The organism is Streptomyces sp. NPDC057854 (assembly GCF_042797055.1).
In the GTDB taxonomy this organism is placed as follows: Bacteria; Actinomycetota; Actinomycetes; order Streptomycetales; family Streptomycetaceae; genus Streptomyces.
The window spans coordinates 1-112654 of the sequence record NZ_JBHVMF010000020.1 but is presented as its reverse complement, the minus strand read 5'-3'; the positions used below and the strand labels follow the sequence as shown (position 1 = coordinate 112654).

Annotated in this window: 103 protein-coding genes, 8 tRNA genes and 1 other RNA gene (1 of these 112 cut by a window edge); 58 read left to right on the top strand and 54 right to left on the bottom strand. The window is 72.0% G+C overall.

Annotated elements, in window-relative coordinates; translation table 11 throughout:
- Together ACFVQZ_RS26575 and ACFVQZ_RS26570 are read left to right on the top strand one after the other, a co-directional pair.
- Positions 1-54, top strand: partial view of a Leu/Phe/Val dehydrogenase gene (locus ACFVQZ_RS26575; protein ID WP_383626687.1) — the final stretch only. It extends 1047 nt beyond the left edge of the window; the window shows 54 of its 1101 coding nt (coding positions 1048-1101); its start codon lies off the left edge, out of view; the stop codon is at positions 52-54.
- Positions 55-332: 278 nt separating this feature from the next.
- Positions 333-584 (top strand): DUF3073 domain-containing protein, encoded by a 252-nt coding sequence (locus ACFVQZ_RS26570; RefSeq protein WP_030496504.1) that lies wholly within the window; start codon positions 333-335, stop codon positions 582-584.
- A 204-nt stretch (positions 585-788) separates the two neighbouring features.
- On the opposite strand, the gene purM is transcribed toward ACFVQZ_RS26570, so the two are convergent.
- Together purM and purF are read right to left on the bottom strand one after the other, a co-directional pair.
- Entirely contained in the window at positions 789-1856 is a 1068-nt protein-coding gene (gene purM, locus ACFVQZ_RS26565; RefSeq protein WP_030496505.1) for a phosphoribosylformylglycinamidine cyclo-ligase, read from the bottom strand.
- Positions 1857-1901: 45 nt separating this feature from the next.
- Positions 1902-3428, bottom strand: coding sequence for an amidophosphoribosyltransferase (gene purF, locus ACFVQZ_RS26560; protein WP_030496506.1), 1527 nt, complete (start codon positions 3426-3428; stop codon positions 1902-1904).
- A gap of 306 nt (positions 3429-3734) precedes the next feature.
- Here purF and ACFVQZ_RS26555 point away from each other — a divergent pair, with 306 nt between their 5' ends.
- Together ACFVQZ_RS26555 and ACFVQZ_RS26550 are read left to right on the top strand one after the other, a co-directional pair.
- Entirely contained in the window at positions 3735-3827 is a 93-nt protein-coding gene (locus ACFVQZ_RS26555) for a putative leader peptide (RefSeq protein WP_321193170.1), read from the top strand.
- Between the two features lie 73 nt (positions 3828-3900).
- A complete protein-coding gene (locus ACFVQZ_RS26550; protein WP_383626683.1) occupies positions 3901-5289 on the top strand; it encodes a sulfatase in 1389 nt (462 codons plus the stop codon).
- 56 nt (positions 5290-5345) lie between these two features.
- Here the strand turns inward: ACFVQZ_RS26550 and ACFVQZ_RS26545 are convergent, their stop codons facing one another.
- Positions 5346-6170 (bottom strand): META domain-containing protein, encoded by an 825-nt coding sequence (locus ACFVQZ_RS26545; RefSeq protein ID WP_383626680.1) that lies wholly within the window; start codon positions 6168-6170, stop codon positions 5346-5348.
- Positions 6171-6209: 39 nt separating this feature from the next.
- The gene (locus ACFVQZ_RS26540; RefSeq protein ID WP_383626677.1) at positions 6210-6998 is read right to left on the bottom strand and encodes a sterol carrier family protein; all 789 of its coding nucleotides are present in this window, start codon (positions 6996-6998) and stop codon (positions 6210-6212) included.
- Between the two features lie 67 nt (positions 6999-7065).
- Here ACFVQZ_RS26540 and ACFVQZ_RS26535 point away from each other — a divergent pair, with 67 nt between their 5' ends.
- Positions 7066-7476, top strand: a complete 411-nt coding sequence (locus tag ACFVQZ_RS26535; RefSeq protein WP_383626674.1) for a nuclear transport factor 2 family protein — start codon at positions 7066-7068, stop codon at positions 7474-7476.
- Positions 7477-7542: 66 nt separating this feature from the next.
- Here ACFVQZ_RS26535 and purL read toward each other — a convergent pair whose 3' ends face one another.
- From purL to purS, 3 genes are read right to left on the bottom strand one after another with little or no spacing between them, the layout of a single operon-like run.
- Positions 7543-9816: a phosphoribosylformylglycinamidine synthase subunit PurL gene (gene purL / locus ACFVQZ_RS26530; RefSeq protein ID WP_030496511.1), complete on the bottom strand. Its 2274-nt coding sequence runs from the start codon at positions 9814-9816 to the stop codon at positions 7543-7545.
- On the bottom strand, positions 9816-10496 hold the full coding sequence (gene purQ, locus ACFVQZ_RS26525; protein ID WP_030496512.1) for a phosphoribosylformylglycinamidine synthase subunit PurQ: 681 nt from the start codon (positions 10494-10496) through the stop codon (positions 9816-9818). The genes purL and purQ overlap by 1 nt, the downstream gene beginning before the upstream one ends.
- Positions 10493-10738, bottom strand: a complete 246-nt coding sequence (purS, locus tag ACFVQZ_RS26520; protein WP_015035032.1) for a phosphoribosylformylglycinamidine synthase subunit PurS — start codon at positions 10736-10738, stop codon at positions 10493-10495. The genes purQ and purS overlap by 4 nt, the downstream gene beginning before the upstream one ends.
- 367 nt (positions 10739-11105) lie before the next feature.
- On the opposite strand from purS, the gene ACFVQZ_RS26515 reads away from it, so the two are divergent.
- The 8 genes from ACFVQZ_RS26515 to ACFVQZ_RS26480 all read left to right on the top strand — a co-directional run bounded on the left by ACFVQZ_RS26515 (position 11106) and on the right by ACFVQZ_RS26480 (position 15706).
- Complete coding sequence (locus tag ACFVQZ_RS26515) at positions 11106-11447, top strand: Lsr2 family protein (RefSeq protein WP_030496513.1); 342 nt, start codon at positions 11106-11108, stop codon at positions 11445-11447.
- A 147-nt stretch (positions 11448-11594) separates the two neighbouring features.
- Positions 11595-11666 (top strand) — tRNA-Gly (locus tag ACFVQZ_RS26510).
- Positions 11667-11747: 81 nt separating this feature from the next.
- Positions 11748-11820: transfer RNA gene (locus ACFVQZ_RS26505), tRNA-Gly, on the top strand.
- Between the two features lie 135 nt (positions 11821-11955).
- The gene (locus ACFVQZ_RS26500) at positions 11956-12906 is read left to right on the top strand and encodes an ABC transporter ATP-binding protein (protein ID WP_030496514.1); all 951 of its coding nucleotides are present in this window, start codon (positions 11956-11958) and stop codon (positions 12904-12906) included.
- Positions 12903-13700, top strand: a complete 798-nt coding sequence (locus ACFVQZ_RS26495; protein WP_030496515.1) for an ABC transporter permease — start codon at positions 12903-12905, stop codon at positions 13698-13700. Before ACFVQZ_RS26500 ends, ACFVQZ_RS26495 begins: the two co-directional genes overlap by 4 nt.
- Before the next feature lie 37 nt (positions 13701-13737).
- Positions 13738-15000 (top strand): histidine kinase, encoded by a 1263-nt coding sequence (locus tag ACFVQZ_RS26490; RefSeq protein ID WP_321193172.1) that lies wholly within the window; start codon positions 13738-13740, stop codon positions 14998-15000.
- A complete protein-coding gene (locus tag ACFVQZ_RS26485; RefSeq protein WP_150229805.1) occupies positions 14997-15611 on the top strand; it encodes a response regulator transcription factor in 615 nt (204 codons plus the stop codon). Before ACFVQZ_RS26490 ends, ACFVQZ_RS26485 begins: the two co-directional genes overlap by 4 nt.
- A gap of 22 nt (positions 15612-15633) precedes the next feature.
- Positions 15634-15706 (top strand) — tRNA-Gly (locus ACFVQZ_RS26480).
- Between the two features lie 116 nt (positions 15707-15822).
- Here ACFVQZ_RS26480 and ACFVQZ_RS26475 read toward each other — a convergent pair.
- The 6 genes from ACFVQZ_RS26475 to ffs form a co-directional block, all read right to left on the bottom strand.
- Positions 15823-16731, bottom strand: coding sequence for a phosphoribosylaminoimidazolesuccinocarboxamide synthase (locus ACFVQZ_RS26475; protein ID WP_030496518.1), 909 nt, complete (start codon positions 16729-16731; stop codon positions 15823-15825).
- 85 nt (positions 16732-16816) lie between these two features.
- The gene (locus tag ACFVQZ_RS26470; RefSeq protein ID WP_383626666.1) at positions 16817-18277 is read right to left on the bottom strand and encodes a N,N-dimethylformamidase beta subunit family domain-containing protein; all 1461 of its coding nucleotides are present in this window, start codon (positions 18275-18277) and stop codon (positions 16817-16819) included.
- Positions 18278-18465: 188 nt separating this feature from the next.
- Positions 18466-20262: a hypothetical protein gene (locus tag ACFVQZ_RS26465; protein ID WP_051788099.1), complete on the bottom strand. Its 1797-nt coding sequence runs from the start codon at positions 20260-20262 to the stop codon at positions 18466-18468.
- A gap of 250 nt (positions 20263-20512) precedes the next feature.
- Complete coding sequence (gene purD, locus ACFVQZ_RS26460; RefSeq protein ID WP_383626663.1) at positions 20513-21763, bottom strand: phosphoribosylamine--glycine ligase; 1251 nt, start codon at positions 21761-21763, stop codon at positions 20513-20515.
- Between the two features lie 61 nt (positions 21764-21824).
- Positions 21825-23981: a DNA polymerase III subunit gamma and tau gene (locus tag ACFVQZ_RS26455; protein WP_383626660.1), complete on the bottom strand. Its 2157-nt coding sequence runs from the start codon at positions 23979-23981 to the stop codon at positions 21825-21827.
- Positions 23982-24099: 118 nt separating this feature from the next.
- Positions 24100-24198: signal recognition particle sRNA small type (gene ffs / locus ACFVQZ_RS26450), an RNA gene on the bottom strand.
- A 142-nt stretch (positions 24199-24340) separates the two neighbouring features.
- Here ffs and ACFVQZ_RS26445 point away from each other — a divergent pair.
- A tRNA-Ser gene (locus ACFVQZ_RS26445) sits at positions 24341-24425 on the top strand.
- 126 nt (positions 24426-24551) lie between these two features.
- Here the strand turns inward: ACFVQZ_RS26445 and ACFVQZ_RS26440 are convergent.
- Together ACFVQZ_RS26440 and ACFVQZ_RS26435 are read right to left on the bottom strand one after the other, a co-directional pair.
- On the bottom strand, positions 24552-25238 hold the full coding sequence (locus ACFVQZ_RS26440) for an HNH endonuclease (protein WP_383626657.1): 687 nt from the start codon (positions 25236-25238) through the stop codon (positions 24552-24554).
- Between the two features lie 65 nt (positions 25239-25303).
- The gene (locus ACFVQZ_RS26435; protein WP_376468946.1) at positions 25304-26662 is read right to left on the bottom strand and encodes an AAA family ATPase; all 1359 of its coding nucleotides are present in this window, start codon (positions 26660-26662) and stop codon (positions 25304-25306) included.
- A gap of 265 nt (positions 26663-26927) precedes the next feature.
- On the opposite strand from ACFVQZ_RS26435, the gene ACFVQZ_RS26430 reads away from it, so the two are divergent.
- Genes ACFVQZ_RS26430 through ACFVQZ_RS26420 form a run of 3 tightly spaced genes read left to right on the top strand, consistent with a single transcriptional unit; the run spans position 26928 to position 33066 of the window.
- Positions 26928-29909, top strand: a complete 2982-nt coding sequence (locus ACFVQZ_RS26430) for a DEAD/DEAH box helicase family protein (protein WP_383626653.1) — start codon at positions 26928-26930, stop codon at positions 29907-29909.
- 2 nt (positions 29910-29911) lie between these two features.
- Positions 29912-31507, top strand: a complete 1596-nt coding sequence (locus ACFVQZ_RS26425) for a restriction endonuclease subunit S (protein ID WP_383626650.1) — start codon at positions 29912-29914, stop codon at positions 31505-31507.
- Positions 31504-33066 (top strand): N-6 DNA methylase, encoded by a 1563-nt coding sequence (locus ACFVQZ_RS26420; RefSeq protein ID WP_383626647.1) that lies wholly within the window; start codon positions 31504-31506, stop codon positions 33064-33066. The genes ACFVQZ_RS26425 and ACFVQZ_RS26420 overlap by 4 nt, the downstream gene beginning before the upstream one ends.
- Before the next feature lie 58 nt (positions 33067-33124).
- Here ACFVQZ_RS26420 and ACFVQZ_RS26415 read toward each other — a convergent pair whose 3' ends face one another.
- The 3 genes from ACFVQZ_RS26415 to ACFVQZ_RS26405 form a co-directional block, all read right to left on the bottom strand.
- Complete coding sequence (locus tag ACFVQZ_RS26415; protein WP_383626644.1) at positions 33125-34891, bottom strand: tyrosine-type recombinase/integrase; 1767 nt, start codon at positions 34889-34891, stop codon at positions 33125-33127.
- Positions 34888-35184, bottom strand: a complete 297-nt coding sequence (locus tag ACFVQZ_RS26410) for a helix-turn-helix domain-containing protein (RefSeq protein WP_071266727.1) — start codon at positions 35182-35184, stop codon at positions 34888-34890. Before ACFVQZ_RS26410 ends, ACFVQZ_RS26415 begins: the two co-directional genes overlap by 4 nt.
- 140 nt (positions 35185-35324) lie before the next feature.
- Complete coding sequence (locus ACFVQZ_RS26405) at positions 35325-35867, bottom strand: helix-turn-helix domain-containing protein (protein ID WP_383626641.1); 543 nt, start codon at positions 35865-35867, stop codon at positions 35325-35327.
- Between the two features lie 274 nt (positions 35868-36141).
- On the opposite strand from ACFVQZ_RS26405, the gene ACFVQZ_RS26400 reads away from it, so the two are divergent.
- From ACFVQZ_RS26400 to ACFVQZ_RS26370, 7 genes are all read left to right on the top strand, one after another.
- Positions 36142-37671: a DnaB-like helicase N-terminal domain-containing protein gene (locus ACFVQZ_RS26400; protein WP_383626638.1), complete on the top strand. Its 1530-nt coding sequence runs from the start codon at positions 36142-36144 to the stop codon at positions 37669-37671.
- 250 nt (positions 37672-37921) lie between these two features.
- The gene (locus ACFVQZ_RS26395) at positions 37922-39283 is read left to right on the top strand and encodes a hypothetical protein (RefSeq protein ID WP_383626635.1); all 1362 of its coding nucleotides are present in this window, start codon (positions 37922-37924) and stop codon (positions 39281-39283) included.
- A gap of 323 nt (positions 39284-39606) precedes the next feature.
- Positions 39607-39948 carry a plasmid mobilization relaxosome protein MobC gene (locus ACFVQZ_RS26390; protein WP_383626632.1) on the top strand — a complete coding sequence of 114 codons (342 nt, stop codon included), beginning with the start codon at positions 39607-39609 and terminating at the stop codon, positions 39946-39948.
- A complete protein-coding gene (locus ACFVQZ_RS26385) occupies positions 39945-41663 on the top strand; it encodes a mobilization protein (protein WP_383626629.1) in 1719 nt (572 codons plus the stop codon). Before ACFVQZ_RS26390 ends, ACFVQZ_RS26385 begins: the two co-directional genes overlap by 4 nt.
- A 112-nt stretch (positions 41664-41775) precedes the next feature.
- Positions 41776-42141, top strand: a complete 366-nt coding sequence (locus ACFVQZ_RS26380) for a hypothetical protein (protein WP_383626626.1) — start codon at positions 41776-41778, stop codon at positions 42139-42141.
- A gap of 299 nt (positions 42142-42440) precedes the next feature.
- A complete protein-coding gene (locus tag ACFVQZ_RS26375; protein ID WP_383626623.1) occupies positions 42441-43052 on the top strand; it encodes a hypothetical protein in 612 nt (203 codons plus the stop codon).
- A 97-nt stretch (positions 43053-43149) separates the two neighbouring features.
- Entirely contained in the window at positions 43150-45771 is a 2622-nt protein-coding gene (locus ACFVQZ_RS26370) for a valine--tRNA ligase (protein WP_383626621.1), read from the top strand.
- Between the two features lie 79 nt (positions 45772-45850).
- Here ACFVQZ_RS26370 and ACFVQZ_RS26365 read toward each other — a convergent pair whose 3' ends face one another.
- From ACFVQZ_RS26365 to ACFVQZ_RS26355, 3 genes are read right to left on the bottom strand one after another with little or no spacing between them, the layout of a single operon-like run.
- Positions 45851-46777: a glycosyltransferase family 2 protein gene (locus tag ACFVQZ_RS26365; protein WP_383626618.1), complete on the bottom strand. Its 927-nt coding sequence runs from the start codon at positions 46775-46777 to the stop codon at positions 45851-45853.
- Entirely contained in the window at positions 46774-47490 is a 717-nt protein-coding gene (locus ACFVQZ_RS26360) for a class I SAM-dependent methyltransferase (RefSeq protein WP_383626615.1), read from the bottom strand. The genes ACFVQZ_RS26365 and ACFVQZ_RS26360 overlap by 4 nt, the downstream gene beginning before the upstream one ends.
- A gap of 42 nt (positions 47491-47532) precedes the next feature.
- Positions 47533-48969, bottom strand: coding sequence for a hypothetical protein (locus ACFVQZ_RS26355; RefSeq protein ID WP_383626612.1), 1437 nt, complete (start codon positions 48967-48969; stop codon positions 47533-47535).
- A gap of 355 nt (positions 48970-49324) precedes the next feature.
- Between ACFVQZ_RS26355 and ACFVQZ_RS26350 the strand changes: the two genes are divergently transcribed.
- The 3 genes from ACFVQZ_RS26350 to ACFVQZ_RS26340 all read left to right on the top strand — a co-directional run bounded on the left by ACFVQZ_RS26350 (position 49325) and on the right by ACFVQZ_RS26340 (position 52878).
- Complete coding sequence (locus ACFVQZ_RS26350; RefSeq protein ID WP_383626609.1) at positions 49325-50098, top strand: aminotransferase class IV family protein; 774 nt, start codon at positions 49325-49327, stop codon at positions 50096-50098.
- A gap of 65 nt (positions 50099-50163) precedes the next feature.
- Complete coding sequence (locus ACFVQZ_RS26345; protein WP_383626606.1) at positions 50164-51105, top strand: SUMF1/EgtB/PvdO family nonheme iron enzyme; 942 nt, start codon at positions 50164-50166, stop codon at positions 51103-51105.
- Between the two features lie 72 nt (positions 51106-51177).
- Positions 51178-52878, top strand: coding sequence for a PE-PGRS family protein (locus ACFVQZ_RS26340; protein ID WP_383626603.1), 1701 nt, complete (start codon positions 51178-51180; stop codon positions 52876-52878).
- On the opposite strand, the gene ACFVQZ_RS26335 is transcribed toward ACFVQZ_RS26340, so the two are convergent.
- Positions 52808-53650 carry a PE-PGRS family protein gene (locus ACFVQZ_RS26335; protein WP_383626600.1) on the bottom strand — a complete coding sequence of 281 codons (843 nt, stop codon included), beginning with the start codon at positions 53648-53650 and terminating at the stop codon, positions 52808-52810. The two genes, ACFVQZ_RS26340 and ACFVQZ_RS26335, sit on opposite strands and share 71 nt — an antisense overlap.
- Positions 53651-53898: 248 nt before the next feature.
- On the opposite strand from ACFVQZ_RS26335, the gene ACFVQZ_RS26330 reads away from it, so the two are divergent.
- Both ACFVQZ_RS26330 and ACFVQZ_RS26325 read left to right on the top strand, forming a co-directional pair.
- Positions 53899-54555 carry a hypothetical protein gene (locus tag ACFVQZ_RS26330; RefSeq protein WP_383626597.1) on the top strand — a complete coding sequence of 219 codons (657 nt, stop codon included), beginning with the start codon at positions 53899-53901 and terminating at the stop codon, positions 54553-54555.
- Positions 54556-54692: 137 nt separating this feature from the next.
- Positions 54693-55130, top strand: coding sequence for a hypothetical protein (locus ACFVQZ_RS26325; protein ID WP_031128419.1), 438 nt, complete (start codon positions 54693-54695; stop codon positions 55128-55130).
- A 218-nt stretch (positions 55131-55348) separates the two neighbouring features.
- Here ACFVQZ_RS26325 and ACFVQZ_RS26320 read toward each other — a convergent pair whose 3' ends face one another.
- Complete coding sequence (locus ACFVQZ_RS26320; protein WP_383626594.1) at positions 55349-56596, bottom strand: hypothetical protein; 1248 nt, start codon at positions 56594-56596, stop codon at positions 55349-55351.
- Between the two features lie 996 nt (positions 56597-57592).
- Between ACFVQZ_RS26320 and ACFVQZ_RS26315 the strand changes: the two genes are divergently transcribed.
- From ACFVQZ_RS26315 to ACFVQZ_RS26305, 3 genes are all read left to right on the top strand, one after another.
- Positions 57593-58009 carry a hypothetical protein gene (locus ACFVQZ_RS26315; protein ID WP_030496523.1) on the top strand — a complete coding sequence of 139 codons (417 nt, stop codon included), beginning with the start codon at positions 57593-57595 and terminating at the stop codon, positions 58007-58009.
- Positions 58010-58074: 65 nt separating this feature from the next.
- Positions 58075-58749, top strand: coding sequence for an ABC transporter ATP-binding protein (locus ACFVQZ_RS26310; protein ID WP_383626591.1), 675 nt, complete (start codon positions 58075-58077; stop codon positions 58747-58749).
- A 68-nt stretch (positions 58750-58817) separates the two neighbouring features.
- The gene (locus ACFVQZ_RS26305) at positions 58818-61004 is read left to right on the top strand and encodes an FtsX-like permease family protein (protein ID WP_383626588.1); all 2187 of its coding nucleotides are present in this window, start codon (positions 58818-58820) and stop codon (positions 61002-61004) included.
- Between the two features lie 4 nt (positions 61005-61008).
- Here the strand turns inward: ACFVQZ_RS26305 and ACFVQZ_RS26300 are convergent, their stop codons facing one another.
- Entirely contained in the window at positions 61009-61482 is a 474-nt protein-coding gene (locus tag ACFVQZ_RS26300) for a carboxymuconolactone decarboxylase family protein (RefSeq protein WP_383626585.1), read from the bottom strand.
- 106 nt (positions 61483-61588) lie between these two features.
- Here ACFVQZ_RS26300 and ACFVQZ_RS26295 point away from each other — a divergent pair, with 106 nt between their 5' ends.
- The 4 genes from ACFVQZ_RS26295 (at position 61589) to ACFVQZ_RS26280 (ending at position 64579) form a co-directional block, all read left to right on the top strand.
- Complete coding sequence (locus tag ACFVQZ_RS26295) at positions 61589-62440, top strand: alpha/beta fold hydrolase (RefSeq protein ID WP_383626582.1); 852 nt, start codon at positions 61589-61591, stop codon at positions 62438-62440.
- Positions 62441-62450: 10 nt separating this feature from the next.
- Complete coding sequence (locus tag ACFVQZ_RS26290) at positions 62451-63515, top strand: aldo/keto reductase (protein ID WP_030496528.1); 1065 nt, start codon at positions 62451-62453, stop codon at positions 63513-63515.
- A gap of 244 nt (positions 63516-63759) precedes the next feature.
- Positions 63760-64173, top strand: coding sequence for a YciI family protein (locus ACFVQZ_RS26285; protein ID WP_383626578.1), 414 nt, complete (start codon positions 63760-63762; stop codon positions 64171-64173).
- 118 nt (positions 64174-64291) lie between these two features.
- Positions 64292-64579 carry a metal-sensitive transcriptional regulator gene (locus ACFVQZ_RS26280; RefSeq protein ID WP_030496530.1) on the top strand — a complete coding sequence of 96 codons (288 nt, stop codon included), beginning with the start codon at positions 64292-64294 and terminating at the stop codon, positions 64577-64579.
- Between the two features lie 133 nt (positions 64580-64712).
- Here the strand turns inward: ACFVQZ_RS26280 and wrbA are convergent, their stop codons facing one another.
- The gene (gene wrbA / locus ACFVQZ_RS26275) at positions 64713-65321 is read right to left on the bottom strand and encodes an NAD(P)H:quinone oxidoreductase (protein WP_030496531.1); all 609 of its coding nucleotides are present in this window, start codon (positions 65319-65321) and stop codon (positions 64713-64715) included.
- A 162-nt stretch (positions 65322-65483) separates the two neighbouring features.
- Here wrbA and ACFVQZ_RS26270 point away from each other — a divergent pair, with 162 nt between their 5' ends.
- The 5 genes from ACFVQZ_RS26270 (at position 65484) to ACFVQZ_RS26250 (ending at position 70210) form a co-directional block, all read left to right on the top strand.
- A complete protein-coding gene (locus ACFVQZ_RS26270) occupies positions 65484-66134 on the top strand; it encodes a TetR/AcrR family transcriptional regulator (RefSeq protein ID WP_030496532.1) in 651 nt (216 codons plus the stop codon).
- 121 nt (positions 66135-66255) lie between these two features.
- Positions 66256-66828 (top strand): RBBP9/YdeN family alpha/beta hydrolase, encoded by a 573-nt coding sequence (locus ACFVQZ_RS26265; RefSeq protein WP_383626573.1) that lies wholly within the window; start codon positions 66256-66258, stop codon positions 66826-66828.
- A gap of 10 nt (positions 66829-66838) precedes the next feature.
- A complete protein-coding gene (gene pip / locus ACFVQZ_RS26260; protein WP_383626570.1) occupies positions 66839-67807 on the top strand; it encodes a prolyl aminopeptidase in 969 nt (322 codons plus the stop codon).
- 83 nt (positions 67808-67890) lie between these two features.
- Entirely contained in the window at positions 67891-68541 is a 651-nt protein-coding gene (locus tag ACFVQZ_RS26255) for an HhH-GPD-type base excision DNA repair protein (RefSeq protein ID WP_383626567.1), read from the top strand.
- Positions 68542-68656: 115 nt separating this feature from the next.
- Positions 68657-70210 (top strand): M28 family metallopeptidase, encoded by a 1554-nt coding sequence (locus tag ACFVQZ_RS26250; protein ID WP_383626564.1) that lies wholly within the window; start codon positions 68657-68659, stop codon positions 70208-70210.
- A gap of 8 nt (positions 70211-70218) precedes the next feature.
- Here the strand turns inward: ACFVQZ_RS26250 and ACFVQZ_RS26245 are convergent, their stop codons facing one another.
- Positions 70219-71862 carry a helicase HerA-like domain-containing protein gene (locus ACFVQZ_RS26245; protein ID WP_383626561.1) on the bottom strand — a complete coding sequence of 548 codons (1644 nt, stop codon included), beginning with the start codon at positions 71860-71862 and terminating at the stop codon, positions 70219-70221.
- A gap of 97 nt (positions 71863-71959) precedes the next feature.
- On the opposite strand from ACFVQZ_RS26245, the gene ACFVQZ_RS26240 reads away from it, so the two are divergent.
- Entirely contained in the window at positions 71960-72256 is a 297-nt protein-coding gene (locus tag ACFVQZ_RS26240) for a type II toxin-antitoxin system VapB family antitoxin (protein WP_003999914.1), read from the top strand.
- A gap of 102 nt (positions 72257-72358) precedes the next feature.
- Positions 72359-72985 (top strand): LytR C-terminal domain-containing protein, encoded by a 627-nt coding sequence (locus tag ACFVQZ_RS26235; protein WP_383626559.1) that lies wholly within the window; start codon positions 72359-72361, stop codon positions 72983-72985.
- 19 nt (positions 72986-73004) lie between these two features.
- On the opposite strand, the gene upp is transcribed toward ACFVQZ_RS26235, so the two are convergent.
- Positions 73005-73640, bottom strand: a complete 636-nt coding sequence (upp, locus tag ACFVQZ_RS26230) for a uracil phosphoribosyltransferase (protein ID WP_030493891.1) — start codon at positions 73638-73640, stop codon at positions 73005-73007.
- A gap of 92 nt (positions 73641-73732) precedes the next feature.
- Here upp and ACFVQZ_RS26225 point away from each other — a divergent pair, with 92 nt between their 5' ends.
- The 4 genes from ACFVQZ_RS26225 to ACFVQZ_RS26210 all read left to right on the top strand — a co-directional run bounded on the left by ACFVQZ_RS26225 (position 73733) and on the right by ACFVQZ_RS26210 (position 75313).
- Entirely contained in the window at positions 73733-73960 is a 228-nt protein-coding gene (locus ACFVQZ_RS26225) for a hypothetical protein (protein ID WP_030493890.1), read from the top strand.
- Between the two features lie 200 nt (positions 73961-74160).
- Positions 74161-74697: a hypothetical protein gene (locus ACFVQZ_RS26220; RefSeq protein ID WP_030493889.1), complete on the top strand. Its 537-nt coding sequence runs from the start codon at positions 74161-74163 to the stop codon at positions 74695-74697.
- A gap of 47 nt (positions 74698-74744) precedes the next feature.
- Positions 74745-75173, top strand: coding sequence for a tRNA adenosine(34) deaminase TadA (gene tadA / locus ACFVQZ_RS26215; RefSeq protein ID WP_051787668.1), 429 nt, complete (start codon positions 74745-74747; stop codon positions 75171-75173).
- A 55-nt stretch (positions 75174-75228) separates the two neighbouring features.
- A tRNA-Ser gene (locus ACFVQZ_RS26210) sits at positions 75229-75313 on the top strand.
- A gap of 83 nt (positions 75314-75396) precedes the next feature.
- On the opposite strand, the gene ACFVQZ_RS26205 is transcribed toward ACFVQZ_RS26210, so the two are convergent.
- On the bottom strand, positions 75397-75912 hold the full coding sequence (locus tag ACFVQZ_RS26205; RefSeq protein WP_383626555.1) for an SAM-dependent methyltransferase: 516 nt from the start codon (positions 75910-75912) through the stop codon (positions 75397-75399).
- Between the two features lie 430 nt (positions 75913-76342).
- Here ACFVQZ_RS26205 and ACFVQZ_RS26200 point away from each other — a divergent pair, with 430 nt between their 5' ends.
- The 5 genes from ACFVQZ_RS26200 to ACFVQZ_RS26180 all read left to right on the top strand — a co-directional run bounded on the left by ACFVQZ_RS26200 (position 76343) and on the right by ACFVQZ_RS26180 (position 80010).
- Positions 76343-76507 (top strand): hypothetical protein, encoded by a 165-nt coding sequence (locus ACFVQZ_RS26200; RefSeq protein ID WP_199806607.1) that lies wholly within the window; start codon positions 76343-76345, stop codon positions 76505-76507.
- 8 nt (positions 76508-76515) lie between these two features.
- Positions 76516-76809, top strand: a complete 294-nt coding sequence (locus ACFVQZ_RS26195; protein ID WP_030493886.1) for a Dabb family protein — start codon at positions 76516-76518, stop codon at positions 76807-76809.
- A 296-nt stretch (positions 76810-77105) separates the two neighbouring features.
- On the top strand, positions 77106-77954 hold the full coding sequence (locus ACFVQZ_RS26190; RefSeq protein ID WP_030493885.1) for an RNA polymerase sigma factor SigF: 849 nt from the start codon (positions 77106-77108) through the stop codon (positions 77952-77954).
- A 236-nt stretch (positions 77955-78190) separates the two neighbouring features.
- Complete coding sequence (locus ACFVQZ_RS26185; protein ID WP_030493884.1) at positions 78191-79114, top strand: RNA polymerase sigma factor SigF; 924 nt, start codon at positions 78191-78193, stop codon at positions 79112-79114.
- Between the two features lie 50 nt (positions 79115-79164).
- Positions 79165-80010, top strand: a complete 846-nt coding sequence (locus ACFVQZ_RS26180) for a hypothetical protein (RefSeq protein WP_383626552.1) — start codon at positions 79165-79167, stop codon at positions 80008-80010.
- On the opposite strand, the gene ACFVQZ_RS26175 is transcribed toward ACFVQZ_RS26180, so the two are convergent.
- Positions 79997-80944 (bottom strand): oxidoreductase, encoded by a 948-nt coding sequence (locus tag ACFVQZ_RS26175; protein WP_030493882.1) that lies wholly within the window; start codon positions 80942-80944, stop codon positions 79997-79999. The two genes, ACFVQZ_RS26180 and ACFVQZ_RS26175, sit on opposite strands and share 14 nt — an antisense overlap.
- Before the next feature lie 95 nt (positions 80945-81039).
- On the opposite strand from ACFVQZ_RS26175, the gene ACFVQZ_RS26170 reads away from it, so the two are divergent.
- The gene (locus ACFVQZ_RS26170; protein WP_030493881.1) at positions 81040-81657 is read left to right on the top strand and encodes a TetR family transcriptional regulator; all 618 of its coding nucleotides are present in this window, start codon (positions 81040-81042) and stop codon (positions 81655-81657) included.
- A gap of 83 nt (positions 81658-81740) precedes the next feature.
- Here ACFVQZ_RS26170 and ACFVQZ_RS26165 read toward each other — a convergent pair whose 3' ends face one another.
- Complete coding sequence (locus ACFVQZ_RS26165) at positions 81741-81974, bottom strand: hypothetical protein (RefSeq protein ID WP_030493880.1); 234 nt, start codon at positions 81972-81974, stop codon at positions 81741-81743.
- 142 nt (positions 81975-82116) lie between these two features.
- Here ACFVQZ_RS26165 and ACFVQZ_RS26160 point away from each other — a divergent pair, with 142 nt between their 5' ends.
- Positions 82117-82596, top strand: a complete 480-nt coding sequence (locus ACFVQZ_RS26160; RefSeq protein WP_051787656.1) for a MarR family transcriptional regulator — start codon at positions 82117-82119, stop codon at positions 82594-82596.
- A gap of 78 nt (positions 82597-82674) precedes the next feature.
- Complete coding sequence (locus ACFVQZ_RS26155) at positions 82675-84264, top strand: MDR family MFS transporter (RefSeq protein WP_030493878.1); 1590 nt, start codon at positions 82675-82677, stop codon at positions 84262-84264.
- Between the two features lie 78 nt (positions 84265-84342).
- On the opposite strand, the gene ACFVQZ_RS26150 is transcribed toward ACFVQZ_RS26155, so the two are convergent.
- The 11 genes from ACFVQZ_RS26150 to ACFVQZ_RS26100 form a co-directional block, all read right to left on the bottom strand.
- Positions 84343-85152, bottom strand: coding sequence for a TetR/AcrR family transcriptional regulator (locus tag ACFVQZ_RS26150; protein WP_383626549.1), 810 nt, complete (start codon positions 85150-85152; stop codon positions 84343-84345).
- A 34-nt stretch (positions 85153-85186) separates the two neighbouring features.
- Positions 85187-86722: an MFS transporter gene (locus tag ACFVQZ_RS26145; RefSeq protein WP_383626546.1), complete on the bottom strand. Its 1536-nt coding sequence runs from the start codon at positions 86720-86722 to the stop codon at positions 85187-85189.
- Between the two features lie 89 nt (positions 86723-86811).
- On the bottom strand, positions 86812-88965 hold the full coding sequence (locus tag ACFVQZ_RS26140) for an ArnT family glycosyltransferase (RefSeq protein WP_383626543.1): 2154 nt from the start codon (positions 88963-88965) through the stop codon (positions 86812-86814).
- On the bottom strand, positions 88962-90245 hold the full coding sequence (locus ACFVQZ_RS26135) for a bifunctional glycosyltransferase family 2/GtrA family protein (RefSeq protein ID WP_321192609.1): 1284 nt from the start codon (positions 90243-90245) through the stop codon (positions 88962-88964). Before ACFVQZ_RS26135 ends, ACFVQZ_RS26140 begins: the two co-directional genes overlap by 4 nt.
- 26 nt (positions 90246-90271) lie before the next feature.
- Positions 90272-91795 (bottom strand): sensor histidine kinase, encoded by a 1524-nt coding sequence (locus ACFVQZ_RS26130; protein WP_383626540.1) that lies wholly within the window; start codon positions 91793-91795, stop codon positions 90272-90274.
- Between the two features lie 6 nt (positions 91796-91801).
- Positions 91802-92557, bottom strand: a complete 756-nt coding sequence (locus ACFVQZ_RS26125) for a response regulator transcription factor (protein WP_030493872.1) — start codon at positions 92555-92557, stop codon at positions 91802-91804.
- A 106-nt stretch (positions 92558-92663) separates the two neighbouring features.
- The gene (locus ACFVQZ_RS26120) at positions 92664-93551 is read right to left on the bottom strand and encodes an amidohydrolase family protein (protein ID WP_030493871.1); all 888 of its coding nucleotides are present in this window, start codon (positions 93549-93551) and stop codon (positions 92664-92666) included.
- A gap of 46 nt (positions 93552-93597) precedes the next feature.
- On the bottom strand, positions 93598-93933 hold the full coding sequence (locus tag ACFVQZ_RS26115; RefSeq protein ID WP_030493870.1) for an antibiotic biosynthesis monooxygenase: 336 nt from the start codon (positions 93931-93933) through the stop codon (positions 93598-93600).
- A gap of 87 nt (positions 93934-94020) precedes the next feature.
- The gene (locus ACFVQZ_RS26110; RefSeq protein ID WP_030493869.1) at positions 94021-94905 is read right to left on the bottom strand and encodes a DUF2797 domain-containing protein; all 885 of its coding nucleotides are present in this window, start codon (positions 94903-94905) and stop codon (positions 94021-94023) included.
- Positions 94906-94961: 56 nt separating this feature from the next.
- The gene (locus ACFVQZ_RS26105) at positions 94962-95792 is read right to left on the bottom strand and encodes a BRO family protein (protein ID WP_030493868.1); all 831 of its coding nucleotides are present in this window, start codon (positions 95790-95792) and stop codon (positions 94962-94964) included.
- A 196-nt stretch (positions 95793-95988) separates the two neighbouring features.
- Positions 95989-96354 carry a PH domain-containing protein gene (locus tag ACFVQZ_RS26100; RefSeq protein ID WP_030493867.1) on the bottom strand — a complete coding sequence of 122 codons (366 nt, stop codon included), beginning with the start codon at positions 96352-96354 and terminating at the stop codon, positions 95989-95991.
- Positions 96355-96539: 185 nt separating this feature from the next.
- On the opposite strand from ACFVQZ_RS26100, the gene ACFVQZ_RS26095 reads away from it, so the two are divergent.
- Positions 96540-96875, top strand: a complete 336-nt coding sequence (locus ACFVQZ_RS26095) for an SCO4225 family membrane protein (protein WP_383626535.1) — start codon at positions 96540-96542, stop codon at positions 96873-96875.
- Positions 96876-96928: 53 nt separating this feature from the next.
- Here ACFVQZ_RS26095 and ACFVQZ_RS26090 read toward each other — a convergent pair.
- Both ACFVQZ_RS26090 and ACFVQZ_RS26085 read right to left on the bottom strand, forming a co-directional pair.
- Positions 96929-97001, bottom strand: a tRNA-Arg gene (locus tag ACFVQZ_RS26090).
- A 288-nt stretch (positions 97002-97289) separates the two neighbouring features.
- A tRNA-Ser gene (locus ACFVQZ_RS26085) sits at positions 97290-97380 on the bottom strand.
- Between the two features lie 272 nt (positions 97381-97652).
- Between ACFVQZ_RS26085 and ACFVQZ_RS26080 the strand changes: the two genes are divergently transcribed.
- A complete protein-coding gene (locus ACFVQZ_RS26080; RefSeq protein WP_383626532.1) occupies positions 97653-98096 on the top strand; it encodes an SSI family serine proteinase inhibitor in 444 nt (147 codons plus the stop codon).
- 150 nt (positions 98097-98246) lie between these two features.
- Positions 98247-102062 carry a PAS domain-containing protein gene (locus tag ACFVQZ_RS26075; protein ID WP_383626529.1) on the top strand — a complete coding sequence of 1272 codons (3816 nt, stop codon included), beginning with the start codon at positions 98247-98249 and terminating at the stop codon, positions 102060-102062.
- 53 nt (positions 102063-102115) lie between these two features.
- Here ACFVQZ_RS26075 and ACFVQZ_RS26070 read toward each other — a convergent pair whose 3' ends face one another.
- From ACFVQZ_RS26070 to ACFVQZ_RS26020, 11 genes are all read right to left on the bottom strand, one after another.
- Positions 102116-103768, bottom strand: coding sequence for a long-chain fatty acid--CoA ligase (locus tag ACFVQZ_RS26070; protein WP_030493863.1), 1653 nt, complete (start codon positions 103766-103768; stop codon positions 102116-102118).
- Positions 103769-104002: 234 nt separating this feature from the next.
- Positions 104003-104614, bottom strand: a complete 612-nt coding sequence (locus ACFVQZ_RS26065; RefSeq protein ID WP_030493862.1) for a SigE family RNA polymerase sigma factor — start codon at positions 104612-104614, stop codon at positions 104003-104005.
- Between the two features lie 186 nt (positions 104615-104800).
- Entirely contained in the window at positions 104801-105967 is a 1167-nt protein-coding gene (locus tag ACFVQZ_RS26060; protein WP_383626525.1) for a lipid-transfer protein, read from the bottom strand.
- Positions 105964-106371: a MaoC/PaaZ C-terminal domain-containing protein gene (locus tag ACFVQZ_RS26055; RefSeq protein ID WP_030493860.1), complete on the bottom strand. Its 408-nt coding sequence runs from the start codon at positions 106369-106371 to the stop codon at positions 105964-105966. Before ACFVQZ_RS26055 ends, ACFVQZ_RS26060 begins: the two co-directional genes overlap by 4 nt.
- On the bottom strand, positions 106368-107402 hold the full coding sequence (locus ACFVQZ_RS26050) for an acyl-CoA dehydrogenase family protein (RefSeq protein WP_383626522.1): 1035 nt from the start codon (positions 107400-107402) through the stop codon (positions 106368-106370). Before ACFVQZ_RS26050 ends, ACFVQZ_RS26055 begins: the two co-directional genes overlap by 4 nt.
- A 1-nt stretch (position 107403) precedes the next feature.
- Positions 107404-108342, bottom strand: coding sequence for a bifunctional MaoC family dehydratase N-terminal/OB-fold nucleic acid binding domain-containing protein (locus ACFVQZ_RS26045; protein ID WP_383626519.1), 939 nt, complete (start codon positions 108340-108342; stop codon positions 107404-107406).
- The gene (locus ACFVQZ_RS26040; RefSeq protein WP_030493857.1) at positions 108339-109505 is read right to left on the bottom strand and encodes an acyl-CoA dehydrogenase family protein; all 1167 of its coding nucleotides are present in this window, start codon (positions 109503-109505) and stop codon (positions 108339-108341) included. Before ACFVQZ_RS26040 ends, ACFVQZ_RS26045 begins: the two co-directional genes overlap by 4 nt.
- 235 nt (positions 109506-109740) lie before the next feature.
- Positions 109741-110046: a hypothetical protein gene (locus ACFVQZ_RS26035; RefSeq protein WP_030493856.1), complete on the bottom strand. Its 306-nt coding sequence runs from the start codon at positions 110044-110046 to the stop codon at positions 109741-109743.
- A 450-nt stretch (positions 110047-110496) separates the two neighbouring features.
- Positions 110497-111024, bottom strand: coding sequence for an O-acetyl-ADP-ribose deacetylase (locus tag ACFVQZ_RS26030; protein ID WP_030493855.1), 528 nt, complete (start codon positions 111022-111024; stop codon positions 110497-110499).
- Between the two features lie 109 nt (positions 111025-111133).
- A tRNA-Ser gene (locus tag ACFVQZ_RS26025) sits at positions 111134-111218 on the bottom strand.
- Between the two features lie 122 nt (positions 111219-111340).
- On the bottom strand, positions 111341-112654 hold a 1314-nt coding region (locus ACFVQZ_RS26020; protein WP_383626515.1), incomplete at its 5' end, for a S1C family serine protease.

Below are 112654 nucleotides of genomic sequence, written 5' to 3'. Positions count from 1 at the left end.
GCCGACCGGATCGCCGAGCAGCGGATGGCCGACGCGCGGCGCGCCGGGGCCTGACGCCCACGGGGTCCGGCCCGCGGCCCGGGAGACTTCGCTCACGCCGATCGGCGGGTCGGACCCCCAGAAGAGGTTAAAATCGCGACTGACCAGCGAGGAAAGGGCACCTCGATGGTTCTGTACCGGGGTATGTGATGCGCGCGGCGTACCGTAGACCCGAGGAAACAGGTACCGTTGAAGCCCTACGGACCGGTCTCTCCGTCGAGAGGCCGTTTCGGACCATGAACGCGTGTCAAGACTCTGGGGCCGGCGAGCCCCGTCACCGAGGGGGTCGAGCCATGGGGCGCGGCCGGGCAAAGGCCAAGCAGACCAAGGTCGCCCGCCAGCTGAAGTACAGCAGCGGCGGGACCGACCTGGCGCGTCTGGCCCATGAACTGGGCGCTTCGACTTCGAACCAGCCGCCGAATGGCGAGCCGTTCGAGGACGACGACGAGGAAGACGACCCGTACGCGCAGTACGCGGATCTGTACAACACGGACGACGAGGACGAGGACGACGAGTCCGGTCCGCACTCGTCCCGTCGCGCTTGACCTTCTGAAGACCGAAACCCGGTCCGGCTGTCCGGACCGGGTTTTCGTGCTGCCCGGCGTCTCCGCGGCCCGGCGCCTCTCCCGGCGCGCCACGGGCCGCGCCGGGCCGCTGCGAGCTGCCCAGCGACGCGCGCCGGTCCCGGACGGACACGCGAGGAAGGGGCACCCCGCCCGGCGGGGTGCCCCTTCACGTACCGCTGTCGCCTACTTCGCGTAGTCGCCGACCAGCTCGGCGCCGGAGGTCCGGTCGCCGCGCTCGGTGATCTCGCCGGCCACCCAGGCGTCGAGCCCGCGGTCGGCCAGCGTGGTGAGGGCGGCGTCGACCGACTCGGCGGGGACGACGGCCATCATGCCGACGCCCATGTTGAGGGTCTTCTCGAGCTCCAGGCGCTCCACCCGGCCGGCGGTGCCGACGAGGTCGAAGATCGCGCCCGGGGTCCAGGTGGAGCGGTCCACGGTGGCGTGCAGGCCGTCCGGGATCACCCGCGCGAGGTTGGCCGCGAGGCCGCCGCCGGTGATGTGGCTGAAGGCGTGCACCTCGGTGGTCCGGGTGAGCGCCAGGCAGTCCAGCGAGTAGATCCGGGTGGGCTCCAGCAGCTCCTCGCCGAGCGTCCGGCCCAGCTCGTCGACCCGCTGGTCGAGGCTCATGCCGGCGCGGTCGAAGACCACGTGCCGGACGAGCGAGTACCCGTTGGAGTGAAGCCCGGAGGAGGCCATGGCGATGACCGCGTCCCCCGTACGGATGCGATCGGCGCCCAGCAGGCGGTCGTGCTCGACGACGCCGGTGCCGGCGCCGGCCACGTCGAAGTCGTCCGGGCCGAGCAGGCCCGGGTGCTCCGCCGTCTCGCCGCCGACCAGGGCGCAGCCGGCCAGGACGCAGCCCTCGGCGATGCCCTTGACGATGGCGGCGACCCGCTCCGGGTGGACCTTGCCCACGCAGATGTAGTCGGTCATGAAGAGCGGCTCGGCGCCGCAGACGACGATGTCGTCCATGACCATGGCGACCAGGTCGTGGCCGATGGTGTCGTACACGCCCATCTGGCGGGCGATGTCGACCTTCGTGCCGACGCCGTCGGTGGCCGAGGCGAGCAGCGGACGCTCGTAGCGCTTGAGGGCGGAGGCGTCGAAGAGGCCGGCGAAGCCGCCGAGGCCGCCGAGGACCTCGGGGCGCTGCGTCTTCTTCACCCACTCCTTCATCAGCTCGACGGCGCGGTCGCCCGCCTCGATGTCGACGCCCGCAGAGGCGTAGCTGGCACCAGTGGTCTCAGGCATGCTGAAGAACTTTCGTGTCGTGTACTGCGGGTGTGCAGCGGGGTGTCACGGACGGCGCAGGGCGTCGGCGGCCGCGGTGGCGGCGGGGCCGGCGGCCAGCTCCGTCTCCAGGAGCTGCTTGCCGAGCAGCTCGGGGTCGGGCAGCTCCATCGGGTACTCGCCGTCGAAGCAGGCCCGGCAGAGGTTCGGCTTGGCGATGGTGGTCGCCTCGACCATGCCCTCCAGGGAGATGTACGAGAGCGAGTCCGCGCCGAGCGACTTGCCGATCTCCTCGACGGACATGCCGTTGGCGATCAGCTCCGCGCGGGTCGCGAAGTCGATGCCGAAGAAGCAGGGCCACTTGACCGGCGGCGAGGAGATCCGGATGTGGACCTCGGCGGCGCCCGCCTCGCGGAGCATGCGGACCAGGGCGCGCTGGGTGTTGCCGCGGACGATCGAGTCGTCGACGACCACGAGCCGCTTCCCCTTGATGACTTCCTTGAGGGGGTTCAGCTTGAGGCGGATGCCCAGCTGGCGGATGGTCTGCGAGGGCTGGATGAAGGTGCGGCCGACGTAGGCGTTCTTCACCAGGCCGGCGCCGAACGGGATGCCGGACGCCTCCGCGTAGCCGATGGCGGCGGGGGTGCCGGACTCCGGCGTCGCTATGACCAGGTCGGCCTCGACCGGCGCCTCCTTCGCGAGGCGGCGGCCCATCTCCACGCGGGAGAGGTACACGTTCCGCCCGGCGATGTCGGTGTCGGGACGGGCCAGGTACACGTACTCGAAGACACAGCCCTTGGGCTTCGCTTCCGCGAATCGCGAGGTGCGGATGCCGTTCTCGTCGATCGCGATCAGCTCGCCCGGCTCGACCTCGCGGACGAAGCTGGCGCCGCAGATGTCGAGGGCGGCGGACTCGGAGGCGACCACCCAGCCGCGCTCCAGCCGGCCGAGGACCAGCGGACGGATGCCCTGCGGGTCGCGGGCGGCGTAGAGCGTGTGCTCGTCCATGAAGACGAGGGAGAAGGCGCCCCGGACCTCGGGGAGGACCTTCGCGGCGGCCTGCTCGATGGTGAGCGGCTTGTCGTCCTCGTCCACCTGGGCGGCGAGGAGCGCCGTCAGGAGGTCGGTGTCGTTGGTGGCGGCGACCTGGGTGGCGCGGCCGTCCTTCTTGGGAAGGTCGGCGACCATCTCGGCCAGCTGCGCCGTGTTCACCAGGTTGCCGTTGTGGCCGAGCGCCAGCGAACCGTGGGCGGTGGCCCGGAAGGTCGGCTGGGCGTTCTCCCACACGGAGGCTCCGGTGGTCGAGTAGCGGGCGTGACCGACCGCGATATGACCTTGGAGGGAGCCGAGAGAGGTCTCGTCGAAGACCTGGGACACGAGGCCCATGTCCTTGAAGACGAGGATCTGGGAGCCGTTGCTGACCGCGATTCCCGCGGATTCCTGACCCCGATGCTGGAGGGCGTAGAGCCCGAAGTACGTGAGCTTTGCGACCTCTTCACCCGGAGCCCAGACACCGAAGACGCCACACGCGTCCTGGGGGCCTTTCTCGCCGGGGAGCAGGTCGTGATTGAGTCGACCGTCACCACGTGGCACGTCTTCGAGTCTAGGGGACCCCGACCGCTGGTCCGAATGGGAGAACGGGCGGCGAGCGGCGCCCGTACGATCGCACCAAAAGATCGCCGCACGCTTGGAGGGGCCTACAAGGCAGGCGGCGGAAGGGTTCCCGGCACCCGGACCCCGGCGGGGACCACGCCCCTACCCGTCCGTAAGGCGGCCCGCGATGTGACGCAGAACGCACGCACCGGCGGTTTCGCGCGCGTTTCGATCACACGAACTACGCGCGTCAACCCACCCCGGCGGCGTTGACGCCCCCGCTCCGCTCGACCAGGCTCCTGCCCCATGCAGCCCTCGCGTGACCGCTCGGTCACCCTCGTCCAGCGCCGGCACGTGGACCTCGTCCGTGTCGCGAGCGCCGGCTGTCGCCGCGCCTGAAGCGCCGCCCTTTCTCTCTTCCCTCCCCCTTTTCTTTCTCCCTTTTCTTCTTCCCTCCGTCTGGAGATCCCGCATGTCCACGTCCCTGTCCCGCCGCGCCTTCGGCGGGGCCGCCGCCGGTGCCGCCGCCGCGGCCGCCCTGGGCGCCGCGCCCGCCCAGGCCGCCGCCCCCGCGGAGCGCCCGTTCCGGGCCGCGCACCCGCGCCGCCACTCCCGCCGGCCGAACATCCTCTTCATCCTGGGCGACGACCTCGGCTGGGCCGACCTCTCCTCGTACGGCTCCCCGCACATCCGCACCCCGCACCTGGACCGGCTCGCCCGCGGCGGCGTCCGCTTCACCGACGCGTACTCCGGCTCCGCGACCTGCTCCCCCACCCGCTTCAGCCTCTACACCGGCCGCTACCCGGGGCGTACGAAGGGCGGGCTCGCCGAGCCGATAGCCGACAAGTCCGCCGGCCTGGACCCCACCCACCCCACGCTCGCCTCGCTGCTCCGCGACTCCGGCTACGCCACCGCCCTCATCGGCAAGTGGCACTGCGGCTACCTCCCCGACTACTCCCCCACCAGGTCGGGCTGGGACGAGTTCTTCGGCAACTTCGGCGGCGCCCTGGAGTACTACTCCAAGCTGGGCCTGGGCGGCGAGTACGACCTCTACGAGGGCGACGCCACGTACAAGGACCTGCGCTACTACACCCGGATCCTGACCGAGCGGGCGAGCGAGTACGTCTCCCGCGACCACGAGAAGCCCTGGCTGCTCAACCTCAACTTCACCACCCCGCACTGGCCGTGGATCGCCGACGGCGACGAGGAGGCGAGCGCCGAGATCGTCCGCCGGATCAAGGCCGGCGACCGCTCCGCGCTCTGGCACCAGGACGGCGGCTCGGTGGAGAAGTACACGGAGATGGTCGAGGACCTCGACCGGTCGGTCGGACAGGTCCTCGCCGCGCTGAAGCGCTCCGGCCAGGAGCGGGACACCCTCGTCTTCTTCGCCAGCGACAACGGCGGCGAGCGCTTCTCCTACAACTGGCCGCTCGCCGGCAACAAGGGCTCCCTCCAGGAGGGCGGCATCCGCGTCCCCTCGATCCTGCGCTGGCCCGCGCGGATCGACGGCGGCCAGGTCAGCGACCTGCCCGTCTTCACCCCCGACTGGACGGCGACCCTGCTCGACCTGGCCGGCGCCCGCCCCCACCCGGCCTACCCGCTGGACGGCACCAGCCTCGCCGGGCACCTGCTGCGCGGCGAGGACGTGCCGGAGCGGGATCTGTTCTGGCGGGTACGCGGCGAGCGGGCGCTGCGCCGCGGCGACTGGAAGTACTACCGCGGCAAGTCCGGCCGCGACCAGCTCTTCCACCTCGCCGAGGACAGCCGGGAGCAGGCGGACCGGGCGCCCTTCGAACAGCAGCGGCTCGCCGAGCTGCGCGCCGCCTGGGAGCGGATCGACGCGGGGCTGCTGCGCTACTGAACCGGTTCCGGCGAGCCGATCACCGAGCCGGTTTCGGCCGGGGTTGGCCGCCGGTGCTACCGGGCCGGTTCCGCGCGGGCCGTGAGGCCTTCGCCGCCGCCGTCGGTGAGGGTCAGCGCGCGGTGCTCCAGACGGTAGGAGAGCGGGCCGTCGAGGAGGTCGTACAGCTTCGTCTCCAGCGCCATCTGCGGGCCGGTGCACATCATGCGGGTCGTGGCGGCCGGGCCCTCGACGGTGAGGGTGCGGGCCTTCTCGTCGACCGTCGCGGTCGCGGAGAAGTTGTTGCACCCCATGTTGCCGCTGACCCGCCCGTCCGCGCCGATCACCAGGCGGGCCTTGCCCTCGGCGCCGGCCGGGAGGGAGGCGGCCGAGTCCTGGGAGACGAGGCCGTCGACCTTCCAGGTGGTGCCGCGGAGCGGGGCGGACGGTTCGGCGGCCAGCTCGACCTTCCGGGAGCCGTCCGCGGCGGCGAGGGTCAGCGCGCCGCCCTTCAGGGTGCCCGTCAGCGGGCCCTTGAGGGCGGCGAGGAAGGTGGTCTCGAAGCGCTGCCGGTCGCCGGGGCAGCCCCGCTCGGTGACCTCCTCCGTCGTGACGGTGACGGTGGCGCCGTCCACGGCGACGGCCGCGCCGAAGAGGTTGCAGCCGGTGTCGCCCCGGGCGCGGCCGGCGTCCGTGAAGTCGACCCGGGCGCCTGCGGGGGCGGTCGAACGGGTCCCGTCGGCGGTGGCCGCCGTGACGGTCCAGTGGGTGCCGGCGAGCGGCAGGTCGGGGTCGGCCGCGCCGCCGCTCCCGCCGCCGCCGTCTCCGCCCGGTGCGCAGGCGGTGAGGGCGGTGAGCAGGGCGGCGGTGGCGGCGAGGGCGGTGCGGCGCGGCTTCGGCATGCCGGTGGGACGCGGCGGGGCCGCGCCGGGTTCCCGGGGTCAGCCCATCAGGGGGAGCAGCCCCGCGAGGTCCGCCCGTTCGCCGCTGGCGGAGACGCGGGCCGCGTCCCGTTCGGCCGCCCAGTCCGTACGCCCGGTGGCCAGCCGGATCCAGGTCAGCGGGTCCGTCTCGACGACGTTCGGCGGGGTGCCGCGGGTGTGCCGGGGGCCCGCCACGCACTGCACCACCGCGTACGGCGGGATCCGCACCTCGACCGAACCGCCGGGGGCCTTCGCGGCGAGGGCGTCGGCGAGCAGCCGGGTGCAGGCGGCGAGCGCCTGCCGGTCGTACGGGATCTCCGCGCCGGTCGCGGCGGCGAGGTCGTCGGTGTGGACGACCAGTTCGACGGTGCGGGTGACGAGGAAGTCGGCGAGGGTCATGGCGCCGAGCCGGGTCGTCACCAGCCGCTCGCCGTCCGCCCCGGCCAGGGCCGTCCCGAAGTCGTCCGCCACGCGCGCGTACAGCCCGGGAAGGTCGGCGGTGTCCAGGGCGCGGACGTCCTCGTCGATCCGCGCGGCGGCGGTGGCGGTGGCCGGGGGCCAGTCGAGGAGGGCGAGTTCGCGGCGGGCGGGGGCCGGGGCCTGGAGGCCGCGGACGACGGAGCCGAGCGCCATGGTGACGTGCCCGGCCAGTTCCCGTACCGTCCACTCCCCCAGCCGGGTGGGCCGGTCGAGGGCCTCCGGCGGCAGGGCGAGGACCCCGTCCCGTACGTGCCCGAACTGGGCGGTGACGGCGGCGCGGATCTTGGCGGAGTCGTAGCTGCGGGTGCGCTTCTTGGCCGGTGGCATGGGCCGAGGCTAACGCCGAGACTGGGAGGAGGGGGCCGAACCCTCACGAAAGGCAGGGGGCGGGACCATGACCCATCACGAGCACACCGACGCGGCTCTGGTGCGCCGAGGGTACGAGGCGTTCACCGCCGGCGACACGGAGACGCTCGCCTCCCTCATGACCGGCGACTGCACGCACCACTCGCCCGGCGAGAGCCAGATGTCCGGGCACTTCAAGGGACGGGACAACGTCCTGGCCCACTACGGCAAGCTCATGGAGCTGACCGACGGCACCTTCCGCGTGGAGCTCAAGGGCGTCTACCCGGACGGCAGGGGCCACGCCATGTCCGTCCACCGGTGGCACGCCGACCGGGGCGACCGGGGCATCGAGATGGACGGCGGCCTCTGGTTCACCATGGTCGGCGGCAAGATCACCGACATCGACGAGTGCGTCGCGGACCTCACCGAGTCCGACGCCTTCTGGGGCCCCGCGGAGTGAACGTCGAGCGGCCCCGGTCCGTCTCCGGACCGGGGCCGTTTCACTTTTCACGTTTCACGTGAAACGTCAGGCCAGCAGGCCCGGGATCGTCGCCTCGTGGGCGGCGCGCAGCTCCTCCAGCGAGAGGCTGAACTCGCCCTGCACGTCGACCGTGTCGCCGTCGACGACACCGATGCGGGTCGCGGGCAGGCCGCGGGCGCCGCACATGTCGGTGAAGCGGAGCTCCTCGCTGCGCGGGACGGCGACGACCGCGCGGCCCGCCGACTCCGAGAAGAGGAACGTGAAGGCGTCCAGGCCCTCCGGGACGACCAGGCGCGCGCCGTTCCCGCCGCGCAGGCAGGACTCGACGACCGCCTGCACGAGACCGCCGTCGGACAGGTCGTGCGCCGCGTCGATCATGCCGTCGCGGGAGGCCGAGATCAGGATCTCGCCGAGCAGCTTCTCCCGGTCGAGGTCCACGGCCGGCGGCAGGCCGCCGAGGTGCTGGTGGATCACCTCGGACCAGGCCGAACCGCCGAACTCCTCCTTGGTGTCGCCGAGCAGGTAGAGGAGCTGGCCCTCTTCCGCGAAGGCGATGGGGGTGCGGCGGTTGACGTCGTCGATCACCCCGAGGACGGCCACGACCGGCGTCGGGTGGATGGCGACGTCACCGGTCTGGTTGTACAGCGACACGTTGCCGCCGGTGACCGGGGTGCCGAGCGCGAGGCAGCCGTCCGCGAGACCGCGGGTGGCCTCGGCGAACTGCCACATGACGGCCGGGTCCTCGGGCGAGCCGAAGTTCAGGCAGTCGGAGATCGCGAGCGGCTTGGCGCCGGAGGCGGCCACGTTGCGGTACGCCTCCGCCAGCGCGAGCTGCGCGCCGGTGTACGGGTCGAGCTTGGCGTACCGGCCGTTGCCGTCGGTCGCCATGGCCACGCCGAGGTTGGTCTCCTCGTCGATGCGGACCATGCCGGCGTCCTCGGGCTGCGCCAGGACCGTGTTGCCCTGCACGAACCGGTCGTACTGGTCCGTGATCCAGGACTTCGACGCCTGGTTCGGGGAGGAGACGAGCTTCAGGACCTGGTCCTTCAGCTCGGCGCCGTCCTTCGGCCGGGGCAGCTTGCCGGCGTCGTCGGCCTGGAGGGCGTCCTGCCACTCGGGGCGGGCGTACGGCCGGTGGTAGACCGGGCCCTCGTGGGCGACCGTGCGCGGCGGGACGTCGACGATCTGCTCGCCGTGCCAGAAGATCTCCAGGCGCTCGCCCTCGGTGACCTCACCGATGACGACCGCGATGACGTCCCACTTCTCGCAGATCTCCAGGAAGCGGTCGACGTGCTGCGGCTCGACGATCGCGCACATGCGCTCCTGCGACTCACTCATGAGGATCTCCTCGGGCGAGAGCGTCGCGTCGCGCAGGTGCACCTTGTCGAGGTCCACGCGCATGCCGCCGGAACCGGCGGAGGCCAGCTCGGACGTGGCGCAGGAGAGCCCGGCGCCGCCGAGGTCCTGGATGCCCGCGACCAGCTTCTCCTTGAAGATCTCCAGGGTGCACTCGATGAGGAGCTTCTCCTGGAAGGGGTCGCCGACCTGGACGGCGGGGCGCTTGGTCGGCTTGGTGCCCGCGGCGTCAGCCGCTGATGGATCCGTGAAGGTCTCGGACGCGAGGACCGAGACGCCGCCGATGCCGTCGCCGCCGGTGCGGGCGCCGTACAGGATGACCTTGTTGCCGGGGCCGGAGGCCTTGGCGAGGTGGATGTCCTCGTGCTTCATCACGCCGATGCAGCCGGCGTTGACCAGGGGGTTGCCCTGGTAGCAGGAGTCGAAGACGACCTCGCCGCCGATGTTGGGCAGGCCCAGGCAGTTGCCGTAGCCGCCGATGCCGGCGACGACACCGGGCAGCACGCGCTTGGTGTCGGGGTGGTCGGCCGCGCCGAAGCGGAGCGGGTCGACGACCGCGACCGGGCGGGCGCCCATGGCGAGGATGTCGCGGACGATGCCGCCGACGCCGGTGGCCGCGCCCTGGTAGGGCTCGATGTACGAGGGGTGGTTGTGCGACTCGACCTTGAAGGTGACCGCGTACCCCTGGCCGACGTCGACGACGCCGGCGTTCTCGCCGATGCCGACGAGCATGGCGTCGTTCTCGGGGGTCTTCTCGCCGAACTGCTTCAGGTGGACCTTGCTGCTCTTGTAGGAGCAGTGCTCGGACCACATGACGGAGTACATGGCGAGCTCGGCGCCGGTGGGACGGCGGCCGAGGATCTCGCGGATGCGGGCGTACTCGTCCTCCTTGAGGCCGAGCTCCTTCCAGGGCTGCTCGCTGTCCGGCGTCTCGCTCGCGTGCTTGACGGTGTCGAGGCTCATCAGGCGTTGACCAGCTTCTTGAGGATCGAGGTGAAGAAACCGAGACCGTCCGTCTTGCCGGTGCCGATCAGCGGCTCGACGGCGTGCTCGGGGTGCGGCATGAGGCCGACCACGTTGCCCGCGGCGTTGGTGATGCCCGCGATGTCACGGAGCGAGCCGTTGGGGTTCACGTCCAGGTAGCGGAAGGCCACCCGCCCCTCGGCCTCCAGCTCGTCGAGCACGCGCTCGTCGGCGACGTACCGGCCGTCCATGTTCTTGAGCGGGACCTCGATCTCCTGGCCCTCGGTGTAGTCCGAGGTCCAGGCGGTCTCCGCGTTCTCCACCCGCAGCTTCTGGTCGCGGCAGATGAAGTGGAGGTGGTTGTTGCGGAGCATGGCGCCCGGCAGCAGGTGGGCCTCGGTGAGGATCTGGAAGCCGTTGCAGATGCCGAGGACCGGCATGCCGGCCTTCGCCTGCTCGATGATCGTCTCCATCACCGGCGAGAAGCGGGAGATGGCTCCGGCCCGCAGGTAGTCGCCGTAGGAGAAGCCGCCGGCGAGGACGACCGCGTCGACCTGCTTGAGGTCCTTGTCGCGGTGCCACAGCGACACCGGCTCGGCGCCCGCGAGGCGGGCGGCGCGCAGCGCGTCCTGGTCGTCGAGGGTTCCGGGGAACGTGACGACGCCGATGCGTGCGGTCACGACTCCACCTTCACGACGAAGTCTTCGATCACGGTGTTGGCGAGGAAGGTTTCGGCCATCTCATGGATGCGGGCGAGGGCGGCGTCGTCGACCGGTCCCTCCACCTCCAGCTCGAAGCGCTTCCCCTGACGGACGTCGGCGATCCCGGCGAACCCGAGGCGGGGCAGTGCACGCTGCACCGCCTGTCCCTGCGGGTCGAGGATCTCCGGCTTGAGCATGACGTCGACTACGACGCGTGCCACTGGCACTCCCGGTGGTGTGTTGCGTGGGCGGTTCCCTCAGCGTACCTGCCTCCAAATTCTACGCGGGTAGAGATCTGAAGGATCCTCCAAATGCCCAGCCGGAAGCCATACCCCCACGATGATCCACTCGAAACCCGCGCCCGCGCCCCGCGCACATGAAATGCGCGTGAAATATTGCACGGCTCATTGCCCCGGGACACGCTGAGACAATTGACGGGGCTTCACAATGCGACACCCACCGCTGTACAAAGGATTCCCAAGGGAAACAGCATTGTCCCCGGGCAGCCATCGGCCTGGTGTCACCGCACGTCAGAGGCGCACCCACAGCCTCCGGCGGGTGACGGGCCACAGGAAAGGACCGATATCCGTGGCGCAGCGAGTTGTGGTCACCCTCTCCGATGACATCGACGGCGGAGAAGCGGCGGAAACGGTCGCGTTCGGGCTCGACGGGAAGATGTACGAGATCGACCTGAATGCTGCCAATGCAAAGAAACTCCGCAAGGCCCTCGCCCCCTACCTGGCGGCCGGGCGGAAGCAGACGGGCAAGGCGGCGTCCGGTGTGACGGGAACCACCGCCGGGCAGAAGCACACCACCCTCGCCCCCGACCCGGCGGCGGTCCGCGCCTGGGCCCAGTCCCACAAGATGGACGTGCCGGCCCGGGGCCGCATCCCCAAGCGGGTCTACGAGGCGTTCCGCGCGGCGAGCTGACGGCCCGCGCCCCCGGGGCCCGGCAGCGCCCTCCGGGAGGGCCGGGGCACGGCCCCGCGGAACGGATTTGCGTTCCACCCCCCTTGATCGGCTAGAGTCTGGATCACGCCGAGGGGCGAGGCCGCAAAGCCGAGTCCCACGCAGCGTGCGGGTGTAGTTCAGTAGTAGAACGTCCCCCTTCCAGGGGGAAGGCGCAGTGTGCGATCCCTGTCACCCGCTCTGCATCACGGTTACCGACCACTCCGGTGGATCAGGTAGAGTGGTGCTCGCACCGCCCGGTGAAAGCCGGTCGGGAGCAATGCGGACGTGGCTCAGTTGGTAGAGCATCACCTTGCCAAGGTGAGGGTCGCGAGTTCGAATCTCGTCGTCCGCTCAGGGAGAAGGACCCGGTTCTCAGGAACCGGGTCCTTCTGCGTTTCCCGGCATTCTCCGCCCCCATGACATTTGTCAGTACGGGTGATGACACGGAGCACTCCCCTCCCCCGGCCGGGCACGGGAGGCTGGAGCCATGACAGCCGAAGCCCAGACTCCCGCCATCGAGGCGACCGACCTCAGCCGCAGCTACGCCGGCGGCTTCGAGGCGGTGCGCGGCCTCTCCCTCACCGTGCCCCGCGGCGAGATCTTCGCCCTCCTCGGCACCAACGGCGCCGGCAAGACCTCCACCGTCGAGCTCCTGGAGGGCCTCGCCGCCCCGACCGGCGGCACCGCCCGCGTCCTCGGCCACGACCCGTACCGCGAACGCGCCGCCGTCCGCCCCCGCATCGGCGTCATGCTCCAGGAGGGCGGCTTCCCCTCCGACCTCACCGTGGCCGAGACCGTACGCATGTGGGCCGGCTGCACCAGCGGCGCCCGCCCCGCCGCCGAGGCCCTGGGCGCCGTCGGCCTCACCGGCCGCGAGAAGGTGCGGATCAAGCAGCTGTCCGGCGGCGAGCGCCGCCGCCTCGACCTCGCCTGCGCCCTCCTCGGCCGCCCCGAGGTCCTCTTCCTCGACGAACCCACCACCGGACTCGACGCCGAGGGCCGCCGCGACACCTGGGACCTCGTCCGCGCCCTCCGCGACCAGGGCACCACCGTCCTCCTCACCACCCACTACCTGGAGGAGGCGGAGACCCTCGCCGACCGCCTCGCGATCATGCACCGCGGCCGGATCGTCCTCTCCGGCACCCCCGCCGAGGTCACCGCCGCCCAGCCCGCCCGGATCCGCTTCGCGCTCCCCGCCGGCGTGCCCGCCGCCCGGCTGCCGCTCGCGCTGAAGGCCGCCGAGGACGGCGACCGGATCGAGATCCGCACCCACGCCCTCCAGGACGACCTCACCGCGCTCCTCGGCTGGGCCCGCGACCACGACGTCCGGCTCGACGGCCTCGACGCCCGCTCCGCCTCCCTCGAAGAGGCGTTCCTCGACATCGCCTCCCGCACGGAGGACACCCCCGCCGGCCAGAAGGAGACCGTGACCCGATGAGCGCCACCACCACGACCGGCGCCGGCCGGCCCTCCACCACCCTCACCCGGCTCGCCGCCCTCGGCCGCGCCGAACTCACCCTCCTCGGCCGCAACCGCAACAACCTCTTCGTCGCCGCCGCCATGCCGCTGCTGATGATCTTCCTGCTGCGGTCCTCCCTCCGGGGCCTCGACGAGGCCACCCTCGGCAGCTCCGTCGCCGCCGCCACCCTCATCGGCGGCACCGGCATGGTCCTGATGCTCGTCGTCTACATGAGCCTCACCTCCAGCCTCGTCGCCCGCCGCGAGGAACTGGTCCTCAAGCGGCTGCGGACCGGCGAGGCCACCGACCCCGAGATCCTGGCCGGCGCCGCCCTGCCCGCCACCGCCATCGCCCTCGCCCAGTGCGCGATCCTCACCGTCGGCGGCTTCACCCTGCTCGACGTCGCCGCGCCCGCCCGCCCCGACCTGCTCGTCCTCGGCCTCCTCGCCGCGATCGTGCTGCTCGCCGGGCTCGCCGCCGTCACCACCACCATCACCCGCACCGTCGAGAGCGCCGGCCTCACCACCCTGCCGCTGTTCCTCGTCTCCTCCTTCGGCTCCGGCCTCTTCGTCCCCCGCGAGGCCCTGCCCGGCGCCGCCGCCGACATCGCCCAGCTGCTGCCGCTCAGCGGCGTCATGGAGTTCGTCCGGGCCGGCTGGCTCGGCACCGCCCACACGGGCAGCCTGCTCACCGCCGCGCTCAATACAGTGGCCTGGGGCGTCCTCACGGGGTGGGCGGTCCGCCGCTGGTTCCGCTGGGAGCCGCGGCGCTAGGGCGGGGACCGAGGGGAGAACGGGACGGATGTCCGCGATGACGGGATGGTGGACCCGGCGCAGCGTCGCCGAGAAGGTCGAGCTGTACACCCGCTGGACCTTCCACCTCATGGCACCGGTCGAGCTCTTCGCGCTCAGCAGCGTCCCGCTCGGCGCCGGCGCGGACGGCGACCTCGACGCCGGGGCCGCCGCCGGCCTCACCCTGTGGGTCGTCGTCCACGCCGTACTCTGCGCGGCCGTCGCCTCGAAGAGCCTCGGCCGCACCACCGGCACGCGGGCCCGGCCCGTCCGGCTCGCCGTCGTCCTGGCCGCCGTCACCGCCGTCGCCGACCTCGTCATCGGCGCCCTGTGGGCGGCCCGGATCCTGCCCGACGGATCCGTCAACGGGAGCGTGATCGCCGTCAGCGCCGTCTTCACCGCCGGCTCGCTCGTCCTCTGCCTCGACCGGGTGCGGCACATGGCGTACGCGGTCGCCGGCACCGCCGTCGCCGCGGCGCTGCCCGTCCTCGTCTTCGGCCACGGGGCGGTGGAGTCGCTGGTCGCCCTGGCCGCGGTCCTCGTCGGCGGCGGAGGATACGCCGCGGCCTGCGGCTTCTCCTCCTGGCTGCTCGGCGTCGTCCAGGAGCTGGAGCGCTCCCGGGACCTCAAGGCCCGGCTGGCCGTCGCCGAGGAACGGCTCCGCTTCGGCCGCGACCTGCACGACGTCATGGGCCGCAACCTGTCGGTGATCGCCCTCAAGAGCGAGTTGGCCGTCCAGCTCACCCGGCGCGGCCGGCCCGAGGGCGTGGACCAGATGGTCGAGGTCCAGCGGATCGCCCAGGAGTCCCAGCGCGAGGTCCGGGAGGTCGTCCGCGGCTACCGGGAGGCCGACCTCCGGGTCGAGCTGGAGGGCGCCCGGGGCGTCCTCGACGCCGCCGGCATCGACTGCGCCGTCGACGCCCCCGCCGTCGACCTGCCCGCCCGGGTGCAGTCCGCGCTCGGCTGGGTCGTCCGCGAGACCACCACCAACGTGCTGCGGCACGGCGACGCCCGCCGCTGCGCGATCACCCTGCGGCGGACGGCGGACGAGGTGCTGCTGACCGTCGAGAACGACGGGGCCGAGGTACGCGACGGCTCCGGCGCCCCCGGCCGGACCGGCTCCGGCCTCGCCGGGCTCCGCGAACGGCTCGGCGCGGTCGGCGGCACCCTGGAGGCAGGGTTCGCGGACCGGCGCTCGTTCCGCGTCACCGCCCGCGTGCCGCTGGCCGTGCCGGAGCCGGCCGGCACCCGACACGAGCACGAGAAGGAGACGGTCGCGTGACCGAGCCCGTACGCGTCCTGCTCGCCGACGACGAGCACCTGATCCGCGGGGCGCTCGCCGCCCTGCTCGCGCTGGAGGACGACCTGGTCGTCGTCGCCGAGGCCGCGACCGGCCCCGAGGCGCTCGCCATGGCCCGCGCCCACCGGCCCGACGTCGCCGTCCTCGACCTCCAGATGCCAGGGGCGGACGGTGTGACGGTGGCCACATCGATCCGGGACGAACTCCCCGGCTGCCGCACGATGATCGTGACCAGCCACGGCCGCCCCGGGCACCTCAAGCGGGCCCTCGCGGCGGGCGTCCGCGGCTTCGCCCCGAAGACCGTCAGCGCCCAGCGGCTGGCCGAGCTGATCCGTACCGTGCACGCCGGAAACCGTTACGTGGACCCGGAGTTGGCGGCGGACGCGATCGCCGCCGGCGACTCCCCGCTGACCGCCCGCGAGGCCGAGGTGCTCGAACTCGCCGCCGACGGCGCCCCCGTCGCGGAGATCGCCCGGCGGGCCGCGCTCTCCCCCGGGACGGTCCGCAACTACCTCTCGTCCGCCGCCGCGAAGCTCGGTGCGGAGAACCGTCATGCCGCGGTGCGTCTCGCGCGGTCGAAAGGTTGGGTATAGTTAGCAGCGCGCTACGGCGCAGGCGGACGTGGCTCAGTTGGTAGAGCATCACCTTGCCAAGGTGAGGGTCGCGAGTTCGAATCTCGTCGTCCGCTCAGCGTGAAGGCCCCGGTTCTCAGGAACCGGGGCCTTCGTCGTACGGGCGCGAGGGACGCGACCCGGCGCACCGGAGCCGTCCGGGCCCCGGCAAGGACCCGGACGGCGGGAGCTGCTAGAAGCTGTCGGACCAGGACTTGCCGGTCAGCAGCTCGTACGCCTCCAGGTACTTGGCCCGGGTGGCGTCCACGATCTCCTGCGGGAGCGCCGGCGGCGGCTGCTCGCTCTTCCGGTCCCAGCCGGAGGCCGGGGAGGTCAGCCAGTCCCGCACGAACTGCTTGTCGTACGAGGGCTGGGCGCGGCCCGGCTGCCACTGGCCGGCCGGCCAGAAGCGGGAGGAGTCCGGGGTCAGCACCTCGTCGGCGAGGACCAAGGAGCCGTTCTCGAAGCCGAACTCGAACTTGGTGTCGGCGAGGATGATGCCGCGCTCGCGGGCGATGTCCCGGGCCCGCGAGTAGACCGCGAGGGTCGTCTGGCGCAGCCGGGCGGCGGTCTCCGCGCCGACCTGGCGGGCCACCTCCTCGTAGGAGACGTTCTCGTCGTGGTCGCCGACGGCGGCCTTGGTCGCCGGGGTGAAGATCGGCGCGGGCAGCTCGGAGCCGTCGGTCAGCCCCTCGGGCAGCGCCAGGCCGCAGACCGTGCGGGACTGCTCGTACTCGGCCAGGCCGGAGCCGGTCAGATAGCCGCGGGCGACGCACTCGACCGGGACCATGTCGAGGGACCTGCAGATCAGGGTGCGGCCCGCCCAGTCGGCGGGGGCGCCGGCCGGCAGCTCGGTGGAGAGCACGTGGTTCGGCGCCAGGTCGGACAGCTGGTCGAACCACCACAGCGACAGCTGGGTGAGGACGCGGCCCTTGTCCGGGATCTCGGTCGGCAGGACCCAGTCGAACGCGGACATGCGGTCGCTCGCCACCATCACGAGCTGGCCCGCCTCGTTCCGGTACAGGTCGCGCACCTTGCCCGTGTGCAGGTGGGTCAGGCCCGGGACCTCGACGGGCTCGGGCTTTTCTACGAATCCGGACACGGTTCCTCCGCGTAGGTTGATCCAGGAACGGTCCGATTCTCTCGCACGTGCGAGCGGGCCCGCCGACCGGGGCGGCTCGCCCCGGTCAGTCCCTCTTACAGATGCGGTCGAGGAGGTTGGCGGTGGCGCGCTGGACCCGGGGGTCCACATGGCCCGGCCGGTCCAGCGCCGGCGACCAGGCGAAGGTGCCGGAGGCGAACACCCAGGCGCCCGACGGCGCCCGGTACAGGCTGGTCTCCTGGTGCCGCAGCACCCGGTCGCCGTCCCGGTAGGGCGAGTGGGCCAGCAGGATGCGGCTCTCGTGCTCGGGCAGCGGGGTGCGCGGGAAGTAGCGGTCCGCCTCGCCCGCGACCAGACCGGGCAGCTCGTCGCCGTCGCCGGCGCCGGTCGCCTCCCACAGCCAGTGCTCCGCGTTCCGCACGACCATCGGGTGCGGTTCGGGCACCCGGCCCGCGTACTGGATGCCGAGGAGCTGCTGCTCCGGGCGGTCCACCTCGCGCCAGAGCGCGGGGCGGCCGGGGCCCCGGCGCTTGCGGCAGGTGAGCAGCCGGTCCGGGACGCCGGACGGCGAAGGGCCCAGCTCCACGTGCCAGTACAGGGTGTTGGCGGAGAGGAAGACCAGCGAGGTGCCCTGGTCGCGGGCGCGCTCGGCGGCCTTCCGCATCGGCGCCGACCAGTACTCGTCGTGCCCGGGGAAGACCAGGCCCCGGTAGCGGGCCGGGTCGATCCGGCCGGCGTGCAGGTCGCGGGTCTCCGCATAGGCCAGGTCGTAGCCGTACCGCTCCGCCCAGCGGATGAAGTCGTAGGCGTGGCCCACGTGCAGCGGCAGGCCCGCGCCCGCGTACGGCCGGTCGAAGGAGACGGTGATCGCCGCGTCCTCCTCGCCGAGCAGCCGGCCCTCCTCGTCCCAGGCGTGGTAGAGGCTGGCGCCGGTGCGCCCGTCCTCCGGGTAGAGGTTGTACGCCTGCCAGGTCACGTCCGGCAGCACCAGCAGCAGGTCCGCCGGGTGCGCGTCGCGGACCGTGAAGGGGATGTGGGAGCGGTAGCCGTCGGCGGTCGTGAGGACGGCGACGTACGCGCCGATCGACCAGTGGCCCGGGACCTGGAGCCGCCAGGACTGCCACCAGTGGTGGCAGGAGACGGTCCGGTCGGCGGCGAGCGGCGGCGGCTGCACGATGCCGGAGAGCCGGGGGCTCGTGGTGATCTTCGCGGCGCCGTCGCCGCCGTAGTGCCCGATCCGGTAGACGTCCACGAAGAACGGCTGCGGCGGGTCCACCGTGACGTGGAAGTCGATCGACTCGCCCGGCGCCACGGCCCCGCCGGAGGCGAAGCCCTTGATCTGGCGGCGCACGTCGTCCGCGGTCCGCGGCCCGCCCGCGCCGCCTCGGGCCAGCGTCTCGTCCGCGTACCAGGGCACCAGCTGCCCGGTGCCGTCGAAGTAGTTCTCCGAACCGCGCAGCCAGGGCAGCGGGCCCTGGCCGAAGGGATCGGAGACCGCGTGCGCGAGCGCGCCCGACTCCCAGCGCCTGATCTGCTCCGCCCCCATGGCGCGCCCCTCCCTCGACTCCCCCGGTGAATGCCGCGGGTGTCTGCCCGCGGTCGGTGCCTCTGTCAGTGCCGGTCTCCAGCACATCACATAACGCACGCACTCCGTCACCGTTCGTCGTGAAATCGTTGAAGGTGGAACACGACGCTCCGGTAGTGGTCACGCGGGGCCCGCGCGCCGGGCGCGGGTCAGAGCAGCCGGACGGGCTTCTCGGGGCGTACGCCGGTGGTGCTGAGCCAGTCCCGCAGGGGCGCCGGGTCGCCCTCCTCGACCAGGGCGAGGACCCGCGGCCCGAGGTCGGCCGCCCGCTCGCCGCCGACGAGCAGCGCGGGCCCGTCGAGCCAGTCGAGGCCTGGCGCGGCGCCGGTGGTGTCGACGGCGGCGCAGCAGACCAGCGCGGTCACGTGGTCGGCGAGCAGGTCCCGGCCGGTGCGGGGCGGCAGCAGCGGGGTGAGCGGCCAGGGCCCGTCCGGGCCGCTGAACCCGGCCCGGTCGGCCGGGGCCGCGGCGCGGGCCTCCCGCTCGGCGTCCTCGCGCGCCACCTGCGCGCTGAGCGCTGCGGCGAGCGCGTCGGCGGCGGGGTTGCGCACCTCGTCCTCGTCGTCCGTGTCGTCGTACGCCTCGCCGTACGCGTCCTCGCCGGACCCGTGGGGGCCGGGGGGTACGGGGGCGGGGGCGGCGGTCTTCTCCGGCGCGGGGGCGTCACCGGCGCCGGGGGCCGTCAGGTGGGTGAGGACGCGGGTGAGGGTCGGGCCCTCGGCGGCGCCGGGCGCGGTGCCGGACGCCACGCGGTCGAGGACGTCGTGGAGACGGGCCGCCTCCGCGCGCCACTTCCGGTCCACGACCTCCTCCGGGTACCGGCTCCACTCGACCGGCGCCCAGTCCGGTCCGGGCTCGGCCGGGCCGCCGTGGAAGAGCCGGGCGGCGAGCAGCGACGCGGCCTCGTCGACGGCTCCGGGTTCCTCCAGCAGGTCGCAGGCCGGGCGCTCGCCGAGCCGCGAGGAGAAGCCCTCCGCGAGCCGGTCGCGGTGCGACAGCTCGGTGAGTGCGGAGACCACGCCCGCGTCGAGCCGGGACGGCCAGCGGCCCATCCGCCAGGCGGGCAGCGCGACCCGGGTGAGGAGCCGGTCCCAGCCCGCGTAGGCGAGGCCGACCTGCTCCTGGGCGACGATCCGGGCCCCGTGGTCGACGGCCTGGGCCCGCTCGGAGCCGGCGGCGGCGACCCCGCGCTCCATCTCGGCGGCGTGGCTGCCGCAGGCCCGCAGCAGCAGCCGGGCCACCGCGGCGACGCCCCGGGCGCCGAGCCGGCGCAGGGCGCCCAGACCGGGCTCGCCGGGGACGGCGACGGCCGCGTCGAGCCCGCGGACGAAGCGGCGGGCGGCGGCTATGTCGGGGTCGGCGGCCGGGCCCGTACCGGCGACGACCGGGGCGAGGACCGCCCGCAGCTCGCCGACCCGCATCCACCAGAGGAACGGGGAGCCTATGACCAGGACGGGGGCGCCGCCGGCCGGGACGGCCACCGGTCCGTGCGCCCGGTGCGAGCGGTCCTCCAGCCAGCTGTCGCAGTCCGGCGTCAGGGCTATCGCGGACGGCGCGGGCACGTCCAGCCGCTCGGCGAGGTCCCGCACCAGCCGGTGCAGATCGGGGGCGGCGGACTCGGTCAGCTCCACCGTCGGCGTCACGGCCGGGCGGGCGCGGGCGACGACGAGGGCGACGGCCGCGGCGGCGAGCAGGACGAGGACGGCGACGACGGTCACGGTCCAGCGGGCGGCGGCCCAACCCGGGCCGGTGAAGTGGCCGGTGACCTCGCCCGCGTAGAGCACGACGGCGACGGCGGCGGGGAGGATCGCGGCGCCCAGCGCCCGCCCGCGCACGCGGAGGACCGCGAGGGCGCGGGAGCGCGCGGCGCGCACGCCCCACTCCTCGCCGAGGCCGCTGTCGCTGCCGCCGTTTCCGAAGCCGCTGCCGGACACGCCGTACCTCACCCCCTCTCCCCGTCCAGGACGGGACTACCCGTGGCGGTGTTGCTCACTCCCCCACTGTGGCACCCGTCACCGACATCGCAATGCCGGTGGGCCAAGTGCCGGAACGCTTGCGCCGCACCCTAGTTGGGGTGTCGGCGGGCGTCATCCAGATGGCCGAGCCGTCACTCGATCGAATGGCTTTGGGTAAAGGTGGTGCCGGTGGCGCGGCCGGTCGCTTGACTTCACGGCCGCGCCCGCGCCGCCGTACGGCTCAGGCGCCGGCGGCCTTCAGCGCGATGTCCGTACGGTGCTGGGAACCGTCGAGGCGGATGCGGCCGACTGCCGCGTAGGCGCGCTCGCGGGCCTGCGCCAGGTCCGCACCGGTGGCGGTGACGGACAGCACCCGGCCGCCCGCGCTGACGACCGCGTCGCCGTCCCGCCTGGTGCCCGCGTGGAGCACGTACGCGTGCGGGGCGTCCTGCGCCGCGACCTCGTCCAGGCCCTCGATCGGGTCGCCGGTGCGCGGGGTGCCCGGGTAGTTGTGCGAGGCGACGACGACGGTGACGGCGGCCTCGTCGCGCCAGGCCAGCGGCGCCTGGTCGGCGAGGGTGCCGTTCGCGGAGTTCAGCAGGACGCCCGCGAGCGGGGTCTTCAGACGGGCCAGGACGACCTGCGTCTCCGGGTCGCCGAAGCGGGCGTTGAACTCGATGACCCGCACGCCGCGGCCGGTGATGGCCAGACCGGCGTACAGCAGGCCGGAGAAGGGGGTGCCGCGGCGGCGCAGCTCGTCGACGGTCGGCTGGAGGACGGTCTCCAGGACCTCGTCGACCAGCTTCGGGTCGGCCCACGGCAGCGGCGAGTAGGCACCCATGCCGCCGGTGTTGGGGCCCTCGTCGCCGTCGAGCGCGCGCTTGAAGTCCTGCGCGGGCTGGAGCGGGAGGACGGTGGTGCCGTCGGTGATCGCGAAGAGGGAGACCTCGGGGCCGTCCAGGTACTCCTCGATGACCACGCGCTCGCAGGCCAGCGCGTGGGCGCGGGCCGCCTCGACGTCGTCGGTCACGACGACGCCCTTGCCGGCCGCGAGACCGTCGTCCTTGACGACGTACGGCGCGCCGAACGCGTCCAGGGCCTCGTCGATCTCGGCGGGGGTGGTGCAGACGTAGCTGCGGGCGGTGGGGACCCCGGCGCCGGCCATGACGTCCTTGGCGAACGCCTTGGAGCCCTCCAGTCGCGCCGCCTCCTGGGACGGGCCGAAGACCGGAATGCCGGCGGCGCGGACGGCGTCGGCGACACCGGCGACGAGCGGGGCCTCCGGGCCGACGACGACCAGGTCGGCGCCGAGCTCCGTGGCGAGCGCGGCGACCGCGCCGCCGTCCAGCTGGTCGACGGGGTGCAGCTCGGCGACCTCCGCGATTCCGGCGTTGCCGGGCGCGCAGTGCAGAGCGGTGACGTCGGGATCGAGGGAGAGAGAGCGGCACAGGGCGTGTTCGCGGGCGCCGCCGCCGATGACGAGGACCTTCACGCCAGCCAGGGTAGCCCGCCGGCCGGGACGGCCCTTGTGCGGGCCACCGAGCGAGACGGCCCTAGTCGTTCGTGTATTCCTCCACAACGGTCGCCCCGAGCTCGCGCACGATCAGTTCGTGCCCGGACAGCGCCGACTCCACGAGGTCCGGATCGTCCTCCTCCGGCACGTCGTCCTCGGGCGCGACCGGCTGCGGCTGGTGCTGCGGCCGCCGGTCCACCGGAGCGGGCGCCGGCGCGGGAGCCGGGGACGGAGCGGGAGCGGGTACGGGCGCGGGCGCGGGTGCGGCGGCCTGCGCCACGGGCGGCGGGGCCTGCGCCGGAGCGGGGGCGGCGGCGGGCGGGGGCCCGGCCGGGGCGGAGGGCCGGCCGGCGGGGGCGCCGAAGCCGCCGCCGAAGCCGCCGCCGGAACTGCCGTGGTTGCCGGGCCCGCCGAAGCCGCCGGCGGCCGGCGGGGGCGCGGAGCCGCCCGACGGGTCGACGATCGCCTCGATCTTCCAGTGCACGTTGAACTGCTCGGCCAGCGCGGCCTTGAGCACGTCCTCGCTGCCGCTGCTCGCGAAGTTGTCCCGCGCGCCGGCGTTGAGGAAGCCGAGCTGGAGCGTGGTGCCGTCGAACCCGGCCACCTGCGCGTTCTGGCTCAGCAGGATCCAGGTGAAGCGGCGCCGGTTCTTGACCGCTTCCAGGATGGACGGCCACATGTTCCGCACCTGCGCGGCACCGGCCGCCATGTCCCCGGCCGGAGCCTGCGCGGCGGGCTGCGCCGGGGCCTGCGGCTGCGCGGGGGCGGCGGGCGCGGCGGCGGGGCCTCCGCCGGGTGCGGCGGTCGGCCAGCCACCGGGCCGGGCGGCACCCGGCCAGGCACCGGGCCGCGGCCCGTCCGCCGGTACGGGGGCGGGCGCGGGGGCCGCCGGCTGCGGGGGCGGCGGCGGGGCCATCGGCGTGTGCGCGTCGGGCCCGGGGACGTACCCCATCGGCGGCGCGGCGGCCGGGGCCGGCGTGAAGACGGGGGCGGGGGCGGGCGCGGCCGGGGCGCTCTGGGCGGCGTGCTGGGCGCTCTGGGCGCCGCGCTCCAGCCGGTCGAGGCGCGCGAGCAGCGACCGCTCGTCGTCGAAGGCGGCGGGCAGCAGCACGCGCGCGCAGATCAGCTCCAGCTGGAGGCGCGGCGAGGTGGCGCCGCGCATCTCGGTCAGCCCCTCGTTGACGAGGTCGGCGGCGCGGCTCAGCTCGGCGGCGCCGAACACCGACGCCTGCGCCTGCATCCGCTCGACCACGTCGGCGGGCGCGTCGATGAGCCCCTTCTCGGCGGCGTCCGGCACGGCGGCGAGGATCACCAGGTCGCGCAGCCGCTCCAGCAGGTCGGCGACGAACCGCCGGGGGTCGTTGCCCCCCTCGATGACCCGGTCCACGACCTCGAAGGCGGCGGCGCCGTCACCCGACGCGAAGGCGTCCACGACGGAGTCCAGCAGCGAGCCGTCCGTATAACCGAGGAGCGAGGTCGCCATGGCGTACGTCACACCCTCCTCGCCGGCGCCGGCGAGGAGCTGGTCCATCACGGACATCGAGTCACGCACCGACCCGGCGCCGGCGCGCACGACGAGCGGCAGCACCCCGTCCTCGACGGGGATCCCCTCCCGCCCGCACACCTCGCCCAGGTACTCCCGCAGCGTGCCGGGCGGCACCAGCCGGAAGGGATAGTGATGGGTCCGCGACCGGATCGTGCCGATGACCTTCTCGGGCTCGGTCGTCGCGAAGATGAACTTGAGGTGCTCCGGCGGCTCCTCGACCACCTTCAGCAGGGCGTTGAAGCCCGCCGAGGTGACCATGTGGGCCTCGTCGATGATGTAGATCTTGTACCGGCTGGAGGCGGGCCCGAAGAACGCCTTCTCGCGCAGGTCGCGCGCGTCGTCCACACCACCGTGCGAGGCGGCGTCGATCTCGATGACGTCGATCGACCCCGGCCCGTTCCGCGCCAGGTCCCGGCAGGACTGGCACTCCCCGCAGGGCGTCGGCGTGGGCCCCTGCTCACAGTTGAGACAGCGGGCCAGGATCCGCGCGCTGGTCGTCTTGCCGCACCCGCGGGGCCCGCTGAACAGGTACGCGTGATTGACCCGGTTGTTCCGCAGGGCCTGCTGCAACGGGTCGGTGACATGCTCCTGCCCGATGACCTCGGCGAAGGACTCGGGGCGGTAGCGGCGGTACAGCGCGAGAGACGACACGTATACGAGGTTATAGGCGCCCACCGACAACCCGGGAAACGCGGAAACGGGGGACCGGGGGAACCGGAAACCCGGGGGAACCGGAAACCCGGGGAACCTGGGGAGGGCAGCACCCGGGAACGCAAGCGCCCCCCACGCACCCGCCAGAGCCGACCTACCCTTGCTGCCTTCCGGCCCTGGGGGAGTTCAGTCAGATAGCGCCGCGTGAGGGGCTCCGCCCAGCCTACCCGATCCCGCCCGGTCCCCCGACCCCCTCCCCCACCGCGTCCGCCACCAGGGCTGCGGCCGATCCCCCCGCCCGCCGGCCCGCCCCCGACGACGTTCGCGAGCACCCTCCGCGGTCATGTAATGTTCTCCCCGGAGGATTCGCCTAGAGGCCTAGGGCGCACGCTTGGAAAGCGTGTTGGGGGCAACCCCTCACGAGTTCGAATCTCGTATCCTCCGCAGCCGCCCACCTGGGCAAACGAAGGGTCCGACCGCTCAGCGGTCGGACCCTTCGTCGTCCTCTGGTCTCAGTTTTGGTCTCAGTCGGCACGAGTGCCCTTCGCGGCGGCGCTTCAGCCGGGCCGCTCACATCTGGAAGGCGGCCCGCAGCTCGTCATCCCGCAGGAGGTCCAGGACGCCCGGCTCCTCGGCCGCGAAGACCCGGGGCGCCTCCTCGGACACGGCCTTGTGTAGCGCCGCGTAACAGACATCGGCAAACGGCTGGGTCCGCATGCGGTAGATCTTGCGGCGCATGTTCCTGACATCGCCCACGGCCCGGGCCTGGGCCCAGCCCCGCAGGTCGTCGGCCAGGTTCAGCCAGGCTTCGGCACGGACCCGTGGACGCTTCCCCTCGTTCAGGCCGCAGACCTTGATAGTCCACTCGCCCTTCGGCGAACCCTCGACCGGCCGGTAGAGGCCGCTGGCGAGCCCAAGGTCCAGGTGCTCGAAGGGGTCCTCGCGGGTCGGGTCGATGAGAAGGGAACCGACGAAGCCGTCGCCGCGGTGCTTGTTGCCCTTGAAGCGTGTGTTGCAGGTGGAGCAGGCCAGCAGGAGGTTCGGCCAGTAGAAGGTCCGCAGAGCGCATCGGGATTTGGGGACGAAGTGATCCACCGTGTCGGCCAGGTGATTGCCGCAGTACATGCAGCAGTCCACACCGGGCGCCATGTCCTCCAAAGCCTCGCGCACCGGCCGGTACACGTCCCGGCGCACGGTCTTGCGCTCCCACATCCGCTCGGCGTGCTCACCACGCTCGGGCACCGGCGTGCCAGCCATCTCCTGGGTCAGGGCCAGCAGGGAGGATTCCAGTCCGATAGGGAGCCGCGGTCGTACAATCCTGATCACGAGCCGCCGGTCTCCCGCCTCCTGGCTCGCAGGCTGGAGTCCTCGACGTAGGTCGCCTGGGAGCTGGCCAAGGTCCGGCGTAGAGTGCGGAACCGTCGCACCGTCTCTGGATCAGCGTCGCCCGACGCGACCTCATACTCCAGATCGGCGAGCTCTTCGCGCAGCTCCTCGGCGCGACGGGAGAACGGGGACCGGAGGCCGAAGAAGTCCGAGAGCACCGCGTCGTCACCGGTGCCGTAGACGATCGTGCCGTATTCCTTCTCGTCCACGACCTCTGGCGGGGTCTGCTCGTCCGGCCCCGGCAGTCGGATGAGGCCGCCAGGGTCCGCAGCCTGGCAGATGTAGGGGCTGTGGGTGGTGACGATGAACTGGACGGCGGGGAAGTGGGCCTTGAACCATTCGCCGATGCGCTGCTGCCAGGAGACGTGGAGGTGCGCGTCTACCTCGTCGATGAGGACGACGCCCGGGTACGGCAGGTACGGTCGGCCGCCGTCATCCCAATGCAGTGCCAGCCCTCCGTAGGCGGCGTGCATCTGGCGTACGACGTCCAGGACCAGCGCCGTGACGGTACGCAGGCCATCACTCATCCGCCATTGGGCGATGAGTGGCCCCACGCCGTCGGCCCGTCGCAGCCACAGGCCGCGCGAGGTGATCTCCTCCACGCGGAAGTCGCCCGGCAGTAGATCATCGTTGAGCAGCGCGAGCACGGATTCCAGCAGCTCCTCTGCGCCGGCTTCGCCTTCCAGTCGGCGCGTGTGGACGGAGACGAGCCAGACCACCGACTCAGTGAGAGCCGACTGCTCCTCGAAAAGAGTGCGCAGGGCCTCGGCACGGTTCGGATTCTGTCGATCGCGCTCGAAGAGGCCGGTGCCGCTGAGGCGTCGGAAAGGGCCGTAGGCGGCGTGGAACCAGCCCGGTGGCGGGGAAAAGTCCCACAAATGGTTCGCGATCTTGGCGCCTGGGTCGGCGAGGAACCGGACACGGGTCGGGGGTGCGTCCTCCGCGCTGAGCGGCTCACGGCCCGGCTCCCACACCATAGAGACCGTACGCGGATCGGGCGGAGAGGGGGCCCCGAGGTCGGCATCCCGGTCCGCGCGCAGGGACAGCTCCAGCCTTCCCAGGAACTGCCCGTAGGTGCGGTAGTCCTCGACCTCGCCGTCCAGCCTGCTGGCCCGTTCCGGGCCAGCCAGGGCTAGGGCGATCGACCTCAGCAAGGTCGTCTTTCCCGAACCGTTTCGCCCAGCGAGGACGGTCCAGCCGGCATAGCTTCCATCCGGGCGCGTGAAATCGAGGTCGCAGGCCCGAGCGCCGTGGAAACCACGCACGCCGTCGAGCCGGAGCCTCGTCACATACACCCGAGCGTCCTTCCTGGTCTTCGCTGGCCCTTCCCCTACGGACCGGGCCTACTTGGCCCGACGCAACTTACCGCCCACTGTACGGACGCGCACTGACCGTGACGCGCCGGAGCCCATGGCCAGATCCGGACGGTTATCGTCCACGCGCTGGCGAAAGCCCAGGACGTGTGTACGTCAACTGGTGTAATGGGTGGGGCTGGCGGGCTGTTTCAGGGCGCGGGGCAGGCACAGAGCACGTGAGGCCGCGAGGGTACGGGGAGGGACCGTGAGCGCTTCTGGCGCGCAGGGAAACAGTGACAAGGTCGAGCAGGCTCTGCGCGAAGCCGGATGGAGAGTGTGCGCCCCGCACGAGCGCGACCTGACCTCTGATCCGACGGCGGTCCGGACGGCACACCCGGAGCTCGAAAGTCTGCGGGTCTACCTCCTGCATGTCGACCGGGACCTCAGCGGCCTCGTCGTAGCGGGGATCGACTCGGACGACCCCCACCAAATGCTCGCGGAGGCCGACCAGCTCGCCACCCCGATCGCCGCGCAGCACCAGCGGCGCACCTGGCGGGAGCGCCCCCTCCCGTTCCGCTACGGAACCAACGGCCACGCCTGGGTCTTCCTCAACGCCCTCGACGCCGAACACCTCGACGGCACACCCGCCGCCGACGCTCCCCAGGGCGGGGCCCGCAGCCGTTACGTCTTCGCCCCGGCCCAGCCGGCCACCCTCGCCCGCTGGAAGCGCAATGCCGTGCACCACCCTGAGACGCCCTCCCTGAGAGCCCGGCTGCGCAGGCTGCCCGGCGTCCACCTGGATCCGCAGCGGCAGCTGTACGACGCTCAGCGCCGGGCCATCGAGGGCCTGGAGAACTCTCTCGCCAACGACCGTCCACGGGCCCTCATCCAGATGGCGACCGGAGCCGGCAAGACGTACACCGTCGTCCAGGCGAGCCATCGGCTGCTCAAGCACGCGGGCGCGCATCGCGTGCTGTTCCTCGTGGATCGCTACAACCTGGGTGAGCAGGCGTTCCTGGAGTACCGCGGCTTCCAGCCGGCGGAATCGAAGAAGCCGCTACACGAGGACTTCCCACTCAAGCACCTGTCGGGCGGGGCATCGGGCCTGACGGACTCCGACAAGATCGTGATCACTACGGTCCAGCGACTGTGGTGCATGCTGACCGGGCAGACGCCACCCGCACCCGACAGCGATGAGGCACGCAGCTTCGAGGGCGGTGGGACGGCGGGGCTCGGCAAGCGACCGCCTAAGGTGCGCTACTCAGCTGCGCTTCCGCCCGACTACTTCGACTTCATCGTCATCGACGAGTGCCACCGCTCGATCTACGGCTCCTGGCGGCCCGTGCTCGAGTACTTCGACGCACACATCGTGGGCCTGACCGCGACCCCGATCGGACCGACGTTCGCCTTCTTCGAGAACAACCTGGTCAGCCAGTACACCTACGAGGAAGCGGTCGCCGACGAGGTCAACGTCGACTACGACGTCTACCGGATCTCGACCCGGATCACCCGGGACGGATCGAAGATCCCGGCCGTGACCGAGGCCCAGGCCCCTGACGGCACCGTCGAGAAGATCAACACCGTCTTGGCCCATGTGGACCGTGTCACGCGTGAGCAGCACTGGCACCAGCAGGACGAGGACGACGAGTACACGGCTGCCGAGCTCAACACCCGGGTCGAGTCCACGAGCCAGATCCGGACCGTCATCGAGACCTTCAGGGACCGGCTGTTCACGGAGATCTTCCCGCCCGACATCGATGCCGAGACTGGTGAGATCGTGCACCAGCGGAGCATCGTCCCGAAGACCCTGGTCTTCGCGGAGACGAACCGGCACGCAGACGCCATCGTTGCAGAGATCCGCAGGGCGTGGAACGCAGGTGACAAGTTCTGCCTGAAGATCAACAGTGAGACCGCACAGCCCTCCAAGGCGATCAAAGAGTTCCGCAACGCACCGGAGACCCGAATCGCCGTCACCGTCGACATGATCGCCACGGGCACCGACATCCCCGCCCTGGAGTGCCTGGTCTTCATGCGGGACGTGCGGACATGGTCATACTTCGAGCAGATGAAGGGCCGCGGTGCTCGGATCATCAAGCCGGAGGACCTACGCAGAGTCACAGAGGATGCACTGTGCAAGGACCGGTTCGTGATCGTCGACACCGTGGGCGTGACCGAGCACGCCATGGTGGACGCACGACCACTCGTACGGGACGACCTGCAGGAGCTGCCCAGCCTGGAGCGTCTGCTGCGGGCATGTGCGCAAGGGGTTCCGCTGACCGTCGACGATGCCTCCACCCTGGCCGGCCGCCTGAGTCGGCTCGGGCAGCGGCTCGACGAGCGGCAGCTGGCCCGGATCGAGGGCTGTGCGGGCGGCCGCAAGCTGACCGAGCTGGTGACCGACCTGGTCCATGCCACCGATCCGGACCGGCTGGCGAAGGAGCGGGCCATGGCTACTGGTGAGAAGGAGACGGTGGGGAACGAGGCGCCGTCAGCGGAGGGGATCGCCCCCACCGCCACCGACGAGGCGGTCTTCAACGCTGTGCTGGCCCAGGCTCTACGGCCGTTCGTCGAGCGTGAGGCGCTGCGTGAGGCGCTCATCGAAGCGGCACGACGCCGCTGGATCAAGATCGACCACCTCAGCCAAGACGGCGGTGTGATCGCCGAAGGTGTGACGGACCTCATGCGAGCCGAACGCACCGTGAAGGACTGGCGCCAGTACATGGCAGACCAGCAGGACCGGTTCGCCGCCCTGCGCATCGCCTTCAAGGAACGGCGGTCGCTGAGCGAGGTCGAGGCCCGGATCGACGGGCTTCTCAGCAGGGTCAGTCCTCCCCACCAGCGATGGACCGGGCAACAGCTTTGGAAGGCATACGTCGACCTCGGCATCGCACGGGGCAAGCGGCGGCGAAACGCCGGGCTGCCCGAGTTGCTCTCGGTTCTCCGGTACGAGCTGGGACTCGACGGAGGCGACTTCCGGCCATACCGGGATACCGTGGACCTTCGCTTCCAAGAGTGGCTCGCGCGTCAGGAGACGGCGGGAGCGACATTTACGGAAGAGCAGCTCGCCTGGCTGAAGCGCATCGCGAAGGTCGTCGCCACCTCGGCGACCGTCTCCGTGGACGCGCTGGAGCAGCATGCGCTGTGCCGGGCTGAAGGCGGCTGGAGCAGGTTCAGAGCTGTGTTCGCGGAAGGAACGCGAACACCGGACGAGCTGATCAATGAACTGGATCGGGAACTAGGTGCGTGAGTATGGAGAGCGGTGAGGGGGGCGCGGGAGCGCCGGGCGGAATGGAAGGGGCAGAGCTGCCGGAGGCGTGGGCCTGGGTAACGCTCTCAGACATTCTCAGCGCGCCTGCGGCCAACGGCCGCTCGGTACGTTCGGACGAGAACGGCTTTCCTGTGCTCAGGCTCACCGCGCTCAAGGACAACGAGGTCGACTGCTCCGAGTACAAGCTGGGCGACTGGACAGCGGAGGAGGCTACGCCCTACCTGGTCCGACCGGGCGACTTCCTCGTGAGCCGAGCAAGCGGATCACTGAGCTTGGTGGGCCGCGGAGCCCTGGTCACGTCTATCCCAGTCCCTGTGGCGTACCCGGACACAATGATCCGTGTCCCGACCAACCCGGACCACGTCGAGCCCCGGTTCCTGGCATACCTATGGAGCTCGCCTGCCGTTCGCCAGCAAATCGAGAGATCGGCGAGAACCGGAACGGGCATCAACAAGGTGAGCCAAGGGGCTGTTCAGGGAGTGAGGCTCCCGTTCCCTCCTAGGGCGGAGCAGGGTCGCATCGCCGACGCCCTTGACGAGCGACTTACGCGGCTCGACAAGATCGAAGCACGCCTCGCAGCGACCCGGCAGCATCTGGAACGTCTGGGCGACAGAGTTATGGCTGCTGCCGCGACCGGCGTCCTAGCCCACGACGCCGACCCGCAGCACGTCTCCATCGAGGCATCGCCGGGAGTGGTAGACGGCGAGCTGCCCCCGCTCGCGACAGGATGGCGCTGGGCCCGCTTCCAGAACATCGCCGAAGTGGTCGGCGGGGTGACCAAGGACTCCAAAAAGCAGGACGATTCCGGTCTGCTCGAGGTGCCGTACCTGCGTGTGGCCAACGCCCAGCGTGCCCGACTGGACCTGTCCCGTGTAACGAAGATCCGTGTCGCCCCCAAGGCCCTGGAGAAGTTCCGCCTTCAGGACGGTGATCTGCTGATGACCGAAGGAGGCGACCGGGACAAGCTCGGCCGAGGATGGATCTGGGAAGAGCAAATCGAAGACTGCATTCACCAGAACCACCTCTTCCGGGCCCGGATCCAGGACCACGTTACGCACCCCAAACTGCTCGGCTGGTACGTGAACTCAGCAGCGCGCTCGTGGTTCGAATCGAATGGCAAGCAGACTGTCAACCTGGCCTCTATCAGCATCTCTAAGGTCAAGTTGCTCCCTGTTCCCGTTCCACCGGCGGACCCACAGGAGCAGGCCGATTTCGTGGCTCTCGGGGAGCAGGTACTCACACGTTTCCACCGCCTCACGGCCGCCTGCGAGGAGGGCCTCGCCCACACCACCGCCCTCCGCCGCGCCCTCCTCGCCGAAGCCTTCGCCGGCAAGCTCGTCCCCCAGGACCCCGACGACGAGCCCGCCGAGGACCTCCTCAAGCGCATTCGGGTCGAGCGCGAGGCCGCAGAGGCAGAGCGGAAGGCGGCCCGGCGGGCCGCCGCGCAGGTCAGGCGAAAGAGTCGACGCTCAGCCGAACAGCCCGCGTCCACAGTTGCGCCGCCACCGGCCCCTACCTCCAAGCCCCCCCTCCCCGAGGGCGAACAGTCCACCCTCCCCCTGGAGTTCACCGAGTGAAGCCGGAAGCACGTCGTCTCGTCGATCGTCTCTGGAACTACTGCAATGTCCTACGCGACGACGGCGTATCGAGCCTCGAATACCTGGAGCAGCTCAGCTTCCTGGTGTTCCTCAAGATGGCCGCCGAGAAGGAGGAGGCCAACAAGGATCTCCCTGCATCTCAGCGCCGCCATGTACTCCCCGACTCGGAAGAGTGGGAGGGGCGTGGCTGGACGCAACTGCTCGATCTCTCCGGCGAGCAGCTGGAGGAGACGTACACCCAGCTCCTCACAGACCTCGGCAAGCAGGACGAGGGGCGGAATAGCACTCTTGGCCTGATCTTCCACCGCGCTCGTAACCGAATCCAGAACGCGACCAACCTCCGCCGCCTCATCGTCGACCTGATCGACAAGGAGCCCTGGCTGGGGTCCAGCAAGGACATCAAGGGCGACGCTTACGAGGCGTTGATCGCCCGTAGTGCGGAAGACACGAAGGCTGGCGCGGGACAGTACTTCACCCCACGGGTGCTCATCGAGTCCATCGTGCGGTGCATGCGCCCCACCCTGGAGGACACCATCACCGACCCGGCATGCGGGACCGGTGGCTTCCTACTTGCCGCGCATGACTACATCGTGAGCACGTACGGTGACGAGATGTCCGTCGCTGAGTCCACCCGATTCGACGAGGGCGCGATCTGGGGCACCGAGCTGGTGCCGGCGACCGCACGCCTCGCCGCGATGAACCTGCTCCTTCACGGCATCGGCAGGCCCGATGGCAAGCCCTTGATCCATGTAGAGGACGCGCTGGCCAAACCACCAGCCAAGAAGGCTTCGAAGGTGCTGGCCAATCCGCCCTTCGGTAAGAAGTCCTCGATCGTGATCACCCATGTCGACGGCACGGTGAGCCGCGAGGACATGTCGTACCACCGCCAGGACTTCTGGGAGACCACGACCAACAAGCAGTTCAACTTCGTCCAGCACATCGCGAGCCTGCTCACCGACAACGGCAGCGCCGCGGTGATCCTCCCCGACAACGTCCTCTTCGAGGGCGGCCGAGGAGCGACTATCCGCCGTGAGCTGCTCAAGCGGTTCAACCTGCACACCATGCTGCGTCTGCCCGCCGGGATCTTCTACGCGGGGGGCGTCAAGGCCAACGTCCTCTTCTTCGACGCCGCCCCGCCTCGCCGCAGCGATGATGAGCCCCCGCACACGCAGCAGCTCTGGGTGTACGACCTGAGGACGGGCAACCGCTTCACACTGAAGCAGAACCCGCTGCTCCCCGGGCATCTGGAGGACTTCGAAAAGCGGGTCTTCGGAGTCGGCGAGTGCGAGGAGACCGCCGAGGCGATCGCCCGTCGGAAGCCCTCGGGCCGCCTGCAGGTGTTCGACGGTGCCGAGCTCGCAGCCACGAAGGACGTCAATCTCGACATCGGCTTGATCGAGCCGGACGATAAGGACTCGACGGAGGCGAAGTCCCTGACGGAACTGACCCTCGCGCTGTCCGCTGACCTACGCGGTGCGTTGCTCGAACTTGAGCAGCTCGCGGCAGACTTGGACGTGGATCTGTCGCCGCCGGCGTGACGGCCGCGGAGACGAGCCCTGTCCAAAACTGGTCAGGGCTCGTCTGATCGCTTTCTCGCTACCACTCGTCGGTGTCGCCGTACTTCCCCGGGTTTCGGGCGCGGTCCACAGCCTGTGCACAAGCCTCGGCGAAGGCCGCCTCGACTGCGACCTTGTCCGTGCCCCGCACCTGGGCCTCGACCTCCTGGCCCGTGCCAGGACGCCGGGCCGTGCGCCAGGCCGAGGCGCGGTCTGTGTAGCGGTCGGTCTCGAAGTCCCAGGCTGGCACCGACCACTGCTCCGGGGCTCCGGCTGCCGAGCGTTCCCCACCGGGGAGGAACAGGGCTCGGGCGTGAAAGACCACCGCCCGCTCAGGCACTCGATCGCGGATGCCGCTCGCGCCTCCCGGCCCCTGGTGCTCCCAGCGCCAGCGATCCCATTCCTCGACTTCGGCCGTGTGGTCGGGCCAGTCCTCGCTCCATCGGGCGACGACCTCGTCCGCGTGCTCGCGGTGGAGGAACGGCACTCGCCGTTCGCCGAGGCGGGCGACGTGGACCACCATCTGGGCTGGCACAGGGCTCTGGCTGACTACCGGCTCAACACCTCCCGCCGTCTGGTCCGCGCCCCACAGGAGTCCGCCGACCTTGGCCGCGGTGTCCTTGAGGACGCGGCTGGTCAAGTGCTGGTAGCGGCGGCGCATCCGGGCGGACTTGCCGGGTTCCCAGCCCATGATGGCGTCGACGACCGCGTCGGAAACGCCAAGGATGAGCAGGACAGTCGCCGCGGTGTGGCGGGCGTCGTGGAGGCGGGCGTCGCGGACGCCGGCGGCCTTCAGGAGCTCCTTCCACTTGTGGTAGTCGGTGTTCGGGTTCAGGGGCTCGCCGGTGGGCGAGGTGAACACGTACCCCTTCTCCGTCCACAGGTCACGAGCCCTGGCTCGCTCGCGGGCCTGGGCCTCCTTGTGCTGGCGCAGGAGCTGAAGCAGTTCGTCGGGGACGCCGATAGGCCGCTGGCCGGCGCGGGACTTGGCGTTCTTCGTCTCGCGGCGGGTGTTGATCTTCTGGGGGCAGAAGCCGGGCTTGCGTCCGCAGCGGTCGCCGCAGCCGTGCTTGTAGCGGGGCCGCAGGCGGCCACGCCGTACGCGGATGACGCCGAGGTCGAAGTCGACGTCGTCCCACTGCATGCCGAGGACCTCGCCCTGACGCAGGCCGAGGGCGAGCGCGATGACCCAGCGGGCGGTGTTCCGGTGCTTGCCCGCTTCGGCGAGGAGGCGCTGGACCTCCTCGATCGTGTACGGCTCGACCTCCTCCTCTTCGACCTTGGGGGCCTTGGCGATGGACGCCGGGTTCGCGGCAAGGTGCTGGCGGCGCACGGCCTCGTTCAGGGCCGCGCGGACCGTGCGGTGAGCCTGGTGGGCGGTGCCGGCGGCGCTGCCGTTGTCCTGCATCTTCTTGTAGAAGCGCTCCAGGTGCTCAGGGTCGAGCTTCTCCAGGCGGTGGGCGCCGAGGCCGGGGATGAGGTGGTGGTAGACGGCGACGCGGTAGCCGTCGATCGTGTTCTCCGAGACGTGGGCTGCGGCGATGTTCTCGACCCAGTGGGTGAGCCACGTCTTTACGGTCCAGGACTGGCCGGCCTTACGGACGGCGCCTTTGTCGCGCTGGCGCTCCAGCTCGCGGACGACCTTGGTGACCTCGGGGCGGGTCTTACGGCTGACGTGGCGCCGGTCCGGGCCGCCGTCGTCCTTGACCCCGACGGTGACGCGGCCGTGCCAGCGGCCGTCCTTGCCGAGGTAGATGGTCGAGGCGCCGTTGGGCTGGCGGGACTTGGCGGTGCGGGAGTCGGTCACGCGGCAGTCCCGAAGTCCGACGCGCCGAGCTGGCGGGTCAGGAAGTCGTTCACCGCCTCGGCTGGGATGCGCCGGAGACTGCCGATCTTGACCGAGGCGATCTCTCCGGTGGAGACGTACTCATACAACTTGGTGCGGCCGATGCCCAGGCGGCGAGCGGCCTCCTCGACCGTGAGCGCGACGAGCGTGGCGTCACCAGCAGGTCGGCGGTTGGCCACGAGGGTGCGCAGGGCGTCCTCGGGGACGTCCAGGAGGCGGGCTATCTGGGCAAGCGGAAGAGCATTTTCGGGCAAGGGGAAGTCCTTCTCTGGCCGAGCGTGGGACGGCGAATCCCGTTGCTGGCCGCGATCGTTCAGGGATGGGCGTTGTGCGATGGGAGGTACGCGGCGAGGGCCGCCCTCGCTGTTCGTAGCAGCGGGGGACGGCGGGCCGGTCAATCCTTCGGGGTGATGTCCTTGACGTGTTCGCCGAGGTAGCTGATTAGCTTCGACGGCGGGAAGTGGCGGTGGAACTCGCCGTTGGAGGCGACTGCGAGCTCGTGCGCCAGGAATCCCTTCACCAGGTCTTCCTGGTTCGGGTTGGCGTCGGTGTACTCCTGCAGCTGCCCCTGGATCCGGCGCATCTCCTTGCGAGCCGCGAGGTGCTGCTTGTAGTTGCCCACGTACTCGGCGATGAGCCTGCGGACGTGAGCGTTGGCGATCTGGCCGGGCGGGCTGGTCAGCTCGTCCATGTCCAGGTCGAAGACCTTGCAGAAGCCGATGGCCTCGTCGAGGTTGACACGGCGTCTTGGCTTGCCGCTTTCGATGCGCCAGATGGCGGCCTGGTTGACGGGGTGGCCGGCCTCGGCCATCCGCTCGGACAGCGTGACCGTGCTCCACCCGCGCGCTTCGCGTTCGAGCTTGATCCGCTGGGCGACGTAGTCCTCGGGCAAGGGTCGGTCCGGGCCGGCGCGGGCCGCCCCGTCCTCGCTGCTCATCTCTCCACCTCCTCGGTCAGGCCCAGGGGACACCCGGGGCGATGATCCAAGGAAACACCATTGCGGAGCCGAACGCAACCATTGCGTTGCCGAAAACGTCAGGTAGTGTGGGTCGTCCGCCCCCGCACGGGGGTGAACGCAAAAAGCCCCCGGTGCTACGAACACCGGGGGCCAAGCTCGAACCCTCGAAACCGCCCATCCCTGAACGATCGACCTGCGTGACCTGGGATTCGCCGTCCCATACGGCTCGCAAGTGAGGAGCTCAGTGCCCAGTATGGACGAACCCCGTCCTGCCGCGCCACACCACAACGACCACAGCCGCCCGCGCCCCTTCGACGACTTCACCGCCGTGCCGCCGCACGACGCGGACGCCGAAGCCGCTGTGCTGGGCGCGTGCATGCACGACCCGGCTGTCGTCGACGCCGTACGGAACCTGCTCGACGGACCGGACTTCTACCGGCCGGCGCACGAGACCGTCTGGCGGACCGTCCTCGCCCTGCGGGGCGAGGAAAAGCCCACCGACCCGATCATGCTCTGCGACCGACTGCGCGAGCAGGACGACCTGGAGAGGGTCGGCGGCGGCGCCTACGTGCACCGGCTCGCTTCCGCCACGCCCTCGGTCAGCGGCGCTACCCACTATGCGGGGATCGTGCGCCGGATGTCCGATCTGCGGCGCCTGCGCGCCTCGGGCCTGCGCACAGTTCAGCGGTCCATGGAGCCCGGAGCGGACCCCGACGCCATCCGCAGCGAGGTCGAGACCGAAGTCCGGGCCGAGCGCGAGCGCGCCCTGGCCTCGGGGCAGGGACGACTCTCGCGGTTCATCACCGACGGATGGTCGTTCGTCAAAGAGAGCGGTGCGGACACCGAGCCGCTGTGGGGCACCCGCGAGAAGACCGTCTGGGCATCCGGCGAGAGCCTGATGATCGTCGGCGCTCCGGGTGTCGGCAAGACGACCCTGGCCCATCAGGTGATCTTCGCTCGCATCGGCCTGCAGGAGACCGTCCTGGAAATGCCCGTCGCCCCCAGCCGGCGCGTGCTCTACCTGGCGATGGACCGCCCCAAGCAGATCGCCAAGGCCATGGCCCGCCGCGTCTTCCCCACCGACGAGAAGATCCTGCGCGAGCGGCTCGTGGTCTGGGAAGGTCCGCTGCCCGCCACCCTCGACAAGGAGCCCGACCTCCTCGCCGACCTCGCCGCCGCCCACCAGGCCGACACCATCGTGATCGACAGCCTCAAGGACGCGGTCAGCACGATGGTCGACGACAGCCTCGCGGTCGCCTTCCACAACGCCCGCATGCGTGCCATTCGCAACGGCGTGGAGATCATGGAGCTGCACCACCAGCGCAAGGCCACCGCCGACGCGCCGCGCGGCCAGCGCCCCAGCCTCGACCAGGTCTACGGCTCCACCTGGTACACCTCCGGCGCGGGCAGCGTCCTGTTCGTCACCGGCCGGGCAGGCGACCCCGCGGTCACCCTGCACCACCTCAAGACCTCCACCGGTGAAGTCGGCCCCCTGGACGTCACCCACGACCACGTGCGCGGCACCACCACCGTCGACCCCACCAAGGACCCCGCCGCCCTGCTGCGCAACGCCCCCAACGGGCTGAGCGCACGCGAGCTGGCGATCATCCTCATCGGCGGAGGCGACCCCGAACGAGCCGACATCGAGAAGGCACGGCGCCATCTCGGCAGCCTCGTCGACAGCGGCCTGGCCACCAAGGCCGACGGCATGGCCGGAGGGGCCGGAGGCGGCCGACAGGCCCGCTACTACGCCTCCGCCCGCCACCTCACCGCCGTCGGCTGAGCCCCGCCCCGACACCCGAAAGCGTTCACGCGACCGTACACGCGGCCTCCACGCCCGTAGACCGCCGTGAACCGCTCACAGCGCACACGCTCACCGCAAAACCCCAGGTAGAGCGATCACGCGACCGTCCACGCCGTACACACACCCAAGCGATCACGCGCGGGGCCCCCTTTAGAAGGGGGCCCGCGTGTACGCCCCCATCCGTGAACGCCGTGATCGCCTCCGCACTCTCCCCGGAGTAGCCCCGTACATGCCCCCTGCCATATCCGACACACTCGCCACCGCTTCGCTCCCGTTCACCGATGATCCGCTCGTACCCGTGGCTGTCCTCGCCGTCGCCGCCGGCGCACTGCTCGGGGGCCTGAAGGCGCGACACAGCCAGCACCGCAGCCGCGATCAGCAGCGGCGCCTCTCGGCAGCCGTCGTCACAGCGACCGTGGCGGCGCTCGTGTGCACCGCCTACAGCGCGGACACCAGCTGGCGGTTCGCCGCCCACTACCTCGACATGCGCAACACCGCCGAGCGCACCGCGATGTTCGCCGCCGCCGAACTCGCCCTGTTTTCGATGGCGCTGATGGCCCGCCAGAACCTGCACGGGCCGAGGCAGGCGGCCGGCCTGCCCGGAGTCCTGGTCTGGGTCATCACCGCCATGCAGACCATCTCCGCCTACGCCGAGGCCGGCCCGGTCGGCGGCACCGTGCGTGCCTTCACCGGCCCGGTGATGGCCGCCGTGCTGTGGCACCTGGCCATGGGTATCGAGTTGCGCCAGCGGACCCCCGACGCCGCATCCCGCGCGCTCGCCGCCGTCCTCACAAGGCAGGCCCGCGAGCGGCTGCTCGCCCGCCTGGGGATAGTCCAGCAGGACCAGGGCGCCGCCGAGATCATCCGAGACCGGGCCATGCACCGGGCCGTCGCCCTGGCCGCCCGCCTCGCCGAGATGACGCCCGAGCAGCGGACGGGATGGGCGGGCCGACGCGCCGTGCGCCGCCTGTCCAAGGCCCTCGCCCGCTCCGGCGTCGACGCCGACTCGCTCCGCAACGAGCAGCTGCTGCGCCAGCTCGCCACCCGACGCCAAGCAGCAGCCCTGGCCACCATCGAACTGCCCGGGCGCTGGACCCTGCCCGCCGGGCAGCACGCAGCACAGCCCGACCACTCCCGGGCGGACGCCGCCGGGCGGGCGGACGGCGACGGGCGGGCAGAGGGCCGAGCCCGCCCGCACCCGTCAGATCCGGGCGACGAGGAACCCCACCCGGGCGCCCGCCCGCGATCCGCCCGCCCGGATCCCACTGCCCGCTCCGGCCCGGAATCGACAGCCCGCCCGAATCGGTCAGCCCGGCCACAAGCGGCGACTCCGCCGCCCACGGGCAGCGGCTCGCACACCCCACCCGCCAAGCGCCGCACGCCGAAGCCGAAGCGGGCCGGCGGCAAGCCGCGCGCCACCAACGACATCCTTCGCGCCTACGCCCACCGACTCCTTGACGAGCACGGCAGCCTGTCCCGCGACCTCCTGGAGGACACCGTGCGCGGCGACGGATACACCGTCGCCAGCGACGCCGCCGGCGTCATCGCCCGCGAGGTCAAGGCCGAACTGAACGCCTCCCGCCGCGGCTGACGGACACTCCGCCCAGCCACTCACCCCACAACCCGACACGGAGACCCATGCACGACCCGCAGCACGCACCCGCCACATCCCAGCAGCAGCCGCCCATGGCCCCAGCATCAGGCGGAGCAAGTTGTCCCGGGAGCAATGCTCCCGGAGTTCCCGCCCCAGGGGTGGCGGGAGCGGCCCTGCGCCAGGGGGCGCCGGACCGGCAGGCTGCAGCCGAGGGCGGACCGCAGCCTGGAGGGGGACGGCAGGTCGAGTCCCTTTCGCGGCGGCGTCAGCGCGCCCGTCAGCCGAAGCCCCGCAAGCGCCTGCACCAGCCCAGCTGCCGCATGAACGACGCCGAGTACAAGCGCTTCACCGCCGCGGCGGCTACGTGCCAGATGACCAACGCCGCCTTCCTCGCCTACGCCGTCGACAAGGCCGCCCGCGACCTGACCCGCACCGCCGCCGAGATCGCCACCGAACGGGAAGTCATCGACGAGCTGTTCGCCGCGCGCCGGCACCTGGGCCGCATCCACGGCCTGTTCAACCAGGTCGCCAAGGCCCTCAACTCCGGCGCTGACGCACCCCACCTCGACGCCACCGCCCAGGCTGTCCTGAACGCGGCCCGCCGCATGGAAGACGCCACCGACGCCCTCCTCGCCCACCGGGACGGTGGTACCGCCTCGTGATCCCCCGCATCCACAAGCGCGGCAGCGAGACGATCGGGCTGATCCGCTACCTGTACGGCCCCGGCACCCACGAGGAGCACACCGACCCGCACCTGGTGGCCGCCTTCGACCCGCTCACGCCCGACCCCGGCCATGATCCGCAGGCCACCTACGGGCAGCTCCAGCGACTGCTCGACCAGCCCGTCAACGCCCTGCCCGCCGGCCGACGGCCCAAGAAACACGTGTGGCACCTGTCCGTACGCGCCAGCCCCGAAGACCCGATCCTGTCCGACGACGACTGGGCAGCCATCGCCCGCCGCATGGTCGCCGCCACCGGCATCGCCCCCGACGGCGACGACGCCGCCTGCCGGTGGGCGGCCATCCGCCACGCCGACGACCACATCCACATCATCGCCACCCTCGTCCGCGACGACGGCCGACGGCCCCGCCTGCACAACGAAGCCCGCCGCGCCCAGGCCGAGGCCCGCCTCATCGAAGCGGACTACGGCCTGCGCCGGATCACGCCGGGCGATGGCACCGCTGCCAAGCGCCCCACCAGCGCCGAACGCCACAAAGCCGAACGCTGTGGCCAGCAGCGCACGACGCGCGAGGAGCTCCGCGAGACGGTCCGCCGCTCGGCGGCCGGCGCGGCGAGCGAGGAGGAGTTCTTCGACCGCCTCACCTCAGCCGGTCTGCTCATCCGGCGACGCGTCGCGCCGTCGGGCGACACCCTCGGCTACACCGTCGCCCTCCCCGGCGACCGCAACGCCAAGGGCGAGCCCGTCTTCTACTCCGGCTCCAAGCTCGCCCCGGACCTCTCCCTGCCCCGCATCCGCGAACGCTGGACCAAGACCTCGGCCGACCCCGCCCAGAAACCTGCCCAGCCGTCGGTGACCGGGCCCGCGTCCGCACGCCGGCGCGCCAGCGCCGCCGCCTGGCAGGCACTGCTCGTCATCGACCACGGCGACGACGGCGTCATCGCCGCGCAGATCGCCGCCGCCGGAGAAGTCCTGGACGCCCTCGCCCAGACCTCCGCCGCCCACACCCGACGCGAACTCCAGGCCGCCGCCACCGCGTTCGAACGCGCCTCCCGCTCCCACGTCCGCGCCGCACGCGGCCACGACCACGCCCTGCGGCAAGCCGCCCGCGACCTCGTCGACGGTGGCCCGGCCCTCGGCCGAGGCGAGGACGGCGCCACCGCCGCGATGGCCATCGACATGCTGATCTTCCTGATCACCGCCGCCGCACACTGGCACGCCAAGAAGCAGCACGCCCAGCAGGCCGAGGCCGCCCACCGAGCCGCCGAACACCTGCGCGCTGCCTACCAGGCCGCCGCCGAGTACCCCATGGCCATGCTCAACCACCGGGGCCGGCGCCTGGCTCCAGCCTGGCAACGCCACCACTCCGCCGCCGTACGCCAAGCCCTGCCCGAGCTGGCCGACCGGATCCTCGCTGAACCCGGCTGGCCGGCCCTCGCAGCCACCCTCGCCGAGGTCCAGGCAGCCGGTCACAGTCCCGCCACCTTGCTCGCCCAGGCAGCCGCACGACGGGAGCTGGGCACGGCGGAACGCGTGAGCGATGTGCTCGTGTGGCGACTGCGGCGGATGGCCGACCTCCCCGCCGGTCCCGACAACTCCCAGGGCCAACGCGCCCGAGGAACGTACGCGGTCACCTCACCGCAACAGGCAGCGCAAACCGGTACCAGGCTCGCGAATAGTTCGCCGCGGCGACGCTGACCGCAAAACCGAGCCGCGGAACATAGCAGACAATTCCCGGTTAGGTAAACCGGGAATTCTCCGCAACATAGAACACGCCGGCACCCAACCCGCCCCTTCAAGGAGAATCCGTATGCCCCAGCCCGAAATCCGCCCCCACATCATGGCCCTGCTGTTCGACACGAACTTCAACCGCCCGCCGGGCACCCGCACCTTCCGCCACCTCGACGGACGCCCTTTCACCGACGAGGAACAGGCCCTCGCCGATGACGCCACCCTCGAAGAGCTCCAGGCCGCCGGCGTCCATGTCCACAACCCCGAGGCTGAAGCTGAGGCCCAGGCAGCCGCGCACGAAATGGCCGAGCTTCTGTTCAAGTACGTCATCCCGCACCGTGAAGCCCTCATCCCCTTCATGACCCACGAGGACATGCTCGAGTACGGCCGACTGGAGACCGTCGTCGCTGCGGGCGCCAGCAGCCTCCGCCGACACCAGGACTGAGCGCAGCAGAGGCACGGCCCCAGCCACAAGAAACCGACGGCCGGTGGTCGGGAGTGCTCCCCACCACCGGCCGCGCCCCGTCGTCCACCGGACGGCCTCGCACAAGTCAGACCGCGAGAGTCGGTAGCCGCGGGCAGAGTCCTTCCGGCAGCGATAGCCCAGTTGCGCAGCTGCCCGATCGAACATGCGAATAGCGCCGTTCCTGGGACCGAGCACACTCACACGGCAACCGACTAACGTACGGGCCGAATCGCCCCCACAAAGCTCGCACGACATCACACCTGAACAGGAACAGCCACATGCCAGTACGCCCCGAGCTGCCGGAGATCTTGAACCGGGCCGATTTCGGCGGTCTCGCCAAGCGGGAGCCGAAGAGCGTCGCGAAGATGGCCAGCCGTGGCCTCCTGGCCGAACCGACCCATCAGCACCAGGGCAAGCCCATCTGGGAGAAGTCGGTGGCCATGGACTGGTTCCGCGCACTGCACGACCACGCGGTCGTCGTTCCGGGCAACGAGCTGGCCTTCGCCGAGCTGCGGGACCACGGCATCTACATGTGCCCCGCGACCAGCAACCACCTGAGCCTGGCCCGGCCACGACTTCTGGTCATGTACACCCCTGGCGGCGGCGGTCGCGTATTCGAGGTCACGGCCGTCGAGACCGTCAAGCAAGAGCTTCCCGGAACCCGGGCCACGACTCCCGAGACCGTGGAGATCACGCGCACGAGGGAAAGCGAGGATCGGACCACGTACCCGTGGACGATCTTCTTCCTCTCCGAGGTGGGCAGCGTCGAGACGATCACTCCCGTCATCCAGCAGGGACGCTATGTGACCATCCACGATGTCCAGCAGGCCATGGAGTCGGGCAAGCTCCTGGTGCCACCGCTCGACAATGCGTTCCCCGTTCGACAGTGAATCACCTGCCGGAGGCGGTAAAGCGAGTAATCGGGCCCCGGTGACGCCAGCAAAAGCCAGGCGAGAGTAGCCGGGGCACGCCCTTAGAATGGCCGTCGTGACCGACAACACTCAGCAGCAGACAGCGCCCACCACCGAACTGCCGACCCAGTACACGCCGGCCGAGGTAGAGGGGCCGCTGTACGAGCGCTGGGTAGAGCGCGGGTACTTCGAGGCGGACGCGAAGAGCGAGAAGCCGGCGTACACCATCGTCATCCCGCCGCCCAACGTCACCGGCTCGCTCCACCTGGGCCACGCCTTCGAGCACACGCTGATCGACGCCCTCACTCGCCGCAAGCGCATGCAGGGCTTCGAGACGCTGTGGCAGCCGGGCATGGACCACGCCGGCATCGCGACCCAGAACGTCGTCGAGCGCGAGCTCGCCAAGGAGGGCAAGTCCCGCCACGACCTGGGCCGCGAAGCCTTCGTCGAGCGCGTCTGGGAGTGGAAGGCCGAGTCCGGCGGCCAGATCGCCGGCCAGATGCGCCGCCTCGGCGAGGGCCTGGCCTGGAGCCGGGACCGCTTCACCATGGACGAGGGCCTGTCCCGGGCCGTCCAGACCGTCTTCAAGAAGATGTTCGACGACGGCCTGATCTATCGCGCCGAGCGCATCATCAACTGGTGCCCGCGCTGTCTGACGGCCATCTCCGACATCGAGGTCGACTACCAGGACGACGACGGCGAGCTCGTCTCCATGAAGTACGGCGAGGGTGACGACACCATCGTCGTCGCCACGACCCGCGCCGAGACGATGCTCGGCGACACCGCCGTCGCCGTCCACCCCGACGACGAGCGCTACGCCCACCTCATCGGCAAGCAGATCAAGCTGCCGCTGACCGACCGCACGATCCCGGTGGTCGCCGACACGCACGTCGACCCGGAGTTCGGCACCGGCGCCGTCAAGGTGACCCCGGCCCACGACCCGAACGACTTCGCCATCGGCCAGCGCCACAACCTCGAATCCATCGAGGTCCTCGACGAGCGCGGCGTCATCACCACCCACGGCCCCTTCCAGGGCCTGGACCGCTTCGAGGCCCGCTCCGCGATCGTCGCCGCCCTGCGCGCCGAGGGCCGGATCGTCGCCGAGAAGCGCCCGTACGTCCACTCCGTGGGCCACTGCTCGCGCTGCAAGACGACGCTGGAGCCGCGTCTGTCGATGCAGTGGTGGGTCAAGGTCGAGACCCTCGCCAAGGCCGCCGGTGACGCGGTCCGCGACGGCCGGGTCAACATCCACCCGGCCGACATGTCGCAGCGCTACTTCGACTGGGTCGACAACCTCAACGACTGGTGCATCTCTCGCCAGCTGTGGTGGGGCCACCGCATCCCCGTCTGGCACGGCCCGAACGGCGAGCTGGTCTGCGTCGGCCCCGACGACGAGGCGCCCACGGGCGAGGGCTGGACGCAGGACACCGACGTCCTCGACACGTGGTTCTCGTCCGGCCTGTGGCCGTTCTCCACGCTCGGCTGGCCGGAGCGGACGCCGGACCTGGAGAAGTTCTACCCGAACTCCGTCCTGGTCACCGGCTACGACCTGATGTTCTTCTGGGTCGCCCGGATGATGATGTTCGGCCTGTACGCGATGGACGGCCAGCCGCCGTTCCACACGATCGCCTTCCACGGCATGGTCCGCGACGAGTTCGGCAAGAAGATGTCGAAGTCGTTCGGGAACACGGTCAACCCGCTGGACTGGATGGACAAGTACGGCTCCGACGCCCTGCGCTTCACCCTGGCCAAGGGCGCCAACCCGGGCGTCGACGTCCCAATCGGCGAGGACTGGGTCCAGGCGTCCCGGAACTTCGCCAACAAGATCTGGAACGCGACCCGCTTCGCGATGATGAACGGCGCGACGGTCGAGGGCCCGCTGCCGGACGCCTCCGCGATGTCGGCGACCGACCGCTGGATCCTGTCCCGCCTGAACAAGGTCGTCGCCGAGGCGGACGCCTACTACGACGACTACCAGTTCGCGAAGCTCGCCGATGCGCTCTACCACTTCGCGTGGGACGAGGTCTTCGACTGGTACGTCGAGCTGTCGAAGACGACGTTCTTCGAGGGCGGCGAGCAGGCCAAGGTCTCGGCGCGCGTCCTGGGTGAGGTCCTCGACGTCACCCTGCGACTGCTGCACCCGATCGTCCCGTTCGTCACGGACACCCTGTGGACCACGCTGACGGGCCGCGAGTCGGTCGTCATCGCCGAGTGGCCGAAGGACTCCGGTTTCCGCGACGAGGCCGCGGAGAAGGAGATCGAGCTGGTCCAGCGGGTCGTCACCGAGGTCCGCCGCTTCCGCTCCGACCAGGGCCTCCAGCCCGGCCAGAAGGTCCCGGCCCGCCTGGAGCTGGCCGGCACGGCGCTCGCGCCGCACGAGGGTGCCATCCGCCAGGTGCTGCGCCTCCAGCCGGAGGGCGAGGGCTTCTCGGCCACCGCCTCCCTGCCGGTCGTCGGCGCCACTGTCGCGCTCGACCTGTCGGGCACGATCGACGTGGCCGCCGAGCGCAAGCGCCTCGCCAAGGACCTGGCCGCCGCCGAGAAGGAGAAGGCTCAGGCCGAGGGCAAGCTCGGCAACGAGGCGTTCCTGGCGAAGGCCCCCGACAACGTCGTGGACAAGATCAAGGGCCGTCTTGCCAAGGCGGACGAGGACATCGCCCGCATCCAGGCCCAGCTGGACAAGCTGCCGCAGCAGTAGGCGCCCGGAGCATGCCCGAAGGGGGCCCAGACCAGACGGTCTGGGCCCTCTTCGGGCTCTTCGGCCTTCGGCTCTGGTCCTAGGGAATCCCCAGTGCCTCGTACGGGCTCGACAGAGAGAACTCGCGCTGTTGCGCGACGATCTGGGCCTGGTGGAGATCGAACTGCGCCATGTACAGAAGGTCGTCGAGGCGTGACGGCTTCTGCTCCAGCACGTCGAGGGCGATCTCGGCAGCGCTGTCGTTTCTCTCCAGCCGGTCCCGGAAGAAGTCCAGGTTCTCCTCCACGACGAGACGAGTCATGTCGAGCTCCGAGACCTCCGCGTCGGACACTCGGTCGACTCGCGAGTGCACCCGGTACTCGTAGAAGGGGCCGGCGACGCAGTGGATGTTGTTGGCCGCGCCTCGCCTGAACCGACTGGCCAGCAGATTGACGGCGAAGGCCCAGTCTCCCCACTTGAGCACCCTCGGGTCGTACAGGCCGCATTCCAGGGCGTCAGCCCTGCGGCAGACGATCGACGTCGGGACGTGATGCTTGCGCACCACGAGGTCCTCGCGACAGGGGTACGAGGAGATGGTGAAGCCCTCGAAGGCACCGAACATCCACGACATCGTGTGCACGAACGCGGTGTCGGGGTCGGATTCGAGGATCTCCACCGCCCTGTCCGGGTAGGACCCAGCCGCCAGGAGGAACGGCTCGGTGGCCAGCCGGTCATCGGCATCCACCTGCATCACGTACTCCAGCCTCGCGGCTGCCAGGCCAGCGTTCCTGGCCGCGTGGTGCCCCTGGCGCTGTTCGAGTCGGACGACGCGTACGCCGGGCAGCTCGGCGCAGGTGTCGATGGCCTTCCGGGTCGTGTCGTCGTCCGACCCGTCGTCCACGATCACCACCTCGTACGGTCGCCGAAGCGGCTGCTCTACGACCGACTCCACCGCCTCGATGAGGTAGTCGCCGGCGTTGTGGCAGGGGATGACGAAGCTGATGCCTCCATGACCCGTGGTCGTCACGAGGCTTCCCGTCCCTTCGTGGTCGCGGTGCTGGCCGAAGCGCGGCACCTCCGCACCGCGGTGACGGTCGCACGAGTCGCTTCGAAGTAGGTGCGCCCCGAGCGCGTGTCCTGCTCAGCGTGGTCGTCCCAGCTCACGGTCACGTCCCAGCCCTCGTAGATCCGCTCCACCGCGCGGCTGAGGGTCTCCGGCGTGTAGCGGGCCTCGCCCTCGATGTGGATCTGACCGCCCTGGGCGTCCGTACGGGAGATCCCGGTGAAGACCTCCAGGTAGTGCACGTTGACCGATCGGGAGCTCTGTACGGCCTGGGTGAGCAAGGCTTCGACGTCGCGCTGGGACAGGTAGTGGAGCACGTCCTTGGCGACGAGCAGGCCGAAGTCCTCCTCGACCACGTACTGCTCGATGAGGGACTCCACCACCGCGACGCGCTCCGCCAGGTTCTCGTGCGGCGAGAGGCGCCGGAGCAGCGGTTCGGCCGGGGCCTGGTCCACCGCGACGACGGTGAAGCCGGCCTTCGCCAGGGCGATGGTGTAGGCCCCGGCGCCGTACCCGAGGTCCAGAGCGCGACGCGGGATGTCGGCAGGGAGGGAAGTCAGCAGGGCACGAAACCGTGCCGAGACGGGTGCACGCAGCTCCTCTCCGGTGCTTCGGCCGTTCCGTAACGCATCCGCGTAGAAGGCGTGGAGGGACGCCTTCGAGTGCTGTACAGGCAAGGGGCACCACCTGGGGCTGGAGGGACGAGCGAGGGGAGGCATCTAGAAGTCGGCGATCTCGACGGGCCGGCCGGGCGTGAGCAGGGAGCTCGCAAGCGCTTCGGTGACCTGCATCGGCAGCAAGTGCGCGGCGAGCGAGCTCCTGTTCTCGGTCCCCCGCAGCCAGTTCTCCATGAGCTGCCGATTGCTGTCGCTGTGGAACAGTCCGTCGAACGTCCTGACCGATGTGTACTGCTCTTCTGGCAGCAGCGAGGCGTTCGCCCTCGTGGTCAGCCGGGCGAAGGCGTCGATCCTGTCCGCGTTCTGCCCGCGGGGCACGTCGTAGCAGTGGACGTGCGCGGAGTAGAGGGTCGACAGCTGCGCTTCGAGGTCGACGCTGGAGGTGCGGCCGTTCTTGTTGTAGACGTCGTCCGGGAGGTCACGCCAGCTGCGGACGGACGGCGTCGTCTGCTCGAAGGACAGCGTCCCGATGGTCAGGGTCCGCTCCGACTCGACGTCTACCAGGCGGAACATGGCGGTGATGTCCGTCTCGCCGAAGGCGCTCTCCAGGATCGCGGAGTGCGGCCAGCGGGGGTGCCCGTCCTCGAACCGGCTGGCGGCCGGCTTCGGGATTCGGAGATGCTGGTCGGCCGGGAAGGCTCCGAAGGAGCTGACTTCAAGCCGGAAGCGGCGGTCGGGAAACACAAGCTTGTTGAGGGACAGGCACTGCACAGCGAGGTCCACGTAGTGGTAGGCGCCGTGCATCATCATCCCGTAGCCGTACCGGTAAGGGTGATCGTCCCGCGTCTCGTACTCGTGCTGGAGGTTCCACACACCGCCGGCGGCGCGCAGGTGGAACGAGGTGACGGGGGCCTGCCAGTCCCGTACCCGCGCTTCGAGCGAGCGCAGCACCTCCCCGTTGTAGATGCGGTGGTACCGGCTGAGCGTCATCACGGAGTGCTTGGCGCCCGTACGGCCGGCTTGAGCGATCAGCTCCCGCATGACCTCGGTGATGCGGGTCGGCGCGAACCGGCCATCTGCCATGGGCGCCAGGACCGGCTTCTCCACCAGGGAATCGATCCCGTTCTCGACGCAGTAGCGCAGGTACGCCTCGTGCGCCCGCACCTCGGTCGCGATGTACACCTTCGTCGACAGCTCGGGCAGGCGGAGGCGCCGTAATGCCGCTCCGATCAGCTCGGGCTGCGTCTGCTGCGCGGTCACGCCACGGCCCGACTCCGGGAGGTAGACGACCTCCCGGGGCTTCAAGTCGACGCCCTGGATGCGCTCCTCGATCGTCGGCCGCTCCGACGCCAGGTCGATGACGGAGTACGAGTCCACGTGGCCGGCCTCGATGGCGTCCTTGATGCAAGGCAGGTACTTGTTGGCGACGATCTCGTCGAAGCCGACCACGACGAGGTTGTGGCGACGCGTGTCGGGGCGGGGACCGGGAGCGGCGGCTCGTCCTCCGGGCTCCTCGATGCAGCGGAGGGTCGGCTGCATGGGGATCGGCGTCGATGTCGCCCGAGACGTTCGAGAGTCGGTTCTCATCCGCATTGCTCCCACTCGTGCTGTGACTGTTCGGAGCTGTTCCGAAGCAGATCGGACGTTGGTGGCCCCGGCCGTGATCGCCTTCTTCTGAAGATCGCGAAGGTGGCGTACCAGCCGGAGACGGAGCTGTCCTCCCCGGCGCCAGCGAGGAGGCGGCGGGGGCTCGTGTTCACACCACAAGGCTGCTGTCTGGGCCGCCCCGTCGGAACGTCCTCCCACCGCCCCAGGACCGAACTTTCACCGAACTTAGGCGCCCTACCAGGCCGTTCATGACTGAGAGGCGTGAACCAGGTGGCACGCTGGCCGCATGGCAGAACTCAACGGAGAACCGGTCGAGCCGGCCCAGCTTCAGAACCTGGCCCTGACCAACTACGGCCACTTCACGTCCATGCGAGTGGACGACGGGCGCGTACGCGGCCTGTCCCTGCACATGGAGCGACTTCAGCGCGACTGCCGAACGCTCTTCGGCACCGACCTCGACCCGCAGCGCGTACGCGAGCTGGCCAGGCGTGCCGCTCCCTCCACCGGATCCACCACGGTCCGCGTCACCGTCTTCGACCCCAGCCTCGACCTCGGCCACCCGGACAAGGCCGACGACCCGCACATCCTGGTGACCTCCCGGCCGGCGGGCGCCCTCCCTCTGCCGCCGCTCAAGGTGCAGTCCACGACCTACGTACGCGACGTACCGAGCGTCAAGAGCGTCGGCCTCTTCGCGACCCTGCACCACCGCCGTCAGGCACAGCTGAACGGATTCGACGACGCCCTCTTCGTCGACCAGGAGCACGTGATCTCGGAGGGAGGCACCTGGAACGTCGGCTTCTTCGACGGAAGCCGCGTGATCTGGCCGAACGCCGACTGCCTCGTCGGTGTGACCATGGACCTGCTGAAGGACGCCCATGACCACGAAACCCGCTCGGTCCGCCTGGACGACCTGACGAACATGCGGGCCGCTTTCGCGACCAACGCGGCGATCGGCGTCCGCGCCGTCAGCGCGATCGACGGAATCGAGCTGCCCGAATCCCACGCGATCATCGACACGCTCCGCAAGGAGTACATGGAGATCGAGGGCGACTTGTTGTAACGCTCCGAAGCCGGGCTCCCACTGGCTAGGCTGGACAGGACCGTCCAGCAACAAGGAGTCCTGGGGTGGCGACAGTTGAGCGATGGTCCGGACTGGAGGTCCGGGCCTTACGCGAGGCATCGCGGATGAGTACGGAGGAGTTCGCGGCACGCCTCGGTGTCAGCGATCGCATGGTGTCCAAGTGGGAATCGCGCAAGGACACGATCCGGCTCAGGCAGGTGAACCAAGCGGCTCTGGACACACTTCTCGCCGGCTCCGCCCCCGACGTCCACGAGCGGTTCGCGAGCCTCGCCCGCTCGCTGGGCACGGTGCTTCCCACGCAGGAAACCCCAAGCCCAGGGCCCCAGCCTCAGCAGCACCAGGTCCGCCATCCTCGCGACGGCAAGAAGATGGCCTTTGTCGAGGCCGGCACGTTCCTGTGCGGCGAGAAGAACGAGCCCGTTTGGCTCCCGTCCTTCTACATCGACGTCTTCCCGGTCACCAACAACGACTACGCGCGGTTCGTGGCCGCCACCGGCCACGAGCCGCCCCAGCACTGGCACCGCGGCAAGTGCCCGGAGGCCATCCTCGATCACCCGGTGGTCTTCGTGACCTGGCACGACGCCTCGGCGTACGCGGCGTGGGCGGGGAAGGAACTGCCGACCGCCCAGCAGTGGGAGAAGGCGGCCCGTGGCACGCGCGGCGATGCATACCCATGGGGCAACAACGCCACCCCAGCCAAGTGCAACTCCCGTGAGAGCGGCATCGGCTCCACGACCCCGGTAAGCCGCTACCACAGCGGAGTCTCCCCGTACGGCGTCTACGACCTCTGCGGCAACACCTGGGAATGGTGCTCGACCCGCTCCGAGCCTGGCCGCTACGAGCTCAAGGCCGGCGCCTGGACCAGCCCCTTCGCACGCGCCACCCCCGCCGTCTTCAACGACGCCTCCACGGAGATGCTCGACGACGACACCGGGTTCCGCTGCGCGATTCCCGCGACAGCGGTGGAGATGCTGCTCGACACCTGACTCAGACAGGCGAGGGTGGGAATGTCAGCGTTCCGCTTGTGAGCGCTCGGTGGGGCCGGTACGACGGTCACCATGTACCGATGGTCGCCGCTCAACGATCGACAGTTAGCCATGCTCACCCGGATCGAAGCGGGAACGGATCCCGTTACCTCCGGGAGCCCGGAACTCGCCGTCACCGCCCGTGCTCTCAAGAGTCGGGGTCTCATCACCATGCCCAAGCACGGTGGGAGGTGGCAGGCGGAGATCACCGATGACGGTCGCTTCTACCTGGAACACGGCCACCACCCGGACCGGCCCGAGCCATCCCCGCGCAAGCAACGACCGGCAGCCGCCAAGTCGAAGCCGGAGACCACGGCACCTCCCCGTCAGCGGGTGACGCCCCCGCCTGCTGAGGCAAAGCCGGCGCCAGCGCGCCCTGCGAAGCCGCCACGCCAGTCACCGGCGGAAGTCGGCGCGGCCTTGATCGCGGAGGTGCAGAAGGCCGGCCGATTCCTTCGAATCCCCGATCCCAATGCTGAAGAGCGGGCCCGCTATCGCCGGGCGTTCGACGCCGCGCGGCAGTGTGCCCCGGACGGCTTCCACCTGAAGTACAGCGGGCGGGCAAAGGGAGACTTCTTCCTCGGACTGCTGCGGGTAACGGGCGAGGACGACACCGAGTGGAACCGGATCCGCCTGGCGCGCGGCCGTGTGATCACCGACGTCGAGGACGTGATCGCTGCGGTCACCGCGGACCACAGCGCCTTCGAGATCTCGGACGAGGTACTCCCACGGGTGCTTACCCTCCTTCGGCTCCTCGCCGAGCAGGCTCTGGCGCGGCACGGCGATATCGCGGTGTCGAAGAAGCGCAGGCAGGTAAGGCCACTGCTCACAGTCCACGGCAGGACGTACGAGATCAGCTTCAAGGAACGGCAGAAGCAGGTCCGGTACGTGCCCACGCAGCCGGGCCGGCGGACGTACGAATGGCAGCGGGTCACCCCGGCCTACCGGCTCGAACCGTCCGGCGAGCTGGAGCTGCAGGTGGCCCAGCAATCGGGGTACAGCTACGGCTACGGCCACGGCTGGACGAAGGAATGGTCCGACACCGCCAAGAAGCCGTTGGAGGACCAGATCGACGCCGTCCTCCGAGCACTGAAGGCCCGCGCGGAGGAAGAGGAGCAGGCCCGGCTGGCGCGGGAGGCGGAACAACAGCGTCAGCGTGAGGAGCGGGAGCGGCAGGAGGAGGAACGCCGCCTGCGAGAGGCCCAGGAAGAAGAGGAGCACCGCCGGCGGAAGGCAGAGAAGAAGGAGCGCACGCGGCGAGAATGGGGAGCGGCGGTCAGCGTGGCGACGATCAAGGCAGTGGACGCCGTACGGGTCGACCGGTTCGGCACCGCCCTGGCGCAATGGCGGGCCGCAGGGGAAATGCGGGCCTTCTGCGCCGCGCTCGACGAGGCCGCCTCCACCTCGGACGACGCCCACGAAGCCGAGCGACTTCGCGAGTGGTCAGCGTGGGGGAAGACGGAGGCTGACCGGCTCGACCCGACCGTGGCTGGCAGGAGCCTGACCGGCCACAGCCTCCACGCGGAACCCACGGACGACCAGCTACGGCCCTTCCTCGACGGCTGGCACCCGCAGCGGCCGGAGAAGGAGAAGCCCCCGAAGCAGGAAGAGCCCAAGGCGGAGGCCGAACCGCCCAAGCAGGAGCCGGAGCGGTGGCGCGGCTTCATCGACGAACGTCTGGACCAAGGCTGGAGATATGGACCCCAAGGTCGCGCTCAATGGTGGAGGCGATGACGCCGTGCCCACGGTCACGTAGGGCCTTCACCGACTTCTCCACGAGCTTCCCGAGCCGGACAACCTCCTCGCGCAGGGCGACCAGCTCGTCGTAACGCTCGGCCTTGTCCTGACCACACCACTCCCGGACGGTCCGCAGGACGGCCGCTTCCGCGTCCAGCTTGCGGTCGTCCCGGCGGCTGTAGGAGTACCAGGAGGACTGCGTGCGCTCCTGATCGATGGCCTGCTGCCGGCGGTCCACCTCCGGAAGGATGTCCTCGGCGAGACGGCCGGCCACGAGGCGCGCGATGCGCTCGGTGACCGGCCACCCTGCCAGACACCTGCCGTGGCGGTTCTCGTAGACCATCGGGTCGCCTCTCAGCTCCGCCGGATCCATCCCGACAAGGGGAGCGCTGCCGTCGAGACCGCCCATCTCCAGGATCCCTGCGTCCGCGACACTGCGCCTCAGCCGCAGCTTGCTCTTCGGGCGGACGAACCCGAGGATCAACCGTGCGGCCTCGAAGTCGGCACTCCCCCGCACATGCCGCGACGCCTCGGCGAGAGCGAGCTCGCTCGCGTCGTCCGCACGAAACGCCTCGACCTCCTCCCAGCGCGCCACGAGGCAAGTCGTGTCGACCCACTCCTGCAGTCCGGCGTCGTCACCGTCGAGGAACCGCACGTGGAGCCAATCAGCCCGGCCACGACCGCCTACTCGTACGACCTCGACCCGACGAACCGGGCCGCCCAGCTCCTTCGGCCTCGCTCGGTAGGCCCAGTGCTCACCAATCTCCATGTGCCTATTCAGCCAGCTCGTTTCACACCCTCGCCCAGCCAATGCAAAAAACAGGCGCTGAATGGCAGCGCTTGCTGGGGTTCCCCAGCCAGGACAGCTCTCCGTGACAGTTGGCCGAATGGTGCTCACGGCAGCAGCCGTCCAAGCAGTCCAATAGCCCAGTCACGTGCTCGCACCGACCGCAGCGTCGCGAGACGCGCGCCAGCATCTCCCCCAGGCAGTCACCCTCTTCACCGAAGGATTCCGCTTTGACGCCCGCGACGCAGAGCTTCCCGATCGGCTCGATCGTTCTGTACCTGGGGAACCGCGCCAACGTCACCGGCTACACAGCCGACGGCGACGTCGAGATACGCATGCTCAACACGGGAAGCGAGCTCTCCGTCCCTCCAGGGAGGCTGTCACCCCTAACGTCCCCCGCCCCGCCGAGGCCCTCCCGGACCGGACTGATCTTCGGTGTCGGAGTAGCCGGTGTACTCGCCCTGGCGGTGACCTACGGGCTCTTCGACACCGACAGCAGCGAGCCCGCATCGGCAGCCCCACAGACATCACCGACGGTGGAAGCATCCGCTCCCTCTTCGGAGGCAGCGCCAACAGCGACGGCAGACCCTGGCGCCGGTGACGCCACTCCATCCGTGGCCCCCAGCTATGGAGCTGGGGTGCCCGCATGGGTCAGGCACCTCCAAGACGTGAAAGCGGCGTACATCCAGCCCGGCAACCCCGAAGAAGCGAACCGAGCTGACCGCCGCGACTCGATTCAGATCGAGTTCACCGGCGGCGATGCCGGCCAACACTGCACCGCCGCGAGAGCACTGGCCGGGACCGAATACGGCATCATCGTCACCACTCCGACTGGCATGGCGGTGGACTCAAACGACTGCCTCAGCGTGAGCCTCGATTCACCCTGAGGGCCACCTCCCGGCTCAATTCTGGTCTCACTTACATCAGTCCAGGCCCGTGCGGACCTGGATATGCCGGAACCGCTTCGGGAGGCCGTAAGGCCAACTTAAGGTGGGATCCGTTACCAAACGAGGGAGTCCCCAGCATGGACCCGATCACCGCAGCGGCCCTCGCCGCGCTGGCCGGCGGGCTCGGCGGCGAAGCCGGACGTCAGGCGTGGCAAGGACTTACCGCGCTGGTGCGGCGCCCGTTCGGGCGAGCCGCGGCACAGGGAACGCAAGAAGACGGGACACCGCAGGTCAGCTCCGGCGAACTGGAAGTCGCCGCGCTGGAGGGAGACCCTGTCGACCCAATGCGCGCACAGGCACTGGCCACTGCCCTCGGCGTACGAGCGGCCCTGGATGGAGAGTTCCGCGTACTGCTCGAGGAGTGGTGGCAGCGAGCACAGCCCAGCTCATCTAGTGGCGATGTCCACAACAGCATCAGCGGCGGCACCCAGAACGGTCCGGTGCTTCAAGGGCGGGACTTCTCAAGCCTCACCTTCAACATGACACGCACCACAGGCTCACCCAACAGGGACTGATCGGCAGGGGTTCGGCAAACTCGCAGCGTCCCGGTCGCAGGCCAGACGACCGGGAGATTTGGCGGTGCACATTGGTTAGAGTGCCATGTACGTGGCACTACTTGTCCGTTTCTTGAAGCCGATGTCGTAATCGCGTCAGCTTCACTCGGCCCTGAATCTAAACTCCGACACACGCCCCCGCTACAGCAGAGTGCTCCTGATCGATCACTCCGAGGGAATCATTCAGACTGCGAATTTAGCCAAGCCTGGATCAGCATCGATGCATCCCTTTCCTCGGCTGCAGACTGTTCCAGATCCTCTTCCCATGCCACGGTGCGAAACAGCCCCCTCTCCCGCCATTCATTCAACGGTTCTTCGAGGTCCTCGCCATTAGCCTCATCCTGAAGCCGCCTTGCCGCGCTATAAACCAACCGCAATTCCGCACCGGCAACATGATAATCGTCATACGGCGGCAACAGCTGATCATGCAGGGGAAGGTTTCTATCCACCTCAACACAACCGAGATAGCTGGAAACCGTTTCACGCATCGCCGCGTCTAGGTCCGCCGCCTGCTCCTCGCTGAGCCCAGAAACGGTAGAGACAGCGATGTTGATGGACTTGATCAGAGTGGTAAGCCCAGGAACCGTGAGGGTCTTCCAGAGTGCGGGTTCCCGGGCTAGGAAATGAGCAGCGAGGTCAGCAACCGCAACCCCGTTGTCGTTGAAGAGCAGACTCGCGACGGCCACACCCAGATCACGCCGATACTCGGGGACAACCCGCGAGACCTGCGTCAACACGTCTCGGTCGATCTGCCCAGGCAGTACCTCATCCTCATCAAACAGTAGAGCGATACTCTTGCGGCTCACAGTTTCCCTTTCTCGGGATTGACCCAAATGGAGCTGCGAGAGCTCCGACTTTGACAGTTCGTTACGGAAGTCCATCCACGTCAACCCGGGCGGCTCCGGAACAAGAGACTGCTTTGCGTACTCCAACTGAGCCTGTGCCAGAGTTTCTGGCTGCCCGAACGCAAGCGCGGAGATTCGAATCCTCCCTCCTTCCGATACCGATGCCACAGTGCCGATACCTGAGAAGACCAGCGGCTCCTGAGCAGCTTCATGGAGCGTCGTAGTCGCCGTCGCCGTCGTTAGCCAACGTGGGTCAAAGGTGACGACCACCCTCCTCGCCCCAATAGAGAAGGCAAGGTAAGGATCCTTGGTCAGCACTCCAGTCGGTTCTTTGAGCGGAGGCTCGGGCGGGTTGTTGCAGCGCATAGCGCCTTCAAAAGAGACCAGAAGGCCACGATGCACCTTCGCTGCCGTGCCTTCGCTGAGCGTCACCGCCTCCGCGTCCCACGTCTCGAACAACGGGCGAACGATCCGGACGAACTCTCCAGGCGCCATCCCCTGCCCGGCAAATGGCCTCGTGCCGTCGAGTCCGGCTCTTCTTGCTGCGGTCGCCACCGCGTTGGTCTGCGCGAGCATCGCCATCCTTGGCAGGTTGACCAAGTCGACACTGGCGAACCGGGCCCTCCAGATCTGCGATGCTCTGCGCAACTCCTCAGCGAGGGCCTCGTCAGTAACCTCGGTTACTGACGGTGGTCCTGTCATCGTGATGTTCACGTCGCCGTGAATGTCCCTTGCCTGGACAGCAGGCCCATCTACCTGCCCGGAGAGCTCATTGCTGACATGAGACGGTTTCCGGAGAGCACCCTCTCCGCCCCCGACCTGCTCCACTACTGCCTCCCGACCTCTCTCACCCCGTGTGATCGGCTACCTGGCAGACAGTCAACACCATCTTCCGTATCTGCAAAGGGTGTTCAAGGCGACCTATGGCTGCCGGCCTGAAGGCAAGGCCGAACCGCTCACCGCGGCTGCGGAGCAGCAGGATGTTTCCAGCTCAGCGCCCTAGATAGAGTCGGTTAACAGGAACAGCTCGCCGAGTTCACGCCGGCAGGGACAGGCAGCAGTCCCGGTCTCAGTTCTGGTCTCAGTTCTGGTCTCATTCGCCCCCGTCCGGGCCCGTCCGCACGAGGTCACCCCGAACGCTCCGCCGCAGGTCAGGACGCCCACGGCCCCCGCCGGACCCCCATACGAACATTTGGAAAGCGTGTTGGGGGCAACCCCTCACGAGTTCGAATCTCGTATCCTCCGCCAGTGCCTCACCGGGCACGTTGTCGAAGGGCCCCACCGTTCGCGGTGGGGCCCTGCGACGTTTCCCGGCGCCGGGCGTCCACTCCGTGAAGGGCCCGGGGTGTCGATGATCGGATATTTAGTCCCCATGTGGACGCCTTCCTGTTCGAGGACCCCTTCCGACCTGGGCTTTCGAGGCGGTCCAGGGCGCCGGACAAGATTCTCCTTCGACGTTCCGGTCGCCGGATCGAGCGGTTATCGGACCGATGCGACGTTCCTGCGGCATGTGCCCCGTAGCGGAGGCGCTACGTTCTGTGACGACCAGTCGGCTCACCAAGCACACAGGGGTAACCCATGGGGAAGTTGAGGAAGTCGCTCACCGCAGCGGCCGTCGCGGGGCTGTTCTTCGGCGGGGCGGGGGTGGCGGTGGCGGACTCCTGGAAGGGGCTCCAGATGACCTCGCGCGGGGTCGCCTTCGCGGGGAACTACAAGTGGGAGGCCAAGTTCGTGCACAAGGGCGGCTTCCACGTCAGGGGCGACCTGAAGGACACCGACAAGGGCGACGGCCACAACGTGTACCTCCGGGCGAGGGTGGAGGCGTACGACTGGACGCGGGTCAAGGGCGTCCAGAAGAAGACGGTCCACGTCGACCAGGTGTTCTTCGACGGCGCGGCGCTCGAGACCCGGCACGCGCGGATCCAGGCCTGCCGCGACCGCGGCTCGCTGCGCCCGGACAACTGCTCGCACCTCCGAGAGTTCCGCCGGCGCTGACCGTCCCGTACGCCCCTGGGGAGCCGCGACCGCGGCTCCCCCTTTCTGTGGGAAGGAGCCCCCTGATGGATGCCGTCCTCCGTGCCGAGGGCCTGGAGTTCTTCTACGGCGAGCAGCGCGCGCTCAGCGGTGTCGACTTCACTCTCGCCCGCGGCGAAGTGGCCGCGATCACCGGCAGCAGCGGTTCGGGGAAGTCGTCCCTGCTCTACTGCCTCGCCGGCGTCCTGCCGCCTTCGAAGGGCTCGGTGACCTTCGAAGGCATCCCCCTCGCCTCCCTTCCGGACGCGGAGCTGAGTGCCCTGCGCCGGGAGCGGATCGGGTTCGTCTTCCAGTACGGGGAACTGCTCGGCGAACTGACCGCCGAGGAGAACGCCGCTCTCCCGCTGCGCCTGGCCGGCGTGCCGAAAGACCGGGCGCACGCCGCCGGAGCACGTGTTCTGCAACGACTGGGCATGGGCGACTTCCTGCGCCGCAGGGCCTCCGGACTCTCGGGCGGGCAGGCCCAGCGGGTGGCCGTGGCGCGGGCGCTCGTCCACCAGCCGGACGTGGTCTTCGCCGACGAGCCGACGGGGGCGCTCGACACCGCCAACGCCTCCGCCGTGCTGGAGGAGTTCCTGGCCCTCGCGCGGAGCCAGCAGACGGCGGTCGTCATCGTGACGCACGACTCCGACGTCGCCGGCCGCGCCGACTCCCAGTACACGATGACGGACGGCGTCCTCACGCAGCGGGTGACCGTGTGAACCCGTTCCTGCTCGGATTGCGCCTCGTGTGGCGCGGCGGGCGCCGGGGACGGGCCCGTTTCCTCCTGATGACCTGCGGTTCCGCGGTGGGCGTCGCCTGCCTCGCCGCCGTCCTGACCATCCCCACGATCATCGGCGCGCACGACGCCCGCACCCAGGCGCGGGAGCTGTACCCGGCCAAGCACGGCGACGTGCTGTACCAGGAGTTCTCGGACCCGTACGGCTCGCGTCCGCTGCGGCGGACCTTCTTCGCCCGCACCGGAGCGGGCCCGGCGGAGCTCCCTCCCGGGATCAAGGAGTTCCCGCGGCCCGGTGAGGCCGTCGTCTCACCGAGGCTGCGGGACCTCCTGGCCGCGAACCCGGGCGTCGCCGGACTCGTGCCGGGCAAGGTCACGGACGTCATCGCGCCGGAGGGCCTGGGTGGCCCCGACGAGCTCTACGCCTACATCGGCACCACGGCCGACCGGCTGACCGACCCCCGCCCGCTCGGCCGGGTCGGCGCCCCGGCCGTCCTCGACGAACTGATCGACCCGGAAACGCTGGACATCCTGCGGTTCACCCTCGGCTGCATCGTGCTGCTGCCTCTCGTGATCTTCCTGTCCGTCTGCGCCAGGCTGTCCGGCGAGTCGCGGGCGCGACGCCTGGCGGCACTGCGGTTGGTAGGTCTCAGCGCGAAAGACACGGTGCGGGTCAACGCCGGGGAGAGCGTCGCGGCGGCGTTCCTCGGCGCGCTGCTCGGGCTCGCGGGATACCTCGGGGCCAACGAGGTCATGGCGGCCGTCGGGCTGCCCGGGCTGCGGTGGTACCCGGCGGACGGGCGGCCGGAGTGGACGACCGTGGCCGTGTGCCTGCTCGGCTGTCCGGCGCTCGCCTGGGTCGTGGGCCTGTACAGCGGGCGGCGGGCGGCGCTCTCGCCGATCGCCGTGCGCCGGACGGCCGAACGCAGGCCGCCGCGGACATGGGGGACGCTGCTGCTGGTTCCGGGGCTGGGGGTGATCAGCGGCTACTGCGCGATGAGCCTGCTGGGCCGCGATCCCTCCGGAGGATCCGCGAGTTCCGTCCTCATCCCCGCCGCGGTCCTGCTGACCGGGGCCGGACTCGTCCTCGGTCTGGCACCGATCACCGCATGGCTCGCCCGCCGGCTGGCCGAGGTGTCCACCTCGCTGCCGGTCGCGCTGGGCATGCGGCGCGCGGAGGTGGATCCGGGATCGTCGCTGAGGGTCGTCACCGGACTGGTGCTGCTGGTCTTCGGGGCGTCGCTCACGCAGGGGGTGCTCGTCGAACTCGACCAGGTCAGCCGGCGCACCGCACCGCTCCAGGAGTACGCCGTCGGTCTGGCCTCCGTGAGTCCGGCCCAGCGGAAGGAGCTGGCCGCCGTGCCGGGCGTGCGGACGTCCTTCGTCACGTACAGCTCGGTCCAGTCCCCCGACCCCGCCTTCGAGCCCTCCCTCACCGTCGTCGCCGCGACCTGCGAGCAGCTGGCCGCGACGGCGGAGTCGGTGCGGGGGTGCCGTCCCGACCGCGTCATGCGACTGCGCGACACCAACGCCTCCTTCGAGAGCGACCCCCAGCCGGGCGAACGGTTCGCGTTCGCCGTCGGGGACGGCGGCAGGAACACCGTCCTGACCGTGCCCGAGGACCGGGTCGACGTCCGCGCGTACCAGCCCTCCGTGATCATGTCCGGTGCTCTGCTCGTTCCGCCGCACCGGCTGCCCCGGGGGCTGACCGCCTCGGCCGGCACGCTGACGCTGGTGTCCGCCGCCGACGAGGACACCGTGCGGCGGGTGCTCGACGGGATCGGGGCCGTGGTGCCCACCGCCGAGGTGGACGCGGTCGGCATCAATGCCGAGGCGCTGGCGCAGCTCGAGGTCGTGCGGAGTCTGCTGGTCGTCGGGTTGGTGCTCGGGCTGGTGGTGGGGGTCGCGGCGTTCGTGGTGTCGGTGGTGGACCGGGGGCTGGAGCGGCGCGGGCAGGTGGCTGCGCTGGGGTTGTTGGGGGCTCGGGGCGGGACCTTGCGGGGGGTGCAGGTGGTGCAGGTGGTGGTGCCGTTGGCGGTGGGGCTGGGTGGGGCCGTGGTCGCGGGGTGGCTGGCCGAGTCCAGTTACCTGATCACCGGGGGCGGGGCCGTGCACTGGGACTGGGCCGGGTTGCCGCTGCTGCTCGGGAGTGCGGTCGGGGTGCTCGTGGTGGCCGGGGTGGCCTCCGTACCGGTGGTGCGGAGGCACGTGGATCCCGAGCACATCCGGAGGGACTGACCGGTCAGGCGAACTGGCCCGGGACGTAGGAGCCGGCCGGCTGCTGGGTCATGACGTTCATGCGGTTGAAGGCGTTGATGATCGCGATGAGGGAGACCAGCGCGGCGAGCTGCTCCTCGTCGTAGTGCTTCGCCGCGTTCTCCCACGCCTCGTCGGTCACGCCGGTGTGGTGGTCCGCGAGGCGGGTGCCCTGCTCGGTGAGTTCGAGGGCCGCGCGCTCGGCGTCCGTGAAGACCGTGGCCTCGCGCCAGGCGGCGACGAGGTGGAGGCGGAGGGCGGTCTCGCCGGCCGCCGCGGCGTCCTTGGTGTGCATGTCGAGGCAGAAGCCGCAGCCGTTGACCTGGCTCGCGCGGATCTTCACCAGTTCCTGGGTGCTGTGCGGCAGCACGGTGTCCGGGATCGCGAAGCCGGCCGAGGCGAGGTGCTTGACGACCTTGCCGGCGACGGGGCTGGTGAAGAGGTTGAGGCGGGGGTTCATGTGGGGCTCCTTGGTGGGTTCGGTGGTCGTTGGTTCGGTGGTTCGTTGTCGGCTTTCATGGGACTGACGGATCGGGTCGCCGGGGCGTGACAGGGATGGGCGGGGGATGAGTGTGAGCTGGGTCACTCGGGTCGTGGTGCGGGACGGTACGGCGCTGTCCGTGCGCGACTGGGGCGGTGACGGGGCCGGCGTCCTGCTGCTGCACGGGCTCGCCGGGCACTGCGGGGAGTGGGACGGGCTCGCCCGGCCGTTGCGCGCCGACGGGTACCGGGTGCTGGCGCTCGACCAGCGGGGGCACGGGGCGAGCGAGCGGAAGCCCCGGGACGTCTCCCGGGCCGCGTACGTCGAGGACGTGCTCGCGGTCGTCGACCAGGAGCCCGGGCGGCCGTTCGTGGTCGTCGGGCAGTCGTACGGCGGCGTCGCCGCGCTGCTCGCCGCCGCGCGGCGGCATCCGCGGATCGCCGGGGCCGTGCTCGTGGAGGCCGGGCCCGACCGGGCCGCGCCCGAGGACGTGGCGGGGGTCGTGGGGTGGCTGCGCGGGTGGCCGGTGCCGTTCGCGAGCCGGGCGGCGGCCGTCGCGCACTTCGGGGGCGGGGCGGTCGGCGAGGGGTGGGCCGCCGGGCTGGAGGAACGGGACGGCGGGTGGTGGCCGCGGTTCGACGCGGACACGCTGGCGGACTCCCTCGCCGAGAACGCCTCCCGTGCCTGGTGGGAGGAGTGGGAGGCGATCGGCGTACCGCTCCTCGCCGTCCTCGGGCAGCACGGGATCATCGGCGCCGCGCACTGGGACGGCATGGTCCGGCGGCAGCCGGGACTGCGCGGGGTCTCCTTCCCCGGCGCCGGGCACGACCTGCACCTGGAGCGGCCGGAGGAGCTGTACGGGGTCCTGGCGCCGTTCCTGCGGGAGGTCGCGGGCGCGGGCGGCGGGGCTTGCCCTGGAGTGCGCTCCAGGTCCTAGGGTGCCGCCCATGCGCTATCGGATACTCGGCGGGACCGGGATCGAAGTCAGCACCTACTGCCTCGGCACCATGATGTTCGGGTCGGTCGGCAACCCCGACCACCGGGACGCCGTACGGATCATCCACTCCGCCCTCGACCGGGGGATCAACTTCGTCGACACCGCCGACATGTACTCGGCGGGCGAGTCCGAGGAGATCGTCGGGAAGGCGCTGCGCGATCCGCGCCGCCGGGACGAGACCGTGCTCGCGACCAAGGTGTACTTCCCCGTCGGCGGCGACGGGCCCGCGCGCGGCGGGCTGTCCCGGCGGTGGATCGTCCGGGCCGTGGAGGCCAGTCTGGCGCGGCTCGGGACGGACCGGATCGACCTGTACCAGGTGCACCGGCCGGACCACAGGACCGACATCGAGGAGACCCTGGACGCGCTCGGCGACCTCGTCTCCCAGGGGAAGATCCGGGCCTTCGGCTGCTCGGCCTTCCCCGCCGACCGGATCGTCGAGGCGCACGCGGTCGCCGAACGGCGCGGGCTGCGCCGCTTCCGCACCGAGCAGCCGCCGTACTCGCTGCTCGCGCGCGGCGTCGAGACGGCGGTGCTGCCGGTGGCGCAGCGGTACGGGATGGGCGTGCTGACCTGGGCGCCGCTCGCCTCCGGGTACCTGTCGGGGGCGTACCGGAAGGGGCGCGGGGTCGACCTCACGCGCGGGCGGGCGGCGATCACCCCGCACCGCTTCGACCCGGCGCTGCCGGAGAACGCGGCGAAGCTCGACGCCGTCGAGCGGCTGGCCCTGCTGGCCGAGGAGGTCGGCTGCTCGCTGCCGCAGCTCGCGGTCGCCTTCGCCGCCGCGCACCCGGCCGTGACCTCGGTGATCCTCGGTCCGCGGACGGGCGAGCAGCTGGACGGGCTGCTGGAGGGCGCCTCGCTCGTGCTCGACGACGAGGTGCTGGACCGGATCGACGCGATCGTGCCGCCGGGGACGGACCTGTACCGGGCGGACGGGGTGTGGCGTCCGCCGGCCCTCGCCGAAGCCGCCCTGCGGCGGCGGCCGCTGGGCGAGCGGGCGGCGGCCGGCGGCTGAGGGGTGGCGAGGAGGCGGGCAGTCTCGTAGGGCGGGCAGTCTCGTAGGACGGGTGGCAGGCTCGTCGGGCGGGTGGGCTCGTCGAGCGGGCGGCGGCTCGTCGCGCGGGTGGGTGATTCCGGGGGGATTTCGGATTTCCCTCCGCGCGGTGTCGAGATCCGGGCTCCGGCTCCGACTCTCCTTCGAAAGGGCCCCGGAGCGGGGCTTCGGAAAGAGCGGAAGAGCGAGAAGAGCGGAGGACGCCATGAAGTACCTGGTGATGGTGCAGGGGTCGCACGCCGACTACGAGGCGATGACCGGGCGCGGCTCGGAGCACAGCCCGGCCTGGGACAAGGAGTCGCTGGCCGCGATGTTCGACCACATGACGACGCTCAACAAGGAGCTCATGGCGAGCGGCGAGCTGATCGACGCGCAGGGCCTGACCGACCCGGCGGAGACCTGGATGGTCTCGGTGGACGCCGACGGGAACCCGGTAGTCACGGACGGGCCGTACGCGGAGACCAAGGAGGTCCTGGCCGGTTACTGGGTGCTGGAGTGCGACAGCCTGGAGCGGGTGACGGAGATCGCCGCGCGGGCCGCCCGCTGCCCGCAGCCGGCGGGCGCTCCGGAGTACCCGGTGGTGATCCGGCGGATCGGCGAGGCGCCGACGCAGGACTGAGCGGGCGGGCTCCCGCGTCCCGCGGGAACACTCCCGGCGGGTGTCATCCTTGGTGGTCGTAGGCCCCCCGCATCCGGGGCGGTGAAGGACCCCCCGGGGTATCTGCTGAGGAGTGGTTGTGGAACTCGATCTCGCGGGCGCGGAGCTCAAGGCCGTGCTGAACCGGCTGCGCCGGGCGCAGGGCCAGATCTCCGGCGTGATCCGGATGATCGAGGAGGGGCGCGACTGCGAGGAGGTCGTCACCCAGCTCGCCGCCGCCTCGCGGGCGCTGGACCGGGCCGGGTTCGCGATCATCGCGACGGGGCTCCAGCAGTGCCTGACGGAGATGGAGGACGGGAAGCGGGACGGCGAGGACCCGGAGAAGATGCGGGCCCGGCTGGAGAAGCTGTTCTTGTCGCTGGCCTGAGCCCCCTCCGTACGCGTAACGAGAGAGCACCCCCGGTGGAAGGGTTTCCGCCGGGGGTGTTCCGCTGCGTGCGCGGGTCGTCGGGGTCGCCGGGGGCGTCCCGGGACGTCGGGGTCGTCCCGGGTCGTCGGCGTCAGTCGACCGGGAGGCCCTTCAGGCGCTTGGCGATCGTCGTCAGGCGGGCGCCCTGGTAGCGGGCGGCGGCCAGGACGTTCTCGGCGGGGGCGCCGTTGGCGGCGGGGTGGGCGGTGCCGTAGGGGTTGCCGCCGGCCGCGTAGACGGCCGGGTCGGTGAAGCCGGGGGAGACGATGACCGAGCCCCAGTGGTGGAAGGTGTTGTAGAGGGCGAGCAGCGTGGACTCGTTGCCGCCGTGCAGGTTGTGGGCGCTGGTGAAGGCGGTGGCGGGCTTGTCCGCCATGACGCCGCGCTGCCACAGGCCGCCGGTGGTGTCGACGAACTGCTTGAGCTGGGCCGCGACGTTGCCGAAGCGGGTCGGCGAGCCGAGGGCGTAGGCGTCCGCCCACTCCAGGTCGTCCAGGGCGGCGACCTCGACGCCGGCGGTGGCGTCGACGTGGGCGCGCCAGGCCGGGTTGGCGTCGATCGCGGCGTCCGGGGCGAGCTCGGGGACACGGCGGAGGCGGACCTCGGCGCCGGCCTTCTCGGCGCCTTCGGCGACGGCCTGGGCGAGCTGGTGCACGGCACCGGTGGACGAGTAGTAGACGACGGCGACCTTCACGGACATGGCGGGCTCCTCGTTGCGCGGACGGACGACGCTCAAGTGGATGGTTATCCGTTTAACTGCTCCGAGACTAAACGGATAACGATCCGGATCGCAAGCGGTACGGGTATGCTCGAAGCACAGGACACCGACGAGCGGGGGCGCGACGAAGGGCAGGGCAGGGCGATGAGCAGCACGAGGACACCGGGAAGCGGCGACGGGTCCGCACCGCTGCTCCCCCTGCTCCCGACCGCCCCCGGCACCGGCCCCGCGCCCGCCCCCGAGCGCGCCGACGCCGCCCGCAACCGGCGCCGGATCCTCGACGCCGCCGGCCGGATCGTCGCCGAGAAGGGCCCCGACGCGGTCACCATGAACCAGGTCGCCCACGCCAGCGGCATCGGCGTCGGCACCGTCTACCGGCGCTTCGGGGACGTCTCGCAGCTGCTCTGGGCGCTGCTGGACGAGCGCGAGCGGCGGTTCCAGGAGGCGTACATGAGCGGGCCGCCGCCGCTCGGGCCCGGCGCGCCCGCCGAGGAACGGCTCGACGCCTTCCTCGACGCGCTGGTGGACCGGGTCGCCGAGCAGCGCGCCCTCCTGCTCGCCGCGCACTCCGCCGCGCCGCGCGCCCGCTACCACAGCGGCGCCTACCAGCTCATGCACACGCACACGGCGATGCTGGTGTCCCGGCTGCGGCCCGGCGCCGACGCCGCGCTCCTCGCCCATCTCGTCCTCGCGCCGTTCTCGCCGGACCTGATGCACCACCTGGCGGTGGAGCAGGAGCTGTCGGCGGACCGGATCAAGGCGGGCGTACGGGAACTGCTGGCGCTGCGCGCCTGAGGCACCCGCCCCCACCGGGCGCTCCGCGCCGACGCACCCGCCCCCGCCGGCGGGCCCGGCCGCCGTCCGCCCCTCGGAACGCCCTGGACCGCGCGCCCGGCCGCACCGCACGATGCGGCCCATGACCGTACCCAAGACCTTCCTCGTCCTGCACGGCTTCCAGAACCACCGGCCCGCCGGCCACTGGCAGCACTGGCTCGCCGGCGAGCTGCGCGCCCGCGGCCACGAGGTCCGCTACCCGCAGCTGCCGGAGCCGGACGCGCCCGTCCTCGACGACTGGCTGGCGGCCCTGGAGGAGCACGGGAAGCGCCCGGCCGAGGGCGAGTTCGTCGTCGTCGCGCACAGCCTCGCCGTGCTGCTGTGGCTGCGGGCGGGCGCGCGCCGCCCCGACGCCGACCGGGTGCTGCTCGTCGCCCCGCCGTCCCCCGGCGTCACCGCCGGCATCCCGGAGATCGCCGCCTTCGCGGACGGGCTCGACCTCACCGAGCGGGGCGTCCGGGCCCGGCTCGTGTACGGCGACGGGGACGCGTACTGCCCCGAGGGCGCCGGCCCCGTCTACGGCACCCCGCTCGGCCTCGACACGGACCTCGTGCCGGGCGGCGCCCACCTCAACCCGGACAGCGGGCTCGGGCCGTGGCCGGCCGTGCTGCGCTGGTGCGAGAACCCGGAGACGCGGATCACCGGCACCGCGTAACGTCGGCCGGATGCGATCCGAGAACCCGGCCCCCGTCCCGTACTCCTCCGGTCTGCTCGACGTCGGCGACGGCAACCTCGTCCACTACGAGGAGCACGGGAACCCGGCGGGCAAGCCCGCGCTGGTCGTGCACGGCGGGCCGGGCTCCGGGTCCTCCCCCACCGCGCCCCGCCTCTTCGACCAGGAGAGGTACCGGGTCGTGCAGTTCGACCAGCGCGGCTGCGGCCGCTCCCTCCCGCACGCGAGCGACCCCGCGACCGACCTGTCCGTGAACACCACCGCCCATCTCGTCGCCGACATGGAACGGCTCCGCGTCCACCTGGGGATCGACCGCTGGCTGCTGTACGGCGGCTCCTGGGGCTCGACGCTGATCCTGGCGTACGCGCAGGCGCACCCGGAGCGGGTGAGCGGGATCGTCCTGGCCGCCGTCACCACCACCCGCCGCTCCGAGACGGCCTGGCTGTACGAGGGCGTCGGCCGCTTCTTCCCCGAGGCCCACGAACGCTTCCGGGCCGGGGCCGGGCTCGCGGAGGGGCAGGCGGGGGTGGACGCGGCGGCCCTGGTGGGGGCGTACGCGGCGCTGATGAACCATCCGGACGCGGCCGTCCGGGAGCGGGCGGCGGCCGACTGGTGCGCCTGGGAGGACGCCGTCCTGTCCGGGGAGGGCATGGGGACGCCGTACACCGACCGGGTCGACGACGCCCGGCTCGGCTTCGTCCGGATCTGCACCCACTACTTCGCCCACGGCGCCTTCCTGGAGGAGGGCGCGCTGATCCGGGACGCGCACCGGCTCGCCGGCGTCCCGGGCGTGCTGGTGCACGGCCGGCTCGACATGGGCGGGCCGCTCACCACCGCCTGGGAGCTCGCCCGGGCCTGGCCGGACGCCGAGCTGCACGTGGTGGAGAAGGCCGGGCACCTCGGCGGCGCCGGGACCCGGCGGCTGGTCACCGCCGCGCTGGAGCGCTTCGCGGACGCGTGAGCCGTACCGCCCCGGCCGCCGGGGCCCCCGGAACGGCCCGTCCCGCCGGGCGGCGGCGGTCGCCCGGCGGGATCATCGGAGGCATGAGCCCCGAGATCCACCTCGCCCAGCAGCCCGACGCCGACGCGCTCCTCGGCCGGTCCCCGCTCGCCGCGCTCGTCGGCATGCTGCTCGACCAGCAGGTCCCGATGGAATGGGCCTTCGCCGGCCCGCACACGATCGCCGTCCGGCTCGGCCGCGACGACCTGGACGCGCACGAGATCGCCGCCCTGGACCCCGACGCCTTCGCCGCGCTGCTGTCCGAGAAGCCGGCCGTGCACCGCTACCCGGGCTCGATGGCCCAGCGGATCCAGCAGCTGTGCGCGTACCTCGTCGAGGAGTACGACGGCGACGCCGAGGCCGTCTGGCGGACCGCCGCCACCGGCAAGGAGCTGCTCGCCCGGCTCCAGGACCTGCCCGGCTTCGGCAAGCAGAAGGCGCAGATCTTCCTCGCCCTGCTCGGCAAGCAGTACGGCGTCCGCCCCGAGGGCTGGCGGGAGGCCGCGGGGCCGTACGGCGAGGAGGGCGCCCACCGGTCCGCCGCCGACATCACCGGACCGGAGTCGCTCGCCAAGGTCCGGGCCCACAAGCAGGAGATGAAGGCCGCCGCCAAGGCCGAGAAGGCGGCCAAAGGCGCCTCATCGTCTACCAAACCCGCTAAATCGACCAAGGGCGGTAAAACGGCCGGGAATTGAGAATTCCCGATGTCAATCCTGTTCAAGCTGACATGAATTGCGCCGGACGTGTTCCCAGGAAGCCCCCCGGGTGGCTAACTTCCCCTCAACCTCGTCCCCCTCGGGAAGGACTTCTGTGAACGCATCGCAGCGTCGCGCCGCGGCCATCCTCGCCGCGGCCGCCCTCGCCGCCCCCCTGGTCCTCGCCTCGCCGGCCACCGCCGTCAAGGACCCCGCCGCCGCGCCCGCCCGGGACGCGGCGAAGCTGGCGAAGAAGCTGGTCCGGGAGACCACCGGCCAGGACGCCTTCAAGCATCTGCAGAAGTTCCAGGCGATAGCCGACTCGGCCGGCGGCCACCGCGCGGCCGGCACCCTCGGCCACGACGCCTCGGCCGCGTACGTGTACACGCAGCTGAAGAAGGCCGGCTACGACGTCTCGTACGAGAAGTTCGACTTCGTCTACACCGAGACGCTCGCCGAGAAGGCGTCCGTGCTCGGTGCCGCGCCCCGCGCGCTGGACATCCAGGCGATGACGTACACCAGGTCCACCCCGGTCGGCGGCATCACCGCCGAGCTGGCCGCCGTCCCGGTCGACGCCGACGGCACCACCGGCTGCCAGCCCGGCGACTTCGCCTCGGGCACCTTCACCGGCAAGATCGCCCTGATCAAGCGCGGCGGCTGCAGCTTCGCCGACAAGCAGCGGAACGCGGGCGCGGCCGGCGCGGTCGGCGCCATCGTCTACAACAACACCGCCGGCGTCCTCTCCGGCACCCTCGGCGACGTGGCCTCCGGTGTCGTCCCGACCGGTGGCATCACCCTCGCCGAGGGCGAGCAGCTCGTCGCCGACCTCGCCAAGGGCCCGGTGAACCTCTCCTTCGAGATCCGCGAGTTCCAGGAGAAGCGCTCCACCAACAACGTCATCGCCGAGACCAGGGGCGGCAACGCCGCCAACACGGTGATGCTCGGCGCCCACCTCGACTCCGTCACCGCCGGCCCCGGCATCAACGACAACGGCTCCGGCTCCGCCGGCCTCCTCCAGGCCGCCCTGGAGCTCGCCGAGTCGAAGGCGAAGGTCCGCAACAAGGTCCGCTTCGCCTGGTGGTCCGCGGAGGAGAACGGCCTCCTCGGCTCCGAGCACTACGTCGCCAACCTGACGGAGCTCGACAAGAAGGAGATCAAGCTCTACCTCAACTTCGACATGATCGCCTCGCCGAACTACGGCCTGTTCGTGTACGACGGCGACAACTCCGACAACGTCGGCGAGGGCGCGGGCCCGCAGGGCTCCGCGCAGCTGGAGCGCGACATCACCGACTTCATGGACAAGCAGGGGCTGCCGCACGAGGGCACCGACTTCACCGGCCGCTCCGACTACGGCCCGTTCATCGAGGTCGGCATCCCCTCCGGCGGCACCTTCACCGGCGCCGAGGGCATCAAGACCCCCGCGCAGGCCGCCAAGTTCGGCGGTGAGGCGGGCGTCGCGTACGACGTGAACTACCACGCGGCCGGCGACGACATCGACAACGTCAACATGACGGCCTTCGACGCCAACATCGACGTCATCGCCAACGCCGTCGGCACCTACGCCCACGACATCTCCTCGCTGCGCAGGCCGGTCGTCCCGGTCTCGACCGAGGGCGACGCGGGCAGCGGCGGCGGCCTCCACGACGACCACCACGAGGTCACCGAGTAGGACCCCGGTCACCTGCGGCGGCGGGCCGTCCCGAAGACCGAGCGGCTGATCTCCCGGCCCAGCTGGGTGCCGATCGACCGGGCCAGGGACTTGAACATCCCGCTGCCGACGACCTGTTCGACGAGCGAGGGCTCCTCCTGAGGGGCCCTCGCCCGCTCCGGCTGCGCGGCGGCCTTCGCCTCCGCGGCGCGGGCCGTCTCCGCCGCGCGGGCCTCCTCGTCCGCGGCCAGGCGCTCGTACGCCGACTCCCGGTCGACCGGCTGCGCATACCGCCCGTACAGCGGCGAGCCCTGCACCGCGGCCTCCAGCTCCGCAGCGGGGACCGGCCCCATCAGCGACTCCGGCGCCCGCAGCCGGGTCGCCGCCACCGGGGTCGGCGCGCCCCGCTCGCTCAGGACGGTGACCACCGCCTCGCCCGTGCCCAGCGAGGTCAGCACCTCCTCCAGGTCGTACGCCGACTCCGGGAAGGTCCGCACCGTCGCCTTCAGGGCCTTGGCGTCGTCCGGGGTGTAGGCGCGCAGGGCGTGCTGCACCCGGTTGCCGAGCTGGGCCAGGACGTCCGCGGGCACGTCCTTCGGGGTCTGCGTCACGAAGAAGACGCCGACGCCCTTCGAGCGGATCAGCCGGACCGTCTGCGTGACCGACTCCAGGAACGCCTTCGACGCGCCCGTGAAGAGGAGATGGGCCTCGTCGAAGAAGAAGACCAGCTTCGGCTTCTCCGGGTCGCCGACCTCCGGCAGGTCGTGGAAGAGGTCCGCGAGCAGCCACATCAGGAACGTCGAGAAGAGCCGCGGCTGCCGCTGCACCGACGGCAGCTCCAGCACCGACACGATCCCCCGCCCGTCGTCCGCGGTGCGCAGGAACTCCGAGGTGTCGAACTCCGGCTCCCCGAAGAAGCCGCCCGCGCCCTGCTGCTCGAAGGCGGTCAGGGCGCGCAGGATCACTCCGGCGGTCGCCGTCGACAGACCGCCGATCCCCTTCAGCTCGGGCTTCCCGACGTCCGAGACGAGGAACGCGACGACCGCCCGCAGGTCCTTCAGGTCCACCAGCTCCAGGCCCTTGGCGTCGGCGTAGTGGAAGATCAGGCCGAGGGACTGCTCCTGCGTCGGGTTGAGCTGGAGCACCTTGGCGAGCAGCACCGGGCCGAAGCTGGTGACCGTGGCGCGGACGGGGATGCCGGGGCCGGTGCCCCCGAGGCCGTAGAACGCGCAGGGGAAACCGGTCGGGGTCCAGTCCTGGCCGGTCTGCGCGGCCCGCTCCCGCACCTTCGCGCCGTCCTCGCCGGGCGCGGCGATGCCGGAGACGTCGCCCTTGACGTCCGCCAGGAAGACGGGCACGCCCTGGGCGGAGAGCTGCTCGGCGATCAGCTGGAGCGTCTTGGTCTTGCCGGTGCCGGTGGCTCCCGCGACGAGCCCGTGCCGGTTGAGGACGGCCAGCGGGACGCGTACGGCCGCGTCCCGGTGGCAGACGCCCTCCCACAGCGCCGCCCCCAGCTCCAGCGCCGGCCCCTCGAAGGCGTACCCGGCGGCGATCTCCGCGACCGGCGCGGGGAGCGCGGGCGGTCCGGCGGTGGCAGCCGGTCCGGCGGTGGGCGGCGCGGGGGCGGGCGGTTCGGGGGCGGGTGGCGCGGGGACGGCGTCCGGGTCGGTCATGGGTCCACCCCAATGTCGGCTATGTCCTGGTCTGCACCAGCATCCCACCGGTCCCGCGTGGCTGCGCCGGGAGCCGGTCGCCCGGTAGGCTTTCCGTGTGATCTTCAAGCGCATCGGAAACGGCCGGCCGTATCCCGACCACGGCCGGGAAAGCACCCGGCAGTGGGCGGACGTCGCCCCGCGCCCGGTCCGCCTCGACCAGCTCGTCACCACCAAGGGCCAGCTGGACCTGGAGACCCTGCTCGCCGAGGACTCCACCTTCTACGGCGACCTCTTCGCGCACGTCGTGAAGTGGCAGGGCGACCTGTACCTCGAGGACGGACTCCACCGCGCCGTCCGCGCGGCCCTCCAGCAGCGCCAGGTGCTCCACGCGCGCGTGCTCGAACTGGACTGACCGCGCCGCGGCTGATCCTTTCGGGCGCAGTTCACGCCCATCCGGCCGCGATCACATGATCATCAAGTAGGCATCGCGCACAGGCGGCATTACGCTGCGCCCATGAGCATGCTCACTCCCCCCGGCATGGGCGGAAAGTACCGCATCACGGGGGACGTCTACCCGCGCATGCGCCGACCCCACCGCCGGCGCCGGATCGTCCTGGCCTCCGCCGCCGCCGTGGTCGTGCTGGGCGCGGCCGGCTGGGGCACGCTCCAGCTCGTCGACGTGTTCTCCGGCGACGACGGGACGAAGAAGACCGCCGCCGGCAAGCAGGCGGACTGCAAGCCCGCGCCGACCCCCAGCGCGACCGCCGCCAAGCCGCCGAAGCCCGCCCAGGTCACGGTGAACGTGTACAACGCGACCCCGCGCAGCGGTCTCGCCAAGTCCACCGCCGACGAGCTGAAGAAGCGCGGCTTCGTCATCGGCAAGATCGGCAACGCCCCCGCCGCCTACGACAAGAAGGTCAAGGGCGCCGGACTGCTGCTCGGCGCGCCGACGGCCGCCAAGGGCGCCTTCGCCGTCCTCGGCACCCAGCTCGCGGGCACCACGACGAAGGTCGACGCCCGCACCACGGCGGACGTCGACCTGATCATCGGTACGGCCTTCAAGACCCTGTCGCCGAAGGCGACGGCGGACGCGGCGCTCGCGGCCCTGAACAAGCCCGAGCCCGCGCCGGCCCGCTGCTGAACGGACCCCGGGGGACGCGCTACTCGGCGGTCCCGTACATGCGGTCGCCGGCGTCGCCCAGGCCCGGCACGATGTAGCCGTGCTCGTTGAGCCGCTCGTCGACGGAGGCCGTCACGACCGTCACCGGCGTGCCCGCCAGCTCGCGCTCCATGACCGCGACGCCCTCCGGCGCCGCCAGCAGCACCACGGCCGTCACGTCGTCGGCGCCGCGCCGGATCAGCTCCTGGATCGCCGCGACCAGCGTGCCGCCGGTCGCCAGCATCGGATCCAGCACGTACACCTGGCGGCCCGAGAGGTCCTCCGGCATCCGGGTGGCGTACGTCGACGCCTCCAGCGTCTCCTCGTTGCGGATCATGCCGAGGAAGCCGACCTCGGCCGTCGGGAGCAGCCGCACCATGCCGTCCAGCATGCCGAGACCGGCGCGCAGGATCGGCACCACGAGCGGACGGGGGTACGACAGCTTCACGCCGGTCGTCGGCGTGACAGGGGTCTCGATGTCGACCTGCTCGGTCCGCACGTCCCGGGTCGCCTCGTAGGCGAGCAGGGTGACCAGCTCGTCGGCGAGCCGGCGGAAGGTCGGGGAGTCCGTGCGCTTGTCGCGCAGGGTGGTGAGCTTGTGGGCGACCAGCGGGTGATCGACGACGTGGAGACGCATGACTCAACAGTAGCCCGCCGCGCACTGGCACCGACCCACGCCGCTGCGGCAAGGTGGACGGACAGGGACCCAGCGATGGGGTGGTGTGGCCGATGCCCGACCCGCAGAACACATCCGGCCAGGTCCGGGGCGGCACGGAGCCCCCGGAGCCGGAGACAGAGCCCGACGCGCCGGAGACCGACGCGGAGCGCCGCAGGCGCCGCGCCCAGTTCCTCCGCGAGCTCGGTGAGGCCAAGGCGCTGCGCGACCGGGTGCAGCCGCGGCGCGCCCGGGCGGCCCGGATGAGACAGGCCATGCGCATGCGCACCTTCCGCTGGTGAGCCCCGGCCGTACGAGGGGAACGCGCCCCCTCCGCGCGCCGGGGTCGTACGCCCGCCCGAACGCGGTGTGGTTCAGACTGATGCACGACGCAAGAGCCGAAGACCTCTCCTCAAGCCGTCGTTTCTGTCACGATGCCGATTGGGCGGGGCTCAGCTGCGCGCCGCCGGATCATCACACCTCTGATCAGTGGGAGAGTCAGGTGTACTTCGCCGCACTGCTCGCGCGCACCGAAGACGGGTGGGAAGCGAGCGATACGGAGCTCGACGACGTGGAGACGCTGGCGGACCTGGCCGATCTGGCCCGCGAGGCGGCGGCCGACGAGGGGGAGACCGTCCTGGTCTTCATCGAGCAGGAGGACGCGTGGTTCGGCATCGTCCGTGTCGACGGGGAGGACGACCCGCGGGTCTACGTCTCCGACGCGGCGGCCGCGGCCCGCTCCTCGTACGGGGAGATCCTCACCTCGGAGCTGCTCGGCGACGACGACCCGGACAGCGAGCTCGACGAACTGGTGAACCTGGACGGGACCGAGGACGGTGAGCCGGAGCCCGCGGCCGACGAGGACGAGGACGCCGCCGCGGGCAGCGCCGGCATCGCGCCGGCCGGTCCGCTCGGCGACGGCCGGATCCTCGCCGACCTCGGCATGTCCGAGCGGACCCTGCTCGCCGTGACCGACGACGCCCTCGGGGAGGTCGCCGACGCCATCGGCGCCTCCGACATCCTGGAGGCCGTCCGCTAGTGCAGTCCGCGGTCGCCGGCCCCGTGCCGGACCTCTGGCGGGACGCCATGCGCCTCGCCCTCGCCGAAGCGGCGGCGGCCGTGCCGGCCGGTGACGTACCGGTCGGCGCGGTCGTGCTCTCCCCCGCCGGCGACGTCCTCTCCCGCGGCCACAACGAGCGGGAGGCGACCGGCGATCCGACGGCCCACGCGGAGGTCCTGGCGCTCCGCCGGGCGGCCGCCGCCACCGGCGAGTGGCGGCTGACCGGCTGCACCCTCGTCGTCACCCTGGAGCCGTGCGTGATGTGCGCGGGCGCGCTGGTGCAGTCGCGGGTCGAACGAGTCGTGTACGGCGCCGACGACGAGAAGGCGGGCGCCGCCGGCTCCCTCTGGGACCTGGTCCGCGACCGCCGCCTGAACCACCGCCCGGAGGTCGTGCGCGGCGTCCTCGGCGAGGAGTGCGCGGAGCAGCTCACCGCCTTCTTCCGCACCCGCTGACCTGCGGAGGGATACGGATTTCATCGCTGGCCGACTTTGGGCTAAGCTCTCTCTCGGTAGCGTGTCCGAGCGGCCGAAGGAGCTCGCCTCGAAAGCGAGTGTGGGGAAACTCACCGAGGGTTCAAATCCCTCCGCTACCGCTGAAGACGCCCCTCCCGCCAGGCAACTGGCCGGAGGGGCGTCGTGCGTTGTGGGCATCCTCGCGCGCTGAGGGCTCTGCGGGTCAGTAGTAGTGCCGCATGATCTCGGTGGCCCACGCGGGCTGGCTGACGGCGCCCCGGGGCCCGAACTCGGTCATGTACGGCTTGATGTCGAGCACGGGGGTGCCGTCGACCGCGTCCAGACCCTCCACGTGGAGGTCCCGTCCGTCGACGCGCAGCAGCCGGCAGCGGGAGACGCCCAGCCGGTTGGGGCGGTTCTTGCCGCGCTGGGCGAAGATGCCGACGAGGGGCCAGTCGGTGTTGCCGCGCGGGTGCCGGGCGCCGGTCTCCACCTTCTCCGCGGGCACCCGGTCGAAGTGGTAGACGACCTCGACATGCGAGAAGGCGTCCAGGCCGGCGAGGGCCTCGGGCCCGAAGCGCGAGTCCAGCCGGATCACCGCCGGTACCTCGCCCCACTCGTCGTCCCGCACCTCCGTACGGCCGCCGACCACCCGGCCCACGGGCGCCGAGACGACCTCTCCGGGAGCGCCGTTCTCCGCCGCGCTGTCCGCTGTGCTGTCCGCCGTGCTCTCCGTCATGTGCCGCGCCTTTCGCGAACCGAACCGAACCGAGGGAACGCTGCCACTCAGCACCGTACAGAGCACACGGTTCTGACGGGCGGTCACGCGTGAAGGCGGGGAGGGGGAGGGGAGGACGAGGGAGGGCGGGGAGTGAGGACGGGGGGAGCGGCATCGGGGGGACAAGCCGCTCCCCCCGACGAGAACCGGTCCGCCTAGTCCTGCGCCGCAGTCAGGGGGGAAGCTCGCGGCGCGGACCCCGCAGTGCGGGCCGGTTCCATCGCCCCGCGGATTCCTGCCAGATCCGCCGGGCTCGCTCTCCATCCTGCTCCGCCCGCACCCGTACGGGGGGCGGCGAAAGACCCCGATGGCAGGGCCCTTGGTCCATAAAGGCTCGGTTAGAGTGGGCCACCGCCGAGGCCGAATGCCGGCGCCGGGAGGGGGAGGACGGATGTCCCAGGCGAGGAAAGTCGCGGTCTACGCGTTCGGGGTCTTCGTGCTGTACGCGATCATCACATCCCCGGACCGTTCGGCCGACCTGGTCCAGATAGGCTTCGAGGGCCTTTCCAGCGCCGCCAAGGGCGTCGGAGAGTTCATGACAGAACTCATCAACTAGGAGCCCCGGTGATCCGCCATCTGGTCCTCTTCAAGCTCAACGAGGGCGTCGAGCGGGACGACCCGCGCGTCGTCGCCGGTGTCGAGGCCTTCCGGGCGCTCGGCGGGCAGATCGACGAGCTGCGCTTCTGGGAGTGCGACTGGAACGTGTCGGAGCGGCCGATCGCGTACGACTTCGCGATCAACTCGGCCGTCGAGGACATGGACGCCCTCCAGCGGTACCTGGACCACCCGGCGCACCAGGCCGGCGTCGCGCTGTGGCGCGAGTTCTCCACCTGGGTGATCGCGGACTACCCCTTCTAGGACCCTTCCAGGATCCTCCAGGATTCTCCAGAACCTTTCCAGGGGTACGCGCCGCCGTACGTCTCCACCAGACCCCCCGCCGTCCGGGCGGGGGGTCTCGCGCGTTGAGGCCTCGCGCACCCCTGGCCTCCGGTTTGTCGTCCACCATGCCTTCAACACGTCGTTATGCGGTGCTTGCACACAGTGGACATGTCTTGTGATGCTATGACCGCTTTTGACGGATGAATTGACCGTTTGACCGTTTGACCGCAGTTGCCCAGTCGAGCAGCTACACCAGCCAAAGGGGTGGCGTGAACGTGCCGGCCAGTACAGCACCTCAGGTCCCGCCCCAGCACGAGGCGGGCGGCACCCCGGAGACCCCGCGGCCCCGGCCGCAGAGCACCCGCGGCGCCGACACCCGGGCGCTCACCCAGGTGCTCTTCGGGCAGCTGAAGAACCTGGAGCCGGGCACGCCCGAGCACGACCGGGTGCGCGGCGCCCTCATCGAGGCCAACCTGCCGCTCGTGCGGTACGCGGCGGCCCGGTTCCGCTCCCGCAACGAGCCGATGGAGGACGTCGTCCAGGTCGGCACCATCGGGCTGATCAACGCGATCGACCGCTTCGACCCGGACCGGGGCGTGCAGTTCCCCACCTTCGCGATGCCCACGGTGGTCGGCGAGATCAAGCGCTACTTCCGCGACAACGTCCGCACCGTCCACGTGCCCCGCCGGCTCCACGAGCTGTGGGTGCAGGTCAACGGCGCCACCGAGGACCTGACGACGGCGCACGGCCGCTCCCCCACCACCGCCGAGATCGCCGAGCGGCTGCGGATCGGCGAGGACGAGGTGCTCGCCTGCATCGAGGCCGGACGGTCGTACCACGCCACGTCCCTGGAGGCCGCGCAGGAGGGCGACGGGCTGCCCGGACTGCTCGACCGGCTCGGGTACGAGGACCCCGCGCTGGCCGGCGTCGAGCACCGCGACCTGGTCCGGCACCTGCTCGTCCAGCTGCCCGAGCGGGAGCAGCGGATCCTGATGCTGCGCTACTACAGCAACTTGACGCAGTCTCAGATCAGCCAGGAGCTCGGCGTCTCGCAGATGCACGTGTCAAGGCTCCTCGCCCGGAGCTTCGCCCGCCTGAGATCCGCAAACAGAATCGAGGCATGACCGGAACGGGTGGACCGGTCCGAAACGGTTCTGCGCCGCCCCAACCGCCCCACACCCCTCATTTCCTGCAGATATGCCCCCTCTCCTTGTCGACAAGTCACTACAGCGTGTTGCCGACATGTGACATTCTGCTGGGGACGCGTTTGCCGCAGCCCCACGGCCGGTATTCAGGTGGAAGCTGCGTTCCTCCGATGGTCGCGGCCCACCGCGACCGTCCGCGACCTCTAGGGGGTGGCATGTCCGCAGATCAGGGCAGCTCGAAGGTGCTCACGCTCACGCCCGTCCCGGTCCTCGTGCCCGAGCCCGTGCCCGTGCAGAAGACGGCGACGACCGCGGCCGAGAGCGGGGCGCTTCCCGTGCCCGAGCCCGCCGTCGCGCCGGCGGCCCTCGACACCCGCACCCTCTCCCGTTCCCTGTTCCTGCGGCTGCGCGCGCTCGACGCCGAGGGCGCGGCGGCGGACAGCCCGGAGCGGACCTACGTCCGCGACACCCTCATCGAGCTGAACCTCCCGCTCGTGCGGTACGCGGCGGCCCGCTTCCGCTCGCGCAACGAGCCGATGGAGGACATCGTCCAGGTCGGCACCATCGGGCTGATCAAGGCGATCGACCGCTTCGACTGCGAACGGGGCGTGGAGTTCCCGACGTTCGCGATGCCGACGGTCGTCGGCGAGATCAAGCGCTTCTTCCGGGACACCTCGTGGTCGGTGCGGGTGCCGCGCCGCCTCCAGGAGCTGCGGCTCGCGCTCACCAAGGCCGGCGACGAGCTCGCGCAGAAGCTCGACCGCTCGCCGACCGTCGCCGAACTCGCCGCCGTCCTCGGGGTGTCGGAGGAGGACGTCGTCGACGGCCTCGCGGTGGGCAACGCGTACACGGCTTCCTCGCTCGACTCGCCGTCCCCGGAGGACGACGGCGGCGAGGGCTCCCTCGCGGACCGCCTGGGCTACGAGGACGCGGCGCTGGAGGGCGTCGAGTACCGCGAGTCGCTGAAGCCGCTGCTCGCCAAACTCCCGCCCCGGGAGCGGCAGATCATCATGCTGCGGTTCTTCGCGAACATGACCCAGTCGCAGATCGGCGAGGAGGTCGGCATCTCGCAGATGCACGTCTCGCGGCTGCTGACCCGCACCCTCGCACAGCTCCGCGAGGGCCTGATCTCCGACTGACTTCCGCGAATCCGCCCCTCGGTGACGAACCGTCAGCCACACTGGGGCGCATGAGGCGCAGGAAGCCGGTACTCGTGGCGGTGGCGCTCTGCCTCGGCGGAGCGCTCACCGCGTGCGGAGGCGGAGGGGACGGCGAGGGGTTCGCGGCGGTCGGCGCCGGTCCCTCGCCGGGCGGCGCGGTCGGCCCTTCGGGCGCGGTCACCCTGGTCCCGCTGGACAGCCCCACGGCGCCCGGCCTCGCCTCCAGCACCTCGTCCCCGCCGCCCTCCGCACCGCCGTCCTCGCCGGGCGCCTCACCGTCGCCCCCGTCCGCCGGCCCGGAGTCACGCACGGGCGCGAGCACGGGCCCCGGCCCGTCCGGCACCCGTACGGGCGCCGGCGCGGACCCCGGCGGTACGGGTCGGGCCGGCGGCTCCGGAGGGGGTACGGCTCCGGGCGCGCCGCCCGGCGGCCCGTCCTCCGGCGCCCCGTCGTCCGGCGCGACGACGCCCCCGCCGCGTACCCCCGGCCCCCCGCCCGCGCCCACCACGCCCGCGCCGACCGCCACCGCCCCCTCGCCGCGGCCGACCACGCCCGCGCCCCCGCCCGGGCCGGCCGTGCTGACCGTCTCCGCGCCGGTGACCGCCGACGCCGACGCGCGCTGGTGCGAGCGGGTCACGGTGACCTTCCGGAACACCGGCGGCTCCCCCGCCGCCTCCGGCACCGCCACCTTCGAGACCCACATCGTCGGCGCACTCGGCATCGACTGGGGCACGGTCACCACCAGCCAGCCGCTGCCGGCCCCGATCGCCGCGGGGTCGGCCCGCACCCGGACGTACACGGTGTGCGTGGAGTCCTGGCGGGTGCCGATCGGCATGCGCGTCGACACCCGCGCGGTGACCGCTAGCTGGCGGTGAGCCCGTACCGCACGCCCGTCAGCTCCTCCGAGAGGTCCCAGAGGCGGCGGCCGGTCTCCGGGTCGGCGGCCGTGGCGGAGGGCGTGACCCGGGTCGGGTGGCCGCGCAGTTCGCCCAGGCCGTCCGGTCCGATGAAGTCGCCGCCGGCGGCCTCCGGGGCGGTCGCCGCGTACAGCTGGGGCAGGGCGCCGCGCTCCGGGCGCTGGGCGAGCAGCGGGTTGCCGATCCGGCTGTAGAAGAACCGGGAGAGGCCGGTGATGTCCCGGGTCTGGAGGCCGGTCGCGGTGTAGCCGGGGTGGGCGAGGAGGCTGCGGACCCGGCTGCCGGCGGCGGTGAGCCGGCGGTGCAGTTCGTGGCCGAAGACCGCGTTGGCCAGCTTCGAGCGGCTGTAGAACGCCATCGGGGCGTAGTCGCGCTCGCCGGTGAGGGCGGCGGGGTCGTCGAGCGGCAGGGTGCCCTGCCGGTGCATCAGCGAGCTGACGGTGACCACCCGCCCGTCGGCCGGCAGCCGGTCGAGCAGCAGGCCGGTGAGGGCGAAGTGGCCGAGGTGGTTGGCGGCGAACTGGAGCTCGTGGCCCTGAGCGCTGAGCGTGCGGGGCGGACCCATCACGCCCGCGTTGTTGACCAGGACGTCCACGCGCGGGTGGTCGGCGCGCAGGCCCTCCGCGAAGGCGCGCACCGAGTCGAGGTCGGCGAGGTCGATCCGGCGGACGGTGAGGAGGTCCGGGGCGATGCCGTCGGCGGTGAGGGCGGCGACGGTCCGGCGGCCCTTCTGCTCGTCCCGTACGGCGAGGACCACCCGGCCGCCCCGGCGGGCGAGGGCGCGGGTGGTCGCGAGGCCGAGGCCGCTGGTCGCCCCGGTGACGACGTGGAGGCGGCCGGTGAGGTCGGGGATGGCGTCGGCGGTCCAGTGCGGGGTTCGCGTACGACTCATACGGCACACCTTGCCGTCGATGTCACCGAGTGTCAAATATGGCGGCCGGTGTCGGGGGCGGCACCTGGTCGGCACCGGCGGGTTAGCATCGCCCGGTGAGCACCGCATCCGGCCCCCGCCCCTCGACCCTCGCCCAGCGCAAGAAGCAGCTGGTGGCGACGGAGCTGACCGAGACCGCGCTCCAGCTCTTCGCGCACAAGGGTTTCGAGGCCGTCACGGTCGACGAGATCGCGTCCGCCGCCGGCGTCTCCAAGCGGACCTTCTTCCGCTACTTCGCGTCCAAGGACGACGTGGTCGTCCAGTTCCTGGCCGGGATGGGCGCCGACATGCGGGCGGAGCTGGCCGCCCGGCCGGCCGCCGAGCCGCCCTCGGCCGCGCTGCTGCACGCCGTCTCCGTGCCGCTCGCCGCCTGCGGCGACCACGCCGAGCGCACCCTGCCGGTGGTCCGGCTGATCCTGCGGACGCCCGGCCTGCTCGCCCGCTTCCTGGAGCACCAGGCCGGCTGGCGCGAGGAGCTGGCCGCGGAGCTGGCGGACCGGCTCGGGCTCGACCCGGCCGGGCTGTACCCGCCGCTGGCCGCGGGCATGGCGCTCGGCGCCTTCGACACGGTGCTGTGCCGGTGGAGCGAGGGCGCCGGCGCGCCCGATCCGCTCGCCCTGATCGCCCGGGCCTTCGAGGTGCTGGCCCCGGCCCTGGACGCCCCCCAGGAGTAGCCGCCGCCTCCGGCAGGCATGACGGAGGGGCCGGTTCCGTACGTACGGAACCGGCCCCTCCGTGTCGGTGCGGGTGCGGTGGATCAGGAGAAGACGGCGAGCCAGACGACCCCGGCGACGATCGCGACCCCGGCGATCACGGCGGCGATCACGCCGACGCGCGGTCCGCCCTGGGTCGCCGCCACCTGCTGCGGACGGCGCTGCTCGGGGGTGCCCTCGTCGACGAAGGCGCGGAACATCTGGGTGCTGCCGGCGGGGTCGTAGCCCTCGGGGCCCTGGGCGCCCTGGCCGTACGGTGCTTGCGGGTTGTGTGCCATGGGCCAGGACCCTAGCGAAAGCGGGGTGACGGGCCCAAGCCCTGGCACTCCGCCTCCGCCGAGCCTCCCCCGCGCCTCCCCTTTGCCGATTCTTTAGCGCCGTTTGACCGATTTAGTTTGCCTGGAGCAACCATCCATCTCTATGGTTGCCCTAAGCAACAAGTTGGAAGGGGTCCCGGTGGAACCGAGCGGTCGCTACGAGGACCTCGCCCGCGCCATCAGCGCCTTCGGCGCCGTGAAGCGCGGTCTCGCCCGTGTCCTGCCCGCCGAGTGCCAGGGCGGCTCCGCCGCCGTCCTCGCCCTGCTCAAGCACCACGGGGACATGCGGATGAGCCGGCTCGCCGAACTCATGGCCGTGGACATGTCCGTGTGCAGCCGCCACGTGGCCCACACCGTCACCCACGGCTGGGTCGAGCGCCTGCCCGACCCCGGCGACGGCCGCTCCCGCATCCTCCGGCTGACCGACGACGGCGTCGGGATGCTCGCCGAACTCGACCGGCGGGTGACCGACTCCTTCGCCCGCCACCTCGCGGAGTGGTCCGACGACGACGTCGCGCTGCTCACCGCCCTGCTCGCCCGACTCCGCGACTCCTTCGGGGACTGCCGGGCCACCCACGCCTGACCGCCGCGCACGAGAGACCGCTCGACCACGCCCGAGCGCGCCCCACCCGCGCGAACCGCTTGAAACCAGAGGAACCTCATGGCTACGACCACACCCGACACCGGTGTGCGGGGCGCCCCGGCCGACACCGGAGCCGGCGCCGCTCCGATGACGCACCGTCAGATCATGGAGGCGCTGTCCGGGCTGCTGCTCGGCATGTTCGTCGCCATCCTGTCCTCGACGATCGTCTCCAACGCCCTCCCCCAGATCATCACCGACCTGGAGGGCACCCAGTCCGCCTACACCTGGGTCGTCACCGCCACCCTGCTCGCGATGACCGCCACCACCCCGCTCTGGGGCAAGCTGGCCGACCTCTTCTCCAAGAAGCTGCTCATCCAGATAGCCCTGGCCATCTACGTGGCGGGCTCGATCGTCGCCGGACTCTCCCAGTCCACCGGCATGCTCATCGCCTGCCGCGTCGTCCAGGGCATCGGCGTCGGCGGACTCACCGCCCTCTCCCAGATCATCCTGGCCGCCATGATCGCCCCGCGCGAGCGCGGCCGGTACAGCGGCTACCTGGGCGCCGTCTTCGCCGTCGCCACCGTCGGCGGCCCGCTGCTCGGCGGCGTCATCACCGACACCGACTGGCTCGGCTGGCGCTGGTGCTTCTACGTCGGCGTGCCGTTCGCCGTCATCGCCCTGATCGTCCTCCAGAAGACCCTCAAGCTCCCCGTCGTGAAGCGCGAGGTCAAGGTCGACTGGGCCGGCGCCTTCTTCATCAGCGCCGCCGTCTCGCTGCTCCTCATCTGGGTCACCTTCGCCGGCGACAAGTACGACTGGGTGTCCTGGCAGACCGGCGTCATGGTGGCCGGATCGGTGCTGCTCGGCGCGCTCTTCGTGCTCGTCGAGTCCAAGGCGGCCGAGCCGATCATCCCGCTGCGCCTGTTCCGCAACCGGACCATCACCCTGGCCTCGCTCGCCTCGCTCTTCGTGGGCGTCGCGATGTTCGCCGGCACGGTCTTCTTCAGCCAGTACTTCCAGCTCGCCCGCAACGAGTCGCCGACCATGTCCGGCGTCCTCACCATCCCGATGATCGCCGGCCTGTTCGTCTCCTCGACGGCCTCCGGCATGATCATCACCAAGACCGGCCGCTGGAAGGCGTGGCTGGTCTCCGGCGGCGCGCTCGCCGCCGCGGGCCTCGGCCTCCTCGGCACCCTCCGGTACGACACCGCGTACTGGCACATCGCCCTCTTCATGGCGGTCCTCGGCCTCGGCCTCGGCATGATGATGCAGAACCTGGTGCTCTGCACGCAGAACCAGGTCGCCCCCGCCGACCTCGGCGCGGCCTCCTCCGTCGTCACCTTCTTCCGCTCCCTCGGCGGTGCGATCGGCGTCTCGGCGCTCGGCGCGGTCATGGCCCACCGGGTCACCGACTACGTCAAGGAGGGCATGGCGGAGCTCGGCCCGAAGGCCGCGGCGGCGATGGGCCAGGGCGGCAGCGGCAGCGCCATCCCCGACATGGACAAGCTGCCCGCCCCGATCCGCACGGTGATGGAGAGCGCGTACGGGCACGGCGTCGGCGACGTCTTCCTCTACGCGGCGCCGTTCGCGCTGCTCGCCTTCCTGGTGACGCTCTTCATCAAGGAGGTCGCGCTGAAGAGCAGCACGGTCGCGGCGGACGGCCAGTGAGACCCCCGGCCGCGCTTCGAGCGGAGGCGCGGCCGGGTCACCGAAGGAGCGGCGGGCAGGGGACGGCCCGCCGCTCCGTCACGTCCCGCCTGTCTTCCCGGACTCCCCCGTCTCGTCCGTCTCCCCGGACTCGCGCCTGACCATCGCCTCGATGCCCGCGACCAGGATGTCCAGCGCGAAGGCGAAGTCCCGGTCCCAGATGTCCGTGACCGAGCCGTGCGAGGCCCGCTCGTCGAGCAGGTCCGCCATCGGCCGCAGCGACTCCATGAAGGACGGGTCGTCCCGGAACGCCTTCATCGACGCCCCGTAGAAGCTGTCCGAGTCCATCCCGGCCTCGTCGGCGCGCCGCGCGAACTGCGCCTCGATCGTCCCGTAGCCGTACACGAACTGGAAGACGGCCGACATCGCGCTCGGCTGCCGGCTCAGCGGCAGCCCGGTCGCGGCGATCGTCTCCTGGATCTTCGCGCCGACGGCGATCGCGTGCGGCCCGATGTTCAGGTACTGGCCCGCGCACGGCGACATCCACGGGTGGCGGACCAGCATCCGGCGGTACTCGAGGGTGAGCACCGTCAGGCGCTCCCGCCAGTCCCGGCCCTCGTCCACCGCGGCCAGGTCGATCTCGCCGTACACGGTGTCGATCGCGTACTCGATGATGTCGTCCTTGGTGTCCACGTACCAGTACAGGGACATCGCGGTGACGCCGAGCTCGGCCGCCAGCCGCCGCATCGACAGCTTGGCGAGCCCGTCCCGGTCGAGCATCCGGACGGAGGCGGCCACGATCCGGTCCCGGTCGAGGCCGGCCGGGCCGCCGCCGGCGCGCGGGGCCCGCCGCTCCAGCCAGACGCTGGAGCCCGCCGGGTTCCTGTCCCGGTCCGCGGCCTTGACCATGGTCCTTCTCCGTCCGTCGGCGCTGGTGACCATGCTAGGCAGCGGTGACCGCCTCGTCCGCCACGGACCGCTCCGCCCGCTCGGCCCGCCGCAGCAGGTAGGCGGCGAGCAGACCGCCGGCGAGCACCGCGACCGCGCCGACCAGCTGGCTGGTCTGGAGGCCGGAGGCGAAGGCGTCGGAGATCCGGGCCCGCTCGGCGTCGTCGCCGGCCGCCGCCAGGGCCGCCGGCAGCGAGGTGGCGGTGACGGTGACGAGGGCGGCGAAGCGGGCGTTGAGGACGGCGCCGAGGACGGCGACGCCGAGGCCGTTGCCGAACTCGGCCAGGGTGCCGTTGACGCCCGCGCCGACGCCCGCCTTCTCCGGCGGGATCGCGCTCATGATCGCGTTCGCCATCGCCGGGTTGGAGACCGCGAGGCCGGTGCCCATGAGCACCAGGCCCAGCAGCATGCCCCAGTACGTGCCGTCGGAGCCGCCGCCGACCAGGGCGATCGACGCGAGACCGGCCGCGACCAGCGTCATGCCGACCGTCACCGTGAGCGGGGTGCCGAGCTTCATCACGATCCGCGGGCCGACGCCGCTGAGGTTGAGCAGCACGACGGTCAGCGCCAGCGGCGCCATCCGGAGGCCCGCCTCCAGCGGCTCGTACCCGAGCACGAACTGCAGGTGCTGGGTGAGCAGGAACATCGAACCGCCCATCCCGAACATCACCAGGATGGCGCCGGCGACCGCGCCCACGAACTTCTGGTTGCGGAAGAAGTGCATGTCGAGCATCGGGTACGGGGTCCGCAGCTCCCACAGCGCGAACGCGGCGAGCACCACGACGCCGATCGCCGCCGGGACCAGCACCTCGGTGGAGGTCCAGCCGTGCTCCGGGCCGGTGATGATCGCGTAGACGGCGGCGGTCATGCCGATCGTGGAGAGCAGCGCGCCGAGCAGGTCGGGGCGGTCGCCCTGCGGGTTCTTCGACTCGGGGACCAGCTTGAGGACGGCGACCAGGCCGATCACGGCCACCGGGATGTTGATCAGGAAGATCATCCCCCACCAGAAGTGGTCGAGGATCACGCCGCCGATCAGCGGTCCGGCGGCGAAGCCGAGCGAGCTGACGGTGGCCCAGAGCGCGATGGCCTTCACGCGCTCGGAGTCGTCGAAGATCTGCATGACGACGGCGAGCGTGGTGGTCATGAGCAGGGCGCCGCCGACGCCCATGCCCGCGCGGGCGGCGATCAGCTGGGCGCTCGACCCGGCGAGGCCGGCGGCGAGCGAGCCGATGCCGAAGAGCGCGAGGCCGACGGCGAGCAGCTTCTTGCGGCCGTAGCGGTCGGCGGCGTTGCCGGCGGTGAGGAGGAGGCCGGACTGGACGAGCGAGTAGGCGTTGATCATCCACTGGATGTCGCTGGTGGAGGCGTCCAGCTCCGTGGTCAGCGAGGGGATGGCGACGCTGAGGACGGTGTTGTCGAGCAGCACGGTGAGCTGGGCGAGACAGATGACGCCGAGGATCAGCCAGCGCTGGGGATGGCCGCCGGTCGGCGGGGCCGCCGCCGAGGGCGCGGCCGGGGGCGTGGCCGTCATGCAAGCTCCTTATACGGTGTACGAGGGTGTCGGTCCCGTACACCGTACAAGGGCTCTTGTACGCCGTATAGCGATTTATGGCGGGGCGGCTACTTCGGGCTGGTCAGGTCGTAGAAGGTGGCTCCGCCGACGGTGGTGGCGGTGAAGTTCTCCTGGACCCAGGCGGTGATGGCGGAGCCGCTGCCCATGCCGCCGCCCATGCCTCCTCCCATGCCGCCTCCCGGGCCGCCGCCTCCGCCGATGAAGTAGTGGATCCTCCCGTCGGCGACATACCGCTGGAACTCGGCGAGGGTCGGGGACGGGTCGCTGCCGTTGAAGCCGCCGATCGCCATCACGGGCTTCTCGGTGGCGAGCTGGTAACTGGCGGCGTTCTGCGCGCCGATCGCGGCGGCGGCCCAGGTGTACGCGTCGGCGTCCTGGAGCAGCTTCGCCCTGGCCTCCGCCGAGACGCTGGCGCCGTTGAGGAGCCCGCCGAGCCCGCCGTCGGCCATGCCGCCGCGCTCGCCGGCGCCGGGCGGCTGCCCGGTCCCGCCCGGAGGCTGGCCGCCGCCGGGCGCCTGGCCGCTGCCCGAGAAGCCGCCGGGGAAGCCGCCCGGGAAGCCGCCCGGGAAGCCGTTCGGCGGCTGCGTGCCGCCCGCCTGCCCCCGGCCGCCGCCGTCCGGCCGCTGCGCCCCGGCGGGGAGTTCGCCGCCGCCCGGGAAGCCTCCGCCGCCCGGTCCGCGTCCGCGCCCGCCGAAGCCGGCGCCCGCCGGACCCGCCGTCACGATGGAGCCCTGGTGGCCCGTGGACAGCGTCTCCAGGGTGTACGCGAACGGGCCCGCGAGCCCCGCCGCCAGGCCGAGGCCCGCCAGCGCCAGGCCCAGCCGCCGGTCGACCCGGCCCGCCGCGAGCAGCCCTAGCGCGGCCGTGGCACCCGCCCCGAGCACGGCCCAGCGCAGCCACGGCAGGTGGTCCGGCGTACGGCCGAGCAGCACCCAGCCCCACCAGGCCGTCACGCCGGCCGCGACCGCGAGGACCGCCGCGGCGGTGAACCGGGTCCGCTCCTCCCACAGCACCGCCACGCCCATGCCGATCAGGGCGGCGAGATACGGGGCCAGCGCCACCGTGTAGTACTCGTGGAAGATGCCGGCCATGAAGCTGAAGACGGCCAGCGTCATCAGCAGCGACCCGCCCCACGCCAGGAACGCGGCCCGCGCCGTGTCCGTGCGCGGCGCCCTCCGGGTGACGGCGAGCCCGGCGGCCAGCAGGACCAGCGCCGCCGGAAGCAGCCACGAGATCTGCCCGCCGACGGAGTCGTTGAACATGCGCAGCAGGCCGGTCTCGCCCCAGCCGCCGCCCTGACCGCCGCCGCGCCCGCCGCCGCCGACGCTGCCGACCTCGTTGCCGTTGATCCGGCCGAGGCCGTTGTAGCCGAAGGTCAGCTCCAGGAAGCTGTTGCTCTGCGAGCCGCCGACGTACGGGCGCGAGGCCGCCGGCCAGAGTTCGACGAGCGCCACCCACCAGCCGCCGGAGACGAGCAGCGCGAGCCCGGCGAGGCCCAGTTGCCCGAACCGCCGCAGCGGCCGGACCGGGGCGCACACCGCGTACACGAGCGCGAGCGGCGGCAGGATCAGGAACGCCTGGAGGGTCTTCGTCAGGAACGCGAAGCCGAACGCGACGCCCGCCGCGACCAGCCACCGCGCGCCCCCCTCGGCCCGTTCCAGGGCCCGCAGCACCGCGTACACGGCGACGGTCATGAGCAGCGCGAGCAGCGCGTCCGGGTTGTTGAAGCGGAACATCAGCGCGGCGACCGGCGTCAGCGCGAGCACCGTGCCCGCGAGCAGTCCGGCGCCCGCGCCGAAGCGGCGGCGGACCGCCGCGTACAGCACGGTGACCGTGGCCGTGCCCATCAGCACCTCGGGCAGCAGGATCTGCCAGGAGCCGAGGCCGAAGAGGCGGACGGAGAGCGCCATCGGCCACAGCGCGGCGGGCGGCTTGTCGACGGTGATGGCGTTGGCGGCGTCGAGGGAGCCGAAGAAGAACGCCTTCCAGCTCTCGGCGCCCGCCTGGACGGCCGCCGAGTAGAAGGAGTTGGCGTAGCCGGATGCGGTCAGGTTCCACAGGTAGAGCGTGGTGGTGGCGGCGAGCAGGCCGAGGAACGCGGGGCGGACCCAGCGGGCGTCCTCGGGCCGGCCGCGCCACAGCCGGGCGAGCCGTCCGGGCGTCGCCCCGGGCGCGGCGGGCGGAGGGGTCGGGGTGGTCATCGGGCGTCCTCCGGGGCGGGCCGGCGGTCCGGGAAGACCCAGAGCCGGAAGAGCAGGAAGCGCAGCACGGTCGCGGCGAGGTTGGCGACGACGAGCACGGCGAGTTCGGTGGAGTGCGCCGGGTCGCCGGTCGCCGCGCCGAGCGCCGCGAGCGAGCCGCTGGTCAGGGCGAGGCCGATGGCGAAGACCACGAGCCCCTGCGCCTGGTGGCGGACGGCCCGGTCGCGACCCCGGACGCCGAAGGTGAGCCGGCGGTTCGCGGCGGTGTTGGCGACGGCGGAGACGAGCAGGGCGGCGGCGTTGGCGGCCTGGGCTCCGGCGCCGAGCCGGAAGAGGGAGTAGAGCGCGAGGTAGCAGAGCGTGGAGAGCACGCCGACCGCGCAGAAGCCGACGAGCTGGCGGGCGAGTCCGCCGGGCACCCCGGCGAGTTCGCGGTCGCGCGGGTCGTCGCCGAAGGGCCGGGCGAGCCGGTCCAGCGGCAGCGAACCCGTCGCGAGGGCCCGCCCGACCCGCCACACGCCCTTCAGGTCGTCGGTGGCGGTCCGCACGAGGTCCACGGTCGAGTCCGGGTCGTCGACCCAGTCGACCGGCACCTCGTGGATCCGCAGCCCGGCCCGCTCGGCGAGCACCAGCATCTCGGTGTCGAAGAACCAGCCGGTGTCCTCGACCATCGGCAGCAGCCGCTCGGCGACCTCGCGCCGGATCGCCTTGAAGCCGCACTGGGCGTCGGAGAAGCGGGCGGCGAGCGAGCCGCGCAGGATCAGGTTGTACGCCCGCGAGACGAACTCCCGCTTCGGGCCGCGCACCACCCGCGAGGAGCGGCTGAGCCGGGAGCCTATGGCGAGGTCGGAGTGGCCGGAGATGAGCGGCGCGACGAGCGGGAGGAGCGCGTTGAGGTCGGTGGACAGGTCCACGTCCATGTAGGCGAGGACGGGCGCGTCGGACGCCGACCACACGGTCCGCAGCGCCCGCCCGCGCCCCTTCTGTTCGAGCCGGACCGACCGCACCTCGGGCACCTCGGCGGCGAGGGCGGCGGCGATGGCGGGCGTGGCGTCGGTGGAGGCGTTGTCGGCGACGGTGACGCGGAAGCCGTACGGGAAGGTGCGCTTCAGGTGCGCGTGGAGCCGGCGGACGCACGGCTCCAGGTCCTTCTCCTCGTTGTAGACGGGGATGACCACGTCCAGAACGGCCCGGCCCGCGTCGCTCACCGGCAGGTGCTCCCGGGCGGGGAGGGTGCCGGGGGCCTCGGTCGCGGGCCCCGCGAGGGTGTGGGTTCGCATGGCCCCGACCCTCGCGGGGCGCCCTGTCACGGCTGTGTGATCAGCCTGTGGCAGGCCTGTGAGCCGGTCGCGGCGGGCAGCGTCACCGCGAAGACGGTCCGCCCGGGAACCGACGTGACGGTCACGTCGCCGCCGTGGGCGGTGACGACGGCCCGCACGATGGCGAGGCCGAGCCCGGTGGAGCCGGCCTGCCGGGAGCGGGAGGCGTCGCCGCGCGCGAACCGCTCGAACACGGTGGGCAGCAGCCCGGGCGGGATGCCGGGCCCGTCGTCCCGGACCTCCACGACGACCGACGCGCCCTCGCCGCGCACGCGGGCGGTGACGGTGGTGCCGGGCGGGGTGTGGGTGCGGGCGTTGGCCAGCAGGTTGAGCAGCACCTGCTGGAGCCGGGCCGGGTCGCCGCGTACCGCCGTCTCCCGCCCGTCGCCCGGCAGTTCGAGCCGCCAGTGGTGGCCGGGCCCGGCGGCGCGGGCGTCCCCGAGCGCGTCCACGACCAGCGGGACGAGGTCGGTGGGCTCGTACGAGAGGGGGCGTCCGGCGTCGAGCCGGGCGAGCAGCAGCAGGTCCTCGACCAGGCCTGTCATCCGGGTGGCCTCGGACTCGATCCGGCCGAGCGCGTGCCGGGTGTCGGGCCCGCACTCCTCCCGTCCGCGCCGGGTGAGTTCGGCGTAGCCGCGGATGGAGGCGAGCGGGGTGCGCAGTTCGTGGCTGGCGTCGGCGACGAACTGCCGGACCCGGGTCTCGCTCTGCTGGCGGGCGTCGAGGGCGGCGTGGACGTGGTCGAGCATCCGGTTGAGGGCGGCGCCGACCTGTCCGACCTCGGTCCGCGGATCGGCCTCAGCCTCCGGGACCCGCTGGTGGAGGGCCACCTCGCCGCTGTGCAGCGGCAGCCGGGCGACCTGGGCGGCGGTGCCGGCGACCCGGCGCAGCGGGCGCAGCGCGATCCGGACCAGCACCGTCCCGGCGAGCGAGGCGGCGGCCAGGGAGGCGCCGGTGAGACTGAGTTCGACGAGGACGAGGGTGGAGAGGGCGTTCTCGACCTCGGCGAGCGGGATGCCGGTGAGGTAGGTGCCGCGCGCGCCCTCGGTGAGGACGACCCGGTACGAGCCGAGCCCGCCGGGCAGGTCGACGGTGTGCGCCCGCCCGTCCCGGGGCACGGCGGCGAGCGCGTCCTGCTGGGCGGCGTCCAGCTTCTCGACGGGGAAGGGCTCGCCGGTGACGCTGCCGGCCGTCTCCGTCGAGTAGCCGCCCTCGGTGACCCGGCCGTCCCGGACGACGGCGGCGAGGGTGCCGATCGGCGAGCCCGGGTCGCCGAGGACGGACAGCGCGGGCCGGTCCCGGCCCGGATCGACTCCGGGCGGCGGGACGGGGGGCCCGGCGGCCCGTCGGCCGAGCCCGGTCAGCTGCTCGTCGGCCCGGTCGTACAGGTAGGAGCGGTACGCGATGGTGGTGACGGTGCCGATGACGGCCGCGACGACGGCGATGAGCGCGACGGCGGAGACCACGAGCCGCGTCCGCAGCGACCACGGCCGCCGGGAGCGGAGACGCATCGGGGGTTACTCCCCCGGCTTGATGAGGTAGCCGGCCCCCCGCCGGGTGTGGATCATCGGCGAGCGGCCGGCGTCGATCTTCCGCCGCAGATAGGAGATGTAGAGCTCGACGACGTTGGCCTGGCCGCCGAAGTCGTACGACCACACGCGGTCGAGGATCTGCGCCTTGCTGAGCACCCGGCGCGGGTTGCGCATCAGGTACCGCAGCAGCTCGAACTCGGTCGCGGTGAGGTGGATCGACACGCCGCCCCGGGTGACCTCGTGGCTGTCCTCGTCCAGGGTGAGGTCGCCGACGGTCAGCAGCGACTCGCTGCGGGCCTGGGCGGCGCCGGAGCGCCGGATCAGGCCGCGCAGCCGGGCGACGACCTCCTCCAGGCTGAACGGCTTGGTGACGTAGTCGTCGCCGCCGGCGGTGAGTCCGGCGATCCGGTCCTCGACGGCGTCCTTCGCGGTCAGGAAGAGGACCGGCACCTCGGGCAGCTCGCGCCGGACGGAGCCGAGCAGGCTGAGCCCGTCGACGTCGGGCAGCATGACGTCCAGGATCACGACGTCCGGCCGGAACTCCCGCACGGCCCGCAGGGCACCGGCCCCATCACCGGCGCTGCGGACCTGCCAGCCCTCGTAGCGCAGGGCCATCGAGAGCAGTTCGGAGAGGGACGCCTCGTCGTCGACGACGAGGACGCGGACGGCGGTGCCGTCGGCACGGAGCAGATCGGCGCGGGTGCCGCGGCGGGCTGAAGTGCTGCGAGTGGTGACGGTCATGGCCCCACGCTCGCCGCCGCCGCTGAGATCCCTCTTGCGCTTTTCTGTGAATTCCCTGAGAAAGCCGCGGCGGCCCGGTGGGACGCCGAACTCCCGCGTCGAGAGCTCACGGTTTCACGTGAAACATCGCGGCGCCGTTGCCGTACAGGACCGCCCGCAGCCAGTCGTCGCCGAGTCCGAGCCGTTCGAGGGCGTCGAGCTGGTGGACGTACGGGTACGGGATGTTCGGGAAGTCGGAGCCGAGCAGGATCCGGTCCTGGAGGCCGGCCAGCCGCTTGAGCGCGTCGCGCGGGAAGGGCGCGAGCCGTTCGCTGAAGTCCGTGAACGCCATGGTGGTGTCCAGGTGCACGCCCTCGTACCGCTCCGCCAGCCCGAGGAAGTCCTCGTACTCCGGCATCCCCATGTGCGCGACGATCATCCGCAGCCGCGGATGCCGGGCGAGCAGCTTCCCGGCCGGTCCCGGCCCGGTGAACGCGCCGGGCGCCGGCCCGGAGCCGCAGTGGACGACGACCGGCGTCCCGCTCTCGGCGAGCAGCCCCCACACCGCGTCGAGCAGCGGATCGTTCGGGTCGAAGCCGCCGACCTGGAGGTGCACCTTGAAGACCCGGGCCCCCTCGTCCAGCGCCCGCCGCACGTACTCCGCGGCGCCGGGCTCGGGGAAGAAGGTCGCCGTGTGCAGGCAATCGGGCGTCCGCGCGGCGAACCCGGCGGCCCAGGCGTTGAGCCAGGCGCCCATGCCGGGCTTGTGCGGGTAGAGCATCGAGGTGAAGGCGAGCACGCCGAAGCCGCGCAGCAGCTCGACCCTCCGGTCCTCCTCCTCGCGGTAGGTGATGGGCCAGGGCCGGCCGGTCAGCGGCCCGACGGCGTCGAAGTACGCCCACACCTTGTCGAGGACGTTCTTCGGCATGAAGTGGGTGTGCACGTCCACGAGTCCGGGCAGCCCGAGCCGGCCGGTCAGCGCGCGGACGACCGCGCTCTCGCCCGCCGCGCTCATGCCGCCCGTGTTCACGTCGCCCACCCTCTCGCCACCCGCGTTCACGTCACCCGCGCTCATGGCCGTAACTCCGCTCGACCTTCCCGATGTGGACGCTGTACGCCTCGTACCAGTGCTCCCGCCCGTGCTGCTTCGCCGCCGCGTGCGCGGGGTCCAGGCGCCAGGCGTCGAGCGCCTCCAGGTCCCGGAAGTAGGCGACGGTGATGCCCAGGCCGCCGGGCGTACGGGCCGACTCGTACCCGAGGAAGCCGGGCACGCCGGCGACCCGTTCGCGCAGCTCGGCGAGGGTGTCGGCGTACCCCTCGGGGGCGTCGGGCCGGACGGAGGTGAACACGGCGGTGTAGTAGGGGGGTTCGAGACCGGAGATCGGCTTCTGCGTCATGCGGTCACCCTCGCCGGACGGACGGGACCGTGTCCACGGCTCCCGGCCGAAGGGATCCAAGACTTTACGAAGGACGGACCCGCGCGCTCAGAACAGCCCTTCCTGGCCCGCGTGGCTCCCGGCCGCCGGCGCGCCGCCGACCGGCACGCTCCAGGCGTCGTCCGCCCCGCACCGTTCGAGCCCCCAGCCGCCGAGCAGCCGCCCGTCGAGCACCAGATGGCGCCCACCGCGATCGCCCAGGTGCAGATCGGGACCGGCAGCGGCGAGCACCCGGCCGGTGACGACCCCGCCCTCGACCAGCTCCGTGACGGTCCCGTCGAGCGCGGGCAGCCCGCCCAGCCCGAAGAGCTCCCCGTGGTCGTACGCGGTGAACGGCAGCGCCTCCAGCGTCTCGCGCCAGCCGCCGACGCCGAGGGCCCGCCCGTACAGCTCCTCGACCTCCGCGGCCCGGGCGCCGGCGTCCGGCAGCCCGACCCGCAGCGCCCGCTTGCGCTCGTACGCCACCCGGTCGGGCACGCCGAGCGCCTGCCGCAGCACCTCCTCGGTCCGCCGGGCGGCCATCAGCGGCCCCCGGCCGAGCCAGCAGAAGGCGACGGCGCCCTGTTCGCGTAGCCGGGCGGCGCCCCGGTGCTCCCCGGTGATGCCGACCTTGACGGTGCCGGGCCCGAACCAGGCGAGGTAGACGCGGTAGGGCCGAGGGTCGTCGGCGAAGGTGTCGGCGGCGACGGAGTGGGCGCGGTCGAGGCGCGCGCAGTCGGGGCACAGTCCGCCGGTGGACCGCCCGGGCACCGGCGCGCCGACGGGGCAGCCGTTGCCCCGCGCGCCCGCGCAGAGCCGGCCGCCGACGGCCCGGAAGCCGAGCGGCTGCCCGTACCCGACGGGACTCACCCGCCCGCCCCACCAGCGCAGTCCGGGCGAGCCCCCGCTCCACCCGACGCCCCCGCTCCGCCACACGCCCGTCCCGCCTCCCACGTACGCCTCCCCGCGCTCCCCATCCTCCCTCGCCGTCCCACGGATCCCCCACGTCGTCAGGGCAGGACGTAGATCCGGGTCCCGTCCGGTCCGGGGTCGCCGACCTCCCGCATGCAGCCCCGCTCGATGAGCAGCCGGACGCAGTCGCGGACGCGCTCGCCGGAGAGCCCGGTGCGGCGGGTGACGTCCTGAGGCCGGCAGCGGACGCCGCCGCGCACGAGGGCGGGGGCGAGGAAGCTGGCGACGGCCCGCATGTCGCCGCTGATCTCCCAGGACTCGACGAGCTCCTGCGCGCTGAGCCGGGGTCCTTCCTCGCCGCCGCGCTGCCGGGGGACGGCGAAGGTGCGCTCAAGGGAGTCGGCGACCCTTGAGAGGCTGAGCCGCGTCTCCCGCAACAGCTCCGCGTAGCCGGTCTGTCCGGAGAGGCCCGCGGCGCTCTCGTCGAGCTGCCCCTCCAGGCGGACGAGGACGTCGACGAGTTCGGGCGGCAGCACGAACCCGTCGTGGGCCGGGGCGGGTTCGAGTCCGTAGCAGCCGTGCCGCTGCACCTCGGCCACCAGCTCGCCCACCCAGGTCCGGAACGGCCCGGCCTCGGGCGAACGGCAGGCGGTGACGAGCTGGACGAGGCCGGGGAGGCTGACCATCCGCGCGGTGCCGCGGATGCCGCTGCGCGCGAGTATGTCCGGGCTCGGCGCCAGCTCCCGGGCCGGCGCCAGGCACCAGGCCGGCAGCGCCACGCTCCGCAGCGCCTCGCGCGGCCCCGCGTACCCGAGCCTCCGGGCCACGTCCACGACGGGGAACCAGTGCGCCCCGTCGACGGCGGTCAGCCGCCGCAGCCGGCCTCCGGCGGCGGCCCGTACGAAGTCATCGATGTCGATCGCGTCCAACGATCATCACCTCCACCGGCACGCTAAGCCGAAGGCATATTCAACTGACATGCAGATCGGTGGAGTTCACCCGAAAGGGGAAACCTCCGGGCAAACAAAAAAGGCCCGGGGTGGACAGAGAGCCCTGGGCGAACGGGAAAGGCCCCGGGCGGGGAGCCGCCCGGGGCCTTCACCTTCAGGCCGGCCGGCGCACCGCTCAGCGGGCGACGAACTGCGTGAGGATCGCCTGCACCTCGTAGATGTCCACGCCCTTGGTGAACGTCTTGGTGACGGGCAGCGCCTGGCCGGAGATCCAGATCTTCAGCTCGGCGTCGAGGTCGAAGGTGCCGGCCGTCTCGACGGCGAAGTGCGTGATGCTCCGGTACGGGACCGAGTGGTACTCGACCTTCTTGCCGGTGATGCCCTGCTTGTCGACGAGCACGAGCCGCCGGTCCGTGAAGAAGATGACGTCGCGGATCAGCAGGTACGCGGCGTGCACCTGCTCCCCCTGCCCGAGCAGCCGCGCGTAGTCCTGCTGCGCCTGCGCCGGGTCGATCGCGTGCGCGTTCCCGAAGAGCGCCATGGCCCTACCCCCACTTTTCCGTCAAAAAATACGATCACCCGAACCTAACCCCACGCACCCGGCCGCTGGCAACGCCCCACGACCCCCGCACCCGAGCCGCCCGCCCTGAGTACCGCTACTCAAGCCCCCCGGCGCCCCCGCCCCCACCATGAGGTCACCACGTCACCACGTCACCAGGGGAATCGATGAACGCCCGCACCCTGCTCCGCCTGACCTTCGCCAACCCGGCCTCCGCCGCGTACCTGGGCCTCGTCGGCGCGTCCGTCGCGTTCGAGACGGCGGCGGCCGTCTTCGGCGATCCCGGCATCGTCGGCATCTGGCCGTTCCTCCTCACGGCCCCGTTCTCCCTCCTGGCCACGAACCTCACCCAGGCGACCTGGGGCCTGGACGCCCCGCTCTGGACCCTCGCCGCCGGCGTCACCCTCAGCGCCCTGATCCAGTCCTTCGCCCTGGGCGCCCTCCTCCACACCCTCCGCCACCGCCCGCCCCGCCCGCGCAGGAACTCCCCCTCCGCCACGTAGACGCACCACGCAACGCAAGAGGCCCGGACTATCGTCCGGGCCTCTTGCCTGTGTGCACTCGGCAGGATTCGAACCTGCAACCTTCTGATCCGTAGTCAGATGCTCTATCCGTTAAGCTACGAGTGCTTGTTCTTTTGTTCTCGTCTCCGTTTCCCGGCCCTTTCGGCCCGCTGTCCCGGCGACAGGAAGAACATTACATGACTGCCGCCGTCCTGTGAAATCCGATTAGCCCACCCCCTCTGACCTGCGGAAACGCGCTCGGGGGCGGTGGCGGACGGTGGGGTGGAGCCGGGGGTTCCAGGGGGTGGAACGGGGCTGGGGGTGCCGAAAGAGACCGGGGTCACAGGTGGTGTGGCGGCGGGCGGGGCGGGAACGGCGGAAGCCCCGGCCGTGGGGCCGGGGCTTCCTGTGGGGCGGAGGCGGAGGGATTTGAACCCTCGATGGGCGATAAAGCCCAAACCGCATTAGCAGTGCGGCGCCATAGACCGGACTAGGCGACGCCTCCTCGCACCCCCGCGCATGCGCGGACGGTGCGTGCAGATGATGACACAGGCGAGCCTCGTGTCACCAATCGCTTTCACCGTACTAGGCGGGCGGGGCCCACGGCAAAGGGCTCGGCGCGTCCCCGCACCGCGTGCGCCCCCCGCCCGGCGTACCCCGGTTGCGCAACGCCCGCCGGGCCGGAGCGTTAGAGGAGGGGTGGGCTCCCGCGCGGTTCGCTCGCGTCCGGGCCCGGCTCCCGCCTCGTACCCCGTCCCGTCTTCCCGGAGTCGTTCCATGCCGCTGCGCCGCCTCGTTCTCGCCACCGTCCTCGTCACCGGGCTCGCCGGCGTCTCCGCCGGCGCCGCCTCCGCCGTGCCGCTGCCGCCGCTGCCGCTGATCTCGCCGCCCGACTCGCTGACGGTGACCGTCTCCGGGAGCGGGAACCCGGAGGCCGACGGCAGCTGGACGCTGACCTGCGACGGGCGGGCGGCGGGCGACCACCCGGCGGCGGAGCGGGCGTGCGAGCGCCTGGAGGGCTTCGCGCGCGCCGGGGAGAACCCCTTCGCGCCGGTGCCGGCGGACCGGATGTGCACCCAGGAGTTCGGCGGGCCGGTCACCGCCCAGGTGACCGGCACCTGGCAGGGGCGCCGGATCGACGCCCGCTTCTCCCGGGCGAACGGCTGCGAGATCGACCGCTGGGAGAACGCGGAACCCCTCCTTCCGAGCGTCCGGGCCTGACGGACGGGGGCGCCGTTAGACTCCCTCAGTGACAGGGCCGCCGCCCGAGGGGCAAGATGGGGCCGGCCCGCCGTCACGGCACATGCCGGGCGGCGCACACCGCGGGCACAGCGCGCGGGCAATTGCAGGCGTCAGGGAGGAAGCGTCGTCGTGAGCAGCAGGCCATCCCGAGGCGCTGCTCGCCTCGCAGCCATACTCGACGCCCTCCCCGACGGTCTCGTGCTCGTCAACTGCAACGGCACGGTCGTCAACGCCAACACCATCGCCCTCGGCATGTTCGAGACCCCCGGCACCGCGCTCGTCGGGCGCGGGCTGCTCGACCTGCTGCCGGACTTCGACTCGCGCCTGATCCCCGGCTCGATGCGCCGCCCCGATCCCGCGGACGAGCGGGGCCGCACCAAGCCGATGCGGATGATCGCCCGCCGTACCGACGGCGGCGAGTTCCCGGTCGAGGTCACCAGCGCCAGCCTGGAGGACGGGCGCGAGGCGTACGACTCCTACAGCGGCTACACCGGCGACGAGCTGCTGATGCTCGTGGTCCGCGACCTCACCGGCACCGTCGACACCGAGGCCGAGCTGGCCCGCTCGCAGCGCCAGACCGAGATGATCCTGCGGGCCGCCTCCGAGGGCGTCGTCGGCACGGACACCGACGGCCGGGTCGTCCTCGTGAACCCCGCCTTCGCGCAGATCCTCGGCTACCGCGCGGGCGAGCTGGGCGGCGCCGAGCTGCACCCGCTGATCCTCGCCAAGCGCGCCGACGGCACCCCCTTCCCGTACGAGGAGTCCCCGCTCGCCGACACCCTGAAGTCCGGGCGCAAGCACCGGGTGCGCGGCCAGGTGCTCTGGTCGAAGGGCGGCGAGCGGGTGCCCGTCGACCTGACGACGGCGCCGGTGCGGGACGGCGACCAGCTGGTCGGCGCGGTGATGACGTTCACCGACCGCCGGCCGTACGAGCAGCTGGCCGAGAAGCACGCGGCCGAGCTCGCCGACCGGGCCGAGCGGCACGCCGCCGAGCGCGAGGCGCAGGCGGAGAAGTACGCGGCCCTCGCCGCCCGGCACGCCCAGCTGACCGCCGTGCTGGCCGAGTCGCTGCGCGGGCCGCTGGAGGAGCTGCGGACCGAGCTGGGTTCGCTGGCCGCCGACGACGGCGTGCAGCTGTGGCCCGAGGCCAACCAGGTCCTGCACCACCTCGTCGCCGGGTACGCCCGGATGACCGCGCTCGTCGACAACGTCCTCGGCTACCAGCGCCTGGACGCCGGCGAGGAGCAGCTGGACCGGAAGGTCGCGCTGCTCGACGAGATCGTGGCCGGCGGCATCGACGCGGCCGTGGAGCTGATCGGGCCGGGCCGCGCGCAGTTCGCCGTGCACGCGCCGCCGATCGAGGCCGAGGTCGACGCGGGCCGGCTGACGACCGCGCTCGCCCACCTCGTCGCCGACGTCGCCGGGGTGGACGCCACCGGCAAGACCCGCGCCTCGGCGCAGGGCGCCCCCGCCGACTCGACGATCGTGGTCGCGGCGGCGCAGCGCGGCGACGTCGTCCGCATCGAGGTGCGCGGCCCGTACGCGGGCGGCGACCCGGTCCACGGGCCGATCGTGCGCGGGATCGTGTCGGCGCACGGCGGTGTCGTGCAGACCCACGAGGTGCCGGGGACGAGCGGCGGCGCGTACGTGCTGGAGGTGCCGATCGGCGCGGGCCGGGGAACCGTTCCCGCTGCTGCGGCTGCTGGCGCGGGCGCCGGTGCGGCTTCCGGTCGCGGGGGCGCGAAGGAACTGGAGCCCGCGGCCAAGGCCGTGGAGGCGGCCGGTGGTTCCGGGCGGGGCGAGCCGGGCGGGATGCCCGGGCTGCCGCCGGGGAGCTCTGGGGTTCCGGCGGGGGGTCCTGGGCTTCCGGCGGGCGCGCCCGTGCCGTCGGCAGGCGCGCCCGTGCCGTCGGCGGGGGTGCCGGAGGTGCCCGCGCAGCCGTCCGGTGCCGCGGACGGCGGGACCTCGGGCGGTTCCGGCCGGCGCCGGGCCCGGCGCCCGTCGACCGACGCCTTCCTGGAGAGCCCGACGGCGCCGGAGGACGGTGCCGGGGCGATGGCCCTGCCGGCCACCGGTGGCGGACGCCGCCGCGCCCGTACGGAAGAGGCCGCGGGACCCGCCGAACTGATCCCCGCCCAGCAGTCCTCCGGCGTCGAGCCGACCGGACGCCGCCGGGGCCGCCCGGCGGAGGGCTCCGTGGTGACCGCCGCCGAGGGCGCCCAGGAGCGGGCCGCGCTCGGTGCCGCCGTGCCGCCGCAGGGCGTCGCCGTCGAACCGTCGACCCCCGCGCCCGCGCCTGCTCTGCCGGCCGCGCCGCAGGGCGGCGTGGTCGCCGTGCACGGCGAGCCGGGCGGGAGCGAGCGTCCGACCGGGCGCCGGCGCCGTGCGCTGGCCGCCGCGCAGGAGCGTGCGGCGGCGGCCGAGGCCGGCCCGCGGACCCCATTCGCGCTGCCGCCGGCCGGTACCGACCGCGAGGACGGCCCGGAGGCCGTACCCGCCGCCGTACCGGAGGAGCAGGGGCACGTAGCCGTACGGGACGTCCCCGCCGGGGCCGGCCACACGCCGCCGCAGCCGCACCCCGCCCCGGCCGGGCCCGCTCCCGCCGGCCCGGTGCCGCCCGTTCCGCCCGCCGGGCCCGTTCCGCCCGCCGGTCTCGTGCCGGGCGCCGCCCCCGGGGTCGTACCGCCCACTCCGGCGACGACGGCGACGACGCCGACGCCGACGACCGCGACGCCGGCGAACGGGACCGGCACCGGTTCCGTACCGCTGCCTCCCGAGCTGCCGATGCCGCACGCCAAGGCCGCTCCCGCACCCGCACCCGTTTCCGCGCCCGGCGCGGCCTCGGTGCCGAAGGACTCGACGCAGGGGCGGGCGTTCAGTGTGCGGACGCTCGGGCAGGGCGTGCCGTTCGCGCCGCCGGCGCAGGCCGGGACGCCCGTCGCCGCGCCGTCGAGCGGTTCGGGACGCCGCCGCAAGCTCGCGACGCCGCCGGAGCTCGACCCGCCCGCCCCGGCACCGGCTCCGGCACCGGCTCCGATGCCCGGACCTGTTCCCGCGCCGGTGCCCGCCGCGCCCGCCGCAGACTCGGAGGGGCGGGGGCGCGCGTACGCGATAGGGGCGCCCGCGGAGGGTTCCGCCGAGGGGCCCGAGCCGCTCGACGGGCCCGGGGGCGCGGTCGAGGTCGTCAACCGGCCGACCCCGCTGCCCGTGGACGACGAACTGCCCCCGGAGCCGCTCGACAACCCGCGCCGGCTGCTCGTCTGGCCCGCGCCGGACGTCACCACCCAGCAGGCGCTGAGCGACCGCGGCTACCGGCCGGTGATCGTGCACTCCCGCGAGGAGGTCGACGCGCAGATCGCCGCCTTCCCGGCCGCGCTCTTCGTCGACCCGCTGACCGGGCCGATCACCCGGACCGCGCTCCAGTCGCTGCGGCAGGCGGCCGTCGCCGCCGAGGTGCCGGTGCTGCTCGCGGCCGGGCTCGGCCAGGCGGGCCGGGAGGAGGCGTACGGCGCCGATCCCGCCGTCCTGCTCAAGGCGCTCGCGCCGCGCGACAGCGAGCAGCACCCCTCGCGGGTCCTGGTCATCGAGGAGAACGAGCACATCGCCGGCGCGCTCGCCGCCACGCTGGAGCGGCGCGGGATGCAGGTGGTACGGGCGGCCACGGACAGCGAGGCGGTGGCGCTGGCCGGTGAGACCCGGCCGAACCTGGTGGTCATGGACCTCATGCAGGTGCGCCGCCGGCGGGCCGGGATCATCGACTGGCTGCGGGCGAACGGACAGCTCAACCGCACCCCGCTGGTCGTCTACACCTCGGCCGACCTCGACGAGGCGAAGCTGCCGGAGCTGTCCTCCGGCGAGACCGTCCTCTTCCTCGCCGAGCGCGCCAACACCCCGGAGGTCCAGGCCCGGATCGTCGACCTGCTGGCGAAGATCGGCACCAACTGAGGGGAGGGGAGGGTCGCTTCGACCCTCCCCTCCGCTTCACCGCTCCGGTCCCGTCAGAGCTGGGTGACCTCCAGCTCGCCGTCCGCGTACTGCCGGCGGATCACCTTCTTGTCGAACTTGCCGACGCTGGTCTTCGGGACCGCCGGCACGAGCGCCCAGCGCTCCGGCAGCTGCCACTTGGCGATGCCGCCCTCGGTGGCGAGGAAGTCCCGCAGGGTCGTGTAGTCGGCGGTCTCGCCCTCCTTGAGGACGACGGTCGCGAGCGGGCGCTCGCCCCACTTCTCGTCCGGGACGGCGACGACGGCGGCCTCGGCGACGGCCGGGTGCGCCATGATCGCGTTTTCCAGCTCGACGCTGGAGATCCACTCGCCGCCGGACTTGATGACGTCCTTGGCCCGGTCGGTGAGGGTGAGGTAGCCGTCGGGGCTGATCACGCCGACGTCGCCGGTCTTCAGCCAGCCGTCCTCGCTGAACTTGTCCTCGGGCCGGATCGGCTCCGCGCCGACACCGCCGAAGTACGCGCCCGCGATCCAGGTGCCGCGCACCTCCAGCTCGCCGGCCGACTCGCCGTCCCACGGCAGGTGCTCGCCGGAGGGGCCGACGAGCCGGGCCTCGACGCCGGCGGGGAACCGGCCCTGGGTGACGCGGTACGGCCACTCCTCCTCCGCCGTCATCCCGGCCGGCGGGTGCGCCATCGTGCCGAGCGGGGAGGTCTCCGTCATGCCCCAGGCGTGGCAGAGCCGGACGCCGAGCCGGTCGTACGCCTCCATGAGGGAGGGCGGGCAGGCGGCCCCGCCGATGGTGACCTGCTTCATGGAGGAGAGGTCGCGCGGGTGGGCGGTGACCTCGGCGAGCAGGCCCTGCCAGATGGTGGGGACGGCGGCGGCGTGGCTCGGCTTCTCGCGCTCGATCATCTCGGCGAGCGGGGCGGGCTGGAGGAAACGGTCCGGCATGAGCATGTTGATGCCGGTCATGAAGGTGGCGTGCGGCAGGCCCCAGGCGTTGACGTGGAACTGCGGGACGACGACCAGGGTCGTGTCGCGGTCGGTCAGGCCCATCGACTCGGCCATGTTGACCTGCATGGAGTGCAGGTAGATCGAACGGTGGGAGTAGACGACGCCCTTCGGGTCGCCCGTGGTGCCGGAGGTGTAGCACATGGCGGCGGCGGCGCGCTCGTCCAGCTCGGGCCAGTCGTACGTGGTCGGGCGGCCCGCGATCAGCTCCTCGTACTCGTGGACGCGCGGGGCGGCGCCCTCCAGGAGGGAGCGGTCGCCGGGGCCGGCGACGACGACGTGCTCGACCGTCGGCAGGTGCGGCAGAAGCGGGGCGAGCAGCGGCAGCAGCGAGCCGTTGACGAGGACGACGCGGTCGGCGGCGTGGTTGACGATGAAGACCAGCTGCTCGGGAGGGAGCCGCAGGTTGAGGGTGTGCAGGACGGCGCCCATGGAAGGGATCGCGAAGTACGCCTCGACGTGCTCGGCGTTGTTCCACATCAGCGTCGCCGTGGCCTCGCCGGTCTGGACGCCGAGCTCGTCGCGCAGCGCGTTGGCGAGCTGCGCGGCGCGGTCGCCGATCTCGGCGTAGCTGCGGCGGTGCGGCTCCGGCTCGCCGGTCCAGGTCGTGACGGTGGACTTGCCGTGCACCCGCCTGCCGTGTTCGAGGATCCGGCTGATGGTGAGCTGTACGTCCTGCATGGTGCTGTACACGGGGCGTCCTCCCGGTGGGCGCTACGTGGCAGTAAGGATGTGCAGATTCTGCGCACGTACCGCGCGGTATGTCACTACCCGGGAGTACGGAAATTGCCAGTGATCGCTGGCGGAAGCGGCGAGGAGGGGGCGCCGGGGAGGGCCGGCGCCCCTCACCTGCCGGGCAGGGGCGTCACCGCTGACGGCGCGGGCCGTCGGGCCGAGACACCCGCGGTGAGGCTGCGACGCCCGCCCTCAGGCCGCGACGCCCGCCGTGAGGTCCGGGTCCTCGCGGAGGCGGCCGAGGGCGCGGGAGACCGCGCTCTTCACCGTCCCCACGGAGACCCCGAGCAGCTCGGCGGTCTGCGCCTCGCTCAGGTCCTCGTAGTACCGCAGGACGACCATCTGCCGCTGCCGCTCGGGGAGCCGCATGACGGCGCGCCACATGGCGTCGTGCAGGACCTGGCGCTCGGCCGGGTCCGGTTCGGGCAGGCCAGCGGGCTCGGGCAGCTCGTCGCAGACGAACTCGTCGACCTTGCGCTTGCGCCACTGCGAGGTGCGGGTGTTCACCAGCGCCCGGCGCACGTACCCGTCGAGGGCCCGGTGGTCCTCGATCCGCTCCCAGGCCACGAAGGTCTTGGCGAGCGCGGTCTGGAGCAGGTCCTCGGCGTCGCTCGGGTTCGCGGTCAGCGAGCGGGCGGTCCGCAGCAGCAGCGGCCCGCGCGCCCTCACGAACGAGGAGAACGAGGGGTACGCGAACGGGCGCGGGCCCGGACGCGGCGACGTGCGCGGGGCCGTGCGCTCTGCGGGCCGGGTGACGGCCGTCGAGGCGCCGGCGCAGACGGGGCCAGTGGGTGGCGGAGTCATGGCTCCACGCTAGGAGCGGAGGGGTGCCGGAGGGATCGGCCCCAGGTCCCGAACCCGGCTCCCTCTCAGGTCGGAGTCGTCGGGCCGCCCCCACCTCCTCTGGGTGGAGCCGCCATCAGCCGAGCGTCAGGGTCCCGCCGGGGAACCCCGCCCTCCGCATCCCTGCCCCTGCGGCCCCCGCGGCTGTCAGCCGTCCGCGCCCAGTACCAGGCCCGAGGTGGGGACGCCGGTGCCGGCCGTGACCAGGACGCGGGCCGCGCCGGGTATCTGGTTCACCGCGCTGCCCCGCACCTGCCGTACCGCCTCCGCGATGCCGTTCATGCCGTGGAGGTACGCCTCGCCGAGCTGCCCGCCGTGGGTGTTGAGCGGCAGCGCGTCCGCCGCGACGAAGTCGCCGCCCTCGCCCGGCGCGCAGAACCCGAACTCCTCCAGCTGCATGAGCACGAACGGGGTGAAGTGGTCGTAGAGGATGCCCACGTCGATGTCGGCGGGCCGCAGCCCCGAGGTCCGCCACAACTGCCGGGCCACCACCCCCATCTCGGGCAGTCCGGTCAGCCCGTCCCGGTAGAAGCTGGTCATGACCTCCTGCCGGCGGCCCGCGCCCTGGGCGGCGGCGAGGACGACGGCCGGCGGGTGCCGCAGGTCGCGGGCGCGCTCGGGGGTGGTGACGACGATCGCCTGGCCGCCGTCGGTCTCCTGGCAGCAGTCGAGGAGCCGGAGCGGCTCCGCGATCCAGCGGGAGGCGGCGTGGTCGGCGAGCGTGATCGGCTTGCCGTGGAACCAGGCGGCGGGATTGGTGGCCGCGTGGCGGCGGTCGGTGACGGCGACGTGGCCGAAGACCTCCGGAGCGAGCCCGTACGCGTGCAGATAGCGCTGGGCGGCCATGGCCACCCAGGAGGCGGGGGTCAGCAGCCCGAACGGCAGCTGCCAGCCGAGCGCCGCGCCTTCGGCGGACGGCTCCCGCTGCTGCACCCCGGAGCCGAAGCGGCGGCCGGACCGCTCGTTGAAGGCCCGGTAGCAGACGACGACCTCGGCGATGCCGGTGGCGACGGCGAGGGCGGCCTGCTGGACGGTGGCGCAGGCCGCGCCGCCGCCGTAGTGGACGCGGGAGAAGAAGGAGAGCTCGCCGATGCCGGCCGCCTGGGCGACGGTGATCTCGGGGTTGGTGTCCATGGTGAAGGTGACCAGCCCGTCCACGTCGCCGGGGGTGAGCCCGGCGTCGTCGAGGGCGGCCCGCACCGCTTCGACGGCGAGGGACAGTTCGCTGCGGCCGGAGTCCTTGGTGAACGCGGTCGCGCCGATGCCGGCGACGGCGGCCCGGCCGCCGAGGCCGTCGGGGTGGCGCAGGCTCATCGGGGCACCTCCACGGTGACCGTGCCGGTGACGTGGTGGCCGAGGCCGTTGGCCCCGGTGACGCGCACGAGCGCGGTGGCGGTGCCGTCCGGGCCGTCCGTCACCTCGGCGACGGTGCCGGTCAACACCATGGTGTCACCGGGGTGGTTGGGGGCGCCGAGCCGGATGGCGACCTTGCGGAGCACGGCGTGCGGGCCGAAGTGGTCGGTGACGTACCGGCCGACGAGGCCGTTGGTCGTGAGGATGTTCATGAAGACGTCCGGGGAGCCCTTGGCCCGGGCGGCCTCGGCGTCGTGGTGCACGTCCTGGTAGTCGCGGGACGCGACGGCCCCGGCGACGACGAGCGTGCGGGTCACCGGGATCTCCAGCGGCGGCAGCGCGTCCCCGGCCTGCGGCGGCGTCATGCCGTCTCCCCCTTCGCGAGCAGATCGCCGAGTTCGGCGAGGAGTTCGGTGCCGGCGCCCAGGTAGGCGTCGAGCTGCCGGCCCCACAGGAAGTGCCGGTGGACAGGGTGGTCGAGGTCGGCGCCCGTGCCGCCGTGCAGGTGCTGGCCGCTGTGCACGACCCGCTTGCCCGCCTCGGACGCCCACCAGGCGGCCGTGAGGGCCGCCCCGGCGCAGTCCAGCCCCGCGTCGGACCGCCAGGCCGCCTCGTAGGCGGTGACCCGGATGGACTCGGTGTCCATGTGCGCGTCGGCGGCGCGCAGTTGCACCGCCTGCCGGGTGGCCAGCGGGCGCCCGAACTGCTCCCGTACGGAGGTGTGCGCGACGGCCCGCGCCAGCGAACCGGCGCAGACGCCCGCCTGCAGACCGGCGAAGGCCGTGCGGGCGGCGGCCAGCACGTCCTCGTACGCGCCCGTGCCGGTCCCGTCGCCGAGCCGTTCGGCGGGCGTCCCGGCGAGCACCAGCCGCCCCGCCGACCAGGGCGCGGTCAGCTCGACGGGCTCGACCTCGGCGTCCCTTGCCCGCACCAGCCACAGCGTCCGGTCCGCGTCCGGGACGAGGACGTGGTCGGCGTCCCGCAGCCAGGGCACCCAGGTGACGGCCCCGGTGAGCCGCCCGTCCCGCGCCGTGACCGCGCCGCTCGCCGGGAAGGCGCCGGTCGCGACGGCCGTCCCGGCGCGGAGCCCCGGCAGCAGGCGGGCGCGCTGCTCGCCGGTGCCGTGCCGGGCGACGGCGAGGATCCCGTACACCCCGGTCGCGGCGAGCGGCACCTGGGCCGTCACCCGGCCCTGCTCCTCCAGCAGCAGGACGAGGCCGAGCAGGCCGATCTCCTCGACGGCGGCGGGCAGTCCGGCGTCACACAGCGCCTTCCACAGCTCGGCGTCCGTGCCGCCGCCGGCGGCGGCGAGCCGTTCGTGCGTGGCGAGGTCGCCGAGGATCCGGGCGGCCAGCTCCCGCGCGGCCTGCTGCTCCTCGGTGGGCGTGAAGTTCATGTCAGCGCTCCCCTCCCCCGGTGTCCGGCCGGTCCACGGCGCGGAAGACGGGCAGCTCCAGCTCGTCGTCGACCCGCTGGAACTCCAGCCGGACCGGCATCCCGATCCGGACCTTGTCGTACGGCACCCCGACCACGTCGCTGATCATCCGGACGCCCTCGGCCAGTTCGATCAGCCCGACCGCGTACGGCGGGTCGAAGGCGGGGAAGGGCGGGTGGTGCATGACCACGTACGAGAAGACCGTGCCGTCCCCGCTCGCCTCGACGGTCTCCCACCTGGGCGACCCGCACGCGTGGCATCCCGGCAGCCACGGGAAGCGGAGCGTGCCGCAGGCCGTGCACCGCTGGATCAGCAGCCGGTGGGCGGCGACGCCCTCCCAGAACCCGGCGTTGTCCCGGTTGATCACCGGGCGGGGCCGCCGGGGCCGCTCCGGCGGTGGCGCGGGACGGGCGGCGGGGGCGTACTTGAGGATCCGGAAGCGGTGGGTGCCGGCGAGCTCGCCGCCGGCCCGGACGTCCATCCGCGTGGTCACGAAGTGGCCGGTGCCGAGCCGGGTGGTCTTGCGCGGCGAGACGGACTCGACGACGGCGTCGAAGGTGATCTCGTCGCCGGGCCGGAGCGGGCGCAGGTACTCCTGCTCGCAGTCGGTGGCGACCACCGAGGTGTACCCGGCGCCGTCGAGGAGGGCGAGCAGCTCCCCGTACGCCTCCGAGCGGTCCTCGTGCCCGGAGAGCCCGCCCATCGTCCACGCCTGGAGCATGGTCGGCGGCGCCACCGCGTCCGGTCCCCGGTACGCCGGGTGCGCGTCCCCCATGGCCTCGCACCAGTGCCGGATCATCGGCAGGTTCACCGGGTCCTTGCCGCGCCCGCCGGTCGCGGCCGGCCGCCCCTCGTACGCCTTCAGCCGGGCGTACAGCTCCTCCTGCCCGTCCCCGCTCACCGCCGCCCCCTTCCCTTCATGCCGAGCCGTGCCCGCGCGACGATCTCCCGCTGCACCTCGCTCACCCCTCCCCCGAAGGTGTTGATCTGGGCGGCGCGGTTCATGCGCTCCAGCTCGCCGCCGTCCCGCTCCCCCGGCGATCCCGCTCGCACCGTCCCCGCGTCACCCGCGATTTCCTGACATATTCGATACACCTCCACCGCCGATTCGGTTCCCGCGAACTTCACGCCGCTGGCGTCCCCCGGGGACAGCCGGCCGGCCCCCACGTCCCCGACGAGTCGCCAGTTCAGCAGGCGTGTCGCGGCCAGCCGGGCGTGCGCCTCGGCCGCCCGGATCCGCACCCACGGCTCGTCAATCCGGCGCCGCCCGGTCACCGGATCGGGTGTACGGGCGCGGTCGAGGGCAGCGGTGAAGAACTCCTCCGCCTGCATGCCGATCGCGGCCAGGGCGACGCGCTCGTGGTTGAGCTGCTCGGTGATGAGGCCCCAGCCGCCGTTCTCCTCGCCGACCAGGTTCCCGGCCGGGACCCGGATCCCGTCGTAGTAGGTCGCGGTGGTGGTGAGCCCTCCGACGGTCTCGATCGGCGTCCACGAGAAGCCGGGGGCGTCGGTCGGGACGAGGAGGAGGGAGATGCCGCGGTGCGGCGGCACCTCGGGGTCGGTGCGGCAGGCGAGCCAGATCCAGTCGGCGTTCTGCGCGTTGGAGGTGAAGACCTTCTGGCCGTCGATCACCCAGGAGTCGCCGTCGCGCACCGCCCGCGTCCGCAGCGACGCCAGGTCGGTGCCGGCCTCGGGCTCGCTGTAGCCGATCGCGAAGACGCACTCGCCGCGCAGGATCCGGGGCAGGAAGACGGCCTTCTGCTCCTCGGTGCCGTACCGCATGAGGGTGGGGCCGACCGTGTTCAGCGTGACCATCGAGACGGGCGCGCCGGCCCGGTACGCCTCGTCGAAGAAGACGAACTGCTCGTCGGGGCCGCGGCCCTGCCCGCCGTACTCCTCCGGCCAGCCGAGGCCGAGCAGCCCGTCCGCCCCGATCCGCCGCAGCAGCCGGCGCTGCGCGGCGCCGTCGGTCGCCGGCGGCGGCCCGTCGGGCATCGTCTCGCGGAAGTACGCGCGGAGTTCGGCGCGCAGCCGGAGCTGCCGCTCGGTCGGGGCGAGGTGCACGGGACGGCCTCCCGGGGCGACGACGAGGGTTTCTGACTGTCCGTCAGATGCGTTCGTCGTGTCAAGGATGCCGCCGCCCCCGACTCCTGGAAAGCGCTGCCCCCGACTCCTTGGAAGCGCTGCCCCCCGGCTCCTGGAAAGCGGAGAAGGCCCGCGCGTCCGGTACCGAAGTACCGTCGCGCGGGCCGCCGTTCACACCGCGGTCACGCCCCCTCGGGCCGGCCCCGTGGGGTCGTCACCACCACGGGTGGAAGTTGACCGTGTTGTTCGCCTGCGAGATGTGGGTGAACGCGGAGCCGTTCACGCTCGCGGTGTTGTTCTGGTTGGAGGCACCGGAACCGGTCGCCACCTGCTGCGTGGTGGTCGAGTTGCCGTTGTTGTCGCCGCCCACGCCGCTGCCGATGATGGTGGCGACGCTGGTGTTCGATCCGTCGTCCGCGAAACCGCCGTTGTCGGCCTGCGCCACTCCGCCGAAGAGGGCGGCGGCGAGCGGCAGGGCGGCGACGGCGGCGGCGATGCGGGCGGTACGGATGCTTGCCATGTCTGTTCCTCCGGGAACTGAAGCCAGTCTGCTGTGCACGGAATGATCGATCTCTGAAGGAAGGCCGTGAACTCCGGCCTTGACCAGGGAAGTTGGCCGACCGCCCCGGTCGTTTTCTGCTCGACGTCGCGAATCCAGAGTTGCCCACCGAATCCCCGGCGAACCACCCCGGAGCCCCCGATTCCCCCGCAAGCGTGAGGACAAGCCGATAAACCCTCCACCCCGGAGAAACCTCCAGGTCAGGAGGACAGGGGTCGGCCGGCGCCCCCCGGATCCGTTACGTCGCAAGAGAGGAAGCGTTTCGCCAGAACCCCCGACAAACCGGACGCGAGGCGGCGCGACGGAGCCACCCGGCTTCGAACAGCCCCAGAAGGAGTAGCGCAGACTTTCGAACCGGCCTCGGGGCGGCTGCGGGTCGACCCGGATCGACGTGGCAGCCAGGAGGGGCGACTACCCCTCGGCCGCCACAGCGGCCTCGAAAGCGGCGTACGCGGTCGCGTCGAAGAGCACGAAGCGCACCTCCTCGACCTTCGTCCCCGCGGCGCCGGCCGCCCGGACGGCCTCGACGGCGATCCGCGCGCCGTCGTCGATCGGCCAGCCGTAGATCCCCGTGGAGATGGCGGGGAAGGCGACCGTACGGGCTCCGAGTCCGTCGGCCACCGCCAGCGACTCCCGGTAGCAGGAGGCCAGCAGCGCGGAACGGTCCTCGTCCGCCGACCAGACCGGCCCCACCGTGTGGATCACGTGCCGCGCCGGCAGCCGCCCGGCCGTCGTCGCGACCGCGCGTCCGGTCGGCAGGCCCTTGCCGTAGTGCGACCGGCGGAGGTCCTCGCAGGCGGCGAGGATCTCCGGGCCGCCCTTCCGGTGGATGGCCCCGTCGACCCCACCGCCGCCGAGCAGCGACGAGTTCGCGGCGTTGACCACCGCGTCCACCGCCTCGGCGGTGATGTCCCCCTGCACGAGCACGATCCTGACCACGACAGCCTCCTCCGGCACCTCACACGGCCCACCGTCCCGCCGCGACATACGCCGGAGGGCGGCCCCGGAACCCGGGACCGCCCTCCGACCTGCTGTTTCTCATCCGCTGCGGTGGGTGTGGGATTTGAACCCACGGTGACTCGCGCCACGACGGTTTTCAAGACCGTTCCCTTAGGCCGCTCGGGCAACCCACCTGCGCTCCCGTCCGCTTGGGCCGGAGCGGGCACCAGCGTACCGGGTGGAAGGCGGGGCGGGCGGCGACGGGACGGCGCCGGGGGGTGCCCGGCGCCGGGGACGTGCTCCACGCGCGCGTGGGTCAGCTGTCGCCGGTGCGCTCGCCGAGGACCACCGTCGTCTTCGCCTCCTTGCCGTCGCGCTCGTAGGTGATCTCCACCGAGTCGCCCGGCTTGTGGGTCCAGATCTCGCTGATGAGCGACGGGCCGCTGTCGATCGGGTGGCCGCCGAAGCCCGTGATCACGTCACCGGCCCGCAGCCCCGCCTTGGCCGCCGGGCCGTCCGGCGTCACCGACGCCGTGCCGCCCGCGCCCTGCTCGGCGATGGTCGCGCCCTCGCCCCTGTCGTTCATGTTCACGGTCGCGCCGATCACCGGGTAGACCGGCTTGCCGGTCTTGATCAGCTGCTCGGCGACGGTCTTCGCCTGGTTGACCGGGATCGCGAAGCCGAGGCCGATCGAGCCCGCCTGCGACTGGCCGAAGCCGCCGCCGGTCGACTGGATCGCCGAGTTGATGCCGATCACCGCGCCGCTCGCGTCCAGCAGCGGGCCGCCCGAGTTGCCCGGGTTGATCGACGCGTCGGTCTGCAGGGCGCTCATGTACGAGTTGCTGCCGCCGCCGTCGCCGGAGGCCACCGGGCGGTTCTTGGCGCTGATGATGCCGGTCGTCACCGTGTTGGAGAGGCCGAAGGGCGCGCCGATCGCGATCGTCGAGTCGCCGACCGCCACCTTGTCGGAGTCGCCGAGCGGCAGCGGCTTCAGCCCCTTCGGGGGGTTCTTCAGCTTGAGCACGGCCACGTCGTAGCCCTCGGCCCGGCCGACGACCTCCGCGTCGTACGTCCTGCCGTCCGAGAAGGTCGCGGAGAGGGTGCCGCCCTCCGCCGCCGAGGCCACCACGTGGTTGTTGGTGACGATGTGGCCCTGCTGGTCGTAGACGAAGCCGGTGCCGGTGCCGCCGTCGCCCTGGGAGTCGCCCGACTTCGCCTGGATGGTGACGACGCTCGGCAGCGCCTTCGCGGCGACCGCGGCGACCGTGCCCGGCTCCCGCTTGAAGGACGCCGGGGCCTCGCCCGAGGAGACCGTCGTGGACGCCGTGCCGCCGTCCTCGCGCTCGGCGGCCCAGAAGCCGATGCCGCCGCCGATGCCGCCGGCCACGAGCGCCGCCACCAGGACGGCGGCGACGAGGCCGCCGGAGCGCTTGCGCGGCGCGGCCGGCTGCGCGGGGACGGGCTCGCCCCAGGCCGGTACGGTCGGCGGGGCCGGCGGCCAGGCGCCGCCGCCGGAGGCCGCCATCGCCGGCTCCGGCGCCGCGGCCGGAGCGGCGTGCGCCGGAGGGACGGGCGGCGTGGCGGGAGCGGAGGCCGGGGGCGCGGGCGGGAGCCGCGGCTGGGTCTGGGG

Excerpts from the sequence above, each read along its gene's own strand:
- ACFVQZ_RS26050 (WP_383626522.1), bottom strand. The coding sequence starts at position 107,402 with ATGAACTTCACGCCCACCGAGGAGCAGCAGGCCGCGCGGGAGCTGGCC.
- ACFVQZ_RS26095 (WP_383626535.1), top strand. The coding sequence starts at position 96,540 with ATGAACGCCCGCACCCTGCTCCGCCTGACCTTCGCCAACCCGGCCTCC.
- ACFVQZ_RS26165 (WP_030493880.1), bottom strand. The coding sequence starts at position 81,974 with ATGGCACACAACCCGCAAGCACCGTACGGCCAGGGCGCCCAGGGCCCC.
- ACFVQZ_RS26395 (WP_383626635.1), top strand. The coding sequence starts at position 37,922 with ATGCCCCCTGCCATATCCGACACACTCGCCACCGCTTCGCTCCCGTTC.
- ACFVQZ_RS26405 (WP_383626641.1), bottom strand. The coding sequence starts at position 35,867 with ATGAGCAGCGAGGACGGGGCGGCCCGCGCCGGCCCGGACCGACCCTTG.
- ACFVQZ_RS26425 (WP_383626650.1), top strand. The coding sequence starts at position 29,912 with ATGGAGAGCGGTGAGGGGGGCGCGGGAGCGCCGGGCGGAATGGAAGGG.
- ACFVQZ_RS26300 (WP_383626585.1), bottom strand. The coding sequence starts at position 61,482 with ATGAACCCCCGCCTCAACCTCTTCACCAGCCCCGTCGCCGGCAAGGTC.
- ACFVQZ_RS26255 (WP_383626567.1), top strand. The coding sequence starts at position 67,891 with ATGAGCCCCGAGATCCACCTCGCCCAGCAGCCCGACGCCGACGCGCTC.
- wrbA (WP_030496531.1), bottom strand. The coding sequence starts at position 65,321 with ATGTCCGTGAAGGTCGCCGTCGTCTACTACTCGTCCACCGGTGCCGTG.
- ACFVQZ_RS26235 (WP_383626559.1), top strand. The coding sequence starts at position 72,359 with ATGAGCATGCTCACTCCCCCCGGCATGGGCGGAAAGTACCGCATCACG.
- ACFVQZ_RS26160 (WP_051787656.1), top strand. The coding sequence starts at position 82,117 with ATGGTTGCCCTAAGCAACAAGTTGGAAGGGGTCCCGGTGGAACCGAGC.
- ACFVQZ_RS26060 (WP_383626525.1), bottom strand. The coding sequence starts at position 105,967 with ATGAGCCTGCGCCACCCCGACGGCCTCGGCGGCCGGGCCGCCGTCGCC.
- ACFVQZ_RS26245 (WP_383626561.1), bottom strand. The coding sequence starts at position 71,862 with ATGACCGACCCGGACGCCGTCCCCGCGCCACCCGCCCCCGAACCGCCC.
- ACFVQZ_RS26065 (WP_030493862.1), bottom strand. The coding sequence starts at position 104,614 with ATGACTCCGCCACCCACTGGCCCCGTCTGCGCCGGCGCCTCGACGGCC.
- ACFVQZ_RS26115 (WP_030493870.1), bottom strand. The coding sequence starts at position 93,933 with ATGACGCAGAAGCCGATCTCCGGTCTCGAACCCCCCTACTACACCGCC.
- ACFVQZ_RS26265 (WP_383626573.1), top strand. The coding sequence starts at position 66,256 with ATGACCGTACCCAAGACCTTCCTCGTCCTGCACGGCTTCCAGAACCAC.
- pip (WP_383626570.1), top strand. The coding sequence starts at position 66,839 with ATGCGATCCGAGAACCCGGCCCCCGTCCCGTACTCCTCCGGTCTGCTC.
- ACFVQZ_RS26140 (WP_383626543.1), bottom strand. The coding sequence starts at position 88,965 with ATGACCACCCCGACCCCTCCGCCCGCCGCGCCCGGGGCGACGCCCGGA.
- ACFVQZ_RS26130 (WP_383626540.1), bottom strand. The coding sequence starts at position 91,795 with ATGCGTCTCCGCTCCCGGCGGCCGTGGTCGCTGCGGACGCGGCTCGTG.
- ACFVQZ_RS26540 (WP_383626677.1), bottom strand. The coding sequence starts at position 6,998 with ATGCCACCGGCCAAGAAGCGCACCCGCAGCTACGACTCCGCCAAGATC.
- ACFVQZ_RS26225 (WP_030493890.1), top strand. The coding sequence starts at position 73,733 with ATGCCCGACCCGCAGAACACATCCGGCCAGGTCCGGGGCGGCACGGAG.
- ACFVQZ_RS26440 (WP_383626657.1), bottom strand. The coding sequence starts at position 25,238 with ATGGCTGGCACGCCGGTGCCCGAGCGTGGTGAGCACGCCGAGCGGATG.
- ACFVQZ_RS26325 (WP_031128419.1), top strand. The coding sequence starts at position 54,693 with ATGGACCCGATCACCGCAGCGGCCCTCGCCGCGCTGGCCGGCGGGCTC.
- ACFVQZ_RS26500 (WP_030496514.1), top strand. The coding sequence starts at position 11,956 with ATGACAGCCGAAGCCCAGACTCCCGCCATCGAGGCGACCGACCTCAGC.
- ACFVQZ_RS26145 (WP_383626546.1), bottom strand. The coding sequence starts at position 86,722 with ATGACGGCCACGCCCCCGGCCGCGCCCTCGGCGGCGGCCCCGCCGACC.
- ACFVQZ_RS26150 (WP_383626549.1), bottom strand. The coding sequence starts at position 85,152 with ATGGTCAAGGCCGCGGACCGGGACAGGAACCCGGCGGGCTCCAGCGTC.
- ACFVQZ_RS26100 (WP_030493867.1), bottom strand. The coding sequence starts at position 96,354 with ATGGCGCTCTTCGGGAACGCGCACGCGATCGACCCGGCGCAGGCGCAG.
- tadA (WP_051787668.1), top strand. The coding sequence starts at position 74,745 with ATGCGCCTCGCCCTCGCCGAAGCGGCGGCGGCCGTGCCGGCCGGTGAC.
- ACFVQZ_RS26175 (WP_030493882.1), bottom strand. The coding sequence starts at position 80,944 with ATGAGTCGTACGCGAACCCCGCACTGGACCGCCGACGCCATCCCCGAC.
- ACFVQZ_RS26340 (WP_383626603.1), top strand. The coding sequence starts at position 51,178 with ATGTACCGATGGTCGCCGCTCAACGATCGACAGTTAGCCATGCTCACC.
- ACFVQZ_RS26390 (WP_383626632.1), top strand. The coding sequence starts at position 39,607 with ATGAACGACGCCGAGTACAAGCGCTTCACCGCCGCGGCGGCTACGTGC.
- ACFVQZ_RS26205 (WP_383626555.1), bottom strand. The coding sequence starts at position 75,912 with ATGACGGAGAGCACGGCGGACAGCACAGCGGACAGCGCGGCGGAGAAC.
- ACFVQZ_RS26375 (WP_383626623.1), top strand. The coding sequence starts at position 42,441 with ATGCCAGTACGCCCCGAGCTGCCGGAGATCTTGAACCGGGCCGATTTC.
- ACFVQZ_RS26290 (WP_030496528.1), top strand. The coding sequence starts at position 62,451 with ATGCGCTATCGGATACTCGGCGGGACCGGGATCGAAGTCAGCACCTAC.
- ACFVQZ_RS26035 (WP_030493856.1), bottom strand. The coding sequence starts at position 110,046 with ATGGCAAGCATCCGTACCGCCCGCATCGCCGCCGCCGTCGCCGCCCTG.
- ACFVQZ_RS26355 (WP_383626612.1), bottom strand. The coding sequence starts at position 48,969 with ATGCAGCCGACCCTCCGCTGCATCGAGGAGCCCGGAGGACGAGCCGCC.
- ACFVQZ_RS26310 (WP_383626591.1), top strand. The coding sequence starts at position 58,075 with ATGGATGCCGTCCTCCGTGCCGAGGGCCTGGAGTTCTTCTACGGCGAG.
- ACFVQZ_RS26550 (WP_383626683.1), top strand. The coding sequence starts at position 3,901 with ATGTCCACGTCCCTGTCCCGCCGCGCCTTCGGCGGGGCCGCCGCCGGT.
- ACFVQZ_RS26320 (WP_383626594.1), bottom strand. The coding sequence starts at position 56,596 with ATGGCGATGCTCGCGCAGACCAACGCGGTGGCGACCGCAGCAAGAAGA.
- purL (WP_030496511.1), bottom strand. The coding sequence starts at position 9,816 with ATGAGCCTCGACACCGTCAAGCACGCGAGCGAGACGCCGGACAGCGAG.
- ACFVQZ_RS26200 (WP_199806607.1), top strand. The coding sequence starts at position 76,343 with ATGTCCCAGGCGAGGAAAGTCGCGGTCTACGCGTTCGGGGTCTTCGTG.
- ACFVQZ_RS26350 (WP_383626609.1), top strand. The coding sequence starts at position 49,325 with ATGGCAGAACTCAACGGAGAACCGGTCGAGCCGGCCCAGCTTCAGAAC.
- ACFVQZ_RS26545 (WP_383626680.1), bottom strand. The coding sequence starts at position 6,170 with ATGCCGAAGCCGCGCCGCACCGCCCTCGCCGCCACCGCCGCCCTGCTC.
- ACFVQZ_RS26120 (WP_030493871.1), bottom strand. The coding sequence starts at position 93,551 with ATGAGCGCGGCGGGCGAGAGCGCGGTCGTCCGCGCGCTGACCGGCCGG.
- ACFVQZ_RS26180 (WP_383626552.1), top strand. The coding sequence starts at position 79,165 with ATGAGGCGCAGGAAGCCGGTACTCGTGGCGGTGGCGCTCTGCCTCGGC.
- ACFVQZ_RS26270 (WP_030496532.1), top strand. The coding sequence starts at position 65,484 with ATGAGCAGCACGAGGACACCGGGAAGCGGCGACGGGTCCGCACCGCTG.
- ACFVQZ_RS26490 (WP_321193172.1), top strand. The coding sequence starts at position 13,738 with ATGACGGGATGGTGGACCCGGCGCAGCGTCGCCGAGAAGGTCGAGCTG.
- ACFVQZ_RS26125 (WP_030493872.1), bottom strand. The coding sequence starts at position 92,557 with ATGACCGTCACCACTCGCAGCACTTCAGCCCGCCGCGGCACCCGCGCC.
- ACFVQZ_RS26400 (WP_383626638.1), top strand. The coding sequence starts at position 36,142 with ATGGACGAACCCCGTCCTGCCGCGCCACACCACAACGACCACAGCCGC.
- ACFVQZ_RS26495 (WP_030496515.1), top strand. The coding sequence starts at position 12,903 with ATGAGCGCCACCACCACGACCGGCGCCGGCCGGCCCTCCACCACCCTC.
- ACFVQZ_RS26555 (WP_321193170.1), top strand. The coding sequence starts at position 3,735 with ATGCAGCCCTCGCGTGACCGCTCGGTCACCCTCGTCCAGCGCCGGCAC.
- ACFVQZ_RS26470 (WP_383626666.1), bottom strand. The coding sequence starts at position 18,277 with ATGGGGGCGGAGCAGATCAGGCGCTGGGAGTCGGGCGCGCTCGCGCAC.
- ACFVQZ_RS26335 (WP_383626600.1), bottom strand. The coding sequence starts at position 53,650 with ATGGAGATTGGTGAGCACTGGGCCTACCGAGCGAGGCCGAAGGAGCTG.
- ACFVQZ_RS26315 (WP_030496523.1), top strand. The coding sequence starts at position 57,593 with ATGGGGAAGTTGAGGAAGTCGCTCACCGCAGCGGCCGTCGCGGGGCTG.
- ACFVQZ_RS26295 (WP_383626582.1), top strand. The coding sequence starts at position 61,589 with ATGAGTGTGAGCTGGGTCACTCGGGTCGTGGTGCGGGACGGTACGGCG.
- ACFVQZ_RS26155 (WP_030493878.1), top strand. The coding sequence starts at position 82,675 with ATGGCTACGACCACACCCGACACCGGTGTGCGGGGCGCCCCGGCCGAC.
- ACFVQZ_RS26055 (WP_030493860.1), bottom strand. The coding sequence starts at position 106,371 with ATGACGCCGCCGCAGGCCGGGGACGCGCTGCCGCCGCTGGAGATCCCG.
- ACFVQZ_RS26380 (WP_383626626.1), top strand. The coding sequence starts at position 41,776 with ATGCCCCAGCCCGAAATCCGCCCCCACATCATGGCCCTGCTGTTCGAC.
- upp (WP_030493891.1), bottom strand. The coding sequence starts at position 73,640 with ATGCGTCTCCACGTCGTCGATCACCCGCTGGTCGCCCACAAGCTCACC.
- ACFVQZ_RS26080 (WP_383626532.1), top strand. The coding sequence starts at position 97,653 with ATGCCGCTGCGCCGCCTCGTTCTCGCCACCGTCCTCGTCACCGGGCTC.
- ACFVQZ_RS26305 (WP_383626588.1), top strand. The coding sequence starts at position 58,818 with ATGACCTGCGGTTCCGCGGTGGGCGTCGCCTGCCTCGCCGCCGTCCTG.
- ACFVQZ_RS26185 (WP_030493884.1), top strand. The coding sequence starts at position 78,191 with ATGTCCGCAGATCAGGGCAGCTCGAAGGTGCTCACGCTCACGCCCGTC.
- ACFVQZ_RS26535 (WP_383626674.1), top strand. The coding sequence starts at position 7,066 with ATGACCCATCACGAGCACACCGACGCGGCTCTGGTGCGCCGAGGGTAC.
- ACFVQZ_RS26285 (WP_383626578.1), top strand. The coding sequence starts at position 63,760 with ATGAAGTACCTGGTGATGGTGCAGGGGTCGCACGCCGACTACGAGGCG.
- ACFVQZ_RS26135 (WP_321192609.1), bottom strand. The coding sequence starts at position 90,245 with ATGCGAACCCACACCCTCGCGGGGCCCGCGACCGAGGCCCCCGGCACC.
- ACFVQZ_RS26570 (WP_030496504.1), top strand. The coding sequence starts at position 333 with ATGGGGCGCGGCCGGGCAAAGGCCAAGCAGACCAAGGTCGCCCGCCAG.
- purM (WP_030496505.1), bottom strand. The coding sequence starts at position 1,856 with ATGCCTGAGACCACTGGTGCCAGCTACGCCTCTGCGGGCGTCGACATC.